Origin of the sequence: Pseudomonas sp. Sample_10, assembly GCF_004321495.1 — a bacterium.
In the GTDB taxonomy this organism is placed as follows: Bacteria; Pseudomonadota; Gammaproteobacteria; order Pseudomonadales; family Pseudomonadaceae; genus Aquipseudomonas.
The window spans coordinates 1-83,947 of the sequence record NZ_RCOE01000216.1; the positions used below are offsets into that span (position 1 = coordinate 1).

Below are 83,947 nucleotides of genomic sequence, written 5' to 3' on the forward strand. Positions count from 1 at the left end.
TTTAGCGAAAAACATCTCGCGAAAGCTTGACCGTGAACAGAGTATCTACAGGTTCTCCCGACATGCTCGACAGCCTGACCCGCGAACAACTTGACCGCCTCCAGCAACTGATGGCCGACCAGCCGTTCGCCGTCCTGACGGGTGCCGGCATCAGCACCCCCTCAGGCATTCCGGACTATCGCGACAACCAGGGTGTGCGGCGTGGCCGCCAGCCGATGATGTATCAGGAGTTTCTCTCCGCCCCCGAGTCCCGTCGGCGCTATTGGGCACGGGCGATGCTCGGCTGGCCGCGGGTGCGTCAGGCGCAGCCGAATGTGGCCCACGAGACACTCGCCCGCTTGCAGAGCACACAGCGGATCAGCGGCTTGATCACGCAGAATGTCGATACCTTGCACGACCAGGCCGGCAGCCACGACGTCATCGAACTGCATGGCAGCCTGCACCGGGTTTTGTGCCTGGACTGTGGAATGCGCAGCGAACGGGATTCGATCCAGAATCTGATGGAAACGCAGAACCCCTACCTGGCGGGCGTGGACGCGGTGCAGGCGCCGGACGGCGATACCCTGCTGGACGCCGCCTTCGAAGCACGCTTTCAGGTGCCGCGTTGCCCCTTTTGCGCAGGCGAACGGATGAAACCGGACGTGGTGTTCTTCGGCGAGAATGTCGCCCAGGGCACGGCAGCCAAGGCCATGGCAGCAGTGGAAAAGGCAGCGGGATTGCTGGTGATCGGCTCGTCGTTGATGGCGTACTCGGCGTTTCGCTTGTGCCGGGCGGTGGCGGATCAAGGCAAGCCGCTGATTGCGATCAACCTGGGCAAGACTCGGGCGGATGACATCCTCGACTTGAAAATAGAAGCTTCATGCGAACAGCTTCTACCCCTTCTGGCCCAACGCCTTTCCCCGAAACACCCCGCCCCTCTGTAGGAGCAAAGCTTGCTCGCGATAGCGCCTGCACATGCGCCTTCGATATCGACCGGGACGACGCTATCGCGAGCAAGCTTTGCTCCTACACATAATCCTGTGCCTTGAGCACATCAAACAACGCCTGCGCCGCCGCCGACAACTCGCCGCCGGGCAACGTCAGCACGCCAAGTGCCCGCTCCACCACCGGATCACGCAAGGTGATGCAACGCGCACCCAGCTCGCGCATCTGCCCTGCACACAACGCCGGCACCGCGCTGACGCCCAAGCCGCTGGCAACCATCCGCCCGACCGTTGCCAGTTGATGGCTCTCAAATTCCACCGGCAGCTTCATGCCCCGCGCCTGCAAGTGTTCTTCAAGCATCACCCGCACAGTCGATGGTCGTTGCAAGGTGATGAACGGTTCCTTGAGCAACGTTTGCCAATCGATTTCGTCCAACTCGACCAACGGTGAATCACGGGGTACCACCGCGACAAAGCGGTCGATGTATAACGGGGTGAATTGCAGCGACGAATTCTGCGGCGGCTCGAACGCGACCCCCAGTTCCACCTGGCGGTCGCGGACCATTTCCAGCACTTGCTCGTTGATCACGTCGTTGACCGTGACGTTGACTTTCGGATAACGGGCGCGGAATGTCTTGAGGATCGGTGGCAACAGATTGCCGGCAAACGACGGCATGGCTGCCAGGGTCACGCGACCGCGCTGAAGGGTGAATCGCTGGCGCAATTCATCTTCGGCATTGTCCCAATCGGCAATCAGGCGGCGTGCCAGCGGCACCAGCGATTCGCCCTCGGCAGTCAGCGCGACATTACGCGTGTTGCGCGTAAACAGGCGGCCACCCAGGCCTTCCTCCAAGGCCTTGATGGTCAGGCTCAGTGCCGACTGCGACAGGTGCAGGCGTTCACAGGCCACGGCGAAACTGAGGCTCTGGGCTACCGCCAGGAAAGCGCGGATCTGCTTGACTGTCATAGGCTGAGTGCTCCAGTGATGAGCGCAAGTGCTTTTGTAGGCGCTTGGCTTGCGCGCGATGGCCTCCTGGAGTTCGCCATCACCGGCAAGCCCTGCGCCTACAGGATTGATTGGTGAGTTTTATCTATCAATCAACCGCAAAAATCAACTTAACAAATGAATACTTCAGCGAGACACTCTTCCCATTCGGCTAGCCAGCCGCCCACAAAGAATAAAAGAGGTGCATATGGCAGGTTTCGACAAGCGTGTGAGTTCCTACGAGGAAGCGTTGGCAGGTCTTGAAGACGGCATGACCGTGATCGCCGGCGGCTTTGGCCTGTGCGGGATCCCTGAAAACCTGATCGCCGAGATCAAGCGCAAGGGCACACGCAACCTCACCGTGGTGTCCAACAATTGCGGCGTCGATGGTTTCGGTCTTGGCGTGCTGTTGACCGACCGCCAGATCAGCAAGGTGGTGGCGTCCTACGTCGGCGAAAACAAGCTGTTCGAAGAACAACTGCTCAAAGGCGAAATCGAAGTCATCCTGACTCCGCAAGGCACCCTCGCCGAGAAAATGCGTGCAGGCGGCGCTGGCATCCCGGCATTCTTCACCGCCACCGGCGTCGGCACCCCGGTCGCCGAAGGCAAGGAAGTGCGCGAATTCCATGGCCGCAAGTACCTGATGGAAGAGTCCATCACCGGTGACTTCGCCATCGTCAAAGGCTGGAAAGCCGACCATTTCGGTAACGTGATCTATCGTCACACCGCCCAGAACTTCAACCCGCTGGCCGCTACCGCCGGCAAGATCACCGTGGTCGAAGTCGAAGAAATAGTCGAACCCGGCGAGCTGGACCCGGCACAGATCCACACCCCTGGCATCTACGTCGACCGGATCATCTGCGGCACGTTCGAGAAGCGCATCGAACAGCGCACCGTGCGTAAGTGATCCCCAGCCCCCGGACCGAATGAAGGAATAACGACAATGGCACTTTCCCGCGAACAAATGGCTCAACGCGTCGCCCGCGAAATGCAGGACGGCTACTACGTCAACCTCGGCATCGGCATTCCGACCCTGGTCGCCAACTACATTCCCGAAGGCATGGAAGTCATGCTGCAGTCGGAAAACGGGCTGCTGGGCATGGGGCCTTTCCCCACTGAAGAAACCATCGATGCCGACATGATCAATGCCGGCAAGCAAACCGTGACCGCGCGTATCGGCGCTTCGATCTTTTCCTCGGCCGAATCGTTCGCGATGATCCGCGGTGGTCATGTCGACCTGACCGTACTCGGCGCCTTCGAAGTAGACGTCGAAGGCAACATTGCCTCGTGGATGATCCCGGGCAAACTGGTCAAGGGCATGGGTGGCGCCATGGACCTGGTGGCTGGCGCAGACAACATCATCGTCATCATGACCCATGCGTCCAAGGACGGTGAGTCCAAGCTGTTGTCCAAATGCAGCCTGCCGCTGACCGGTGCCGGTTGCATCAAGCGCGTGTTGACCGACCTCGCCTATCTGGAAATCGAAAATGGCGCATTTGTCCTCAAGGAACGCGCACCTGGCGTCAGCGTCGAGGAAATCGTCGCCAAAACCGCTGGTAAACTGATCGTCCCGGATCACGTACCGGAAATGCAGTTCGCTGCCCAGTGAGGAATCATTCCATGCAAGAAGTCGTCATTGTTGCCGCCACGCGTACCGCGATCGGCAGTTTCCAGGGTTCGCTGGCCAATGTGTCCGCGGTCGACCTGGGCGCTGCGGTGATCCGTCAGTTGCTGGCACAAACCGGCCTGGACCCTGCGCAAGTCGATGAAGTGATCATGGGCCAGGTATTGACCGCCGGTGCCGGCCAGAACCCTGCGCGCCAAGCCTCGATCAAGGCCGGCCTGCCCTTCGCCGTACCGGCCATGACCCTGAACAAGGTCTGCGGCTCGGGTCTTAAAGCCCTGCACCTGGGCGCCCAGGCGATTCGCTGCGGCGACGCCGACGTGATCATCGCCGGCGGCCAGGAAAACATGAGCCTGGCCAACTACGTAATGCCCGGTGCGCGCACCGGCCTGCGCATGGGTCACGCACAAATCGTCGACACCATGATCAGCGACGGCCTGTGGGATGCGTTCAACGATTACCACATGGGCATCACCGCCGAGAACCTGGTGGAGAAATACGACATCAGCCGCGAGCAGCAGGACGCGTTCGCCGCCGCCTCGCAACAGAAAGCCGTGGCCGCCATCGAAGCCGGGCGCTTCGTCGATGAAATCACGCCGATCCTGATTCCGCAGCGCAAGGGTGATCCACTGTCCTTCGCCACCGACGAGCAGCCACGGGCCGGCACCACCGCCGAATCCCTGGGCAAACTCAAGGCGGCCTTCAAGAAGGACGGTTCGGTAACTGCCGGCAATGCTTCGTCGCTCAACGATGGCGCTGCGGCCGTGATCCTGATGAGCGCGGCCAAAGCCAAGGCATTGGGCCTGCCGGTACTGGCGAAAATCGCTGCTTACGCCAACGCAGGTGTCGACCCGGCGATCATGGGCATCGGCCCGGTGTCGGCCACTCGCCGTTGCCTGGACAAGGCCGGATGGTCCATCGAGCAACTGGACCTGATCGAAGCCAACGAAGCCTTCGCTGCGCAATCGCTGGCCGTGGCCAAGGACCTGGAATGGGACTTGAACAAGGTCAACGTCAACGGCGGCGCCATTGCCCTCGGCCACCCTATCGGTGCCTCGGGTTGCCGGGTGTTGGTGACCCTGTTGCACGAAATGCTCAAGCGTGACGCCAAGAAAGGCCTCGCCACTCTGTGCATCGGTGGTGGTCAGGGCGTGGCCTTGGCGCTCGAGCGAGCTTAAAGCGTTCATCAGACTGCACGGGGACCCACGAAGATCCGTCGCAGCCTGGCAACACACCCGGTGCGATTCACGTCGCACCGGGTTTTTTATCCCGTTTTTTTGCCGATAACCCGTGGACATGTAGACAAAACGCTCTGGCTGGCCTGTGTTTTGTATACAAAAACCAAACATCTATAGAGCAATCCGCCCAGTGCGATGTTACCGTTGCTGTCTCACACAGGTCGGAGATGTGCGCGTGTTGATGCTCAAACTGCTGGTGATCCCTGGTTTCCTGCTGCTGATATCCCTGGCCGGTAAACGCTGGGGGCCAAGCGTGGCGGGTTGGTTGTCCGGGTTGCCGGTGGTGGTTGGGCCGATCCTGTTTTTCCTCGCCCTTGAACAAGGCGAAGCGTTTGCCGCTCAGTCGGCCATGGCAGCCTTGTCGGCCATGTTCGCCATGATCGCCTTTTGCGTGACCTATGCGCAGGTCTGTCAACGGACGGGGTGGCCGCTGGCATTGACGTTTTCATTGATAATGTGGGCGGTGATTGCCGTGGTGCTTTCGCTGATTCCGCCGTCGCTGTTGTTATCAGTGCTCGCCGCCGCGACCGCGCTTTTGGTTGCGCCTTACCTGTTTCCATCGGTGCAGCCGATCCTGACGGGCCCGGCACCGAAGTCCGACAAACTGCTGTTGCGCATGGTTGCCGGTGCCTTGCTCACCTTGGCCGTTACGTGGCTGGCCAGTACGGTCGGTGATCGCTGGAGCGGACTGCTCGCCGTGTTCCCCGTACTCGGCAGTGTCATGGCGGTGTTCTCCCAACAAACCCGCGGCCCGGCATTTACTGCGGTGTTGCTGCAGGCGACGGCCACCGGTATGTATTCGTTTTCGGCGTTTTGCCTGGTCGTGACGCTGACCTTGCCCACCATGGGCCTGATGGGCTTCGTCGTCGGTGTTGCCGTATCGGTGGCCATGCTCGGCGTCACCAGACGCCTGCTGGTCAAAACGCCGCCCAGTGCGACACCGTCAACCCTTTCGAACGATTAGAAGTTCCAGGTACCTGGCCTGCGACCGTCTGTTACCCCGCACTGGAATACCTGGCAACCTCCATGGGATGATCGCCCCCCACCGCGCGACCATCCCTGGAGATTTGCGAATGTCACTGTTGAGTAAAAAAGCCGTTGTCCTGTTGCTGGCAGCAGCTGCCAGCCTGGGGGCTTTGAGTGCGCAGGCTGCCAAGGCACCTGCCAAGGAAGCGGCACAGGTGCAAAAGGTCTCGGTGCTCGGCGGCAAGTTCACGTTCACCTTGCCCAAGGGTTTCGTCGCCAATCCGCTACCGGCCAGCCCTACCGGTGCGAGCGGCACCATGTACGCCAACGAAGCCACCAAGACGGTAGTGATCGCCGCAGAAAACAACCTGCCGGAAGGCGTCAAGGTCAAGGACAACGACGGCGAATTTCTGGATGGCACGGCCGCCGATTTCGACTCGGCACAGCGCAAGGCGTTGCCGGATTACAACAAGCTCAGTGAGAAAAGCCTGACCCTGAAGAGTACCGGCCTGGGCCTTCGTCAGGTCGACAGCACCGCCACCCAGGGCGGCGGCCAAACCCTCAACACCACACTGATGGCTGCATCCGGCGGGCGCATGACCGTAGTTCAGGTCATTTCCCGCCCTGGCGACATGGCCGCCCACGAGACGCTGATCAAGCAGATCGTCAGCGGCAAATAAACCTCAGGGGTTGAGGCGCTGCAACCAGGCGCTCAAATCCGCGATCTCTTCGGCGCTGATGGTGTGACCAACCCCTTGGTAGGCGTGAAACTCCGGTTCGAGTGAAATGCTCTGCAACAAGCTGTTGGCTTCGGTGCCGTCGCTGTAGGGCAGACGCTTGTCGGCCGTGCCATGACCGATGAAAATCGCCAGCGACTGGCGTTTTTCATCCGGTATCAGTTCCGACCGCAACACCGGCAGAATTCGCCCACTCAACGCGGCAATCCCACCCACCGCGTCGGGATGGCGCAGGGCAACCTCATAGGACATGATCGCGCCCTGGCTGAATCCCACCAGGAACACCTTGTCCGGATCTGTTTGATATTTCTTCGTCGCCTGTGCGACGAAATCCAGCAGCAACTGGCCGCTGGACTTCAGATCATCGGTCTCGCCGTTGTAGGCACCTTCGCCTTTCTTGCGAAACCACTGGTAACTGCCTTCCTGCATCACCATCGGCGCCCGCACCGACAGGTAGGTGTATTGCGTAGGCAATTGATCCTTGATGTCGAACAGATCGTGCTCGTTACTGCCGTAACCGTGGAGAAAAATCACCAGCGGTTGATCGCGGGAATCGACGGTGGAGTGTTCCAGGTATTTGAGCGGCAGATCGGTTTGCAACGGGGTTTGAGCGTGGACAGTGGCGGACGCCAGCAGCGTGAGCAGAGCGAGAATCTTCAACATAAGCCTTCCTTCACAGTGCGCAGGATTCGGGGAAGAGCCTAACACTGTGAAGCAGACCGAGGCATCCCGGGTGTGGCTGGCGATGACATTCGCTTTAATCGTTGATCAACTTGCCCGCCCGAATGGCCTCTCGCCCCGCCACCTTCGCCTGCCACGTGCCCGGCTGCGTATAACGTCCACGATCGATCGCAAACAACACGCCGCTGGTACCGGCGCACACCGTTGTGAGTTTGTCGCTCAACGGGTCGACCACTTCAAAAAGCGCATCGCCCTTCTCGACCCACTCCCCGGCTTCGCGCAGGAAACTCACCACGCCGTGGTGCGGTGCGAACAGGTACTGTGTGCCCTCGAACGGCATGCCCTCGCAGCATTCGCTCGGCGCTTGCGGCCATTGTCCCTTGATAAAACCCTGTTCGGCGAGAAAGCCCAGAATCGCTTCACAATTGGCTTGTGCCTGCTCAACCCGGGTGTCGCCCATGCTGCCCAGCTCCAGGGTGGTCGCCAGATTGGCCGGTGGAATCGCCGCCTCGGGGAATGCCCGGGCCAGGCGTAACCACGGCGAAGAACAGGACTCGTCGAACGAACTGCCGCCGGAGTCTTCGCACAGCAACGCCACGCCCGCCTTCAAACGCGCGGCCAGGGATCGCCATTGCGGCCAGTGTTGCGGCAGCGCATACAGATGAATCGCCGCCTCGAAATCGCAGTGCAGATCGAGGGTGATGTCCGCGTCGCAGGCATGGCGCAGCAACAAACGATGCATGGCTTGCAGCTGTGACGCCGGCGCCGGCAAGCCATCGATTACCTGACCCATGGTCTGGCGGATCAGCGTGATGTTCGCTTGGGCATCACTGCCCAGACGGTCGCCGATCAACTGCGCCACGGGGGCACTGAGTTCGACGAAGGAACGGTTGAAATTCTTGCCGCTGCCCAGTTCGAAGCGGCCCATGTGACTGCCTTGCAGGTGCTGGTCGAGACCGATGGGGTTGGCCACCGGCACCAGTTCGATCACGCCTTGCAGTTGCCCCTGGCTTTCAAGATCGGCCAGGCGCTTTTTCAGTTCCCAGGCGGTGCGCATGCCCGGCAATTCGTCTGCGTGCAGGCTGGCCTGGATGTAGACCTTGCGCGTACCCGTGCCATAACGAAACACACTGAGGGTGCGCTCGGTTCCGAGATGGCTCCAGGGCAATGGGTGGTCGATGCGTTGCATGGGAGAACTCCGCTGTCAGAAACAACCAGATCACTGTGGGAGCAAGCCCGCCCCCACAGGTTTCTCGTTTCGATGGAAAGAAAGCATAAAAAAAGTGGCCCGCGCGTCAACGGGGCCACTTTTTTCTACAGCGTATTAATGGCCATAAACGTCAAAATCGAAGTACTTGTCCTGCACTTGCTTGTACTTGCCATTGGCGCGAATTTCAGCGATGGCGGTGTTGAATTTGTCGGCCAGTTCCTTATCACCCTTGCGCACAGCGATACCGGCGCCGCCGCCGAAGTACTTGGCGTCTTCATAGGTCGGGCCTACGAAAGCGAAACCTTTACCGGCGTCGGTCTTCAGGAAACCGTCGTCCAGGTTGACCGAGTCGGCCAGCAGCGCATCAACGCGACCGGAAACCATGTCCAGGTTGGCTTCCTGCTGGGAGCCGTAACGCACCAGTTCAATGCCGGCCGGCACCAGCACTTCGGTGGCGAAGCGGTCGTGGGTACTGGCGCGCAGTACACCAACTTTCTTGCCTTTGAGTTCGGTCAGCGGGTCCTTGATGTCGGTGCCTGCCTTCATCACGAAGCGCGCCGGGGTGTGGTAGTACTTGATGGTGAAATCGACGTTCTTCTTGCGATCGTCAGTGATGGTCATGGACGACAGGATTGCGTCGATTTTCTTGACCTTCAGCGCCGGGATCAGGCCGTCGAACTCTTGCTCGACCCAGGTGCACTTCACTTTCATCTGCTCGCACAGCGCGTCGCCGATGTCCACGTCAAAGCCAGTGAGCTTGCCGTCAGGGGTTTTCATCGAGAATGGCGGGTAACCGGCTTCGATACCGATGCGGATCGGCTTGGCATCTGCAGCCACGGCGGTCAGGGACAACATCGACAGTGCCAGGGCACCGAACATCACTAGCTTCTTCATTTATAACTCCTGTGTGCGGAGGCTTTTATTGGCAGCGTTCGGTCGCAGTTTGTAACTGACAAATACCGAAGTGGCCGGCAGTCTATGGCGGCTTCCGCCACTTCAGTTATTTTGAAGCGACAAATAAATATAGAAAAAGACCGCGCCAGCTTTGCGTTGCAAGCGCTGGCGCGGTTTGCGATCTCCTGGATGGGATCAACACTCGCAACCGACCACATGGTTCACTGGTTGCGACGTCGCAACACTCAACGCAAACCCTTCATCCAGCCATCCGGTCACGCCGCCAATCATCTCCTTGACCGGATAGCCCAGCGCCGCCAGCTTCACTGCTGCCTTGTTCGCGCCGTTGCAGTGCGGGCCTGCGCAATAGACCACGAACAGGCTGGTTTTCGGATAGGCCGCAAGGTACTCGGCGTTGAGGAGTCGCCCCGGAATATTGATCGCCCCAGGCAAGTGGCCCCGTTCGAACGCCAGCGGCCCCCTCACGTCGACCAACACAAAATCCACCTCGCCAGCCGCTTGGCTGCCGTGAACGTCAGAGCAATCGGTTTCAAAGGTCAGGCGGTTACTGAAATGCATGAAGGCAATGGCCGAAGGGGCTGCAGGTATTTCGCGGACCAGGCTGGTCATGGGTTTTGCTCCTGAGTGTCGTGGGGTGTGAGCAGACTTTATCTGCCGGCCCCTTGCGGCTAAAGTGGCGCACAAGACACTCACCGGGAACTTTCCGCCAAATGCAGCCTACCCCTGGATTGGTCGCGATCCTGGCCTACGATGGCCTCTGCACTTTCGAATTCGGTATCGCCGTGGAGATATTCGGCCTCGCGCGCCCGGAATTCGATTTTCCTTGGTACAGCCACCAGATCGCCGCCGTCGATCAAGGCCCCATGCGCGCCATGGGGGGCATACAAGTACTGGCCGATGGCGGCCTGGAACTGCTGGAGCAGGCACGGACCATCATCATTCCGGGCTGGCGTGACCGCAACGCAGCGGTGCCCGATGCACTACTCACCGCGCTGCGCCAGGCCCACGCCCGGGGCGCTCGCTTGCTGTCGATCTGTTCAGGTGTATTCGTACTGGCGGCCACCGGTTTGCTCGACGGCCGCAGCGCTACCACGCACTGGCGCTACACCCGCGAACTGGCGGAACGTTTTCCAAATATCCTGGTGGACCCGGACGTGTTGTACGTCGACTCGGGCCAGTTGATCACCTCTGCCGGCAGCGCGGCCGGCATCGATGCTTGCCTGTATCTGGTGGCGCGGGATTTCGGTACGCAGGTGGCCAACGCGGTGGCCCGACGCTTGGTGATGTCTCCGCAACGCACCGGTGGCCAGGCGCAGTTCATTCCGACACCGGTCAGCCCGACCCCGCGCAGCGATCTTTCCCGCGTCATGCAGTGGGCACGCGAGCGTTTGCATGAACCGCTGGAGGTCCGCGACCTGGCCAGCGAAGCAGCCATGAGTGAACGCACATTCCTGCGGCGCTTCACCGAGGCCAGCGGCCAATCGCCGAAAACCTGGCTGCAACATGAGCGTCTGGGCCGTGCGCGGGAGTTGCTGGAGAGCACCGGCCACAACACCGAGCAGATTGCACTGCGCTGTGGTTATCGTTCGGTGGAAAGCTTTCGGGTGGCGTTTCGCAGCGTGGTCGGGGTGCCACCGTCGGTGTATCGGGAGCGGTTTGGCCGGGAGATCAAAGCCATTTTGTGAGGTGGCCTGCCATTTAGGGGATCTCCAGAGAACAGTTTTTTGTACACCCGAATGGTTCCCGTTGGTTGACAGGCCGCCATCGCTGGCAAGCCAGCTCCCACAGGGGGGCCCGGTGTGATCGAGATTTTCGACCAATGAAGATCCTCTGTAGGAGCAAAGCTTGCTCGCGATGGCGATCTCAAGGACGCCATCGCCGGCAAGCCGTGCTCCTACAGGTGATGGAGTGCAACTGGCAGAGATTGGTCGGCTGTCAGGCCGCCATCGCTGGCAAGCCAGCTCCCTCAGGAGAACACCAACCCAACAGCCCGAAGGCCGCCTCGGTCTACTCGTCCGAACCCTCACCCTCAGGCGTCACCTTGTTCTGGGTCAGATAGCGCTCAAGCGTCTCATTTTGCGGCGGTGCGGAGTTGTCCCCCGCCACCTGCCACATCTTGCGTTCGATCCCCTGTGCCAGCAAATGCCCCACCGCCGCTTCAATCGCCGACAGCACACACAACTGTGCCGGTTCGTTGGTGGTGTAGCCGACCTCGGCCTCGAGCAGTTTCTTGAACTCGATGAACTTGAACACGCCGGCGCTGCGCCCAACGGAGTAGATCGTCTTGCTGGTCATCACATTGGCCAGCACCTGCCCGCTGCGTACGTCCACCGCCCGCAGATTCACCGTGACCTGGTCGACCCGATACTCCCGGGAAATATCGATGCCCAGGTAGCGTGCCCCTTCCCCGCCGCTCTTCACGTTGGTGTCGTAGGCGATGATCCCGCCTTCAAGCATCATGTTCGCCGCTTGCAGCGGTGGCAGTTCAGCCTGGATGTTTACCGGCGTGTTCGGTTTTTTCTGCGATGCGCGGATGATCTTGCGCTCGGTCAACAGGTTCTGCAGCCCTTCTCGTTCCAGCACCACGAACCAGCCGCTGGCCTGCATGGCGTCCATCAACATGCTCGCCGCCCCCTGGGTGACGCTGGTGGAGAACGAGCTGGCCGGGGTCGGTTTGTATTGTCCGGTCTGGTCACGGAAACCATACACAACCGCCATCAACCGGCCTTTGGGTCGCGGCATGTTGATCAAATCGTAATAGGTCGACGCCCGGGGTGTCAGGGTCGGCGTTTCGGTGTCCTGCTCAGCGCCAATCGGCTCGCGCAGGCTGCAGCCTTGAAGTGCTGCCAACAGCATCCCTAGCAAAATCAACTTTTTCATGTCCGTTGCTCCCCGTCAGCCCAAATGCCCGTCAAGGGGCGAGGCCATTAACCTTGATTTCCGACACTTCACCGGTCGCTCGATCCGTTACTTCAATCGTCAGTTGCCCCGAGTCGTCGAGGACGTTGACGATAAAAGCGTCTGTGGACAGGCTCCCCGTATTGCCAGTGGAGATGTTGTCCAGCAATTGCCCCAGCAACCGCGATTGCAACTGGCTGCTGAAGCGTTCCAGGGCCGAGGTGCCGGTCAGGGCAGCGCGGTCCTTCAAGTCAGGGTCGTCATAATCGTTTTGCGCCTGGGCGTTGTTGAGCAGCCAGGTGCCGTTCAGCGGGTTGCCGCCAAACGATGGATTGATCGGTGTGTAGACCAACTCCGTGGCCTGGACCAGACCGCAACTGCCGAGGCCGAGCAAGCACAAGCCACTGCGCTGCAAGAACGTTTTCATTTTCATAGTTCGTCCCTCTCAAGGTCCGTGGTGTCCTGCAACAAGGTTTCCAGCTTGCGCTGGACAATCTGCCCGCGTACCCAGTCGGCGGCGGCATAGGCCTCGTCCTTGAGCTCGACGGTGTTCGGCGGCAGGAAGCGCCGATAAACCAAACGCTGTTGAAATTCCACGGTCACCAGGCTGCCCCAGCGAGCCGAAGGTCGTTCGCGAACCACCAGGTTGAAATCCATCGGGCTGGTGGCGCGCAGGCGTTCACTGAACGAATAGTAAAAGTCGTGGCCGATGTGCGAGATCGTGTCGTCGATGATGAAACCGAGCATTTCGTCCTCTTCGCCAGCCGAGGCGGCAGAGGTGCTCAACACCAGGATCAAGGCCAGGCAGAGTCTGTTCATGGCTGCAACGCCTGTGGTTGTTGCGACTGGCCCTTGGCCGGGCCGGATGTGCCATCGAGGAAGGATTTCTCGGCCACGAATTGCCAGTCCTTGTAACTGGCCATGCCGTTGAAATCCGACCATTGACTGGGAAAGTCCGCCTGTTTGAGCGGTTTGTCCGTGGACGGGCTGCTGATGCCAGTGATGCGTCCGTCGAAACCGCGCATCAGGAACCATTCGCCGCCGCCGATCGGGTCCGGGTACAACTGGCGGATGTGGTGTTTGGCATTGGGGAAACGCTCGTCCTGCAGCAGGTCGGCGAGTTCCTTCGGGTACTGTGCCAGGCCAGGCGAACTGCGGTAATAGCTGCGCAGCGCCTGGGCGTACTGGGTGCCGACCCACAGCAACTGGCGCTCGCGATCACGCCGCGAAGCGGTGGACCACAACTCGCCGGCACTGGCCAGGCCCATGCCCATCACCATGATCAGAAACAGCACCCCCAGGTAGGTGAAACCGTCCTCTGCCGCAGGCTTACCACTCGGAATAAAGGCTGCCATCACGCGCCCTCCCTGTGGCACCACTTTTGATATCGGCAACCCCGCCGGCCACGCCGTCCGGGGGGGCAACCATGACCCAGGCGTCTTTGCGCTCGACAATCGGGTCCATCGGCGAGTTGCGCAGATAACGCTGCTCGACCAGTTGTTCGATGGAATCCGGATAACGCCCGGTGTCGCCGTAGTAGTGATCCAGCGCCTCGCGCATGGCCGACAGGCTCTGGCGCAAAGTGGTCTCTTTCGAGGCCTCCAGGCTGTTGAAATAGCGCGGCAAGGCGATGGTCATCAGCGTCGCGATGATTGCCATGACCACCATCAGTTCCAGTAGGGTAAAGCCCTTTTGCCGGCGCATATGTTCACCACTCCCGGTACGCGATGCCGTTGAGGCCTTTGCCGCGGGCCTTGGAATAGACGTCAAAGACGTCCTGCCCGTCCCGCGGGTTTTCAGCGGTGCTGTCGTAGGAGCGCAAGCCCCAGCCGCCTTCGTCGTCACGCTTGACCGGCGCCAGAGGGTCGTGGGGCACGCGCCGCAGGAAATAGAACTTGGCCCCTTTGGCGCTGCGCACATCCCGCACGCCTTCAACCAGCACTTGCAGGTTCGGCGGGTAGCCGTTGCTGTTCAGCGATTTCTCGATGTAGCCGGCATCGAATGCACGCTTGTAGGCATCGATGGCGTCGCGGATCTGGTACAGGGCGGTACGCAGTTCCTGCTCTTTGCCCCGGCGCACCACGGTCTCGGTCAGCGGTGCGGCCATGCCGGCCAGCAGGCCGATCAGGGACAGCGTCACCACGACTTCGATCAGGGTAAAACCGCGTTGCGAGGCGTTCATGATCAAGGCTTCCCGACGGTAACGGTGGTGGCGATCGGTGCGCTCATGCCTTGGGTGCGAACCTCTTCAACTCCGACCTTCGAACGATCCGGCGCCTGGATGTGCATGCTGGTTTCAGTGCCGGTAGGGAATTCCATGTCCGACGGGCTCTGGTACGGCAGGTTGCGCACGATCCGCGGGGTGATCGACAGCACCAGTTCAGATTTACTGACGTCATCCTTGTTGCTGCCGAACAGCCGGCCCAGGCCAGGAATATCACCCAGGCCCGGGATCTTGTTGCCGGTGCTGCCATGGTCGTTGCGCATCAGGCCGGCAAGGATCTGGGTTTCGCCGTCATGCAGGCGCAGCGTGGTCTGCGCGTTACGGGTATCGACCTGCACCGGAATCGTGCCTTGGCGGGTCGGCTCCAGAGGTGTGGCGTTACTGACTTCCAGGGCGACCTTGATCGCCACTTCGTTGTTCAGGTGCACGGTCGGCTGCACTTCCAGTTTCAAACCGACATCGAGGTAAGTCACGCTTTCGGTGATCACCGGTCCCTGGGTCGACGGCACCGACGTGGCGCTGATGATTGGTACGCGCTGACCAATGTGGATGCGCGCCTGCTCACGGTTACTCACCCGGATGACCGGGCTGGCCAGGGTGTTGATGTCCTTGTCCTGGGCATTGATCTTGGCCTGTGGCGACGGCGAGATCGTGATACGGCTGGAGTTGATGCCCTTGAGTTGATCGAGAATGGTCACCGCCGAGCCATCGCTGTTGACCACGCCGAAGGTGTTCGGCCATTGCAGGCCAAGGTCGAGGATGCGTTGGGTGGCGACTTCCATCACTTCCACTTCCAGCACCACTTCGGGGTTCGACTGATCCTGGGATTGCAGGAGTTTCTCAGCCATGCGAATCGCGTCGCCGCTGTCGCGCATGGTCAGGGTGTTGAGGCGCTCATCGACGAACACGTCGCGGGTCTTGAGCATGGTCTTGATCATGTTCAGCGCGGTGTTGGCATCGATGCTGGTCAGGTAGAAGGTGCGCATCACCAGCTCTTGGTAATCCTTGAGCTTCTGCGGTGAGTCGGGGTAGATCAGCAGGGTGTTTTCGTTCACCACTTTCTGATGCAGCTGGTTCTGTTGCAGCAGCAGTTCCACCGCATCTTCGATACGCACGTCGCGCACGAAAATCGTCGCTTTCATGTCCGGGCGCAGGTCTTTGTCGAAGATGAAATTCAAACCGGCCACCTGGGACAGCACTTCGAAAATGGTCTTCAGGTTGGCGTCGCGAAATTCCAGGGTCACCGGTTTGTCGAGGCGAGTACGCAGTTGCGGATAAGGAATCACGTTGCGGCTCTGCACCAGGCGGATATTGCCTTGCAGCTCCAGCGCGCCTTCATTGTTCGGGTCCAGTTCGAGGATCTGCCGCACCTGGCGCTCGGACCCGTACACGTCGCCCCGGCGCAGGTCGCCGCGGGCCAGTTCGAGCTTTTCATCGAGGCTGCGCATGTGTTCGAGCTGACGCAGGGCGTCCTGGGCGCGACGGTTGTTCGGCTCGATGGTCAACACTCGGCCGTAACCCATGCGTGCCGAAGCGAAATCACGTTGCGTACGGTCCATGTCGGCCTGGGTCAACAACGCGGTGATCGCGCGGGCTCGGGCACTGTTGAGCGCAATGTGCAGTTCGGTGTCGCGAGGGTTTTCGCGCAACCCTTCCTCGATCCGTGCCAGGCCGGCTTCGTACTGCCCCTGTTCGATCAGGTCAGTGGCTTCCTCCTTGGCAACCTGCGCCGAACTGCACGCGGCCAGCCCTGCACAGAGGCAAAGGCTCATCAGCAAACGGGATTTGTTCATTGCGCGCTCCCCACAGACAAAGTCTGGGACAAATGCAGAGGCAAATAGACCAGGCTCAGTTCCAGATCGGAAATCCCCTCGATCTTCCATGTGTCGTCGATCACATCCCCCTTGCGCACGACGTAGATTTTTTCGCCGTTCTGCAAAAACACTTGCAGGTCAGTGCGATCATCCATCCGGCCAATGAACTGGAAAGGCATCGGCGGTGCAGTGGGGGCCTGCACGACCGGAGCAACGGTGACGGGTTTTTCGGTGACACTGGCCAGTGATGGAGCAGCCTTCCAGCTGCGGGCGGCAAACAGGTCGCCGGCCGGGCTCAGGTCCTTGATCGGCGCAGGCGCGGCGGAGGCTTTTGCCGTAGACGACGCCTTGCCTTTGGCAGGTGTGGCAACAGCGGCGACTTCCACGTCACTGTCGTCAGCCTGCTTGAAATACTCGGGCAACCAGGTCAGTGCCGCGGCGACACCGAGAAAGGCCACCCAACCCACCACGCGCTTGTTGTTCATCATGACCTCGACAGGTAAAGGGTCATGCGGATCCGGCCAGTGAGGTCGGTGTCGGCGATCTTCTTGCGCTGGAACTCCACGTCTTCGATGACCACCGCCGGCAACTGCCCCAGCAAGGCGTGCAGGAAGCGCCGCAATTGCGGGTAGCTGCCACGCACCGGCAGCAGAATCTGATAGCGCGCCAGGTGGGTTTTCGGATCGATGCCCAGCGAGTATTCGCCACGGGCCAGGGTGATGCGTTCCACGGTGGCCAACGCGTAGATCTTGTCGATGGCGACGGTAGCCTGCGGCTGGGAGGGCAACTTGCTGCGGAAATCATCGAGCTGACGCTGCGGCACCACCGGCGCGGCCACGCTGCCCTCCTCGACCTTGGCCAGATATTCACTGGCTTCCCGGGTCTGCTGGCTCAGGTGCTGCAGTGACTGCCAGTCCGGCAGCAAACCGGCCAGGCCCCAGGTCAGTGCCACCACCAGCAAGCCAAGTCCCGCCAGGCCCGGCGCGCCCAGGCTTTGCAGGTATTCGTGGACGATCAATCTAGGGATTTGCATCGCCAATCTCCCAGGTAGCCGACAGGTTGAATTGCACCGGGTGCTCCGGCACGTTGGCGACGATTTCGTGGCTGAGCAGCGACACATCGGACAGCTCGTCGCTGGCTTCGAGGCGGCGGTGGAAGTCGAGCATCGCGTCCAGGTCCCGCGCCTCGGCGCTGATCCTGACCTGGCCTTTGCGGGCGTCCGGGGTCAGGGTCAGCAAGGCGATGTTGTCGCGGGGCATCGATTCGAGCGTGGCGAACAGGCGTTCCCATGGGCGGCGCAATTGCTGCGAAACCTTGCGCATCTCGGCCAGGTTTTGCGCCTGTTCGCGGGTTTCGGCCGGGGTCAGGCTGACCTTGCCGCCGGTGTCGCCGGTGAGCACACGTTGTGCGGTTTGCAGATGACCCTGCTGTTGCTCGGCCTCCCCGCTCAGGTGTTGCTGAATCAGTATGCAGCTCAGCGCCAGCACCACGCCCCCGGCCAGCAGGCTCCAGCCCAGAGGGCTCGAACGGCGGCGCGGTTGAAAGTCGAGCATCAGCGGGCGCATGTCAGGCCACCGCCCGGGACATGACGTACAGGCAATCGCGTACGGCAGTCCGGTCCTCTTCAAGGGTGCGCAAGTGCACACCGGGCACGTCAGGATGCGAGTCGATGCGAGCCGGTGCGTGCAGGTAGACGTTCAGTGGCCGTTCGCTGGCGCAGGCCTGCAATTGGCTTTCGCGGCCGATCAGCGCGGTCAGTGCCGCATCGCTGTCGCTGCTGCCCACCGAACGCACCGCCGTCCAGCGACCTTCGCGGGCCAGCAGCATCACGCTGCGCACCGGCTCGGCGACGACGAACAGGAAGTCGCCGGCATCGAAGCTCTTATCGAAGCGGTTGAACGCCGCCATCAGGTATGGCTGTACCGAGCGCAGACGCAGGCCGCGGCCACTGGCCAGCGTCCGCAGGCGCTCCAGCAAGTCTTGTGGCAGCGCGGTTGCGATGCGGTCGTAGCCGGCCGGTTCCGCCGAGAGCACCAGGCTCCAGGGCTGGCTCGGCGCGCCATAGAGGTCTTCGAAACACAGCTGGGCAAATCCGCGCAGCTCATCGGGGCTGCTGATCTGCTCGCTCCAGGGCACCAGGCAAAAACGGCTGAAGTGCCCGGAAACCACCACGGCCAACTCCGCACCGGCACGGGTGTGTTCACCCAGTAGACGGTCGAGGGTTTCCAGGGCCACGGCCCAGGCAAGGAAACCTTCATCGATAAAGCCGACGCTGCCAAGCCACAGGGTTTCATTGCCCCGCCGCTGGCCGAGGCCGACACCACTGGCGCCGAGTACGGCGACATAACGCTCACGAGATAAAAGTGACACGATTGATCTCCTCGAGCGTGGTTCGGCCTTGTTGCACCAGTTCCAGGGCTGACTCGCGCAACAGGCGCAAGCCACGTTTGCAGGCATGCGCCTTGATTTTCGCAATGGGTTGGCGCTCGACGATCATCTGCCGCAGTTCGTCGTCCAGGTGCAGCAGTTCGGCAATTGCACTGCGCCCGCGGTAACCGGTGCCGCGGCAGTGACCGCAACCCTTGCCGTGGACGAACTGGTAGTGAGCGACCTGCTGTGGATCGAGACCCGAGGTCTCCAGCTCTTCTTCGCTCGGCACATACGCGCTGCTGCAACTGGCGCAGACCAGGCGAATCAAGCGCTGGGCCAACACCGCATTGAGGGCACTGACGAGGCTGTAGGGATCGATTTCCATTTGGGTGAAACGACCGATCACGTCGAATACGTTGTTGGCGTGAATGGTGGTGAACACCAGGTGCCCGGTGAGTGCCGATTGCACGGCGATCTGCGCGGTATCCGGGTCGCGGATTTCACCGACCATGATCTTGTCCGGGTCGTGACGCAGGATCGAGCGCAGGCCGCGGGCGAAGGTCAGGCCTTTCTTTTCGTTGACCGGAATTTGCAGCACGCCCGGCAGTTGGTACTCGACCGGGTCTTCGATGGTGATGATCTTGTCCACGCCGTGGTTGATCTCGGTGATCATCGCGTACAGCGTGGTGGTCTTGCCGCTGCCGGTGGGGCCGGTGACCAGCACCATGCCGTAGGGCTCGGCGGCGAGGCGGCGCAGTTGGCGCAGGGTCTCTTCTTCGAAGCCCAGGGCTTGCAGCTGCACGCCGCAGACTTTGTCGGCCAGATCCTGTTTGTCGAGCACCCGCAGCACGGCATCTTCACCGAAAATGCTGGGCATGATCGACACCCGAAAGTCGATCTGCCGGCCACTGATGCCAATCTTGAAGCGACCGTCCTGGGGCACGCGTTTTTCACCGATGTCCAGCTCGGCCATGACCTTGACCCGGGAGATCACCTGTTCGGCAAACTCATTGCCCTGGATTTTGCTGATGTTGTTCAACACGCCGTCGATGCGGTACTTGATCACCAGACCGCTGCCGGTGGTGCCCAGGTGGATATCGCTGGCGTGCATTTTCAGCGCGTCGTACAGGGTCGAGTTGACCAGCTTGACCACCACACTGGAGTCTTCGCTGATGCTGGTCAGGGACAGGCTTTGCAGGTTATCGATTTCGGCGCCGGTGTCGCTCTGGGCGTTGAGCGATTCCACCGCGTGGAAGCTCTCCTCGTGGCGCGCCAGGTAGGCTTTCAGGTCATCGGCATGCACCAGGTACAGAGCCGCGCCATGCAGGCAGTCGTCGATCCAGGCCAGGCGCGCGCTGTCGAACGGGTCGGCGAACACGCCAATGACTGCGTCGTCGTAATGCAGCAGGGTGAATTCGCGCTTGAGGCATTGAGCCAGGGTGACCCGGTCGAACACCGGCTTGGATTGAAACAGGCTGTCGGTGTCGAGCACCGGATAATGCAAGGTGGCGCCGAGGCATTGGATGAAAGGCATCGGGGCCAGTTCGGACAGTTGCCCAAGGGCATCGAGCATGCGTTCGCCGGAAGCGGCAGCCAGAACCCGTGCCTGGGCCAATTGCTCACTGGTAAACCGGGTCGGTACACAGTCCAGCGGCGCAGCATCGACGACAAGTGATAGACGGTCCATGGCTTGCTCTCCAACGCCCGGGGCTTTGAGCCCTGTCGGCGCGGCGAGCATTTTCGGCGGGGGCCGGAACGTCTTGTCGCGCCACTACTCCCCGGTGAGCAATTGTTCGTCGTCTGGCGCTGTGGCGGCCGAGGAACTTCGTCGGCGATCAGCTAGCACCCAACTACCGTCGTACAACTGCAGCGGGAAACTTTCGGTCCTGCTCTGGCGTCGTTCGACGAATCCTTCGGAGCCGCTCGTACCTGCTCTGGGTTCTCGCCCCCTGCCTAGAAGATCCAGCACTGCCCGGGCCAATTCCGCCAACGGAAAGGGTTTGAACAGGATGTGGCTGACTCCCAGTTGCCGGGCCCGTTCGCAAACTTCTGCGGTGGGGTGCCCTGTGATCAGCACAAAATGACACTTCCTGTTATGGCGGACGGCATCGAGCACCTGAAAGCCTTCCATATCGGGCAAGCGGTAATCGAACACCATCACATCGGGTGCAAAATCGTCAGCTTCAGCGATTCCATGTGCACCGTCGTGAGCAATCCGGACGTCCAACGCCTGCGCCTGCAGGTAACCCTGGAGGTTTTCAGCAAGAAGTTGTTCGTCGTCAACAACCAGTACTTTGTTTAACAAGGTGGACTCCTTGAAACCGCAGGTCCGAATACCGAGCCTGATGGAGTGCGCGCCTTGATAGGTCTAACGCACACTTCATGCCAGGCTGAGCGCCGGTAATTTTATGTATTCATGTCCTTGAATTTAAAAGCAATGCCTGTTCGTCCACATACCCCACCCCCCAAAAGCGGGGAAAAGCGAACGCAGGTGCATTGATGCTTTTCCCCACTGTTGGGGAATGCTCAATCGTCGTCAATCCGTTCGATTCGATTGCTGGAACGCAGCTGTGCCAGCACCTGCAGACGAGCCTGAACCTGTTTCTGTCGGGCAAGGTAAGCCCGAACCATGTCAAGTCCTTGCTCTTGTGTGACATCGGCTGCCTCCATTCGGTTCTGTACATAAATCAGATGCCATCCCACCGCCGTTCGCACCGGCTCGCTGACGGCGCCCGGCGCCAGGGCAAACGCTGCCGCGTCGAACTCCGGCAGCATGCGACCGCGTGCAAAGTAGCCCAGATCACCGCCATCGCTGGCCGAAGCGTCTTGCGAACCGGTCCGGGCGACGCTGGCGAAATCTTCACCCTGAGCGACACGCGTACGCATTGCCTCCAAGCGTAGTCTCGCAGATGAAACAGTGGAAGCATCCGCACCCTGAGGCACTTTGATCAGGATATGCCTGGCCTGCACTTGTTCAGGTCGGTTCATTTCGGCGCGATGCTCGGCAAAAAACGCTTGCACCTCCTTCTCGTCCGGTTCGCTGACTTTGGTCAGATCAGCAAACATCTGCTGGGCCGCCAGCTCGCGGCGGGTGTATTCGATGTAGGTCGCCTCATTGAAACCGGCGTCCTCCAGGCGTCGGGCGAACACCTCGGCACCGCCGAAGGCCTGACGCGTCTGGTCGACCTGATGTTGCACCGCGGCGTCGCTGATCACTACGCCGCGCTTGACGGCTTCCTGCCAGAGCAGTTCCTTGTCGATCAAGGCATCCAGGGCGGCCTTGCGCAATTGCTTGTAGGCCTTCGGATTGCGGATGCTGCCCAGCGCACGGCCCTGATCTTCCAGGTATTCGGCGAAATAACGCTCCAGGCGCAACTGGGAAATTTCCTCGCCATTGACCCGTGCCACGGCCGGACCATTGCTGCAAAACGCAGCGGGAACCCATAACGTCAACAGGACCAACAAAGTCTTGAGTTTCATGTTCGGCCTCCGGTCAGGGCATGGCGGCGATGGGTTTGTACGGTGCAACCAGATAAAAGCGCTGGTCGGGCAGATCCACGGTGACGATATGGGCGCCGCTCAGGCCCAGGCGGCGACCCGGTCCAAAGCTGATCAGCGGGGTCAGGCCGGTATCGAAGTCATGCAAGCCTTCCAGGGCGCTGACCAGTTTCTCGCGGCTGGCATCGCGCCCGGCCTGCTTCATGCCTTCGCTGAGCAACAGCATCGAGCTGAAGGCGCCGACCTGCATGACCGCGTGTTCACCACCGAGCTTCTGCCGTTCGCGCAACTGGGTCAGAGCCAAACGGCCGGCAATCGTCCAGTCGCTGGGCACGAATGGATAGGCCAGGAATACCCGCCGGGAAAAACCGCTGGGCACTTGCAACAAGTCACCCGCGACCTGGTTCGACGCGGCGAACAGGTAAGGCACCTGCCCCGCTGTTTGCAGGCGCTCGGCCAGCCGGCTGAAACCGCCGCTGCTGCCCAGGTAAAACACCGAACGTGAGCCCAGGGGCAACTCGTCCTGGGCCGATTCGTAGGGTTGCAGGCGCACTTTCTGCCAGGCGTTGTCTTGCAGGTATTGCGCGAGTTTTTCCGCTGCCAGACGCTGACCGGGTTCGTCCGGATAGGCGATCAGCGTCGGGCCTTGCAGCACCCGCAAACTGGCGGCGGCATAGTTGGCCAGGGCGATCATCTGTTCACGCAGCCCCGGCAGAGGCTCGAAGATTTGCCGGCTGATCTGGGCCGAGCCTTGCAAAGACAGTGGTCCGATCAGCGGCACACCGGCCTGTTCCAGGCGCGGCACCAGCTCACTGTCCAGCGCTGGCACCAGCGGTGCAATCAGCGCGAAGACCTGTTCCTGCTCGATCAATTGGTCCAGCGCCTGCTCGGCACTGGCACGGTCCGGTCCTGGATCGAGAATGGTCAGGCGTAACTGTCGGCCGTGGATCCCGCCGGCTTCGTTGATCCGCGCGACACTGCCGCGCAGCACCGCCGCCACTGTGGCACCCTCCTCGCTCAAGGCTCCGGTGCTGGGCAGCAAGGTGCCAAGATGCAGACTGTCCGGGCTCAGTCCCGGATCACGATCATCGGCCAGGCGCTTGAGGTACGCCGTGAGGTTGCGTTGGTCATTCATCGACAGCACGAACCGCGGCATCGCCGGGTCCAGCCGATTATTGCCCGGGTCTCGCCCTTCCTGGATCGCCCGGGTCAATGTCCCTTCGGTATACGCCGGGTAAGCGCGGCCGTTGACCTGCTGCTGGCCATAAGTACTGGTCAGCCGCGACCAGCTGAGGTCCGGCGGCCGTACTCCGCCTTCAGGTCGCCCCAGTCCATCGCTGCCGTGGCAATTGGCGCACGGCAGGCTGCTGGCCGGCAACAACACGCCGGAAGCGCCGACCCTGGCCATGATCGGCTCACCGCTCGCCGACACACCCTCGCGGTACAAGCGCTTGCCCGCACTTTCACTCGGGGTCAGCGGCAACGCGTGGCCGGCGCAACTGAGGCCACTGAGGATGAACAGGCCGAGGATGAGGGCGTTTTTCATGGCGCAGGCTCAACGGCCAGCCACGGGCATTGTCAGCAACTGCAAACGCTGGGCAATGGCGGCGGCCGGGGCATCAGGACGGATTTTACTCCAGCGTTTGTTGGCCACATCGCCGACGATCAATTGGGTGGAGTGCTGCTCGGGGCTCGGTATGACCTGGCCGATGCGTCCCAGAACGAGGTCCATTTGCGCTTTGTCGCCGGTAAGAAAAAGCCAGTGGGGCCCATCGACGCCCTGCTTCAAGGTGTAAGCCTTGAGTACCGCCGGTGTATCGCGCAGCGGATCACTGGTAAGGGAGATGAAGGTAATGCCGTCCGCCTTGTCGCCCAGCACTTCGCGTACTTCCTTGAGCTTTTGGGTGATCAACGGGCAGGCATCGTTGCAACTGGTGAAAATCACATTGAGCAGCACCACGCGGTTTTGCAGGGCGTCGCTGTAGAACCGCAGTGTGTTGCCGTTCTGGTCCTGCAACGGCGTGTCGGTGAACCAGGTTTTTGCGTCCCTCGTGCCACTCGCCGGCGGCGCCGCGGCTGTCGCGCTTGCCGGTTCCGGTTGCTCATGCCCCTCATGGGAAAACGCCGGGATACTGCTCATGCAAAAGCAGGCGGTCAGGACCATCAAGACGAACGCTCTCATGGCTGGTGCTCCATGGCGATGGCGGTGTGTTTGGCATGGGCATTGCGCTCGCCGCTGAGTTTCTCGACTTCACGGCTCAACACTGCCGGATCGGTAAAGCCGTAATAGCGGGTCCAGTGGCGACTGTTGCCGTCACCCACCAGGATCAACGGCTGGTGATTCTTGAAGTCGCCGCTGAACGAGCCCAGGCCCTTGAGCGTGTCGTTGACTGATTGCGGTGAGCCGGTCAGCCAGCTCCAGCCGGGGCCCTTCTGGAACGTACGGGCGTAGTCGTTCAGGCGTTTGGCATCGTCACGTTGCGGGTCGATGCTGATCGATACCAGTTGCACCTCGGTGCCGACCCGCGCCCCAAGCTGTTTCTGCACCTTGCCCATGATCGAGGACACCACCGGGCAAACTGTGGTGCAGCTGGTGTAGATGAAACTCATGACCACGATCTTGTTGTCGACCAGGTCTTTTTCCAGGCGCACGGTCTTGCCGTTCTGGTCCACCAGCGCCACGTCGGCGAACTTGACCTGGGCGCGTTCCGAGCTGGCGCTTTTGGCCGCCATGTCGTGACCGGCGTGTTCATCGGCCGAGTGCGCCAGGGCCTGACCAATACCGACGGCCATCAGGCAGAGTGTCAGCAATCCATGTTGAGCTAATCGGTTCATGTCGATGTCCTCTCAATGAGCTTCGCCGGGGATCACCCGAACACTGGCAAATGTCTGGTCGCCGAAATTCGCCCCCAGCGACGCTGCACGCACGTGCAGGTACCACGCACCGTTGTGGTCGAGAGTCACCGGGGCTTCATAAACCCCGTTGCCGACATCCAGTGCCGCGACCGTCTCGGGCCGGGACGAAGGCGCCAGGAAATAGCGCACCTGCACGTCCTTTACCCCACTGCGAAGTGCCTTCTGCTTGCCTTCGACGATGCGAAAACGCACAACGTAGGGGCTACCCAGTGCGGCAGTGGTTTTGTCGAGCAGGAACTCCACCTTCGCGGCGCCCATTGATTGAGTGAGCGCCGGGTTGGCCTGCACGACGGTGTTGAAGCAATGGATGATGTTCGGCTGATTGAGCAGGAACGCCACGTCGAAGCGCCCTGCCGCTGGCAACTGGATCCGCGCGCTGTACAGCCCCGGCTCGACCTCGCGCAGGCTGCGGTCAATGACCATCGCCGCCCGCGCCACTTGCCCGCGGTTGGGGTAGCCGGACATCGGTGCGTTCATGCCTTCGGCGTAGAAGTACGTGGTGTTGTCGGTCGGGTTGACCACAAACACCGCGTTGTCGTCCCGCGACACCGCCAGGCTCGCCGCCAGTGGCAGGTCACCGGCCAGCCGTGGCGGCTGCGGTCCGGCTTCGAAACCCTGGGTGATCGGCTTGCGGCCTTCGCCCAGGGAGGCCAGGTTGATCATCGTCACCTTCGGCGAAGCCAGTCCGCGGACATAGGCGTAGGCCTTGGTGAACACCACTTGATAGGGCTCGGCGGATACATCCATTTCATGGATCAGCGCGTCGTTGGCCGCATCGATCACCGAGGCCTGGTTCTCCAGGGTGTTGAGCACGATGCCGAAACGGCCATCCGCGCTGAAACCCATCGGGCCGAGCCCCTGCTTCAGCTTGATCACCCGGCGCACCGACTGGCTGCTGGCATCGACCACGGTCACCGTGCCGTCCTTGCCATCGGCGACATAGGCTGCGCCGGACAGCGGCGAATACACCACCGACAACGGGTGCGAGCCGGTCTTGAGCTGTTTGATGATGCTCAGGCTGGCGATGTCGATAATGCTGACGGTGCCGTCGTCGCGGTTGGTGACGAACGCAAAGCGACTGTCCTTGCTGAAGGCGATTTCATGATGGCCGCCACCGGTGGGCAAATGCTTGAGGGTCTTGAGGCTGCGGGTATCGATCACCGTGACCCCGGATTGCTCCGCATCCTTGGCATTGTTGCCGACCCACAGCAGGCGCTCGTCCGGTTGCAGGGCCACGCGCACCGGGTTGCTGCCGGCCGCGACTGAGTCGACCACTTTGAATCGTTCGCTGTCGATCACTGCGACTTCACTGGCGGCCGGCATCGAGACAAACACCCGCTTGTTGTCCCGGGGGGTGACCCAGTCCATCGGCGGTTGCTTGATATCAATGCGGGCCATGGTACTGGTGATGCCGCCCACCGACACCGACGGATCGACCACCGAAACGCTGGCGTCGCGGTTCATCACCAACAGGAAGTAGCTGTTGAGGTCGAGCAGTGGTCGCGCGCCGATGTTCGACTTGAGGAACACACCGACCCGGGCCTTGCAGCTCTGATCGCGGCCCTGGGCCTTGTCGGCGGCCACGGCTTCCGGGTCCAGCCAGGCACCGGGGGCGACGCCCGAAAGCGGTTGGCCGGAAGCCTTGTCGGTCACGCGAAATTGCACGTCGGCGAACTCACCCTCACGCAATACGCCATCATCGGCCAGCGGCCGTACCTGCAAGGCCACCGAGACGCCGTCTCGCTCAAGCGTCTGGCCGGTCCAGGTATCGGGCAGCGCCACTTCGCTGAGCAGGGTCGGTGGCGTCGTGCGCGATACCCCGAACCAGATCAATGCCCCTGCGACAGCGAGCGCACAACTGGCCAACATGATGGTCCTGCTCATGACAAACTCCCCTTCAGATCCTTGTCTGCCTATCCAGCCTACCTACCCTTGTGGCGAGGGAGCTTGCTCCCGCCGGGCTGCGCAGCGGCCCCAAAACGTTTGCAGTCAATGCAGATTTTGTGAGTGCTTTGCACTCAAGCGGGAGCAAGCTCCCTCGCCACAGGTTGTCATTTCTTGCTCCCTCTCTCGCTCACGGCGCAGGCGCCGGCTCCGGCTCGTTGGTTACCCGCAACAACCCCCACAACCCGGACGTGTTGCCATAGGCACCGTAGTCGCGGAACAGGTAGTCACCCGGTATCGCGTTGACGCCACCGGCACTCGGCAACATGAAGCTGAAGTGAGCAGCCGGCAGCACACTTTCCCGAGCGCCGATGTACATCGACATCGGGTTGTAGCCGAACTTCACCGACCCCACGCCTGGAGTGCCCATTGGATAGCCACCGGTATCGCTCTTCTCCGACAGGAACGGGTTGGTCGACCAGACGTGACCGTCAAGCTGGAACGTCGTGCCGCGACTGCCGCCGGTAGGCATCAGGATGTGCGTACGGAACGGCTGCCCCGGCTTGGCGTACAGCACCGGCGTTTGCGGATCACCGCCCACCAGCGCATTGCTGTACGCCATGTGCGCATTCACCATGTCGCCGTAGCCCGCACCATCGGCATGCCCGAACGGTGCATCCGGGGCCAGGCCGAAGCGGTACCACATCGGTTCGGTCTTGTAGTTGATGGCCATGCTGGAGTTGTCCTGCGGATCGGTCGGTACGCCGAACCCTTCTGCAGCAATCCCCTCCACCGGCCGACCGTTGGCCCAGCGAGTGTTCAAGGCTTTCTGCCAGACCATCGCAAAGTCACGATAGGTGGTTTGCCCTGGCGCAGTAACCGTCGCATTCACTTTGCGCGTGTCGTCAACCCAGGTGGCACCCATCGGCAGGATGCTCATCGCAGCGGCCAAGCCTTTTTGCGACTGCTTGATCACATCCGCCGGGGTGAAATTCAACCCGCCGAACTCCACCGCCGTGGCGTTGATGTTGTCGACATTGCGCCCCAGTTGAGTGATCGGTTTGCCTTCACGCTCCAGGTGCCCGGCGTAGTACTGATAGGTACGGGTCGGGTAGGCACCGCTGCTGCCGACACGCGGCGGCACGGTCTGGGTCGGGTTGGCGCCGACGTTGGTGCCATCGGATTTGGTGATGTCGTACGCCAGCAACTGCGCGTGCAGACCCACGTGGCTCGACGGCCGCATCAGGTTGTTGCTGAAGGTGGTCGAACCGGTGCCGCTGTTGCGATCCCGTTTGACCATACCTTGCATCACGGCGGTCTGGGTCAGGTCCGGCATGACGCTTGGCAGACGGTTTTCCAGGGTGATGTTGATGCAGTCACCGGCCGCTGCGCGCAGCACAAGGGGTTCGACAGGCACACCGGGTTTGAGCTTGCCAGTGGTTGGGTCGAGGTCAGCCTTGCGCACGTAAAGGATCGCGGTCGGGTCATGCAGCGGCCCACTTTGCCCGCCGATGGTGATGGTTTCACCATCTTCGGGGTCGACCACGGTGACTTGAGGAATGCTCACCGGCCGCGAGTTGAACACCAGGGTGCCGCCCGCCGGATTCAACGGCCCGCCGACATGTTGGCCGAGCCCCGCCGGATCACCGATGGTCAAGCCCAACGGATTGGTGAGAATGTCGTTGGCCAGCGCCGCAACCACTTCATAGTTGCGTTGCGGGGTTGGCCGAGTGCCAATGCCATTGGGGTTGGCGCCATAGCGTGGGCAGATGCCCTCGAACGCCACGGTGTTGCGCATGCCGGTCGGTTTCGCATTGTTCGGCAACGGGAACAGATCGCTGCGTTGCGCCGTGTAGTTGCGCATGACACCCCAGATGCCGCTCCAGTAGCCTTCGATCGACGCATCCATCGAGTACAGGTAGTCACCCGTGGTCGCCGCCGAACTGGACAGCATCGATACCGGCGCAATGAAGCCCATTTGCTCGGAGATGCCGATCATCTGCGACGCGCGCCAGCCGGAGTTGGAGCTGGTGCCGAAACCGGAGCCGCTCTGCAACCACTTCACGCCGTGCAGGGTGACGTTGTGCTCCTCTTCGTGACCGCCGGCATGCACCCGCAGCCGCACGTTGTCGCCGGTGTAGGTCCGCAGCATCGGGGTGAACGGATCGCCAGGCTCGGCACCGCCCTTGTTGATGTGCGGCGGGAACAGCGTGGTGCCGCCCGTCGGGCCGGTGGCTGCGGTGATCAGGTTCGGTGCCAGGTTCATCGCCGGGATCGCACGGTCGGTACGGCTTTGCATGGCGTACGCCAGGTCGCCGCCGAGGCCGTCGGCCTGCATGCCGCGCTTGCCGTCCGGGCCGACCTTGTTCGGGTCGTACACCCGCAGGGCCAGCGGTTCGTTGCGGTAATTGACCACGAACATGCCCGGGTCATCCACCGAGATCGCTTGTGGGCATGGCCGGCTCGGGCAGCCAGGCACCATTCCACCCTGCACTTCGATAATGCCGTCCAGCAAGGTGCTGGCGTTGTTACGCACGGGCGGGTTGATCGCATAGCGGAAGCTGTCGGCGGTGGCCGGGAAGCTTTGCGCATCCGGTTTACCGTCCGGCCCGGCGCCCACGTACACACCGGCTTCATAGGCGTGCTGGAAGTCGCTGTACTCGAGGAAGAACTCACGGAAGCTGTCGTTCTTGCCGTCGCCGTCCAGGTCGCCGGTAGAGATTACCGCTTGCCATGATGTCGGCCCGCCGTCCTGCCGCGCACCGCTGTACAACGGCTCGCCGGTTTCGGCATGGAACCAGGTCGAGCCTGCCGGTTCAGCGAGCACGGTGGCGTACAGGCCAATCTGCTGGTGCGTCGATGGGCCGAGGTGGTCGTGGGTGAAGATGGTGCCAAGGCCACGGTCCACGCCCTTGGCGTTGACCACGGGGTCGACAAACCAGCGTTGCATGGCCGTCCGCGCTCCCACCCAGTCGGCCCGGCCGAATTGGCCGAAGAACGGGTGGTTCTTGGCTTTCGGACACGCCGGGGTGCCGTCACGCGGATCGGTGCCTTCGCACTGGTTGAACTCACGGATGGCGAGGATGCGCTCTTGAACGGCGCCGGGGGAAAGTACGCCGTCCTCGTAGTTCCAGCCGTTGGCCGAGCCGTCTGCGGCGGTCAGGTCCCACTTGGGCAAGTGAATGTGCTGGCCGATCACGTCGGTCGGCGTGCGCACTTGATAATCGTCCATCTCGTAGACAGCCGGCACCAGGTTGGTTTGCTGGTACTGCACGCAGTCGAAGGTGTTCATGCGCATCACCAGAGGCTCTGGCGGACGCTGCTTGGTGATCACCGGCCAGGCGTCTTCCCACAGCGCCAGGATGCGCGCTTGCGGGAAGTGATAGCCGACCTTGTTGTACACGGCGTCGAACTGGATGTTCGCCGCTTTGTAGACCCGAGGACGATCGGCAGTAAACGTCGAGGCGCCGATGAAGGACATGCCGTCGAGGCGCTCGCCACTGGCGAACTCACCGGTGCCGGCGCTGCTGGTCAGGCGTTTTTGCCGGTCATCCATGCAGGGTTCGTAGTACGGCGCGCCGGCCACCGGCAAAGCGCCGTTGGTGCGGAAATTACGCGCCACGATCTGGTTGCCCGGCAGCAAGGCGTAGCTTGGGTGGTCTTTTTTCGCATGGAAGGCCATGGCTGCCTGTTCGACTTCCGTGCCCTCTTCTGGCAAGTACAGCGGTTTGGCACGTTTGACTTCCTTGGAGAAATCCAGGGATGTAGTCACGGTCTCAGCCTCGCCGCCAGCGGAAAAACCGTCCAGCGAATGACGTCCCAGGCCACCGTCCCAGCCACCGGACTGATTAGGGTCGAGGTTGGCCCACAAGGCATTGCCCGAAGACTTCAGGCTCTGTGCCGTGGCGGCGTCGAGCATGTCCAGCGGCGGAGTCGGCGGGCGTTGGCCGACCGAGCTTTCCATGCCGCCGATCCAGAACGGATAGCCAGGATTTTTCAGGGTGCCATCAGGGTTGCGGTTGGCTTCGCTGCGATCGACCAGGGCCAGCGAACCGATGGCTTGCGCGCCGTCGCTACCGCCGTGCTCGCCGTCGTCGCCTTCTACTTCATCGTCATCATCGTTGGCGGCCACCAGGGTTTCGCCGATTTTCGGCACAACCGCGACTTTGCCAGGCATCGGCGCCATGGCTTTGCCGGGCAGTGGCACCACGGCCGGGATTGGCGTGCCGGCAACAATTTCACCATCGGGCAAGGCCCGTGCACCTGCCGCAGGTTTGCCGCTGCGCAGGGCGTAGGGTTCGCTGTGGAAACCATCGGCGCCCTGTTGCGACACTTCGAGTTTGGTGCCTTCTTCAAACACATCATGCACACGCCACATGGCCCACATGCCCTGGGCAAAGTGCGGGTAGAAGTGGCAGTGATAAATCGCATCGCCTGCGACCCGGTTACGGTTGCCCGAACCGCCGTTGGCGATCTCATAGGTGTAGCCGGCACCTGGGCCGATGCCCTGGGCATCCACGTAGTCCGAGTTGTCGTCATTGGGGTTGAACAGCCACTGATGCCCGTGCAGGTGGAAAATGTGCTGCTCGTGGCCATTGTGGGTGTTGCGGAATTTGACGAAGTCACCGATGTAGCTGTGGTTGACGTTGGATGGCTCGGACGGGTACAGCGCCATGGTGGCCTTGACCCCGATCTGATCGGCGTTCGGTGTTTGACCGGGGGTGATGCCTTCCAGGCCGGCGTTGGCCGGTACGTCCACCAGCATGGCCACGTCGCCCACGGTGTGGGAACTGAGGAAGAATTCTTCATAGGCACAGGACAGGCAATCATGCATCGGCCCGACACCCAGACGGTTCGCCACGACTTCAGCCCCCATGCCACCGGAACCATAGTTGATCATGAACGAATCGCGGGTCGGCTCCAGCACGTGGGCCATCACCGGGTCGGCCCAGTAAGCGGGAAAGGCCTGGGTCGCGGCGGTTTCATCCTGGAATTGCGAGGCAAAATCGCGGAACGGCTCCAGGCGGTTGGGGATCGCCGGGTTGCGCTTGCCAACGGCTTCCAGCGCATAGGTCGAGGGCGGGAAACTGCCATCGGCGTTGCTGCCCATCACGATCGCGTCGCTCTCGCTGGAAATGATTTCATTACCGTCGACCATATTGATGATCGGTGTGCCGGCCTTGCCTTCACGGATCCATGGCTCGCGCTGCGGGTAGCGCGCCTGGTAGTCGACGATCGGCTGGCCGGTCGGGGTGCGCCCGGTACTGGCCAGGCGCATCTCTTCTTCAGTCACGGTATTGCGATAGGTGCGACCGCCCTTGGGTACCACGACCACTTGACCGAACAGACCATTGGCGACGTTGCCGGCCGCGCCTTCACCACCGAAGGTCGCGCCACGGCTACTGGCCGCGAACACCCCCTCACGCTCGGCGTACAAGGTATAGGAGCGGGTAGCGCCGGGCGCGATCAGGGTGTTGGCGTTGCGCCCGGTGAAAGAGGCGATGTCATCAATGCTGTTGACCGCCTGCATGCCATTGACCTGAAAGCCCACATGGCGGTCGGCGACCTGTTCGTCGACTTTGAATTGATCGGTGTTGCCAGGATTCCCGCTGCCCTCTTCTTCCTCGCCCTCGCCACTTTCGTGAGAACCGGGGTTGGCCTGATAGGCCAGCAGGTTTTGCAGATTGATGGTCAGGCAGTCACCGGCGGCGACCCGCAATACCAGCGGACGCGGGCGTTTGTCAGGCCGCAGTGACACCTTGCCCGGCACCGCCGCGCCGCCCTGGGCCAATGAAACGTCATGGTCATCGACCACATCGCGACGCAGGGCGAACATCATGCCATTGACGTTTTGCGCACCCAGGCGGTTGAACATCAGGGGCTGGTCCAGCGCCACGACGTTGGCCACCAGGTTACGTTCACAGCGCGCAGCCGCTTCGGCAAACTCGATGCCCAGCATCGAAGCGAGCAACAGCAACCAGGGAATTATGTGTGGAACGCGGTAAATGCCGGACATGATCTCGGGCCTCACTGTGGGTGCTCACAGGGAATAGTTCTCGACAAATCCCCTTCAGCAATCTGCATGCCATAAAAAATTCTTTTGTTTTTCAGTCCCTTGCGTTTGTCACTTGATCCAACGGGGGAAATCACCCAGTTATTCCCCACTTTTTCGCCGGGGCCACCATGCCCCAATGTCGGGGAAAACCGTCCCGGGGGTTTCGCTCATAGCGGCGCATCCGCTGCCAGCCCCTGCAAACGCCGGTACTGGCGCAAGACACTGGGCACATAACGTTGGGTTTCGGCGAACGGCGGGATCACCCCGCCACGGCTGAGCACCGCTTGCGGGCCGGCGTTGTAGGCCGCGACGGCAAGGGCGATGTCGTTGTCGAACAGCGTCATCAGGCGTTTGAGATAGCGGGCGCCGCCCTGGATGTTGGCCTTGGGGTCATAGACATCCTTGACCCCCATTTCCCGGGCCGTGTCGGGCATCAACTGCATCAGCCCACCGGCGCCCTTGGGCGATACGGCGCTGGCGTTGTAGCTGGACTCGGTCTGGATCACCGCGTGCAACAGCGCCGCCGGCAGCTGGTTGTCCGTGGCCGCCGCCGCCACCAGTTCGGCATAGGGGCGGGCGGCGATCATTTGCGGTTGCTGATCGAGGCTGACAACGGCCGCCTCGGCTTCACGAATCACCCGTTCATACTGGCGCCCGGGGCGGTGGACGTTGGACAGGACAAAGTTGCCCTTGGCGTCCACGGAGACGAATACATCAGCCTGTACGGTGCCGGTCAGCAGCAACAAACCGAGCATTGCTGTGGTGAGATTCTTCATGGTTCTGTCTCCCCTGCCCGGCCCCGAAAAATGGGGGTAATGCCCCAATGGCCGGACGTTTATCAGCCATACGCAAGCACTGTGCCGAAAGCGCGAGAGGCCGTATTACGGGGGTTGCAGAAGGAAGGCAGACCTCGGGCAGACCTTTGCATGGCAATTGCATAAGCCCATGTTGCGACCCTTCTGCCGACTGTGTGAGGTCATCATGAAACAGTGTTCGCGTGTCTCTGCCCCGCGTGCTCAACGCGGGTTCACATTGCTTGAACTGTTGGTGGTGCTGGTGGTGCTTGGGCTCCTGGCCGGCATCGTCGCGCCGAAGTATTTCGCTCAACTGGGGCGTTCCGAAGTGAAAGTCGCCAAGGCGCAAATAGAAGGCCTGGGCAAAGCCCTTGATCTTTATCGCCTGGAGGTCGGCCACTACCCTTCGACCGAACAGGGCTTGCAGGCACTCGTCAGCGCGCCCAGCGATGAAACCCGCTGGACCGGCCCGTACTTGCAGAAAAAGTTGCCGCAGGACCCTTGGGGCCGTAACTACACCTACCGCTATCCCGGCGAAAATGGCGAGTACGACCTGTTGTCGATGGGCAAGGATGGCCAGCCCGGCGGCGAAGGCGAAAACGCCGAAGTCACCAGTTGGCAATGACGGACATGGCGACCATGCGCTTTCACCTCAAAGCAGTGGGCAAGGCCGGTGTGGTCACGATGACCGTGGAAGCGCCGGGGCACAGCGAAGCGCGACGCATCGCCGAAGACCAGGGCCTGCGGGTGGTCAGCCTGCGCGCCGAGCGCCATTGGCGGGCCTTGCGCCTCAAGCAGCGCGAAACCTTTAACCTGGTGTTGTTCAGCCAGGAACTGACCACGCTGCTCAATGCCGGCCTGCCGCTGATCGACGCGCTGGAAAGCCTGGCGGAAAAAGAGTCCGCGCCACAGGCCCGTAAAACCCTGAGCGAGTTGGTGCGCCTGCTTTACGAAGGCAAATCGTTCTCTCAGGCATTGGGCCAGTTGTCGGCGGTTTTCCCGCCACTGTATGTGGCGCTGGTTCAGTCCAGCGAGAAAACCGGTGCCGTGGGCGAAGCCCTGGGCCGCTATGTCAGTTATCGGCAACGCATGGACGAGGTTCGCCAAAAGATCATCAGTGCGTCGATCTACCCCCTGCTGTTGTTGGTGGTGGGCGGCGGCGTGGTGTTGTTCCTGATGGGTTATGTGGTGCCGCGCTTCAGCCTGGTGTTCGAAGGGCTGGGCTCAAACCTGCCTTGGTTGTCACAGATCCTCATGAGCAGCGGCATGTTCCTGCACGCACATCAGGGCGAATTCTTTGGTACTTTCATGGCCTTCATCGTCGCCCTCGCCCTGCTCCAGCGCCAGCCGTCCTTTCGCCGAGGGCTGGATCGCCTGATCGAAAAGCTCCCGGCGGTACATCAGCGCATCTTCATGTATGAGTTGGCCCGTTTCTACCGCTCGCTGGGCATTCTGCTACAGGGCGGCATTCCCCTCGTCACCGCCATGGGCATGGTCCGCAATCTGCTGACTCCCGCCTCCCGCGTACGCCTGGACCAGGCCTGCGAGCGAGTGCGCGAAGGGCAATCATTGTCGGCGGCGCTGGAACTGAACCACCTGGTAACGCCGGTGTCCCTGCGTTTGCTGCGTGCCGGGGAACAATCCGGCAACCTCGGCCAGATGATGGAGCGCAGTGCCGACTTCTACGACGAAGAAATCAGCCGCTGGATCGAGTGGTTCGTGCGGCTGTTCGAGCCGTTGCTCATGACGTTCATCGGTTTGTTGATCGGGGTGATCGTGATTTTGATGTACATCCCGATTTTCGAGTTGGCCTCGAGCATTCACTGACCCCTCTGGAACGGGCCTGTAGGCCCGTTCCCTGGTTTGTCGACGGAGTGACTGAATAAATCGCCGCACTGGCGTGTTCCCCTTCTGAATATGGCAGCACGTTGCAATGTTCATCCACGCTCCAATCTGAACAAGAAGACGGAGAACGACATGCACATCAACAAGCTTTTACTGGCAGTAGCTATTGGCGCGGTTTTGTCGGCGTCTACCGTACTGATCCCGGACAGCTTTTCCGGGGTATCAAGCGCTCAGGCAAGAGATGGTGGTAGTGGCGGCGGTCACAGCGGCGGCTCAAGCGGCAGTGGTCATGGTGGAGACAGCGCCGGTAGCGGTCACAGCGGTAGCCACGGCTCGGGACACTCCGGCAGCACGGCTTCGAACTCAGGGCGCAGCGGCACCCATTCCGAACCAGGTGACGATCACGGCGTCCATCGTTCGGGCGATGACAATGGCGTTCACCGTTCTGGTGATGACAATGGTGTACACCGCTCAGGTGACGACAACGGCGTGCATCGCTCGGGTGATGACAATGGCGTTCATCGTTCAGGCGAGATCGGCGATGACCGCGGTATTCGTCGGGCCGGGGAAGTGGGCGATGATCGCGGCCTGCATGCGGCCGGTGAGCCCGGAGATGACAAACGCATGAACTGACTTGCACTGAACCTTGTAGGAGCGAAGCTTGCTCGCGATTGCGGTGGTCCACTCAACGGTGATGTTGATTGACACATCGTTATCGCGAGCAAGCTTTGCTCCTACAGGGGATCACGTGAATCTTCAGTATCCAGCCGCTCGCGCAGAAACCCGATCAACGCCTGCACCGGCCGCGACGCCTGGCGATGCTGTGGATACACCGCCGATAGCGTCAGTGGCTGCGGTCGAAACTCATCGAGCACCGGCACCAGCCTGCCATCCTGCAGCGCCGAACCGACGATGAATGCAGGCAAATAGGTAATCCCCATCCCGGCAATCGCCGCGTCCCTGAGCAACTCTCCGTTATTGACCCGCATCCGCCCGGTGACATTGACGGCCAGTGGCCTGCCCTGTCCGTTGAATCGCCATTGCACCTGTCGGCCGTGGCCATAGGGCAGGCAATCATGGTTGAGCAAATCTTCAGGTTTGACCGGTGTGCCGCGCTCGGCCAAATAGGCCGGACTGGCGCAATACACCCGCTCGATCGAAGCGATGCGTCGGGCAATGAGCGTCGAATCTTCCAGCGTACCGATGCGCAATGCCAGGTCGTAGCCTTCACCGAGCAGATCAACCGGCCGGTCGCTTAAATCCATTTCTACGGTAACGTCACGATAGCGCTGCAAAAACTCCGGCAGCAGCCAGCCCAGATGCGCCAAGGCGAACGACAGCGGAGCGCTGACGCGGACAGTGCCGCGCGGCTCGGTGGTTTGCCCGGCAATGCCCTGCTCCACTTGCTCGACTTCGGCGAGCAGGCGAAGGGCAGATTCGTAGTAGCTCTGGCCCAGAGGTGTGACGTCCAGGCGCCGGGTCGAGCGATTGAGCAGACGCACGCCAAGGCGTTCTTCGAGCTGCATCAAACGGCGGCTGACGAATTGCTTGGACAGGCCCAACTGATCGGCCGCCGCGGTGAAACTGCCAGAATCCATGACCTGGCAAAAAATACGCATGTCTTCGAACGGGTTCATTGTCACGCCTTGGTTGACGGTCCGGTACTTTATACCAAGGTCAGTCTGCCAACGGCTTTTCTGTAGGAGCGAGCCTGCTCGCTCCTACAGGGTTTTGCTTACTTGGCGGTAAACGTGGTGTAGCTGTTGATCAGGTTGCGGTAGTTCGGGATGCGTTCGGAAAGCAGGTTGGCCAGGCCTTCCATGTCGTTGCGCCAGTCGCCCTGCAGTTCGCAGGCCACGGAGAACCAGTTCAGCAGCTGTGCACCGGCCGCCGACATGCGCGCCCAGGCGGCTTGTTGCACGGTGGTGTTGAAGGTGCCGGAAGCATCGGTCACCACGAACACGTCAAAGCCTTCGGCCAGTGCGGACAGCGTCGGGAACGCCACGCACACGTCGGTCACCACACCGGCAATGATCAGTTGCTTGCGCCCGGTAGCCTTCACTGCCTTGACGAAGTCTTCGTTGTCCCAGGCGTTGATCTGGCCTGGGCGCGCAATGAACGGCGCGTCAGGGAACTGCGCCTTGAGCTCCGGCACGATCGGGCCGTTCGGGCCGCTGTCGAAACTGGTGGTGAGGATGGTCGGCAAGTTGAAGAATTTGGCGATGTCACCCAGGGCCAGTACGTTGTTCTTGAACTCATTAGGCGAAAAATCCTGCACCAGCGAGATCAGACCTGTCTGGTGATCGACCAACAGCACAACGGCATCGTCTTTATTCAGGCGTTTGTAGGGAACGTTGCTCATGGGTAACTCCTCGGTGGATGAATGTCTTTTGGGTGTTCGTCAGAAAGCAAAACACGAGCAGCCGAAGGCGCCCCAGAAACCGGCAAAGTCGCTGACCGGCGCATTCGACAGGCGCGCCCGTTCATGGCTGTGGGAATGCACCGCACACGGACCGCTGCACTGATGAACCTGCGCTTGCAGGGGTGAGGCCGGCCGCCAATGGCCCGGCACCTTCACCACCGGCGACCAATCCGGCAGCACCGGCACACTGGCCGGGCCAAGTTTTTCGAAGTCGCCGGCGGCGTACACCACTTTGCCGCCGACCACGGTCAGCACCGACTCGATCCATTTGATCGCTTCTTCGTCGACACTGAAAAAGTCCGCGCTCAACGCCGCGATATCGGCCAGCTGTCCGACCTTGATCTGGCCCTTCTTGCCCTGCTCGGACGAGAACCAGGCGCTGCCATGGGTGAACAGTTCCAGCGCAGTCTGGCGCGACAGGCCTTCGGCATGCAGCGCCATACCGCCGACGGTGCGTGCGCTGACCATCCAGTACAACGAGGTCCATGGATTGTAGCTCGACACGCGCGTGGCATCGGTGCCCGCGCCTACCGGCACACCTTCAGCGAGCATGCGTTTGATCGGCGGGGTGGCTTCGGCCGCTTTGGCCCCATAACGCTCGACAAAATACTCACCCTGGAACGCCATGCGATCCTGAATCGCAATGCCGCCGCCCAGCGCCCTCACCCGCTCGATGTTCTGCGGGGTAATGGTTTCGGCGTGATCGAAAAACCAGGGCAGGCCATTGAACGGAATGTCGCGGTTGACCTTCTCGAACACATCGAGCATGCGACTGATGGATTCGTTGTAGGTGGCATGCAGACGGAACGGCCAGCGCTGTTCGACGAGGTGGCGCACCACCGGCTCCAGCTCGTCCTCCATGCTCTGCGGCAGGTCCGGGCGCGGTTCGAGAAAGTCTTCGAAGTCTGCCGCCGAGAACACCAGCATTTCCCCGGCGCCGTTGTGACGCAGGAAGTCATCGCCCTGGTGCAATTTGACGCTACCGGTCCAGTTCTGGAAGTCGGCCAGCTCTTCTTTGGGTTTCTGGGTAAACAGGTTGTAGGCGATGCGCACGGTCAGTTGCTCATCCTTGGCCAACTGTTCGATCACCTGATAATCGTCGGGATAATTCTGGAAACCACCGCCGGCGTCGATGGCACTGGTCAGGCCCAGACGATTGAGTTCGCGCATGAACTGCCGCGTCGAGTTGACCTGATACTCCAGCGGCAACTTCGGCCCCTTGGCCAGGGTCGAGTAGAGAATCATCGCGTTGGGACGTGCCACCAGCATGCCGGTGGGGTTGCCGTTAGCGTCGCGAACGATTTCGCCGCCCGGCGGGTTCGGCGTGTCGCGGGTGTACCCGGCTACCCGCAGCGCGGCCCGGTTGAGCAAGGCCCGATCATACAAATGCAGGACGAACACCGGTGTGTCCGGCGCGGCCTGATTGATTTCATCAAGGGTCGGCATGCGTTTTTCGGCAAACTGAAACTCGTTCCAGCCACCCACCACGCGCACCCACTGCGGTGTTGGTGTGCGATCGGCTTGCTCCTTGAGCATGCGCAAGGCGTCGGCCAGCGAGGGCACACCTTCCCAGCGCAATTCAAGGTTGTAGTTCAGGCCCCCGCGGATCAAGTGCAAGTGCGAGTCATTGAGACCGGGAATCACGCAACGGCCCTTGAGGTCGATCACTTGCGTGACCGGACCGCGTAACGCCATGGCCTGGGCATCGCTGCCGACCGCTACAAAGCGACCGTCACTGATCGCAACCGCACTGGCGTGCGGATTCTCGCGGTCGACCGTATGAAATTGGCCATTGAACAGAATCAGATCGGCGTTCATCGCAGTTCCTTAAGGCAATTTGGCAGGGGACTGGCCGGCTTCCAGCCAGGGCGCAAACAGGCGCGTGGCGAGCGGCATGAAGACGTACACCACTGACAGCACGATGGTCAGGGTGATCAGGAACGTGGCGACCACGTAATTGGAAAGAAAAGCGTTGAGCTGCAGCAACGGCCCCCAAAGCAGCGGTACCAACAGCGTGTGCGGCAGGATCACCAGCAGCGTGACCACCGCCTGCTTCCAGCGCGGTGCAGGCGAGCCGGTTTCAGTCTGCGGGGTAAACCAGAACTCGTTGACCGGGTTGACCTCGGTCTGGTCGCCATCAGCGAGCATCGGCGCAGCTTCGTCGACCAGCGCCTGGCGCTGCGGCGAATCGAGCCAGCGCTGCATCGCCTCAGTGGAGCAAAAGCGCAGCACGCAGGTGTACGTGTCGAGACCCGCGCTTTTGCCACGCACCACATCCACCCCCAGGTGCCCCACGCTTTGCCCGGCAACCTTGACGATGTTGCGCAGCCAGGCTTCATACGGCACTTCGGAACCGGCCTTGATCCGATGCTTGACGATCAACGTGACAACTTCATCGAACCCAGGTGTCTGTGTGCTCCGGGACTGGATTTCAGACATGACGAAGGTCTCCGACGTAACAATGTTGAAAGGACTTCAATGTTGCCGATGACGGGAAGGAAAAAATTGCATGTACGTGCTTTTTTTTAAAACGTGCCGCCCGGACTCAGGGCTTGTGCAACAAATAGGTATCCATGATCCAGCCATTGGCCTGTCGGGCCGCCTTGCGGACCCGCTCAATCTCATCCGCGACGTCCCTGAGCTTGCCGCTGATCAGGATTTCATCGGGTGTCCCCAGGTAGGCCCCCCAATAAATCTGCGTGTCCTGATCCGCTACCTGTTGGTAGGCGTCCTGGGCATCGAGCATCACCACCAGGCTATCGGCGTCGCTCACCTGCCCCGCGGCCAGTCGCCGGCCAGTGGTGATTTCAACCGGACGACCGATCTGATTGAGCGTCACTTTGTGCTGCGCCGCCAGCGCCTGAACGCTGGTGATGCCGGGAATCACCTCGTATTCGAAAGCGCAGGTGCCTGCCGCGAGAATGGCCTGCAGGATTCGCAGGGTGCTGTCGTAAAGTGCCGGGTCACCCCATACCAGGAACCCGCCGCACTGGCCGTCCGTCATTTGCTCATTGATCAGGCGCTCGAAGGTACGCTGCTTGACCAGGTTCAGCTCATTGACGCTGCAAGTGTAGTCAACATCGCCACGCTCGCGTTCCGCAACCGGCGCTTCGACAAAGCGGTAATCGCGATGGCTGATGTAACGCTCACAAATGTCGCGGCGCAGGTCGATCAGTTTGTCTTTGCTCCGGCCCTTGTCCATGAGGAAAAACACATCGACCCGATTCAGCGCCTTGACCGCTTGCACGGTGATGTAATCAGGGTTGCCGGCACCGATGCCGATGACCATTATCTTTTTCATCAAGACACCCCTTCAGGATCAGTGCCCGGCAGCCGCAAGCGCCAGCAACCATTGAACCGCAACTCGATGGACGACAGCGGCTCGACATCGATCAGGTTGTAGGCCGGGCTCTGCAGGACGTGACTCAGCGCGGCACGAATGACAAACGGATGGGTAACGGCGATGAAATGCCCTGGTGTTGCTTGCAGCGTCGTCAGCCACTCAGCGGTGCGCCTACAGACCTGGGCCACCGACTCACCACCATGCGGGGCCGCATGCGGGTCGGCAATCCAGCCCTGCAATAATTCAGGTTCGGATGTTTGCACGTCATTGATGCTTGCACCGCACCAGCGCCCGAAATCGCAATCTCTCAGGGCTGCGACCACCTCCATCGTACTGCCGAACAATTCGGCGGTTTGTCGGGTGCGCAACTCCGGCCCGCATAACAGCTTCGGCGCACCCTTGAATTGAGAACTGCGCGAAGCCCGCGCCGATTGCCAATCCATCTCCAGCGGCTCGTTTGTAGGAAACCGCGCAAGTTTTTGTGCGACAGTTCGTGCATGGCACATCAGGGTCAAACGAGTCGCCTTCACGCGGGGTTTCTCTGTCGGGTGGGAAGGATAAACGGCGTTTAATCGCCAGCCAGAGGCAATTGTGCCGTAAGAGTCGGCATCGGGGTTGTTTCCTTTGACTTGAAATGGGTAATGGCCGGATGCCTTTCATGCTACAGGATCAGCCATCTCTGACTGCTCTTTGGGCGTTTGCCTACAAGCCTGATCGACTTACCTGAAGCCCCGATGCGCATCGATCAAAAATCGTCACTGGACGTTGAAATCCCGCACGAAAATTAACTAGACATGCAGTGCGGCTTAAATAAATACTGCTTTCAACGGATTACCGATAGCCCACATCCAGCAGGAGCCCGGATGCCTTGTTTTGCCAGACCCGAACATCGTTTCCGGTCTGGAACCTGACCCACACGAACGCAAGATCCATTCACCCTGATGAGCCCCATGGCAGGGTCTGGAGCGGGCACGGTGATGCGTGTAGTCATACCCGGTAACGAACAAAAAAGAGCGTCGCCTTACAAGGCTACCGCCGAAAAAATGCGTGGAAAACCGACAGTGATTGTCAGGCTTGGTGCCCCGTCACCCAGCCCTTTGAGACAGGAGTGCATCCATGCTGGTCTTGCGCCCAGTGCAGTTAACCGACCTGCCCCAGTTGCAGCGCCTTGCTCGCGAAAGCCTGGTGGGCGTCACGTCCTTGCCGGACGACAGCGAGCGTTTGCGCGATAAAATCCTCGATTCCTGCACATCTTTCGAGCAAAACGTGCAGAACCCCGGGCCGGAGAATTATTTCTTCGTACTCGAGGACCTGACAAACCGGTCTCTGATCGGATGTTCGGAGATTCTGGCGACTGCCGGGTTCGACGAACCGTTCTACAGCCTGCGCAATCGCCACTTCAATAGTGCCTCGCGGGAGTTGAACATCGAGCACGGCGTGCCGGCGTTGTCGCTGTGCCAGGACCTCAGTGGCCACACATTGCTGCGCGGTTTTCACATCGATGGCGCATGGACAGGAACGGCCGCCTCCGAACTGTTGTCGCGAGCGCGCCTGCTGTTCATTGCCGCCCATGCCCAGCGCTTTTGCGACACAGTGATTACCGAAATCGTCGGTTACAGCAGCGATGAGGGACATTCACCCTTCTGGGATGCCGTGGGCAAACACTTCTTCGACCTGCCCTACGTCGAAGCGGAGCGCTTGTGTGGCCTGGAAAGCCGGGCGTTCCTCGCCGAATTGATGCCGCAATATCCGATCTACGTGCCCATGCTGCCCCAAGCCGCGCAGGACTGCATCGGCCGGATCCACCCCGATGGCCAGGAAGCATTCGATATTCTTCAGCGCGAGGGATTCGAAACCAATCACTACGTCGACCTTTTCGACGGCGGTCCAACCCTGCTGGCCCGCACGGGCAACATACGGTCCATCGCCCAAAGCCAAACCACCCAGGCCAGCCCCGGTGCGTTCATCGACGCTCGAGGGCGTTACCTGGTCAGCAATGATTCGCTGGAGAACTTTCGCGTCATCATTGCAGAACTGGACTACCTGCCCGGAAAACCCGTGACCCTCGATGCCGCGATGTGTGCAGCGTTGAAGGTGACCGAGGGCCGTCAGGTTCGGTTGATTGCCCTGTGAGCATCGTTGTGTGCGGTGCCCGACAACGATCCCCGTACAAACCCGAAGCAGGAGCGGCATCATGATTGTTCGACCGGCCCAGGTGACCGACCTGCCTGCCCTGCTCGCGTTGGTTCGGCTTGCGGGTCGAGGGATGACGACTTTGCCGGCCGACGAAGAACGACTGAACTACCGATTGCGATGGGCAAAAAGAACGTTCGCCGAGCAGGTCGAACGTGCCGATGCGGATTACCTGTTCGTACTCGAAGACGACGATCAGCAAGTGGTGGGCGTGAGTGCCGTGGCGGGAGCCGTTGGCCTGCGCGAACCCTGGTACAACTATCGGGTCGGTCTGACGGTCAGCTCATCCCCGGACCTGGGGATCCAGCGACACATTCCGACCTTGTTCCTGAGCAATGAAATGACCGGGCAATCGGAACTCCGCACGTTGTTCCTGCGCCCCGACCAGCGCCTGGGCAGCCACGGTCGCCTTCTATCCCTGAGTCGCCTGTTGTTTGTCGCGGAGTTCCCGAGCCTGTTTGGCGACAAACTCATCGCCGAGCTGCGCGGCAGTGCCGACGAACAGGGCTGTTCGCCCTTCTGGGACAGCGTGGGCCGCCACTTTTTCCAGATGGATTTCAGCCACGCCGATCACCTGTCCGGGTTGGGCAACAAATCGTTCATCGCCGAACTGATGCCACGCCAACCCATTTATACCTGTCTGCTCACAGAACAGGCTCAAGCCGTGATCGGCAAACCTCACGCCAACAGCGAAGCGGCACTGAAAATCCTCAGCGACGAGGGTTTTGACCACAAAGGTTATATCGACATTTTCGACGCCGGCCCGGTCATCGAAGCCCCGACCTCCGGCATTCGCACCGTGCGCGACAGTCAATTGCTTGATTTGGCCATGGGCGCCCCGGACGAGCAGGCGCCGATGTGGCTGATCCACAACCGCCGACTGGAAAACTGTCGCATCACTGCTGCCCGGGCACGACAATCAGGGCACAGTCTGGTGGTTGATCGTCTCACCGCCAAACGCCTGCAATTGCGACCCGGCGATTCTGTTCGAGCCGTCCCCTTGCTCAAACAACAGCAGCAGGCAGTGGCGGCGTAACACCTCAATTGCCTGGCGTGCCGTTGGTCGCTCAACCCAAGCCGACATCCCCCAGACATACCCGCGTTTACCTTGAAACAGACAATGGCACACACCAAAAGGCAGCAATCACGGCAAATTCGTCATCATTCTCGACTCGCCAGCGTGATAGCCTTTTACAACTTCGGCGTTGACACTTTTGCTCAAGCCCTTCCATTTCCATTGGTGGAACTCATATGTCCAGGCTGTCTCATCAAGATTTGCGCCACAATTTTCGCCAGCTGTTCGCGTCCAAAACCTGCTATCACACCGCATCGGTCTTCGATCCGATGTCGGCGCGCATCGCCGCCGACCTGGGGTTTGAGGTAGGCATCCTGGGAGGTTCGGTTGCATCGTTACAAGTGCTGGGCGCCCCCGACTTTGCCTTGATCACCCTCAGTGAGTTCGCCGAGCAGGCCACCCGTATCGGGCGTGTCGCCCAGTTACCGGTCATCGCCGACGCCGACCATGGCTACGGCAATGCATTGAATGTGATGCGTACCATTGTTGAACTGGAACGTGCCGGCATCGCGGCCCTGACCATCGAAGACACCCTGCTGCCCGCCCAATTCGGCCGCAAATCCACCGACTTGATTACCGTCGCCGAGGGCGTCGGCAAGATCCGCGCGGCACTGGAAGCCCGCTGCGATTCGGAAATGGCAATCATTGCCCGCACCAACGCAGGGATCCTGCCGGTGCAGGAAATCATCAGCCGCACCAAGCAATACCAGCGCGCCGGTGCCGATGGTATTTGCATGGTAGGGGTAAAGGATTTCGATCATCTGGAGCAAATCGCCGAACACCTGAGCGTCCCGTTGATGCTGGTGACCTACGGCAACCCGCTGCTGCGTGACGACAAACGTCTGGCCGAACTTGGCGTGCGCGTGGTAATCGACGGCCACGGCGCCTACTTCGCCGCCATCAAGGCGACCTACGACAGCCTGCGCGAGCAACGCCAGATCTTCACCCAGGCCTCTGACCTGAGCGCTACCGAACTGACTCACACCTACACTCAGCCTGAAGAGTACATCCGCTATGCGGAGGAATTCATGAGCGTCAAGGAGTGATGGGCAGGCGGTAGTCAGGCGGCGACAATGGGATCAGGGGATCAAACCGAGCCGAGCAGCTCATGCCGTGGCCTGTCGTCACGGCAACAGATCACCCGATTACGCCCCGTGCTCTTGGCTTCATACAGCGCCTGATCCGCATCATTGAGCCACAGGGTCGCGTCGGTGTGGCCTGCGTTGAACGCCGCAAGACCAATACTCAGGCTGACCTTCAACGTCGGATTCTGTTCATAACCCAGGGTGGCGAAGCGATCACGCAAGCCCTCCATGACAGCAGCGGCACTGCTCAGGGGCAGGTCCGGCAGGATCACGCAAAATTCATCGCCGCCATAACGCCCGGCGACATCCGTGGCCCGCAGGTTGTGTTTGAGCATCTTGCTCAGTTGCCGCAACACGATGTCTCCGGCGACGTGACCGTAGGTGTCGTTGATGATTTTGAAATGGTCGATGTCGATCAGGGCAATCGCCCCGCCCTGGCGTTGCCGCTGGCAGCGCTGGAATTCCACTTCCAGCTGGTCCTTCCAGGCGCCGTGGTTGAGCAATCCGGTCAGGCTGTCGGTGCGGCTCAGGGCCAGTAACTCGCGCTTTTGCCGCCCGAGGGTATAAGCCTGGCGATAGCAGATCCAGCCCAGCGCCAGCGGATAAAGACACATCAGCGGCAAACTGGCGTAGAGCTGGATCTGGCTGGTTTCGGGAACCACGATGGGGTTGAAAAACAGCCAGCCAACGCCCATCCCGAGTACCTGCGCGGCGGTCCCCGTCAGCAGAAAGCGCAAACCGCCAATGGCGACATTATTCATCGCCATCATCGAAAGGGTGGTGGCGGCAGGCAAAGGATTGAAGTGCATGGCGACAACCCAGAACCCACCCATAAAGGCGTCCACCAACAGGTTACGCTGTTCCGCGTGGTAGGGACGCGCAACCCGACGCGACCAATGGTAGGCCAGGTGCGGCCAGAGCAACCCATTGAACAACATCAGGCCCCATACCCAAGGCGCCGGGTTCAATGGGAACATCGCCACACTCACGCATAACAAACCCAACCCGAGGCCGAGGATGCGCGATGTGTAGAGCCTCCTGGCCAGTGAAAGTCCTTTTCCTCCCATCTTTCCCATTGGGACCTCTGCCGCACGGAACAAAACCTGATTACACCGGTGGTGCAGGTACTGTCGGAGTCTAACAGGGCAACGTCAAATAGCCATCACCGGCTAGCGGCGCATAAACCGAGCGCTGTGTGCGAGTCTGTTCGCGCCCACTTGATGAAGATCACGCGCAATACCGCTTCGTTTGGCTATACATGAAAGAAGCGTTCGCTAAACCACGAGCAAACAGGAGGCCCATGCAGACCTTTCAAGTGCTGATCATCGGCAGCGGCTTTGGTGGTCAGTGCGCCGCCGTCAATTTGCTCAAGGCCGGCATTACCGACTTCCGTGTGCTGGAGCGGCGGGACTTCTTCGGTGGCACCTGGTGCCAGAACACCTACCCCGGCGCCGCCGTCGATGTGCCTTCACCGCTGTATTCACTGTCCTTTGCCCCCTACCGCTGGACGCAGATGTTTGCCGAACAGGCCGAACTTCATCGCTACACCGGTCATGTGATCGAGCACTTTGGCCTGCGCGAACGAGTGGAATTGCAAGCCGATGTCGAGCGTGTCGAATGGGACGATGCTGGCAAACGCTGGGCCGTGCACACTGCCGCCAAAGGCACGTTTCACGCACAATTTCTGATCAACGCCACGGGTCCCTTGAGCCAACCGGTAATTCCGCATTTCGAGGGGGAGGAACGCTTCCAGGGCAAAACCTTTCATACCAACAATTGGGACCATTCCTACGATTACCGGCAAAAACGCGTGGCCATTGTCGGCAGCGGTGCCAGCGCGGCGCAGGTGATTCCGGCGATAGCCCCGGACGTCGGGCACTTGCATGTGTTCCAGCGTACGCCGCATTGGGTGCTGCCTCGGGCTGACCGTACATTCGGGCGTTTCCAGCGTTGGTTGCTCGGCATCAGGCCGGCCTACAAGCTGCTGCGCTGGATGATCTACTGGCAGTTTGAAACCCGGGTGATCGCCTTCAAATACTCGAAACCGGCGTTGCACATGGTCCAGCAAGAGGCCCTGCGCTTTATCAGGCGCCAGGTTCCCGACGGCGAACTTCGGCGAAAACTGACGCCGGACTACACCATCGGCTGCAAACGGGTGATTCTATCGAGCACGCTGTACCCGGCGCTGGCCCGCAGCAACGTAACGCTGCACAGCCGCGAACAGGCCATCGCCGCTATCGACGAAACCGGTATCGTGATGCAGGACGGCCAACACATCGATCTCGATCTGATTATCTGGTCCACCGGTTATGACGCCACCGACGGGGTGATTTCCTACCCGGTCAGCGGCAAGAACGGCACGCAACTGCGAAATGTCTGGCGCGAATTCCCCCGAGCCTACCTCGGCACTGCCCTGCCGGACTTTCCCAACCTGTTTATCGTCACCGGCCCGAACACGGGCATCGGCCACACCTCGGCGCTGTTCATCATCGAATCGCAAATGAACTACATCCTCGACTGCATTCAAACGTTAAAAGCACAAGGTTTGCGCAGCATTGAAGTTCGCCCGGAAGCAGAACGTACCTACACTGAAATGATCCATAGAGAAATGGAGCGCACGGTGTGGAAGTCGGGAGGCTGCCACAGTTGGTATCAAAGCAAGAGCGGTCATGTGATTGCCATGTTTCCGGGGTTCAGTTTCAGCTTCCACCGCTTGACCCGAACCTTGAAACCGGCCGATCACATTTTGTCCTGATTCGTCAGAAGGAAGGCGCCTGATGCTTTTACTGGTTGTCGCAATCGCGGTTTTCGCCGCCTGGAGCTGGTTGAGCTACCCGGCCATCGGCTATTGGATCTATGAATTGAGCACGGCCGCCGAAGCCAAGTTGTACAAGCTGCACAAGATTGTCGTGCCCATCGCCGAAATGACCGTCTCAACCTGGCAAGGTGGCCCCTACGAAGCATCCAGCAATGTGTTGATGCTGCATGGTTTTAGCGCCGATAAAAATATCTGGCTGCGCTTTGCCCGATATTTTGTCGGCAATTATCGGGTCATCATCCCCGACATCGCCGGTCATGGCGAAACCGGCTTCAAGGCCGGCGGCGGCTATGACATCCCGTTGCAGGCCAAGCGCATCATCCAATTGCTGGATGTGTGCGGCGTGGACAAGGTTCATGTGATTGGCAACTCGATGGGCGGGTATCTGGCGGCATGGCTGGCGGCAACGTACCCGGAACGCATCGTTTCGGTCGCCCTGATTGATCCGGCGGGCGTGACCGCGCCCGAACCCAGTGATCTGGAGCGGCATCTTGCCCGGGGCCACAATCCTTTCCTGATCAACTCCCGCGAAGAATTCAAATACCTCTATGCCATGACCATGGCCGATCCACCATGGGTGCCGCGCGTGGTGCTGGATGCCTTTGCCCATCGCTATGAACAGTCGCGGGACGAACTGGAAGAGATTTTTCGCGACTTCCGCGCCAGCCCGCCGATGGAGCCGAAACTCCCTTCGATCAAAGCCCCGGCCCTGCTGCTCTGGGGACGCAAGGACCGTTTGATCGATGTCAGCAGTGTGGCGATCTGGAGCAAAGGCATCGCTGATCTACGGGTAGAAATCTGGGAAGGCGTCGGCCATATGCCAATGGTCGAGGCACCGGCCGGTTCAGCCCACCTGTATCGGGAGTTTTTGGCATCGCTGCGCTCGGAAAGCCCACAGGATCAACGACTGCACTGAAGATGCAGTCCTTTGCAGAATGAAGTTCGTCAGAAACTTCGTTTGTCGGCGACGCCCAAGGCTGCGATCTTTTGATCCATCCTTCTCGTTACCGCGCCAGGAATTCTGTTCATGAACCACCCTAGCTTCGTCAGCCCTGACCTGATCCGCCAACGCTTTTCCAGAGCGATGTCCGACATGTACCGCGAAGAAGTGCCGCTGTACGGCGCGTTGATGGAATTGGTGGAACAGACCAACCGTCACGTGCTCGACAGCGATCCGCAAGTGGCGCAGCAGTTGAACAGCACTGGCGAAATCGAACGCCTGGACCTGGAGCGCCACGGTGCGATCCGGATCGGCACGGCCGCTGAACTGGCCACCCTCGCCCGCCTGTTCGCGGTGATGGGCATGCAACCCGTGGGTTATTACGATTTGACCCCGGCCGGCGTCCCCGTGCACTCCACGGCATTTCGTGCCGTGCATGAAGCAGCGTTGCAGGTCAGCCCGTTCCGTGTTTTCACCTCGCTATTGCGCCTGGAACTGATCGAAGATCTTGAGTTGCGGGCCTTCGCCCAGTCGGTTTTGGATAAACGGTCGATCTTCACCCCGACTGCGCTCACGTTGATCGAGCGCGCCGAGACCCAGGGCGGTCTCACCGAACAAGAGGCGGTAACATTCGTCGAGCAGGCGCTGGAAACCTTCCGCTGGCACCACAGTGCCACTGTGACCGCCGAGCAATATCAGAAGCTCAGCGCCCAGCATCGCCTGATCGCCGATGTCGTGGCTTTCAAGGGGCCGCATATCAATCACCTGACTCCGCGTACCCTGGACATCGACATCGTCCAGGCACAAATGCCTGCCCATGGCATCACCCCCAAAGCGGTAATCGAAGGTCCGCCCCGTCGTCAGTGCCCTATTCTGCTGCGCCAGACCAGTTTCAAGGCACTCGACGAACCGGTCGCGTTCATCGACCAAGCCCAAACACGCGGCAGTCACAGCGCCCGTTTCGGTGAGATCGAACAACGTGGCGCTGCGCTCACGCCCAAAGGCCGGGCGCTGTATGACCGCCTGCTCAATGCGGCGCGGGATGAACTCAAGGATTTCCCCAATGAAGCCAATGCCAAGCGTTACAACACGCTGATGGCGCAACACTTCAGCGAATTTCCCGACACCTACGAAGACATGCGCCGTCAGGAGCTGGCGTACTTTCGCTATTTTGTGACAGAAAAAGGCCTGGCAGCAGCCGAGCTGAAAACCTTGCCTCTGGAAGATCTGGTCAGCAACGGCTATCTGCGAGTTGAACCGTTGGTGTACGAAGATTTCCTGCCGGTCAGCGCGGCGGGGATTTTTCAGTCAAATCTGGGGGACGCGGCGCAGACCCACTATGGCGTGCATTCCAATCAGCAAGCGTTCGAGAGAGCCCTGGGGCGCCCGACCATTGATGAATTGGGGTTGTATGCCGAGACCCAGCGGCGCTCGATCGAGCAGTGTTTTGCCTCGTTCGCACACTGACATTGGACTGACTGCGGGAGCGAGCACGCTCGCTCCCGCAGAGTGGGTTATTTCAGTTTCGCCAATAGCGCTTCAGCCGTTGCCTGTGACGACGCCGGGTTCTGCCCGGTCAGCAACAGACCATCCGTGAGCACATAACTCGCCCAGTCCGGGCCCTTGGAAAAAATCCCGCCTTTGGCCTTGAGCTCGTCTTCGACCAGAAACGGCACGACGTTGGTCAATTGCACGGCGTCCTCCTCACTGTTGGTGAACCCCGTCACCTTCTTGCCTTTGACCAAGGGCTGGCCGTCGGCGCTCTTGGCATGCCGTAAAACACCCGGGGCATGGCAAACGGTCGCGACCGGTTTGCCGGCGTTGTAAAAAGATTCGATCAGGGCAATCGAATGCTTGTCTTCGGCCAGGTCCCAAAGCGGACCATGGCCGCCGGGATAGAAAATCGCATCGTAATCGCTGGCCTTGACCGAGCTGAGCAGCACGGTGGATGCCAAGGCCGACTGCGCAGCCGTGTCCTTGCGAAAACGCTCGGTGGCTTCAGTTTGTGCATCCGGTTCGTCACTTTTCGGGTCCAGCGGTGGTTGCCCGCCTTTGGGTGAAGCCAGGGTCAATTGAGCGCCGGCATCCTTGAAGGCGTAATACGGTGCCGCGAATTCCTCCAGCCAGAATCCGGTTTTCTTGCCGGTGTTACCCAATTGATCGTGGGACGTTAAAACCATCAGGATTTTCATGTCGTCACTCCGTCTCGGGACTGCAATGGTGGCTTATAGCCGTGATGCGCCGAAAACTGCCCGCTTGGCACGCTGCAGGTTCTCGGCGCGAGGTGGATCATTCGGTCTGTCGGGCGATTCGACAAGGTGCGCCACAATTCGACCTGTATTGCGCAGCAACCTGCGCAGATATCGAGGTGTTTTAGCGAAAGAACGTTCCCCTGAATTGACTCGACCTGCGGCCTCAGGGGCTTCGCGGCGTATGGCACGGACCTTGTTAATCGTGAGACCCCCATCAGGCGAACGTGCCTTTCGGGAGCCTCACTTTACTCTAGCAAGGAGAGCATCCATGGCTACACCCGCGTATATGTATGTGAATGGCGTGACACAAGGCTTGATCACTGACGGTGCTTTCACGGCTGACTCCGTTGGCAACATCTTTCAGGAGGGTCGTGAAAATGAGGTCATGGTTCAAGGTTTCAGCCACGAACTGACAATGCCGCGCGATCCGCAATCTGGTCAAACAACAGGCCTACGCATTCACAAACCGGTAATAATCACGAAGGTCTTCGACAAATCTTCGCCCTTACTACTGCAGGCGTTGACGACGGGTGAAGTGATGACATCTGTCCTGATCAAATGGTACCGCATATCGATAAAGGGGACTCAAGAGCACTACTACACCACCGAGCTTGAAGATGCGATCATCGTCCATATCAAAGATTACATGCACAACTGCCAGGATCCGGCGAATTCGCATTTCACGCATTTACAAGACGTGCACTTTACCTATCGAAAAATAACCTGGACCCACGAAGTAAGTGGTACTTCGGGCTCCGATGACTGGCGCTCGCCGGCAGGCTGATGTGCTCGTGCAATAACTATCGAACCGCTTTTTTCCGGTCTAATTTATAGATCGTATTGGAGAAGCCCCATACGCAAAGAAGAGTTCGCCCAGTGCCATGGCCTCGGCATCCCTGCACCGGTAAAGAGCCGAAACACTGGGCGAACGAGACGCATATTAAATCAACTCCTTGAAGTTGTCCGCGAGTATAAATATGAAATTTACAGATACATATTTATCAAATGTCGACTCAAATATAATTTTGATCGCTCATTAAGACTCACCAACTCGTTAAAATCAGTGAATATCCCTGTACAAGTTGTACAAGGACATTCAGCCAATAGAGTAGAGACTCAACTTTTTCGTGTGGTGACCTTCAGTATATCGGTGTAAACCACATTGACCGTCTGGCCTTTCTTCAGATCCTTTAGCTTGGCTTGCATTTCAGGTCTTACGACATCGATCGTCTTAGACTGGCCTTTGGGGTTCTCGAAGGTCACCCGATTGTTCTTCACATCGATGTCGGTGATCTTCAGTTGTACCTGTACCTGACGGTAGGCTTCACCCCCCGGATTGGCGCTGCCGGGCGCGGCGCGGGCTTCACCGGTTCGCTCGATGCTGCCCGGCAAGCCTTTGTCGATATCGGTGTCGAGGTAAGCCGCCACAGCGCGGGTGACCTCAATGTCCACTTGGTCGCCGGCCTTCAGGTTGCCGAGGTTCTTGGCCTTCTCGGTCAATTGCACATGCACCTGATTGCCTTCAGGCCCCTCAAGCACGACTTGATGATTGGCGGCATCGACCGACACGACTTTGGTGGTGATTTGATCTGCTTCCACGACAGCAGACAGCGGGATGTCAGCCGCAATGACACTCAGGCTGGTGGCAGAGAGCAAGGTGGCAAGGGTGATGGCTTTGGTCAGTGCGTGAAGTTTCATAGGCAGAACATTCCCTGTGATCATTGGCGACAAACGGCTTTGAACCCGGGTTAAAAGCCGCGTGCGAATGAGCATAGACGCTGTTGCGCGAGTTCGACGCTAATCTGCATTCTTCGCGGTTTCTTGCGCTGTCGACTCTCCGCTGCGGGTGCCCTTGCCACTTTCCTCGCGCCGCGTCGGATCGGTTGGACGCAGGGCATCGTTGTCGCGTTCTGTTTCCCCCGGTGGACGGGGCTCGTCGGGGTTTTCTGATTCCGGTGTCGGTTTCATGGCGTATTCCTCATGCCTCGGGGTCTTCGACTTCCCGGGCAACGTTGATGGCCGGTGAGTCTTTGTGGGACTGCTCCGCTCTGGCTCGCAAGTCTTGCCACTGTTGAAGGTCAACCGCGCCCTGGCCCAGCAGATCGTCGGCCAGACGCAGCAATTCCATGTAATGCGCGTCCGGGGATTGTTGCCAGTAAGCCTGGTCTTCAAACAGGCGCTGCCATGCGTCAAGGTCGGGTGGGGTGAGGTCTTCGCGCATGACAGTCTCCGGTCTGTGGCCTTCTTGATTTAGGAGGCCCGCGAACATCAGAGAGTTCCGGCTCAATACCCGGTCATTTCCAGATACCCCTGCCCTTTATGGCTGCCGCTCAAGCGCACCGGGCCTTCCCAGTAAGGAATGCGCAAATTCATCCAGGCCCCGGGATTGAGGGCGTTGATGACGATGTCGAGGTGTTTGTCGGGAATCCGGATCGACCAGCGCACCGGCATCTCGTGCCCTGCCACCGAAGCGGTGTCCTGCGGGACGAGGCGGATGTCGCCGGCCCTTAACAGTTGCGTCTGGCCTCGGGCATCGATCCACGTTCCAGTCAAATAGGGCTCACCGTCCTTGTGCCGCATGCGATAGAGCATCACTTGTTCGCCACTCTCCAGGTGCAGGGAAAACCAGTCCCACCCGGTCTGATTGGCCGTCAGCGGCTGGCTGCTCCATTCGCGGTCGAGCCACGCGGGGCCGCTGACTTGATACGGCTTGCCGTCGATCTCAAGCGTGCCGCTGGCCTGGAAAAACGGTTGGCTGTAGTAATACGACGCCTGGCCTTGCTCGGATTTTTGGCTAAACCCCTGGTCACCTTGCAACACCAGCGGTTGGGTCGACGTCAGCCGCAATCGATAACTGAAGGCTTTGTCCCGGGCACTGAGTTGCAGGTCGGTCAATGGGTTTTCAGAAGAGGCCTGGCTGCTGAACACCCAGTCGTCGATCCACGCGCTGAACGGCGTCAGGCTGACGCCCGCCTGACCGACGCCCCCCCGGGCATAACGTTCGGCTGCATGATGTGCCGTCGCCGAGGTCACTGCCGCATGCCCGAGCCAGATCGTCTGATTCTCCCAGCCCTTGACCTCGGGTGTGGCTTTCAAGGCACTGCGAAACAATGTCCACTGCGCGCCGAATTCGTGACCCTGCGGGTCCTTGAGGTTGGCGGTGACGTACCACCACTCGATCCGGAAACCGTCATGAGGGCCGTGATCCGCCGGGAAGCTGAACACTCGACCGGGCACCACCTTGGTGAATGCACTCGCTTGATTGCCCAGCCCCGCAAAGCCTTTTTCCGATGGCGCCGGTTGCTCGCAACCGCTCGACAAGACTGCCAACAGGCACACGACGCACTTAATCCTCATGGGCAAAAGTCCTCAGCAGGTCCGCTGGCTGCGTGCGGTACAACGCGTAAAGCGGCCATGCCGACGCCAGCAACGTTGCCAGCAATGCCAGCCCCATCAACTGCAGCAATTGCAGCGGGAACACCCGCAGTGGCAAGCGCCAGCCGAATGCCTGAACGTTGATCACCGTGTCGAGACACCAGGCCAACGCAACGCCCAACGGCAGTGCCAGCGCCAGGGTCAGCACTGCCAGCAACCAGGTTTGCCCGAGGTTGAGCTGCATCAATTGCTGTCGCGTCACCCCCAGCGCCCATAATGGCGCCAGTTGCCCGAGGCGGTTCTGGCTCTGGGTCAGCAGGCTGATGAACAACGCCACGCCGGCCACGCACAGGGTCAGGCTGTTGAGGGCGGCGGTGGCGGCGAACGTTCGCTCGAATACTTGCGTGGACCATCCCTTGAGCCGCGCCTGGTCGACGATGCGGCTGTCTTCAAGGTCAAAGCGCGCCTGCAAGGCCTGTACGAACGGTGCAATCAACGTCGGCTCGATGCGCAGATTGAAACGGTTCGGCGTCAATTGCGGCCAACCACGCAACAGATGATTGATGTTCACCAGCACGTGGCCCTTGGGATTTCCGTAATCGGCGTAGATCCCGATGATGCGCGGCGACCACGGGCCATTGGGCGTCGCCATCGACAGATGATCGCCCAAGCCGACCTTCAAACGCCGGGCCAGCTGTTCGCTGAGCATCACCGCGTCGTCCGTCGCCAGCTGCTCCCAGGGCTTGTCGCCCAAGGCTTCGAGCAGTGGCCAGTGCTGACGATAGGTCGGGTGATCGATTACCCCGAACACATCCGCCGGCCAACCTTGCAATTGAATCGGCACTTGCCAGTTGGGCAATACCGCCGTGAGTTGCGGCTGCTGCATCAGCCAGCCGTGCAGCTCCCGGGCCTGGGTCGGGTTTTGTGGATTGAGGTAAAGCTCGGCGGTCAGCCGTTGTTCCAGCCAGTCGCTGAACGTCTGGCGAAAACCGGCGGTCATGCTGCCGGCCCCGATGTTCGCCGCCAGCGCCAACAGCAGCGCCATCAGCGCCAGGCTCAGGGCCGGTAACTGCTGGCGGCAATCGGCGAGAAACCACTGGCCGAGCACCGACCGAGCGCGATGCAGCAGCAGATTGAGTAGCGCATCGAGCACCACGGGCAACGCCAGTGCCGCACCGATCAACAGTGTCGCCATCAACAAAAACCCGCTGATCAGACTGTCACCCAACACCAGCGCCAACCCGGCGCTTGCCAGGGCTATCGCCGCCACCCAGCCCTGGCGCCGCAACCAACGCGCATGCGCCTGATGCCACGCCTGCGGATCGGCCAGGGCCAGCAATGGCAAACGCGACGCCCGCCACAGGCTGTTGGTACCGGCGAGCAACGCGCCCAGCAGGCTTAACCCTATGCCGCCGAGCCACCACAGTGGACTGAGGTTCAACTGCCCCGCCACTTCCGCGCCGTACAAGCCGCGCAGGCTGGCGGCGACATCCGGCAGCAACACGCCGGCCAGTAAATAGCCGCTGACCACCCCGGCCAACCCGCCTACCAGGGCCAGCCCACCCAGTTCGACGGCGAGACAGGTGATCAGCATCCGCGCACTGACGCCACAGGCACGCATCGTGCGCAGCAAACCACGGCGCTGTTCCAGGGCGAGGCCGATGGCTGCATGCACGATAAACAGTCCGACCACGAACGACAGAAACCCCAACGCATTGAGATTCAGATGAAAGCTTTCGGTCAGGCGTGCCAGATTGTTTTCTTCAGCGCTGCTTTTGAATTGCAGTTGTCCCTTGAACGCATCGGGAAGTGGCGCAATGAAATCCTTGGGCAGTAACAACCGCGACAGCTGTTCCGGCAAACCGAGAATCTGTTGGGCAAACCCGATGTCCACCAACAACACCCCCGGGGCCATATCGGTTTGCGCATGCAGGGGCGGCAACGGCGTCCCGCTCACGCTCACAGGCCGGTCCCCTTCTTTCAATCCCAATGACTGCAAGGTCGATGGCGCAATCCAGGTACTTCCCGGCGCAGTAAAGAACTCGACCACCTGTTCGATTGCCAACGCCTGGCCCGCCACCGGCGAACCACCCGGCAGTGACACTGGTTCGATGCCCATCAGTTGCAGCCGTTGATCTTCATGGTCCTTGAGCGTCAGCCTTCCCTGCAGTACCGGCGACACCGGCCAACCGGCGCGACGCAGGTCGACAAACCATTGCTGCGGGAACGTCCCGCCAGCGGTTGCACTGAGGCTGGCCTGGGGTTCACCGCCAATCAGCTGGCTGGCGCGGGCGTAGCTTTCTCGCGCCTGGCTGTTCAACGCTTGCACGCCGGTCAGCAGACTGGTGGCCAGCCACAGCCCGGTCAGCACACTGAAAAACTGCACCGGATGCTTCCGCCAGTGACTGAGCAGCGCGCGCAGGGTTTCGCCGAAAATGCGCATCTCAGCGACCGTCCACACCGAGCAGACGACCACCGTGCAGCACCACTTTTTCTGCCAGCTGCGCCGCCACGCCCTGACTGTGAGTGACCATCAACAGCGTCGTGGTGCTGTCGTCGAGCAACGCCAGCAATAACCGCAATACCTCGGCACTGGTGGTTTCATCCAGGCTGCCGGTAGGTTCGTCGGCCAGCAACAGCTTCGGCCGTGAGGCCAAGGCTCGCCCCAGTGCAACACGCTGCTGCTGACCGCCAGACAATTGCTCCGGATAACGTTTGAGCAACTCGCCCAGCCCCAAACGTTGCACCAGATGCGCCTGCCAGCGTGGATCATGACGACCGGCAAGCCGCGCCTGAAAGGCCAGGTTGTCCTCCACCCGCAGGCTGCCGATCAGGTTGAACTGTTGGAACACCAGGCCGATTTCGGTGCGCCGCCACTTCGCCAGTTGCCCTTCGTTCATCTGTTCCAGACGATGCTCACCGCTGCGGATACTGCCGCGGTCGACCTTGTCCAGGCCGGCGATCAGGTGCAGCAAAGTACTCTTTCCGCTGCCCGACTCGCCCATCAACGCCAGACTGCTGCCGGGCTTGAGCGTCAGGTCGACACCTTGCAGCACCGGCAACGGCCCCTGCGGCGTGGCGTAGCTTTTGAAGACACCCTGGACCTCAAGCATGAGAGAACCCGTTCGATTGGCGTGGGCCAAGGATAGCGGGCCTGAATGGTTTTTGTCCGTTGGCGATTGCCATCTGGAACGGGCGCCGCCGTACCCTCGAGGCTGGTCTGACCATAACGATAAGAAACGGAGACGCCATGCCACGTTTTACTTTGAGCCACCGCGGCCTGCTGGCCTGCCTGATCACCGCGTGCCTGACGCAATCGGCGGTGGCCGCCGATGCACCTGTCGCCGCCAGCGCGCAAACCGCCGCCAGCAACAGTGCCGTGTTGCAACAACTGCCCTTTAGCGATCGCACCGATTTCGAGTCGGTGGGCAAGGGCTTGATTGCGCCCTTCAAGGGCCAGGTCAAGGATGCCGCCGGCAAGGTCATCTGGGATGTCCAGGCTTATGACTTCCTGCTCAAGGACCAGGCTCCGGATTCGGTCAACCCGAGTCTTTGGCGTCTGGCTCAACTCAACGCTCATGCCGGGCTGTTCGAAGTCAGCCCGAAGATTTACCAGGTGCGTGGTCTCGACGTGGCCAACATGACCATCATCGAGGGCGATGACGGGTTGATCATCATCGACCCGCTGACCATGGCCGAAACCGCCAAAGCGGCGCTGGCGCTGTACTACCAGAACCGTCCGCAGAAACCGGTGGTGGCGGTGATCTACAGCCACACTCACGTTGACCATTTCGGTGGTGTACGCGGGGTAATCGACGAGGCCGACGTCAAGGCCGGCAAGGTCAAGGTATTCGCCCCCGCCGGGTTCATGGAACACGTGATGAGCGAGAACGTGTTCGCCGGCAATGCCATGAGCCGTCGCGCGCAGTACCAGTTCGGCAGTCTGTTGCCTCGCGGTGAAAAGGGCCAGGTCGATGCAGGTCTGGGCAAAAGCACGCCGAGCGGCGGCACCATCACCCTGATCGCGCCGACCGACCTGATCGACAAGGAACTGCAAACCCGCACTATCGCCGGGTTGGAGGTAGAGTTTCAGCTCACACCGGGTACCGAAGCGCCGGCAGAAATGAACCTCTACCTGCCACAACTGCGCGCCTTGTGCATGGCAGAAAACGCCACGCAAATGATGCACAACATTCTCACCCCACGCGGCGCGCAAGTGCGTGACGCCAAGGCCTGGGCGCAATACCTGGACAACAGCCTGGCGCGCTACGGCGACAAGAGTGACGTGCTGTTTGCCCAGCACAACTGGCCGACCTGGGGCGGCGAGCGCATCCGCACCTTCCTCGCCGACCAGCGCGACATGTACGCCTTCCTCAACGACCGTACCCTGCACTTGCTCAACCAGGGCCTGACCCCGCTGGAAGTCGCCGACGCGATCAAGAAACTGCCGGGCAGCCTCGACCAGAAGTGGTACACCCGCGGTTACTACGGCTCCCTGAGTTTCAACGTGCGGGCGGTGTACCAGCGTTACCTGGGTTTCTACGATGGCAACCCGGCCAACCTCAACCCGTTGCCCCCGGTGGACAGCGCCAAACGCAGCGTCGAGGCCATGGGCGGTGGCGTAGCGGTGTTGGAGAAAATGCGCGCCGCCATGGCCAAGGGCGATTACCGTTGGGCGGCGCAACTGGGCAATCAGTTGCTGTTCAGCGAACCGGATAACGCCGACGCGCGCACGGCCCAGGCCGAGACATTGGAGCAACTCGGTTATCAAAGCGAAAACGCTACCTGGCGCAACATGTACCTGACCGGTGCCATGGAGCTTCGCAACGGCGTACCCACCCATGCGGGCTCGTCGGTATCGGCCGACATGGTGCGGGCGATGAGTCCTGAGATGTTCTTCGATTTCCTGGCCATTCGCCTGGACAGCGACAAAGCCGTTGGCCACGACATGACCCTGAACTGGACGTTCGAAGAGCCGAACAAGGATTTCACCCTGACCCTGCGCAACGGCGTATTGACCCACCGCCCTGGCCTCGACCCGCAGGCCGATGCATCAGTGAGCATGAGCAAGACAACGCTGGAGCAGATCAGCCTCAAGCAAACGGACTTCCCGACAGCGATCCACAAAGGCCTGGTCAAACTGCAAGGCAATGGCAAGAAGCTTGGCGAATTGATGAGCAGCCTGGACACCTTTTCGCCGCAGTTCAATATCGTCACGCCTTGATCGGATGACGCGGGAAAACCGCGTCGCCCCCATCGCGAGCAAGTTCGGTCCCACAGTGGTTCTGCGCCTGGCAGAAAAACCGCGGCCAGCGTCAAACCCTGTAGGAGCACGGCTTGCCCGCGATGACGGCGGCAGATTCAACATCCATGGTGTCAGACATTTCGCCATCGCGAGCAAGCTGTGCTCCCACAGGGGATTTGTGCCGAGCACAACAACCACAGCCAGCCTCAACCCCTGTAGGAGCAAGGCTTGCCCGCGATGACGGCGGCAGATTCAACATCCATGGTGTCAGACATTTCGCCATCGCGAGCAAGCTGTGCTCCCACAGGGGATTTGTGCCGAGCACAACAACTGCGGCCACCTCAGCGCCTGTGCCAACCTGCTGGCGATGGCTTGGCCCTCACTACACAGAAACCGCTTCCACCAACGGCATCCGCCAGCGCTGTTCAATCACCTCCGGCTTGGGTCCGTACAGGCGCAGGATCAACGTAAACGCGCCCTGCGCTGGCGTTGGCAACCAGTTGTTCGACGACTCGGGCGCTGAGGTCTGCATGACCAGTGTCACCCCGCCATCCGCATCCACTTGCAATGCATCGCGACTGCTCAGGCAGTAACGGTCTATGGGATTGGCGACCAATTGTCGGTCCGGCAAGTCGTACAACGTCAGCGACCAGAACTCGCTGGCTGGCGGCAATTGTCCCGGTGCAAACCGCAATCGATAGCGGCGCCCGCCCTGCAACGGTTGTCCCCGACTGTCCAGCCGCGCGCCGGTGTAGAACGCCTCCTCGACACTGTTGCCGTAGATTCCGACATTCGCGGCGACCGCACGATTCAAATAGTTGCCGTGCAGCGCTTGACGATTACCGAACAGGCCCAGTGTGGTGCGCGTTTGACTGACCGCGGTTTGCAGTTGCGCTTGTGCGTCCGCCACCCCGGCCATCAGGGCGTCACGTACGTCCGTAGTCAGGGCTGCCACATCGAATGCCTGACCGGGCACGATGCCGATCCGCGCAAAACGTTCGAGCAACGCTTGTTCTGATGGTGGGGTCGGGCACAGCGTGAGGATCTGATTCAGCGTCGCGATGAACTCCAATCCAAGGCCGGTTTTGGCATCCCAGGGTTGCCAGGCAATTGCCGCAGCCGCAACCGGTGGCGCGCTGCCAGTGTATTCATGCAGCGCACGCAAACGGTATTGCTGCTGCAAGGCGCGCACGGCCGGCAAGTCGTCGGCGTTCTTCAGGCCGGTGCGCCCGAGGATCATCACGATCTCGGTTTCGCTGCGCAGCACAGCCTTGATGCCTTCCGGCGTCGGGCCTTGCCAGTGCGGCCCGACAATCAGGTAATCCCCCGCCTCGCGACCGGTGCTGAGCACGCCGACATAAGCAAAATTGTGGGTGTATTGATCGACCAACTGGTGCACGTAGTAGCGGTCGGCAGCAACCGCCGGCACGCTCAGTACCTGCGGTTCGCTGCGCAGGTCCAGCCAGGCCCAGGAGTACGGTGTGTCGTTGTTCGGCGTAACGATTTCGCGGTTGTTCGGGGTGTACAACGCGCTGTAGTGACGGAAACGATTGAAGCCGCCGACATAGGCCGGCGCACTTGGATCAAGCGCCTGCTTTTCCAGGGTCTGGTAATGCATGAGCATCGGGTAGGCGTAGATCCAGGCCTCCCGGGCAATCGTGCGCAGCTCATCGGAACCGCTGGCCAACAACCAGCGCGGCAACATCAAGCCACCCGCCAACACGCCCATGCCTCCCAGTACACGGCGGCGACTGACGAACATGTTCATGGCTCGACCCTCGCGATAGCAGGCAGCGGGTAGCTGCCGTCCAGCGCCCCGCCCTTCGGCAGATACAGGCGCAACAACAGGTTGAATGGGCCTGCGGGCGTCGGCAGCCAGTTGCTTTGCTGCGCTGGTGCATTGGCTTGCAGGATCAGGGTCAGGCCGCCGTCGGCGTCGTATTGCAAACCCGGACTGCGATCACCCAGCGAGTAACGCTCGATCGGATTGGCCGCAAGCAATTGCGTCTTGCCGTCGTACAGGGTCAACGACCAGAAGGCATTCACCGGCGGCAACTGCCCGGCCGGGAAGTGCAGACGATAGGCATATCGGCCATCCAACAACTGCCCCTGAGCATCGTGCAGCGCCATCGGGTAGACCGCTTCCAGCGGATCGTTGGCGTAGATGTAGCGCCAGGCGACGGCCGCGCGAGTCAGGTCGTCATCGCCGAATTTGCCGACATTGCTCGGCGAGCGAAGCCAGCCTTGCTGCTCCACCGAGATCTGGCTGGACGCGGCGCGCACCTGGTCTCGCCCCGCTTCGGCACCTTGGGCAATGGCTGGGTTGAGGTCTTTTGGCGGGGCGAACGCTACGCCGGGTTTCACCCCGATGGCAGCGAAACGCTTGAGTTTTGCTTGCTCGCTGGCCGTCCATTGATGCAACGGCGCCAGCGCATTGAAGGTGCTGAACAAAGCCTGCGCCGGGCCTTGTTTGGTGTCCTGATAGGTCGGCAGGTGCAGCGGCGCCATCGGCTCAGGCGTTGCACTTGCGATCACTTTGGACAACGGCTGCAAGGCATAGCCCATCAACACTTTTGCGGCCTCCTGCTGATCTGCTTTGCCTTTGACTTCGGTTCGCCCGAGCAAAAACACCAGGCGACTCGGCGAACGAATCACACCGTTGAATCCGCTTGGCAGCTCACCTTTCCAGTCCGGCCCGACGATCAGGTAGCGCCCGGCCTGATCGCCGGTAGCGCGGGTGCCAATGTAGTCGAGGTTATCGGTGCGCATGTCGACCAACTGGAAGCTGTAGTAGCGCCCCTGCACCGCCGGCACTTGCAGCACTTGTGGTTCAGCACGCAAATCGAGCAAGGCCCGGGAATAGAACGTGTCGTTGTTTGGCGACACCACTTTGTTGTCCTGCGGGCCGAGCAATCGCGCTTCGCTGTAGAGGCGGTTGAACGGCAGCTTCGCGGCGATGGCGCTGAGCACCTTGTCGTGCTCGACGGTAGCGTAAGCAAACACATAGGCCTCTTGCGCCAGCGCCCTGGCCTGCGATTGATCGAGGGTTTGCGCGTGAACCGAGCCCAGGCTTGCGCCCAGGGCCAGCGCGGATATCCAGTAGCGCACGGATAGATCTCCTTAAGGGTGATGAATGATCGTTCCCACGCTCTGCGTGGGAATGCCTCTTGTGACGCTCCGCGTCACGCTTTGGGACGCCGAGCGTCCCGGGCTACATTCCCACGCGGAGCGTGGGAACGATCGAACGACGACGCAGAGCGTGGGAACGATCGACAAAAAAGGGTTATTTGGCCCAGCGCCGCAGGTCCGACGGGGTGTAGTCGTCGGTCTTGGCGGCAAAGCCGACACGCATCGGCTCGGTCTCTTCGTTGGCCAGGCCACCGGCGTAATAACGTCCGGAAATCAGGTCATAGGAGGTTTCCAGCACGTTGTAGGTGAAGCCGTGGTCGTATTGCTGAATCGCATGCAGTTCACCGCTGCGCCACAGTTCGCCGCGGCTGTCGTACTGGTCCGATTGGGCGATCTGCCAACTGTCTTCGTCGACATAGAACCGGCGCTTGGCATAGATGTGTCGCGCGTCGGGCTTGAGGGTCGCTTCGACCACCCACACCCGATGCTTTTCGTAACGGGCCAGATCCTGATTGATATGGTTGGGTTGGATCACAGCGTCGTACTTGATGTCGCGGCTGCCGATCTTGTAGCTGTTGTAAGGGATGTACAGCTCTTGCTTGCCCACCAGTTTCCAGTCGAAGCGATCCGGCGCGCCGTTGTAGCCGTCGATGTTGTCGGCGGTGATCAGGCCGTTGCTGTAACGGGCGCTGTTGTCGTAGGCGATCATCGGTGCACGGCGCACCCGGCGCTGGCCCGGCAGGTATTGCCACGCCGAACGCGGCTCGGCGACCTGATCGATCGGCTCATGCACCAGTACCGCTTCTCCGGACAAACGCGCCGGTTCCAATACGCGGCTCTTGAACATGAACAGGATGTTCGAGTTTGCCTCCAGCCCGCCCACCGTGTCGGCGAAGTTGATCAGCGACTGATTACGCACGTAACTGGTGGCGCCGTTTTCACGCACCAATGCCGCACTGCTGATGCGCTCGTAACTGCCACCGCGATAACGGGTCATATGGTTCCACATCACCTCGAGGCCTTCGGTGGGCAGTGGAAACGGAATGCCCCGCGCATAGTCGTGCAAGCCATTGCCACCGTCGGCCATGCTTGTTTTGGCCACATTGTCACGGCTCGCCGCGAGCACGTCCTTGGGCAGGTTGGCGCTGCGGTGGCTCGGGTAGATGTTCATTTTGTAGCTGTCGGGGAAACGCTTGAACAAGGCAATTTGACCCGGGCTGAGAAACTTCTGGTACTGGCTGACGTTCTTTGCCGTGATGGTGAACAACGGTTTCTCGGCGGCATATGGATCGCTGTACCCGCCCTTGCTATCGACGATACCGGCGTTGGCGCCAAGGCCTCCGGTCCAGACCGGAATGCTGCCGTCGGCATTGGCCGCCATCTCCGAACCCATCGGGGTCAGGGTTTTGCCCAGAGCAGCCGAATCGGTGCCTTTGGCCTGAGCCAGGCCTACGGTGCAGGCCAGGGCCAGCACGCACAATTGCATACGCATTATGATTCTCCTTAGAAGTCTGCCTTGAAGCTGACAGAGGCGAAGTCGCGGTCGTCGAGGGTGCTGTAGTCGTTGGAACCGAAGAAGGCGTTGTAGGCCAGTTCCACGCTGTAATCGTTCATGTAGACGCCGGTCAGGCTGACGCCGAGCGCTTGCTGGCCTTCCTGGAACGGCCCTTGCGGATCGTAGGAGTAACCCTCGACGTCATGTCGCCAGTTGACGGCTGGAATCAGGTTGATGCCCGGCAGCACATCGCTGTATTCCAGGCTGGCGCGCAAGCGATAACCCCACGACCAATCGGTGGCGAAACCCTTGTCGGTGCAGTACTGGTTGGTCACGCCCGACGCCGCGGTGTTGCACGGCGTACCGTTGCGCGTGGAGCTGCGGCCGAATGCCGAGTTGCGACCCAGGCGCTCGTCGCCCAGATCATCGATGTGCACCACGCCAGCCTCACCGAACAGGCTCAGGCGTGTGGCACCCAAAATGTTATCGAAGGCCTGGGTCGCCGAGGCGGTCGCCTGCCAGACGCCTTTGCGCTCCCAGCCGTCGTAACGGTCGCCACGATTGATGTTGAACCCTGTCGGCAACTGCACCCAGGAGCTGCCTGCCGCCCCGGTGATCACTGCAACGTTGATGTCCGGCGCGTTGATCGCCAGCGGCATGTTCGGCCGGTAGCTCAGCTCGCCGGCAAGGGAAATTCCGCTGTAGGGCTCGACACCGTTGAGGCTGATGCCGTACAGGCGAATATCTTCCGGAAACGCCGCGGCATAAGTCGGCGGTTGAACGCCGCCAGGGAACGTACCGCGTACGGCGGTGTTCTTCGCATTGAGGGTGAAATACGGCAGGCGTGAGTGGTAGTTGATAAAGTAAATCGCCGCTTCGGCATCGTTGAGCGCCGGGATCATCTGGCGCAAAGCGAAACCGAATTGACCGTTGTCCGACGGCGATTCATTACCCCGCGACGGCGCGTACAAACCGCTGGCCTGCATCTGCTGATCGGTCAACACCTGGCTCAGGTACAACGGCCCGCAACCTTTCTGGATCGCATCGCTGCTGGCGAAAAATGTGCCGCAACCGTCAAGAACGCTGGGGCGCCAGTTGTATTGGTAAAAACCTTCGAGGTTGGTGGTGTCCGACAGGCCAAAGCTGAAAGACACCATCTCCACCGGCAACTGGCCTTCCTTGATCTCGACGCCAGGACGGTTGAACGCCGAAACGTCCAGCGGGTTGATCACGTTGATGCCGTTCTGGATCAGCAGCGACTCGCCCCAGGACAACACCTGATTGCCGACTTTCACGTTCAGCGGATGATCGGCCAACTGGAAGTCTTTCCAGACATAGGCATCGAGCATCTCGAACCCCTTGAACTTCGACAGATCGTCCCAGCCCGAATCGTCGAAATCCTTGAACCGACCGTTGCGGGTTTCGTAGGCGTGGTCGTACCAGTATTTGAAGCGGATGAACGCGCCCTGCCCCTGGCCATCGAGGCTGAAATCGGTAAGGCCCTTGAAGATCTGCGAGATGGGGTCGCCCCGCTCGAAATTCAGCCGGTTGTCGTCGGCGCTCACGCTCGTGCCATTGGCCTGAACGCCTTGGGCCTGCAAGGCGTTGGCGCGGGTCATGAGGCTCTTGTCGGGATTTTGCGTCGACCAGCTACTGCCCAGGCTCAGCGTGGTCTTGGTCGACAGGCTCCAGTCTTCGTTGATATCGAACGTGGTCGCACAGGCGGGTCCCGTCAGTACGGCAATGATCGCCAGCGCAAGGGGTTGCGGGCGGGTGTGGCCAGGCCGGTGCAGTCGTTGGCGGACTGTGGCGGTGGCCGAGCGTTTTTTTATCATTATTAGGCTCCGGTCAGGTTTGCTCAACCTGATCACGGTGCCTGACGCTCATCGATGACACACAAGCGGTGGCCGACAAAAAGTAATCATCGGAGGTGATTTAAGGGCGGTCATGCGACCAGTCAGGCCGCCGCGATTACCCAAGCAACGGATATACAACCACCTTCAAGGCGCGCCGAACCTCTCCAGATACGCCAACAGATCATCAATTTTCTCTTGATCACTGATCCCCCAGAAAATCATCCGCGTCCCCGACACCACAGCCTTCGGATCTTCGATATACGCCGCCAGTTTCTCCCGGGTCCAGACGATTCCAGATGATTTCATGGCCTCGGAGTACTGATAGTCCGTGGTACTCCCGGCAACTCGCCCGATCACATTATTGAGCTGCGGCCCAAAAAACGCTCTCGCGGACTCCCCGACCTGATGGCAGCCACCGCACACTCGCTTGAACAGCTTGCCGCCCGCCTCGGCGTCCCCCGCCGCCTGCGCTTGCATGCTGAGCCATCCGAGGCTCAGGACGAGCGCCAACACCGCCGTTTTGTTCATGTTCACCCCGTTCCACCGTCGCCTGCGATAAAAAATGCTCGCCATTTGAGCATGACCGGGATCGCTGGCATACCTGAGTATGAATCTTTAACACCTAGATGTTCGCCTGCCCAACCTATGCATGAGTGACGTGTTTTTTAAGCCAATTAAGATGGCTTGCTTGAATGTGAACAACCCCGTGACCCACCAGGTGAACATGATGAACACCCCCAAACTCGCGTTAGGCATTGCCCTCTTTTCGGCTCTCGGTTGCATCGCGGCGAACACTCAAGCGGCCGAAGCGGGAGCCACGACAACCGGTGCCGGCACCGCCGCCCACAACGTTGCCGAAGGCGCGCCCGACCGTATCAAGGAAAGACAACTGGCTGAAGGCGGCGCTGATCGCTTGCAGGAACGGCGACTCGCCGAGGGCGGCGCGGATCGTCTGCAAGAACGTCGACTTGCCGAGGGCGGCGCGGATCGCCTGCAAGAACGGCGGCTCGCCGAGGGTGGTGCCGACCGTCTGCAAGAACGGCGGCTCGCCGAAGGTGGCGCGGATCGGCTACAGGAACGTCGACTTGCCGAAGGTGGTGCGGATCGTCTCCGAGAACGGCAACTGGCCTCGGACGGTTCCGATCGACTGAAGCAGAACAACGTCGCGGCGGGCTACAACTCGATGCGCGGCACACGTGTAGCAGAAGGCGGTTCCGACCGATTGCTGCACAACCATTACGCCGATGGCAGCAATGGTTACGATGCCAGCTCCGACGTCATGCCTTACTTCTGCATGGAATGTCGCTGAAATACATAATGTGGGAGCGAGCCTGCTCGCGATGGCGGAGGAACATTCAACATCACTGTTGACTGATCTACCGCTATCGCGAGCAGGCTCGCTCCCACAGGTTATTTGCTTCAAGCGGTTTGTAATTTGGCTTCAATCCTTGAAGTCAGTGGACAGCGCCAGGTCTTTCCACTCGGCCAGTTCCTCGGCGACAAAGCGGTTCTTCGCTTCAATCCTCGCAATGGTGTCGCTGCCCAGCGCCAGACGTTGCGGTGGCTTCGGTGCATTGACCAGGGCGAGCATGGCCTCGGCGAATTTCACCGGATCACCCGGCTGCGCATGGTTGGCCGCCTCGGCATGCTTGCGCATCGCACCGACGGTTGCATCGTAGTCCGGCAGTTCCAGCGCGGTCTTTACCAGCGATTGTTCGTCGAGGAAATCCGTGCGGAAGAAGCCCGGTTCGACCACCGTGGCATGAATGCCCAGCGGCGCCAGTTCCTGATGCAGCGCTTCGGTAATGCCCTCCACCGCAAACTTGGTGGAACCATAGACCCCCCAGCCCATGTAGGCCTGGTAGCCGCCAATCGAAGAGATGTTGATCACATGCCCGGCACGCTGGCGGCGCATGTGCGGCAGTACTGCACGCGTCACGTTGAGCACGCCGAACACGTTGGTGGCGAACAGTCGCTCGGTCTCGCTGGCGCTGGTTTCTTCGACCGCCCCCAACACGCCAAAACCGGCATTGTTGATCAGCACGTCGATGCGGCCAAAACGCTTTATGCCCTCGGCGACTGCCTGATGCGCTTCTTCTTCGCGAGTCACGTCCAGGCGCACAGCCAGCAGGTTTGGATGATCGCCCAGCCGGGCGATGATTTCTTCGGGTTTACGGGCGGTGGCAATCACCGCGTCGCCGGCACGCAGAGCCTGTTCTGCGATGAGGGTACCAAAACCACGGGAAGCTCCAGTAATCAACCAAGTACGCATTTCAACGCCTCCTGACAACGACCCGAGCGTGATTGCCGGGCCTTCTTGATGAGTTGACGCCACTGTAAAACTCGATTACTGATGTGATAATCCCAGCAATTTTGCATGGCTTTGTGAAAGGCACTCACAAATGAAAGTTCCTTCTGCGGCCGACCTTACGACCTTCCTCAGCGTGGCCACTCACCTGAACTTCAGCCGGGCGGCGGTGGAGCTGGGGTTGACGCCTTCCGCGCTGAGCCATTCGGTACGGACCCTGGAAAACCGGCTCGGTGTGCGGTTGTTCAATCGCACCACCCGCAGCGTCGGCCTGACCGAGGCGGGTGAACGTCTGTTCGCGCGATTGAAGCCCGCGTTTCGCGACATCGACGACGCCCTCGAAGACCTCAACAACTTTCGCGACAAACCCTCCGGCAACCTGCGAATCACCGCCGGCCGCCAGGCCGCGGAGTTGGTGCTGCTGCCCCTGGCCGCGAAATTTCTGCAAGCCTATCCGGACGTGAAGCTGGAGATCGTCGCCGATGACGGTCTGGTCGACGTGGTGTCGGAGGGGTTTCACGCCGGGGTGCGGTTCGGTGCGCGTCTTGAAGCTGATATGGTATCGCTGCCCATCGGTGCCTACATGCGTTCGGTGGTGGTGGCCTCGCCCGAATTCTTCAAGCAACATGCCATTCCGCAAAAACCCGAGGACTTGCATGGCCTGCCATGCATCCGCCATCGCTTCCCCAGTGGTTCGCTGTATCGCTGGGAGTTCGAACGGGGCGGCATCGCCCAGGAAATCGAAATCGACGGGCCGCTGACCTTAGGCGACGTCAGCCTGATGGTCGGCCCGGCGCTGCAGGGCGTCGGTTTGGCTTACGTTTTCGAAGAGATGGTCAAGGTGCCTGTCGCCGACGGCCGGCTGATCCAGGTGCTGGGCGATTGGTGCCCCTACTACCCGGGCCTGCACCTGTACTACCCGAGCCGACGGCATGTGCCGGCGACGCTCAAAGCCTTCATCGAATTTGCTCGCGCCGCCCGGGAGCAGCATCCGGGCTGACGCAGCCGACAGAAAAAAATCATTAACCCCGACTGAGAGAAAAACCGATGGTCACCTGCTACCTCAAATATGTGCTGGACCCGTACAAGCTCGAAGCGTTCGAGCACTACGGGAAATTGTGGATACCGCTGGTGGAGAAATTCGGCGGCCAGCATCACGGCTACTTCTTGCCGTCCGAAGGTGCCAACAACATCGCCATGGCTCTGTTCACTTTCCCGAGCCTGGCGGCTTACGAAAGCTATCGGCAACAGTCCATGAGCGATCCGGAGTGCATCGCCGCGTTCAAATACGCCGAAGAGACCCGCTGCATCCTCAGCTATGAGCGCAGCTTCTTGCGCCCGGTGTTCGGCACCCCGGTGTAAATAACCGGCAGACGATTGTCGGCGTCACCGTCCCTTGGAGGGCGTCGACAGCCCCGGGCTCAACCTTGGTGCAGATCGAGGCAGTAGGTGTAGTAACCGCCATCGCGTACATAACCCAAAGACTCATACAAACGCTGGGCGCTGAAGTTATCGGTAGCGGTTTCCAGGGTCATGCCCTTGGCACCGCTCAACCGGGCAAAGTCGCGGGCGGTGTTCATCAGCAGCGTACCGACGCCTTTGCCCCGAGCGTCCTGTGTGGTGAACAGGTCGCCAAGCAACCAGGTGCGGTGCGCGTCGATTGAGGAAAATGTCGGGAACATTTGCACGAAACCCAATGCTGCGCCGTCGCTGTCTACGGCAATGAAGATCACCGATTCGTCCCGGGCAATACGCTCGGCGATGAAGTCACGGGACAGAGGCAGGTTTGTTGGCTGACGGTAAAAAACCCGGTAGGCGTCGAACAATGGGGCAATGATATCGATGTGGGATGCGTCGGCGCGCAGGGCCTGGATAGCCATGAGGATGCTCCATTGCGGTCTCGAGGATTAACAGCCTAGCAGCCCCTGACCACCTGTAGGAGCAAAGCTTGCTCGCGATGACGGCGCCACACTCAGCACAGATGTTGACTGCAAGACTGCTATCGCGAGCAAGCTTTGCTCCTACCGGTTGCGTGACCTGTGGAGGTGAAGTGCGATTCAAGCCATTATGAAGTGATGGGTCATCAAGGAGCCGTTGCCGATGTCGCGTTTTCCCGGTCTGTGGATGCTATGCCTGAGCCTTGCGCTGCCGTGCATGGCTGACGAGTCGAAACCTGAACACATGGTGTATCTGCGCAACGTCGATCCCGGCATTGAGCAGGACATCCGGTATGCCGGCGCCCATAACTTCACCGGTCATGCGCTGGATGGCTATCAGGCAGCCGAGTGCCTGTTGGCGGCGGATGCAGCCAAAGCGCTGTCACGGGTGCAATCGGCGCTCAAGGCCGAGGGCTACGGCCTGAAAGTCTTCGACTGCTACCGCCCCCGTCGTGCAGTGGCCGACATGGGACGTTTCGCCAACGAACCGGGCGACCCGCGCAAGGCTGAATTTTACCCACGGGTAGACAAGCAGGACTTCTGGCGCCTGGGTTACGTGGCGCGAGTCTCCAACCACTCACGGGGCGGCACCGTCGACCTGACCATGACCGGCCCCGGTGCACTGCCCGCAGACAACTGGACACCTGCCGTCACACCGGTCGATTGCACCGCCGACGTTGGCCAGCGCTGGCACGACGGCGCGGTCGACATGGGCACCGGGTTCGATTGTTTTGATGAACGTGCCCATACTGACTCTCCATTGATCAGCGCGGCGGCCAGGGACAATCGCCAGCGACTCAGCCGTGCCATGGAAAAGGAAGGGTTTACCGGCTACGCCAACGAGTGGTGGCACTTCACGTATACCCGGGACCCGTCATTGAAGACTGTCATGGACTTCCCCATTACCCCGCTTGCGCCATGAACAATCTGATCAAGGCCTGGTCGTTTCTGGTGCTGTTGCTGCCCGCTGCAGTCGTGGCCCAGGTACTCGACGACAGCGATCAGCTGATTGTGGTCACCAGCAAAAACTGGGATGCCATCCAGGGCATCGCGCAACGCTATGAACGGCACGGCGACAGCTTTGAAAAATTCGAAGTGGCGTTTCCCGTGGTGCTCGGAAAACACGGCATGGGCTGGGGCAAAGGCATGATTGTCGTGAAGGACCCCTCGGGACCGGTAAAACAGGAAGGCGATGGCAAGGCCCCGGCCGGTGTGTTCAAACTGGGAACCGCGTTCGGCTATGACACCTCTGCCGCCACCCGCCTGCCGTATCTCGCACTGACGCAAACCCTCGAATGCGTGGATGACAGCCAGTCGTCGCGCTACAACCAACTGGTCGACAACGGGACACTCGCCGGGGACTGGACCAGCGCCGAACGCATGCGCCGCAAAGACGATTTGTATCGCCAGGGCATTTTCATCGAACACAACACACCGGCCATCCCCGGCGCAGGCTCGTGCATCTTCCTGCACATCTGGCGCGGCCAGACGACACCGACCCGAGGCTGCACGGCAATGGCCGCGGAAGACATCGCGCGGTTGTTCAACTGGCTCGACCCGCGCCGTTCCCCACTGCTGGTGCAATTGCCGGAGGCACAGTACGAGCAGTGGCGTGAACACTGGAAGCTTCCGCCTCGCTGACCAAAGGACTGCACTTTGCCTGGCGCAGCTTTGCTGCAGTTTCCACGAACGGCATGACGATCAGGCTGTAGAGGGTCAGGTAACGCTCGTCCGCTTCACCGGTGCCAAACCGGATGGATTCGGGTTTTGACTGCGTGACGTAGAGCGTGCCGAACATCCAGTCCCAGAGCGACAAGTTGACCCCGTAGTTTTTGTTGAAGTGTCGAGGCGCATCGCTGTGATGAATCTGGTGTTGCGCCGGGCTGTTCAGCACATGCTCGACTACCGGTCCGAACGAAAGCCAGACATGACTGTGCCGCAGGTTTGCCGCCAGCGCATTGAGGATGAACACCATGTAGGTCACACCAAACAGTGTGTAGCGGCTGATCTCCCCGCCACAGGCATACCAGAAGACGCCGGCGAAGGCGCTGATGAAAACGATGTCAATCAACCGCCCGACTATTATCTCGCTGAAATGCACGCGACTGGCCGTCACCGGAACCAGCACCGACGCCGAATGATGAACCTTGTGAAACGCCCACAGATAACGGGAATGAAAGGCACGATGTACCCAGTAATGAATGCAGTCCTGTAGCAAAAATACGCCCAGCCCGTAGAGCAAGGACAGCGCCAGATGTTCCTCCATCTGCACCCGTGCGCCCCACAGGTGCGTGAAAAAACGGATGTAATCGCCGGAACTCAGAACATACGGATCAACCAGCCCGACCACGGGCACAACCAGCATGACCTTGAGGATCGCCCGCACAAAGTAATAGCGGTAATCGAGCAATGCCGAAGGATGAAAATGCACACGGTTGCCGCCGATGAATTGCCAGAACGTACGCGCATTGGTCAGGCCACGGGGCTTCCTGAAACGGAACAACCCATAGGCAACGACATAGGAGATGAAAAGGAATGCCACACAGAGGCGGCCATTGAGGTCGAACAGACCGAGGAACCGCTCGCTGACAGGTGCGATCACCCAGCGAAACAGGTATTGGTAGAACGGTGCGAGAACATCCATGAACGGCTGCCCCCTTTCGAAGCAAGTACGTTGTTGGCCAGATTGGAAATGGGTGAAACCCTGTGAGTGACAAGTCCATTTCCGACCAACATCCGTTCATCACATCCAGGCGCACGAGCCCGATGACCTGTGCCTTCCCGGTTTGCACCGTACCATCGAGTGCAGACGCTATTGCGGATGTATCTTATTCAGGCTTTTGTGTTTCGGCAACAGGCGTGCCTGCCTGTTTTGCGATAGTCGCGTCTCACAGCAACGCACTGCTCATGGATATCTTCGGTTCGCCCTGAGTTGTGCGACCTGATGCGTCAATCAAGACCGGGGACCTGTAGGAGCGAGCCTGCTCGCGATGAGGGTGGCACATTCACCGTCTGCAGCGACTGACACACCACCATCGCGAGCCTGCTAGCGCCTTCAGGGAGATTCGGTTTTTTCAGAAGTGAATTTCAGCAGCCGGGATCACATCGATCCGCGCTACCGAGCCGGTCAAGTGCGCCAGATCCTTGTTGTGCTCGGCAATGATGTCTTCGGCGGTGAGGTTACCGTTGTCGACGGTGGAGTGTGCATCCGCCGCCAGTACCACGTCGTAACCCAGTTTCAATGCCTGGCGCACGGTGGCGTTGACGCAGTAATCGGTTTGCAGCCCGCAGATGACCAAGCGATCGAAATCCTGCACCGGCAGCAGTTTTTGCAGGTTGGTCTGATAGAACGAATCACCGGTGGTCTTGCGTACGCGCCAATCCGTGGCCGCAGTCGCCAAGCCTTCAGCCAGTTGCCAGCCAGCAGTGTCATGAGCAAAAGGACTGCCCTCTTCTTCTTCGTGCTGGATAATCACCACCGGAGCTCCGGCATTGCGCGCACGCGCAGAAAGCTCGTTGATGGTATCGATGACACGCCCGATCTCGAAGCACTCGTATTCGCCTGAACACAGAGCCTGCTGGACGTCGATGATTAACAATGCGGTGGTCATGATTCCTTCCTTGAACATTCAGAGTGGCAGGGGACGAACATAAGTCCGTCCCCCCTCGAACACAACCCTTAGTAACCCAGCGACAAGCCGGTGTTACGCCGTGGATCGTTGGCCCCGTAGAAACGGTTCTTGCCCACCGGTTTGCCATCCAGTGACGGCGCGCCAACCAGGATCGCCGCCAGGTGGTTGGCATCCTGCGGGCCGGCAAACTTGTGGCCCCAGCTTTCGAGGATCTTCACCGTATCCGGGCTGGTGGTGAACGTTTCCAGGTTGGTTTCCTCCGGAAGCCACTGCTGGTGGAATCGCGGTGCATCGACCGCTTCCTGGATGTTCATGCCGTAGTCGATGACGTTGAGCATGGTCAGCAGAGTGGCCGTGATGATCCGGCTGCCGCCCGGCGTACCCACCACCATCACCACTTTGCCGTCCTTGGTGACGATGGTCGGGCTCATGGACGACAACGGCGCCTTGCCCGGCGCGATGGCATTGGCCTCGCCCTGCACCAGGCCGTACATGTTGGGCACGCCGATCTTCGAGGTGAAGTCGTCCATCTCATCGTTGAGGATGACCCCGGTCTTGCTGGCCATGACCCCGGCACCGAACCAGTCGTTGAGGGTGTAGGTCACCGACACCGCGTTGCCCCATTTGTCGACGATCGAGTAATGGGTGGTGTTGCTGCCTTCGTGGGGCGCTACGCCAGGCTTGAGGTCCTTCGACACCCCGGCCTTCTGCGGGCTGATCGCTTCGCGCAGCTTGGTCGCGTAGTTTTTGTCGAGCAGATGGGCGATCGGGTTTTTTACGAAATCCGGATCCCCCAGGTAGCTGTTGCGGTCGACGTAAGCGTGGCGCATCGCTTCGATCTGGTAGTGCATGCCCTGGGCCGAGTGATAGCCCAGGTCCTTCATCGGATAGCCTTCGAGGATGTTCATGATCTGGCAGATCACTACGCCGCCAGAACTCGGTGGCGGTGCCGACACCACGTGGTAACCGCGGTAGTCGCATTCGATCGGCGCCAGTTCGCGGGTCTTGTATTTGTCGAGGTCAGCCTGGGTGATGATGCCTTTGTTGGCCTGGCTGGACGTGACGATGGCGTCGGCCACCCAGCCTTTGTAGAAGCCGTCGGCGCCCTTCTCGGAAATTTCCCGCAGGGTTTTGCCGAGGTCCTTTTGCACCAGCTTTTGTCCGACCTGCATCGGCTCGCCGTTGCTGAGGAAAATCGCGCCGGAATCCTTGATATCTTTCTTGAACACGTCGGTGGCGTACTCCAGCAACTCGACATCGCCCTGCTCCAGTACAAACCCGTCTTCCGCGAGTTTGATCGCCGGGGCAATGACTTCCTTGCGTGGCTTGGTGCCGTATTTGCTCAAGGCCAGTTCCATGCCGGAAACAGTGCCCGGCACGCCGACAGCCAGGTGACCACGGGTGCTCAGGTCCGGCACGACGTTGCCGTCCTTGTCGAGGTACATGTCGGCAGTGGCAGCCAAGGGGGCTTTTTCGCGGAAGTCGAGGAAGGTCTTGCGCCCGTCGGCCAGTTGAATGGTCATGAAACCACCACCGCCCAGATTACCCGCCGCCGGATACACCACGGCCAGTGCGTAACCCACCGCGACAGCGGCGTCGACCGCGTTGCCGCCATTTTTCAGAACATCAACGCCCACGTGGCTGGCCAGGTGCTGAGCGGTGACCACCATGCCGTTTTCAGCGGCGACCGGGGCCACAGAGGCCGCGTGGGCCGTCAGACAGCTGAGCGCCAATGAGGTCGCTATCAGCGTTTTGGCAAAAGGTTCGTACTTCATGAGTCGGTCTCTTCTTGTTTTAAAGTCGGAAAATTCGTCAAAAGCAGTAGCCAAGTATGGTCGGGATTGCGCATTGCGCCTCCCTTGAGAAGCAGTATCCTTAACGCCTGTTCAACAATCAGACGGGGCTAGCGCCATGACTTTCACCTGCACCACTCTGGCTTCCCCGGTTGGCGAATTGAAGCTGGTGGCGAAAGGTTCGAGACTGGTGGCCATCCTCTGGGAAAACGACAGACCGGGCCGAGTGCGCCTGGGACCGATGAGCGAAGCGCCGGACTCTCCGATCCTGATACGTGCCGCCGCGCAACTGCGCGAGTATTTCGCCGGCACACGCCGAAACTTCGATCTGGAGCTGGATTTTTCCGGAACGGAATTTCAAAAGCAGGTTTGGGCAGCGCTACTGACCATTCCGTTTGGCGAGACTCGCAGCTACAGCCAGATTGCCGAACAGATCGGCAACCCGACCGCGGTAAGGGCGGTTGGAGCGGCGAATGGCAAGAACCCGCTATCGATCATTGCACCGTGCAATCGGGTAATCGGTGCGTCGGGAAAATTGACCGGTTTTGCCGGGGGGCTGGAAGCGAAAGAACTGCTATTGACGCTGGAGGGCGGACATTGGCCCGCCACAGCGCGCCTGCCTGGCTTCTAATCCTGTAGCAGCGAGCCTGCTCGCGATGGTCTTCAACGATAACGCGGGAAATCTGAATCCCCGCGGTGTTTGCGAATCCATCGCGAGCAGGCTCGCTCCTACAGGGGGGAGCAATACCTCAGGAGAGCTGCGCCTGGTATTCCTTCTCGTATTGTCCTGCCAGCGCTTCTTTCTGCTTGTCGTCGAGCAACTTACCAGCCATCTGGAAGAATTTCTGCTCTTCCTCCTTGAGATGGTGATGAACCTTTTCCGACAGCTTCTTGGCGGTCGCGAGCCAGGCCGGGCTGGACATCTCGGTTTCGTCCAGTTCCTCCATCATTTCGTCCATTTCGTGATGTTCGGCAATCGCATGGCGGCTGAGGTCGACGCCGTTATCGAACTCCATCAGCGGGATGTAGAAATGCCGCTCTTCAGCGGTTTCATGGGCCTGGAGTTCAGCCTTGAGCTGTTTGTACGCCTCGACCCGCTCGGGGGTGTCGCCACTGGTCTGGATCAGCGCCTTGGCATAGGTACGCTGGCGTTCATGGCTTTCGCGCAAGGCTTCGAAAATATTCACGGATTGTCCTCATCGGTCGCGTTCGGGAAGACGCGTCTTAATCAGTGACATCCGCGCGCGGGCGACGGTTCCACCCGCGTTGCGCTGATGGAACATTGCCGCCGAGCACGATAGGCTGAGTGTTCACAGCCATAAGGATATAGCCATGACCCTGCGTATCGAACGCAAGACCAACCCCAGCAACGAAGAGCGCGAGGCGATCCTCGTGCCGCTGCGCGCCTACAATGCTTCGAAATCAGCCAGCCCGCCGCCGGAACACATCGCGTTGCTGGTACGCGATGACAACGATCAGATTGTTGGCGGTGTTTACGCCCGGTTGTTTTATCAATGGTTGTTCATCGACCTGCTGGCGGTGCCGGAACAGGCCCGTGGCCAGGGCATGGGCACGAAGCTGATGGAGATGGCCGAAGACCTGGCCCGGGAAAAGGAATGCGTCGGCCTGTGGCTGGAAACCTTTGAATTCCAGGCACCGGAGTTCTACAGGAAATGCGGCTACAGCGAAGTCGGACACATCGCCGACTACCCACCAGGGCACAAGCACTTTTTCTTCCAGAAACGCTTGAGAAACGACCTGTAACCTGTAGGAGCCGGCTTGCTGGCGATGGGGATTTCATAGACGCCATCGCCAGCAAGCCGGCTCCTACCAGGGGTTTGTGTCACGCCATTCGATTAGAGACAAGTGGCCAATGCCGCCAACCGGCGTTTGGCGACGAAGTCATCCTGTTGCGCGTAGTAGCTCAACACAGTGCCCGAGGCATCGGTGGTCACGTCCACAAAAGACTCCGCGGAACGGGTGTAGACCGTAGTGCCGCCCTTCTCGGCCGGTTCCAGGTACGCAGCAGCGTCAACACCGAATACCGTTTCGTCCTGCCACGAAAACTGCACACACTGGGCGACGTCTTTCGCCGGTTTGTCCGAGTTCAGGGTTTTGTACGGGGCTTTGGTACGCGCATCGTTCATTGCCGAGCCCGCGCATCCCGCCAGCAAGGTAGCGGCCAGCGCCACCATCAGAATTCGCATTGCATTCACTCATCAGGAAAAAGCGGACTGTATCACCGTGGCACAGGGTATCGTTCTGCTTTACTGCATTTATAACGCGACACCACGCGACGATTCGCGCACCCTGTCGCGCCATGACGCTGCATCGCACCTTGACTGGAAGCCCAATGATCCCCAACGCCGAGTTTTACAAACCGACCACTGAATACGCTGACAAACTGATCAGCCAGATAGGCCAGACGCCCTCCTGGATCGCCAAGCGGATCGGCGTCACCGACAAGCGGATTCGCTACATCCTCGACGGTGAGAGGACCGTCAAAGGCGAAACCACGCCGATCCAGATGACCTACACCGAGCAGTTTGCCCTCGAATGTCTGGCGGCAGCGGCCAAGGCCAGCAAGAAACAGTCTTCGTAATCCGTTCCCGAGGAGTGACCATGGCGGCATCCGAGCTGCAACATGAACAGGCATTGAACAAGTTTCTCGATGACCACCCCGAACTGCGCATCGAACTGGACAACCTCAACCCGTTGCTGGCCCAGGCCAAAGGCGAGACCCTCGCGCAGTTTCGCGAGGAGCGTTTGCATGAAGCCTTCGAAGCCGAAGCCGAGCGCCTTGGTTTGTTTGCCTGGGAACTGACCCTGCAATTGACCTCTGCCACACCGCAGGAATACGAGGCCCAGCGCCTTGAGGTGCACCGGGAGGTCGCGGAAATGGCCGGCATGGACTGGCTGGAGTATTGCGACTTGTACGGGATAAAATCCTGACCACCGCTCAAGGACGCCATCGCCCATGCTGCCTTCCGCCTCCAGAACTCACGCCAGCCCCGGCCACCTGCACACACAGAAATGGCGCGGGCGCATCGGCCTGAGCCTGGTGGCCATGCTTTCGGTATTGGCCGGCATGACCGACGCTATCGGTTTCATGGCCAGCGGCGATTTTGTTTCGTTCATGAGTGGCAACACCACGCGCATGGCCGTCGCGATCAGCGCCGGTGACCTGGGTTTGACCTTGCGTCTGGTGATCCTCGTCGCCACGTTCATCCTCGGTAACGCGCTGGGGATTATCGTCAGTCGCTGGGGTGGTCGCCGGGCGCTGCCTTTGATGTTGTGCATTGCCGCCCTGCTCTGCGCTGCAGCGGCATGGCCATACGACACGCAAATGCCGGCCTTGCTGGCGGCGATCATCGCGATGGGCATGCTCAACGCCGCGGTGGAACAGGTCAATGGTTTACCGGTCGGCCTGACCTACGTCACCGGTGCCCTGTCGCGTTTCGGGCGTGGATTGGGACGCTGGCTGCTTGGCGAACGACGCGACGGCTGGCGGGTGCAATTGATCCCCTGGACCGGCATGTTTGCCGGCGCAATACTCGGTGCGGTGCTGGAACACCACTTTGGGCTCAAGGCACTGTTTGCCAGTGGTTTGCTGGCGGCGGCGCTGGGGGTGTTGTCGCTGAGGATTCCGCGGCGTTGGCAGTTGGGCTACATGCCACGCTGAATTTTGTATCGCCCGCTCTGGTCTCATCGCTGGCAAGCCAGCTCCCACAGGGATTTGTGAAATGATTGAGATTGTAGTGTCACTACATAACCTGTGGGAGCTGGCTTGCCAGCGATAAGGTCCGCACAGGCGACATCGACTTAGCCCCTGCGCCGATAAAGCTTTATCATGGCCGCAGTTTCGCTGATCGAGTCCGTCATGAAGTTCGCCATCGCCGTGTTTTCCGCCGCCCATGCGCCCTCCTCGCGCCGCGCCTTGCTGTTCGCCCAAGCGGCGCTGGCCGGTGGGCACGAGATTGTCCGGCTGTTTTTCTACCAGGATGGCGTCCACAACGCATCCGGCAGCGTAGTGACGCCGCAGGATGAGCAGGACTTGCCAAAACAATGGCGTGCTTTTGTCAGCGAGCAAAAACTCGATGGCGTGGTGTGCATCGCCGCCGCCCTGCGCCGGGGTGTGTTGAACGAGGAAGAAGCCAAACGCTATCAACGTGAAGCTGTCGCCGTCGGCGCACCGTGGGAATTGTCCGGCCTCGGCCAATTGCATGATGCGGTGCAAGACGCCGACCGCCTGATCTGTTTCGGAGGCGCCTGACATGGCCAAATCCTTGTTGATCATCAGCCGTCAGGCACCGTGGTCCGGCCCCGGTGCCCGGGAAGCGCTGGACATCGTGCTGGCCGGCGGCGCTTTCGATCTGCCGATCGGCTTGCTGTTTCTCGATGACGGCGTGTTCCAGCTCGCGACCAGACAGGATGCCAAGGCTTTGCAACAGAAAGACTTGAGCGCCAACCTGCAGGCCTTGCCGATGTTCGGCGTTGAAGAACTGTTTGTCTGCGCCGACAGCACGGCGCAGCGCGGGCTGGACCCGAGCGCTCTATCGCTGAAAGAAGCCCGGGTGCTGGCTGCCAACGAAATCACCGCCCTTATTGACCGATACGACCAGGTGATCACTCTCTGATGTCGACTTTGCATGTGTTGTCTCATTCCCCTTTCGGCGACGAACGCCTGAACAGTTGCCTGCGGTTGATCGGCAGCAATGACGCACTGCTGCTGTCCGGCGACGCGGCCTATGCCTTGCAACCGGGCACCGCGCCGTTCACCACGCTGCATGCCCGCGGCCTGCAACTGTATGTCCTGGCCGAAGATGCCCAGGCCCGCGCCATCGACGTTCCTGACTGGGCCAATGCCATCGATTACCCGGCCTTCGTCGAACTGTCGCTGCGCCACGACAAGGTCAACAGTTGGCTATGAATGCACTGACGGTCGGCGCACGCGCCATCGAATTGGACAAAGACGGTTTTCTGCTCGAACTGAGCGACTGGTCGGCTGAAGTCGCCTGTGCCCTGGCGGCTGCGGAAGACATCGAGCTGAGCGCCGAACACTGGGAAATCCTCGAACTGCTGCGCAGTTTCTACGCCGAATTCCAGCTGTCGCCCGCCACCCGCCCACTGATCAAATACACCGCATTGAAGCTCGGTCCGGAAAAAGGCAACAGCCTGCACCTGAACCGATTGTTCAAAGGCACCCCCGCCAAACTCGCCGCGAAACTGGCGGGCCTGCCCAAACCGACGAATTGCTTATGACCGACTATCCAGCGCTGACCCTTGAAACACCTGCCGAGCACCCATTCGCCCAGTTCGTGCGGATTCTCGGCAAAGGCAAACGCGGCGCCCGCGACCTGACGCGCTCGGAAGCCCGCGAAGCCATGGGCATGGTGCTTGATGAGAAGGTCGAGGAAACCCAACTCGGCGCGTTCCTGATGCTGTTGCGGCATAAAGAAGAAAGCGCCGAGGAAATGGCCGGGTTCACCGAGGCTTTGCGCGAGCGCCTGCAAGCGCCGGCATTGGCGGTGGATCTGGACTGGCCGACCTACGCCGGCAAAAAGCGCCATTTGCCATGGTATCTGTTGGCCGCCAAATGCCTTTCGCAGAACGGCGTGCGGATTTTCATGCACGGTGGCGGCGCGCACACCGCGGGCCGGCTGTACAGCGAGCAATTGCTGGATGAGCTGCAGATTCCGTTGTGCCGCAACTGGCAGCAGGTCGGCACGGCTCTGGACAACGGTGGCCTGGCGTTCATGCCGCTGGTGGACTGGGCACCGCAACTGCAACGGATGATCGACCTGCGCAACACCCTCGGGCTGCGTTCGCCGATCCATTCGCTGGCGCGGATTCTCAATCCGCTGGGGGCCCGCTGCGGCTTGCAAAGTATCTTCCACCCCGGTTATCAAGCCGTGCATCGTGATGCCAGCGGTCTGCTCGGCGACACCGCCATCGTGGTCAAGGGAGACGGCGGCGAGATCGAGATCAACCCGGACGCCGACAGCCACTTGTACGGCACCACCGGCGGCGCAAGCTGGGATGAGGAATGGCCGCAGCTGTCGAGCCAGCGTCACGTCAAACCTTCCAGTCTCGACCCTGCACACCTCAAGGCCGTATGGCGCGGCGATGTGGTCGACAGCTACCCGCAAATGGCCCTGATCGCGACCATGGCTTTGGCCTTGCGCGGCCTCGGCCAGAGTCGTGAACAAGCATTCGAAACGGCTGAGAAATACTGGAACGCCCGGGATAAATCGATTTAATCGATCATTGACGCCCGAACTTTGCGCTTTTTGTTCGAACTCATCGGCATAGACTCCTCTCCAACGCTTATCGGTTGAGGAGTCCTGGACATGGGTTTGTTAGTTGAAGGTCGCTGGCAAGACAAGTGGTATGAAAGCAGCAAGGACGGCGCGTTCCAACGTGAGCAGGCGCAACGTCGCAACTGGGTGACTGCCGACGGCCAGCCTGGCCCGAGCGGCGTCGGTGGCTTTGCCGCCGAGCCCGGGCGCTATCACCTGTACGTTTCCCTCGCCTGTCCGTGGGCTCATCGCACGTTGATCCTGCGCAAACTCAAAGGCCTCGAAAACCTGATCGATGTGTCGGTGGTCAGTTGGCTGATGCTGGAAAACGGCTGGACGTTCGACAAGGCTCTGGGTTCGACCGGTGACAAGCTCGACGGCCTGACCTTCCTGCACCAGCGCTACACCGCCGATGCCGTCGATTACAGCGGTCGCGTCACCGTGCCGGTGCTCTGGGACAAACAGCGTCAGCACATCGTCAACAATGAATCATCGGAAATCATCCGCATGTTCAATGGCGCCTTCGACGAGTTGACCGGCAATGACCTGGATTTTTACCCGGCACCGTTGCGCAGTGAGATCGACGCACTGAACGAACGGATTTATCCGGCGGTGAACAACGGCGTGTACCGTGCAGGGTTCGCCACTTCTCAGCAGGCCTATGAACAGGCGTTCGACGAGTTGTTTGCCGAACTGGACCGACTGGAACAGTTGCTGGGCGCCAACCGCTATCTGGCCGGTGAGTACCTGACCGAGGCTGATATCCGCCTGTTCACCACGCTGATTCGTTTTGATGCGGTGTATTACGGCCACTTCAAGTGCAACCTGCAGCGCATTGCCGATTATCCGAACCTGTCGAACTGGTTGCGGGAGATTTATCAGTGGCCAGGAATCGCCGAGACGGTGGATTTCACCCACATCAAGAACCACTACTACGGCAGCCACAAGACCATCAACCCGACCGGGATCGTGCCCAAAGGCCCGGCGCAGGATTTCACAGCACCGCATGATCGCGAGCGGTTGAGTGGCAAAGGGGTTTGGCGCAAGGCTTGAGATTCAGATCGTTCCCACGCTCCGCGTGGGAACGCCGCCGGGGACGCTCCGCGTTCCGCTTCTGGAGGTGACGCAGAGCGTCACTGGATGCATTCCCACGCAGAGCGTGGGAACGATCCA

The 83,947-nt window shown here is 60.4% G+C and carries 85 protein-coding genes; 34 read left to right on the forward strand and 51 right to left on the reverse strand.

The window, feature by feature from the left end:
- Positions 1–62: 62 nt before the first annotated feature.
- Positions 63–923: an NAD-dependent protein deacetylase gene (locus tag D8U18_RS20795; RefSeq protein WP_131108324.1), complete on the forward strand. Its 861-nt coding sequence runs from the start codon at positions 63–65 to the stop codon at positions 921–923.
- 82 nt (positions 924–1,005) lie between these two features.
- Here D8U18_RS20795 and D8U18_RS20800 read toward each other — a convergent pair whose 3' ends face one another.
- Positions 1,006–1,890: a LysR family transcriptional regulator gene (locus tag D8U18_RS20800; protein WP_130905120.1), complete on the reverse strand. Its 885-nt coding sequence runs from the start codon at positions 1,888–1,890 to the stop codon at positions 1,006–1,008.
- Between the two features lie 226 nt (positions 1,891–2,116).
- On the opposite strand from D8U18_RS20800, the gene D8U18_RS20805 reads away from it, so the two are divergent.
- From D8U18_RS20805 to D8U18_RS20825, 5 genes are all read left to right on the forward strand, one after another.
- Positions 2,117–2,815, forward strand: coding sequence for a CoA transferase subunit A (locus tag D8U18_RS20805; RefSeq protein WP_056854522.1), 699 nt, complete (start codon positions 2,117–2,119; stop codon positions 2,813–2,815).
- A gap of 36 nt (positions 2,816–2,851) precedes the next feature.
- On the forward strand, positions 2,852–3,517 hold the full coding sequence (locus D8U18_RS20810; protein ID WP_100845790.1) for a CoA transferase subunit B: 666 nt from the start codon (positions 2,852–2,854) through the stop codon (positions 3,515–3,517).
- A gap of 11 nt (positions 3,518–3,528) precedes the next feature.
- Positions 3,529–4,710, forward strand: a complete 1,182-nt coding sequence (locus D8U18_RS20815) for an acetyl-CoA C-acetyltransferase (RefSeq protein ID WP_131108325.1) — start codon at positions 3,529–3,531, stop codon at positions 4,708–4,710.
- Between the two features lie 235 nt (positions 4,711–4,945).
- Positions 4,946–5,734, forward strand: a complete 789-nt coding sequence (locus D8U18_RS20820; protein ID WP_131108326.1) for a hypothetical protein — start codon at positions 4,946–4,948, stop codon at positions 5,732–5,734.
- A gap of 109 nt (positions 5,735–5,843) precedes the next feature.
- Complete coding sequence (locus D8U18_RS20825) at positions 5,844–6,416, forward strand: hypothetical protein (protein WP_131108327.1); 573 nt, start codon at positions 5,844–5,846, stop codon at positions 6,414–6,416.
- 3 nt (positions 6,417–6,419) lie between these two features.
- Here D8U18_RS20825 and D8U18_RS20830 read toward each other — a convergent pair whose 3' ends face one another.
- The 4 genes from D8U18_RS20830 to D8U18_RS20845 form a co-directional block, all read right to left on the reverse strand.
- Complete coding sequence (locus tag D8U18_RS20830; protein WP_131108328.1) at positions 6,420–7,136, reverse strand: dienelactone hydrolase family protein; 717 nt, start codon at positions 7,134–7,136, stop codon at positions 6,420–6,422.
- Between the two features lie 94 nt (positions 7,137–7,230).
- Positions 7,231–8,343: a succinylglutamate desuccinylase/aspartoacylase family protein gene (locus D8U18_RS20835; RefSeq protein ID WP_130905124.1), complete on the reverse strand. Its 1,113-nt coding sequence runs from the start codon at positions 8,341–8,343 to the stop codon at positions 7,231–7,233.
- 135 nt (positions 8,344–8,478) lie between these two features.
- On the reverse strand, positions 8,479–9,258 hold the full coding sequence (locus D8U18_RS20840; RefSeq protein ID WP_056854528.1) for an ABC transporter substrate-binding protein: 780 nt from the start codon (positions 9,256–9,258) through the stop codon (positions 8,479–8,481).
- 195 nt (positions 9,259–9,453) lie between these two features.
- Positions 9,454–9,888: a rhodanese-like domain-containing protein gene (locus tag D8U18_RS20845; RefSeq protein ID WP_131108329.1), complete on the reverse strand. Its 435-nt coding sequence runs from the start codon at positions 9,886–9,888 to the stop codon at positions 9,454–9,456.
- Positions 9,889–9,989: 101 nt separating this feature from the next.
- Between D8U18_RS20845 and ftrA the strand changes: the two genes are divergently transcribed.
- Positions 9,990–10,964, forward strand: coding sequence for a transcriptional regulator FtrA (ftrA, locus tag D8U18_RS20850; RefSeq protein ID WP_131108330.1), 975 nt, complete (start codon positions 9,990–9,992; stop codon positions 10,962–10,964).
- Positions 10,965–11,286: 322 nt separating this feature from the next.
- Here ftrA and D8U18_RS20855 read toward each other — a convergent pair whose 3' ends face one another.
- The 20 genes from D8U18_RS20855 to D8U18_RS20950 form a co-directional block, all read right to left on the reverse strand.
- The gene (locus D8U18_RS20855; RefSeq protein ID WP_056854531.1) at positions 11,287–12,159 is read right to left on the reverse strand and encodes a CsgG/HfaB family protein; all 873 of its coding nucleotides are present in this window, start codon (positions 12,157–12,159) and stop codon (positions 11,287–11,289) included.
- Positions 12,160–12,190: 31 nt separating this feature from the next.
- On the reverse strand, positions 12,191–12,610 hold the full coding sequence (locus tag D8U18_RS20860) for a curli assembly protein CsgF (protein ID WP_130907794.1): 420 nt from the start codon (positions 12,608–12,610) through the stop codon (positions 12,191–12,193).
- Entirely contained in the window at positions 12,607–12,996 is a 390-nt protein-coding gene (gene csgE, locus D8U18_RS20865) for a curli production assembly/transport protein CsgE (RefSeq protein WP_056854533.1), read from the reverse strand. The genes D8U18_RS20860 and csgE overlap by 4 nt, the downstream gene beginning before the upstream one ends.
- On the reverse strand, positions 12,993–13,532 hold the full coding sequence (locus D8U18_RS20870; protein ID WP_056854534.1) for a type II secretion system protein: 540 nt from the start codon (positions 13,530–13,532) through the stop codon (positions 12,993–12,995). Before D8U18_RS20870 ends, csgE begins: the two co-directional genes overlap by 4 nt.
- Positions 13,507–13,881 (reverse strand): type II secretion system protein, encoded by a 375-nt coding sequence (locus D8U18_RS20875; RefSeq protein ID WP_056854535.1) that lies wholly within the window; start codon positions 13,879–13,881, stop codon positions 13,507–13,509. Before D8U18_RS20875 ends, D8U18_RS20870 begins: the two co-directional genes overlap by 26 nt.
- Positions 13,882–13,885: 4 nt before the next feature.
- Positions 13,886–14,359, reverse strand: a complete 474-nt coding sequence (locus tag D8U18_RS20880) for a type II secretion system protein (protein WP_056854536.1) — start codon at positions 14,357–14,359, stop codon at positions 13,886–13,888.
- A 2-nt stretch (positions 14,360–14,361) separates the two neighbouring features.
- Positions 14,362–16,194 (reverse strand): secretin N-terminal domain-containing protein, encoded by a 1,833-nt coding sequence (locus tag D8U18_RS20885; protein WP_056854537.1) that lies wholly within the window; start codon positions 16,192–16,194, stop codon positions 14,362–14,364.
- Positions 16,191–16,700, reverse strand: a complete 510-nt coding sequence (locus D8U18_RS20890; RefSeq protein WP_130906328.1) for a hypothetical protein — start codon at positions 16,698–16,700, stop codon at positions 16,191–16,193. The genes D8U18_RS20885 and D8U18_RS20890 overlap by 4 nt, the downstream gene beginning before the upstream one ends.
- On the reverse strand, positions 16,700–17,248 hold the full coding sequence (locus D8U18_RS20895; protein ID WP_056854539.1) for a GspMb/PilO family protein: 549 nt from the start codon (positions 17,246–17,248) through the stop codon (positions 16,700–16,702). Before D8U18_RS20895 ends, D8U18_RS20890 begins: the two co-directional genes overlap by 1 nt.
- On the reverse strand, positions 17,235–17,780 hold the full coding sequence (locus tag D8U18_RS20900) for a PilN domain-containing protein (protein WP_056854540.1): 546 nt from the start codon (positions 17,778–17,780) through the stop codon (positions 17,235–17,237). The genes D8U18_RS20895 and D8U18_RS20900 overlap by 14 nt, the downstream gene beginning before the upstream one ends.
- A 1-nt stretch (position 17,781) precedes the next feature.
- Positions 17,782–18,585 (reverse strand): hypothetical protein, encoded by an 804-nt coding sequence (locus D8U18_RS20905; RefSeq protein ID WP_056854541.1) that lies wholly within the window; start codon positions 18,583–18,585, stop codon positions 17,782–17,784.
- Positions 18,566–20,272: a GspE/PulE family protein gene (locus tag D8U18_RS20910; protein ID WP_131108331.1), complete on the reverse strand. Its 1,707-nt coding sequence runs from the start codon at positions 20,270–20,272 to the stop codon at positions 18,566–18,568. Before D8U18_RS20910 ends, D8U18_RS20905 begins: the two co-directional genes overlap by 20 nt.
- Before the next feature lie 84 nt (positions 20,273–20,356).
- On the reverse strand, positions 20,357–20,890 hold the full coding sequence (locus D8U18_RS20915) for a response regulator (protein ID WP_131108332.1): 534 nt from the start codon (positions 20,888–20,890) through the stop codon (positions 20,357–20,359).
- A 221-nt stretch (positions 20,891–21,111) separates the two neighbouring features.
- Positions 21,112–22,065 carry a peptidylprolyl isomerase gene (locus tag D8U18_RS20920; RefSeq protein WP_131108333.1) on the reverse strand — a complete coding sequence of 318 codons (954 nt, stop codon included), beginning with the start codon at positions 22,063–22,065 and terminating at the stop codon, positions 21,112–21,114.
- A 13-nt stretch (positions 22,066–22,078) separates the two neighbouring features.
- Positions 22,079–23,629 (reverse strand): ABC transporter substrate-binding protein, encoded by a 1,551-nt coding sequence (locus D8U18_RS20925; RefSeq protein ID WP_131108334.1) that lies wholly within the window; start codon positions 23,627–23,629, stop codon positions 22,079–22,081.
- A gap of 9 nt (positions 23,630–23,638) precedes the next feature.
- Entirely contained in the window at positions 23,639–24,265 is a 627-nt protein-coding gene (locus tag D8U18_RS20930) for an SCO family protein (RefSeq protein WP_056854546.1), read from the reverse strand.
- Positions 24,262–24,918 (reverse strand): SCO family protein, encoded by a 657-nt coding sequence (locus D8U18_RS20935; RefSeq protein ID WP_056854547.1) that lies wholly within the window; start codon positions 24,916–24,918, stop codon positions 24,262–24,264. The genes D8U18_RS20930 and D8U18_RS20935 overlap by 4 nt, the downstream gene beginning before the upstream one ends.
- Positions 24,919–24,930: 12 nt before the next feature.
- A complete protein-coding gene (locus D8U18_RS20940; RefSeq protein ID WP_131108335.1) occupies positions 24,931–26,883 on the reverse strand; it encodes a cytochrome D1 domain-containing protein in 1,953 nt (650 codons plus the stop codon).
- A 190-nt stretch (positions 26,884–27,073) separates the two neighbouring features.
- Positions 27,074–32,899, reverse strand: coding sequence for a manganese-oxidizing multicopper oxidase MnxG (gene mnxG / locus D8U18_RS20945; RefSeq protein WP_131108336.1), 5,826 nt, complete (start codon positions 32,897–32,899; stop codon positions 27,074–27,076).
- 206 nt (positions 32,900–33,105) lie between these two features.
- Complete coding sequence (locus D8U18_RS20950) at positions 33,106–33,714, reverse strand: lytic transglycosylase domain-containing protein (protein ID WP_056854550.1); 609 nt, start codon at positions 33,712–33,714, stop codon at positions 33,106–33,108.
- A gap of 205 nt (positions 33,715–33,919) precedes the next feature.
- Between D8U18_RS20950 and gspG the strand changes: the two genes are divergently transcribed.
- The 3 genes from gspG to D8U18_RS20965 all read left to right on the forward strand — a co-directional run bounded on the left by gspG (position 33,920) and on the right by D8U18_RS20965 (position 36,210).
- Positions 33,920–34,357: a type II secretion system major pseudopilin GspG gene (gene gspG, locus D8U18_RS20955; RefSeq protein ID WP_056854551.1), complete on the forward strand. Its 438-nt coding sequence runs from the start codon at positions 33,920–33,922 to the stop codon at positions 34,355–34,357.
- 14 nt (positions 34,358–34,371) lie between these two features.
- Positions 34,372–35,559 (forward strand): type II secretion system F family protein, encoded by a 1,188-nt coding sequence (locus D8U18_RS20960; RefSeq protein WP_130906320.1) that lies wholly within the window; start codon positions 34,372–34,374, stop codon positions 35,557–35,559.
- Between the two features lie 150 nt (positions 35,560–35,709).
- Positions 35,710–36,210: a hypothetical protein gene (locus tag D8U18_RS20965; RefSeq protein WP_131108337.1), complete on the forward strand. Its 501-nt coding sequence runs from the start codon at positions 35,710–35,712 to the stop codon at positions 36,208–36,210.
- A gap of 101 nt (positions 36,211–36,311) precedes the next feature.
- Here D8U18_RS20965 and D8U18_RS20970 read toward each other — a convergent pair whose 3' ends face one another.
- From D8U18_RS20970 to D8U18_RS20995, 6 genes are all read right to left on the reverse strand, one after another.
- Positions 36,312–37,214: a LysR family transcriptional regulator gene (locus tag D8U18_RS20970; protein ID WP_130906319.1), complete on the reverse strand. Its 903-nt coding sequence runs from the start codon at positions 37,212–37,214 to the stop codon at positions 36,312–36,314.
- Positions 37,215–37,312: 98 nt separating this feature from the next.
- On the reverse strand, positions 37,313–37,939 hold the full coding sequence (gene ycaC, locus D8U18_RS20975; protein ID WP_056854554.1) for an isochorismate family cysteine hydrolase YcaC: 627 nt from the start codon (positions 37,937–37,939) through the stop codon (positions 37,313–37,315).
- Positions 37,940–37,978: 39 nt separating this feature from the next.
- The gene (locus D8U18_RS20980) at positions 37,979–39,817 is read right to left on the reverse strand and encodes an amidohydrolase (RefSeq protein ID WP_131108338.1); all 1,839 of its coding nucleotides are present in this window, start codon (positions 39,815–39,817) and stop codon (positions 37,979–37,981) included.
- Between the two features lie 9 nt (positions 39,818–39,826).
- Positions 39,827–40,438 (reverse strand): antibiotic biosynthesis monooxygenase, encoded by a 612-nt coding sequence (locus D8U18_RS20985; protein ID WP_056854556.1) that lies wholly within the window; start codon positions 40,436–40,438, stop codon positions 39,827–39,829.
- A 106-nt stretch (positions 40,439–40,544) separates the two neighbouring features.
- Positions 40,545–41,300 (reverse strand): precorrin-6A synthase (deacetylating), encoded by a 756-nt coding sequence (cobF, locus tag D8U18_RS20990; RefSeq protein ID WP_130930699.1) that lies wholly within the window; start codon positions 41,298–41,300, stop codon positions 40,545–40,547.
- Positions 41,300–41,872, reverse strand: coding sequence for a histidine phosphatase family protein (locus D8U18_RS20995; RefSeq protein WP_131108339.1), 573 nt, complete (start codon positions 41,870–41,872; stop codon positions 41,300–41,302). Before D8U18_RS20995 ends, cobF begins: the two co-directional genes overlap by 1 nt.
- 586 nt (positions 41,873–42,458) lie before the next feature.
- Here D8U18_RS20995 and D8U18_RS21000 point away from each other — a divergent pair.
- The 3 genes from D8U18_RS21000 to D8U18_RS21015 all read left to right on the forward strand — a co-directional run bounded on the left by D8U18_RS21000 (position 42,459) and on the right by D8U18_RS21015 (position 45,656).
- Entirely contained in the window at positions 42,459–43,475 is a 1,017-nt protein-coding gene (locus D8U18_RS21000) for an arginine N-succinyltransferase (RefSeq protein WP_130907386.1), read from the forward strand.
- Positions 43,476–43,536: 61 nt separating this feature from the next.
- Positions 43,537–44,571, forward strand: a complete 1,035-nt coding sequence (astA, locus tag D8U18_RS21005) for an arginine N-succinyltransferase (protein WP_131108340.1) — start codon at positions 43,537–43,539, stop codon at positions 44,569–44,571.
- A gap of 215 nt (positions 44,572–44,786) precedes the next feature.
- Positions 44,787–45,656, forward strand: coding sequence for an oxaloacetate decarboxylase (locus D8U18_RS21015; RefSeq protein ID WP_056854561.1), 870 nt, complete (start codon positions 44,787–44,789; stop codon positions 45,654–45,656).
- A 41-nt stretch (positions 45,657–45,697) separates the two neighbouring features.
- Here the strand turns inward: D8U18_RS21015 and D8U18_RS21020 are convergent, their stop codons facing one another.
- Entirely contained in the window at positions 45,698–46,771 is a 1,074-nt protein-coding gene (locus D8U18_RS21020) for a diguanylate cyclase (protein WP_131108341.1), read from the reverse strand.
- Positions 46,772–46,995: 224 nt separating this feature from the next.
- On the opposite strand from D8U18_RS21020, the gene D8U18_RS21025 reads away from it, so the two are divergent.
- The 3 genes from D8U18_RS21025 to D8U18_RS21035 all read left to right on the forward strand — a co-directional run bounded on the left by D8U18_RS21025 (position 46,996) and on the right by D8U18_RS21035 (position 50,920).
- Entirely contained in the window at positions 46,996–48,450 is a 1,455-nt protein-coding gene (locus D8U18_RS21025; RefSeq protein WP_131108342.1) for an NAD(P)/FAD-dependent oxidoreductase, read from the forward strand.
- Between the two features lie 22 nt (positions 48,451–48,472).
- Positions 48,473–49,429 (forward strand): alpha/beta fold hydrolase, encoded by a 957-nt coding sequence (locus D8U18_RS21030; protein WP_056854564.1) that lies wholly within the window; start codon positions 48,473–48,475, stop codon positions 49,427–49,429.
- 111 nt (positions 49,430–49,540) lie between these two features.
- A complete protein-coding gene (locus tag D8U18_RS21035) occupies positions 49,541–50,920 on the forward strand; it encodes a VOC family protein (RefSeq protein ID WP_131108343.1) in 1,380 nt (459 codons plus the stop codon).
- Positions 50,921–50,967: 47 nt separating this feature from the next.
- On the opposite strand, the gene D8U18_RS21040 is transcribed toward D8U18_RS21035, so the two are convergent.
- Positions 50,968–51,645, reverse strand: coding sequence for a type 1 glutamine amidotransferase domain-containing protein (locus tag D8U18_RS21040; RefSeq protein WP_056854566.1), 678 nt, complete (start codon positions 51,643–51,645; stop codon positions 50,968–50,970).
- 328 nt (positions 51,646–51,973) lie between these two features.
- Between D8U18_RS21040 and D8U18_RS21045 the strand changes: the two genes are divergently transcribed.
- Complete coding sequence (locus D8U18_RS21045) at positions 51,974–52,489, forward strand: Hcp family type VI secretion system effector (RefSeq protein WP_056854567.1); 516 nt, start codon at positions 51,974–51,976, stop codon at positions 52,487–52,489.
- 332 nt (positions 52,490–52,821) lie between these two features.
- Here D8U18_RS21045 and D8U18_RS21050 read toward each other — a convergent pair whose 3' ends face one another.
- The 6 genes from D8U18_RS21050 to D8U18_RS21070 form a co-directional block, all read right to left on the reverse strand.
- Positions 52,822–53,403, reverse strand: coding sequence for a hypothetical protein (locus tag D8U18_RS21050; protein WP_056854568.1), 582 nt, complete (start codon positions 53,401–53,403; stop codon positions 52,822–52,824).
- A gap of 99 nt (positions 53,404–53,502) precedes the next feature.
- Entirely contained in the window at positions 53,503–53,673 is a 171-nt protein-coding gene (locus D8U18_RS28795; RefSeq protein ID WP_177336583.1) for a hypothetical protein, read from the reverse strand.
- A 10-nt stretch (positions 53,674–53,683) separates the two neighbouring features.
- Complete coding sequence (locus D8U18_RS21055; RefSeq protein WP_130907381.1) at positions 53,684–53,926, reverse strand: hypothetical protein; 243 nt, start codon at positions 53,924–53,926, stop codon at positions 53,684–53,686.
- A 62-nt stretch (positions 53,927–53,988) separates the two neighbouring features.
- Complete coding sequence (locus D8U18_RS21060; RefSeq protein WP_131108344.1) at positions 53,989–55,062, reverse strand: lipocalin-like domain-containing protein; 1,074 nt, start codon at positions 55,060–55,062, stop codon at positions 53,989–53,991.
- Positions 55,052–57,523 carry an FtsX-like permease family protein gene (locus D8U18_RS21065; protein WP_131108345.1) on the reverse strand — a complete coding sequence of 824 codons (2,472 nt, stop codon included), beginning with the start codon at positions 57,521–57,523 and terminating at the stop codon, positions 55,052–55,054. The genes D8U18_RS21060 and D8U18_RS21065 overlap by 11 nt, the downstream gene beginning before the upstream one ends.
- Before the next feature lies 1 nt (position 57,524).
- Positions 57,525–58,193 carry an ABC transporter ATP-binding protein gene (locus tag D8U18_RS21070; protein WP_056854572.1) on the reverse strand — a complete coding sequence of 223 codons (669 nt, stop codon included), beginning with the start codon at positions 58,191–58,193 and terminating at the stop codon, positions 57,525–57,527.
- Positions 58,194–58,330: 137 nt separating this feature from the next.
- Between D8U18_RS21070 and D8U18_RS21075 the strand changes: the two genes are divergently transcribed.
- Positions 58,331–60,304, forward strand: a complete 1,974-nt coding sequence (locus tag D8U18_RS21075) for an alkyl sulfatase dimerization domain-containing protein (protein WP_131108346.1) — start codon at positions 58,331–58,333, stop codon at positions 60,302–60,304.
- Between the two features lie 403 nt (positions 60,305–60,707).
- On the opposite strand, the gene D8U18_RS21080 is transcribed toward D8U18_RS21075, so the two are convergent.
- The 5 genes from D8U18_RS21080 to D8U18_RS21100 all read right to left on the reverse strand — a co-directional run bounded on the left by D8U18_RS21080 (position 60,708) and on the right by D8U18_RS21100 (position 67,333).
- Positions 60,708–62,093 (reverse strand): DUF1254 domain-containing protein, encoded by a 1,386-nt coding sequence (locus tag D8U18_RS21080; protein WP_131108347.1) that lies wholly within the window; start codon positions 62,091–62,093, stop codon positions 60,708–60,710.
- Complete coding sequence (locus D8U18_RS21085) at positions 62,090–63,433, reverse strand: DUF1254 domain-containing protein (RefSeq protein ID WP_131108348.1); 1,344 nt, start codon at positions 63,431–63,433, stop codon at positions 62,090–62,092. The genes D8U18_RS21080 and D8U18_RS21085 overlap by 4 nt, the downstream gene beginning before the upstream one ends.
- A gap of 175 nt (positions 63,434–63,608) precedes the next feature.
- Complete coding sequence (locus tag D8U18_RS21090) at positions 63,609–64,946, reverse strand: DUF1329 domain-containing protein (protein WP_056854576.1); 1,338 nt, start codon at positions 64,944–64,946, stop codon at positions 63,609–63,611.
- 11 nt (positions 64,947–64,957) lie between these two features.
- Positions 64,958–66,784 carry a DUF1302 domain-containing protein gene (locus D8U18_RS21095; RefSeq protein WP_131108349.1) on the reverse strand — a complete coding sequence of 609 codons (1,827 nt, stop codon included), beginning with the start codon at positions 66,782–66,784 and terminating at the stop codon, positions 64,958–64,960.
- Between the two features lie 165 nt (positions 66,785–66,949).
- Complete coding sequence (locus D8U18_RS21100; RefSeq protein ID WP_056854886.1) at positions 66,950–67,333, reverse strand: cytochrome c family protein; 384 nt, start codon at positions 67,331–67,333, stop codon at positions 66,950–66,952.
- A 199-nt stretch (positions 67,334–67,532) separates the two neighbouring features.
- Between D8U18_RS21100 and D8U18_RS29115 the strand changes: the two genes are divergently transcribed.
- Positions 67,533–68,114 carry a phage infection protein gene (locus D8U18_RS29115; RefSeq protein ID WP_241664345.1) on the forward strand — a complete coding sequence of 194 codons (582 nt, stop codon included), beginning with the start codon at positions 67,533–67,535 and terminating at the stop codon, positions 68,112–68,114.
- Between the two features lie 132 nt (positions 68,115–68,246).
- Here the strand turns inward: D8U18_RS29115 and D8U18_RS21110 are convergent, their stop codons facing one another.
- The gene (locus D8U18_RS21110; protein WP_056854578.1) at positions 68,247–69,077 is read right to left on the reverse strand and encodes an oxidoreductase; all 831 of its coding nucleotides are present in this window, start codon (positions 69,075–69,077) and stop codon (positions 68,247–68,249) included.
- Positions 69,078–69,207: 130 nt separating this feature from the next.
- On the opposite strand from D8U18_RS21110, the gene D8U18_RS21115 reads away from it, so the two are divergent.
- Together D8U18_RS21115 and D8U18_RS21120 are read left to right on the forward strand one after the other, a co-directional pair.
- A complete protein-coding gene (locus D8U18_RS21115) occupies positions 69,208–70,113 on the forward strand; it encodes a LysR family transcriptional regulator (protein ID WP_056854579.1) in 906 nt (301 codons plus the stop codon).
- Positions 70,114–70,160: 47 nt separating this feature from the next.
- Positions 70,161–70,475, forward strand: coding sequence for an NIPSNAP family protein (locus D8U18_RS21120; RefSeq protein ID WP_056854580.1), 315 nt, complete (start codon positions 70,161–70,163; stop codon positions 70,473–70,475).
- A gap of 59 nt (positions 70,476–70,534) precedes the next feature.
- Here D8U18_RS21120 and D8U18_RS21125 read toward each other — a convergent pair whose 3' ends face one another.
- Complete coding sequence (locus tag D8U18_RS21125) at positions 70,535–70,993, reverse strand: GNAT family N-acetyltransferase (protein WP_131108350.1); 459 nt, start codon at positions 70,991–70,993, stop codon at positions 70,535–70,537.
- Between the two features lie 220 nt (positions 70,994–71,213).
- Here D8U18_RS21125 and D8U18_RS21130 point away from each other — a divergent pair, with 220 nt between their 5' ends.
- Both D8U18_RS21130 and D8U18_RS21135 read left to right on the forward strand, forming a co-directional pair.
- A complete protein-coding gene (locus tag D8U18_RS21130) occupies positions 71,214–71,972 on the forward strand; it encodes a M15 family metallopeptidase (RefSeq protein WP_131108351.1) in 759 nt (252 codons plus the stop codon).
- On the forward strand, positions 71,969–72,691 hold the full coding sequence (locus tag D8U18_RS21135) for a L,D-transpeptidase family protein (protein ID WP_130906300.1): 723 nt from the start codon (positions 71,969–71,971) through the stop codon (positions 72,689–72,691). The genes D8U18_RS21130 and D8U18_RS21135 overlap by 4 nt, the downstream gene beginning before the upstream one ends.
- Here D8U18_RS21135 and D8U18_RS21140 read toward each other — a convergent pair.
- From D8U18_RS21140 to ggt, 3 genes are all read right to left on the reverse strand, one after another.
- Positions 72,594–73,694: a sterol desaturase family protein gene (locus D8U18_RS21140; RefSeq protein WP_131108352.1), complete on the reverse strand. Its 1,101-nt coding sequence runs from the start codon at positions 73,692–73,694 to the stop codon at positions 72,594–72,596. The two genes, D8U18_RS21135 and D8U18_RS21140, sit on opposite strands and share 98 nt — an antisense overlap.
- 430 nt (positions 73,695–74,124) lie before the next feature.
- The gene (locus tag D8U18_RS21145) at positions 74,125–74,661 is read right to left on the reverse strand and encodes a cysteine hydrolase family protein (protein ID WP_056854585.1); all 537 of its coding nucleotides are present in this window, start codon (positions 74,659–74,661) and stop codon (positions 74,125–74,127) included.
- A 68-nt stretch (positions 74,662–74,729) separates the two neighbouring features.
- Complete coding sequence (ggt, locus tag D8U18_RS21150; RefSeq protein ID WP_131108353.1) at positions 74,730–76,457, reverse strand: gamma-glutamyltransferase; 1,728 nt, start codon at positions 76,455–76,457, stop codon at positions 74,730–74,732.
- A 136-nt stretch (positions 76,458–76,593) separates the two neighbouring features.
- Between ggt and D8U18_RS21155 the strand changes: the two genes are divergently transcribed.
- Positions 76,594–77,106: a methylated-DNA--[protein]-cysteine S-methyltransferase gene (locus D8U18_RS21155; RefSeq protein WP_131108354.1), complete on the forward strand. Its 513-nt coding sequence runs from the start codon at positions 76,594–76,596 to the stop codon at positions 77,104–77,106.
- 118 nt (positions 77,107–77,224) lie between these two features.
- Here D8U18_RS21155 and D8U18_RS21160 read toward each other — a convergent pair whose 3' ends face one another.
- Positions 77,225–77,662 (reverse strand): hemerythrin domain-containing protein, encoded by a 438-nt coding sequence (locus D8U18_RS21160; protein ID WP_056854588.1) that lies wholly within the window; start codon positions 77,660–77,662, stop codon positions 77,225–77,227.
- A gap of 145 nt (positions 77,663–77,807) precedes the next feature.
- On the opposite strand from D8U18_RS21160, the gene D8U18_RS21165 reads away from it, so the two are divergent.
- Positions 77,808–78,239, forward strand: a complete 432-nt coding sequence (locus D8U18_RS21165) for a GNAT family N-acetyltransferase (RefSeq protein ID WP_130906298.1) — start codon at positions 77,808–77,810, stop codon at positions 78,237–78,239.
- Positions 78,240–78,331: 92 nt separating this feature from the next.
- On the opposite strand, the gene D8U18_RS21170 is transcribed toward D8U18_RS21165, so the two are convergent.
- A complete protein-coding gene (locus D8U18_RS21170; RefSeq protein WP_056854590.1) occupies positions 78,332–78,682 on the reverse strand; it encodes a hypothetical protein in 351 nt (116 codons plus the stop codon).
- A 146-nt stretch (positions 78,683–78,828) separates the two neighbouring features.
- Here D8U18_RS21170 and D8U18_RS21180 point away from each other — a divergent pair, with 146 nt between their 5' ends.
- From D8U18_RS21180 to D8U18_RS21220, 9 genes are all read left to right on the forward strand, one after another.
- Positions 78,829–79,077, forward strand: coding sequence for a hypothetical protein (locus D8U18_RS21180; RefSeq protein WP_056854591.1), 249 nt, complete (start codon positions 78,829–78,831; stop codon positions 79,075–79,077).
- A 20-nt stretch (positions 79,078–79,097) separates the two neighbouring features.
- The gene (locus D8U18_RS21185) at positions 79,098–79,427 is read left to right on the forward strand and encodes a DUF6388 family protein (protein WP_131108355.1); all 330 of its coding nucleotides are present in this window, start codon (positions 79,098–79,100) and stop codon (positions 79,425–79,427) included.
- A 25-nt stretch (positions 79,428–79,452) separates the two neighbouring features.
- The gene (locus D8U18_RS21190; RefSeq protein ID WP_056854593.1) at positions 79,453–80,157 is read left to right on the forward strand and encodes a YoaK family protein; all 705 of its coding nucleotides are present in this window, start codon (positions 79,453–79,455) and stop codon (positions 80,155–80,157) included.
- A 198-nt stretch (positions 80,158–80,355) separates the two neighbouring features.
- Positions 80,356–80,748 (forward strand): sulfurtransferase complex subunit TusD, encoded by a 393-nt coding sequence (gene tusD / locus D8U18_RS21195; protein WP_056854888.1) that lies wholly within the window; start codon positions 80,356–80,358, stop codon positions 80,746–80,748.
- Between the two features lies 1 nt (position 80,749).
- Entirely contained in the window at positions 80,750–81,112 is a 363-nt protein-coding gene (tusC, locus tag D8U18_RS21200; RefSeq protein ID WP_130906296.1) for a sulfurtransferase complex subunit TusC, read from the forward strand.
- Positions 81,112–81,405, forward strand: coding sequence for a sulfurtransferase complex subunit TusB (tusB, locus tag D8U18_RS21205; RefSeq protein ID WP_056854595.1), 294 nt, complete (start codon positions 81,112–81,114; stop codon positions 81,403–81,405). The genes tusC and tusB overlap by 1 nt, the downstream gene beginning before the upstream one ends.
- Positions 81,402–81,737 (forward strand): TusE/DsrC/DsvC family sulfur relay protein, encoded by a 336-nt coding sequence (locus D8U18_RS21210; protein ID WP_056854596.1) that lies wholly within the window; start codon positions 81,402–81,404, stop codon positions 81,735–81,737. Before tusB ends, D8U18_RS21210 begins: the two co-directional genes overlap by 4 nt.
- Positions 81,734–82,735 (forward strand): glycosyl transferase family protein, encoded by a 1,002-nt coding sequence (locus D8U18_RS21215; RefSeq protein ID WP_056854597.1) that lies wholly within the window; start codon positions 81,734–81,736, stop codon positions 82,733–82,735. Before D8U18_RS21210 ends, D8U18_RS21215 begins: the two co-directional genes overlap by 4 nt.
- Before the next feature lie 90 nt (positions 82,736–82,825).
- On the forward strand, positions 82,826–83,827 hold the full coding sequence (locus tag D8U18_RS21220; RefSeq protein ID WP_056854598.1) for a glutathione S-transferase family protein: 1,002 nt from the start codon (positions 82,826–82,828) through the stop codon (positions 83,825–83,827).
- The last annotated feature ends 120 nt before the right edge of the window (positions 83,828–83,947 follow it).

What these genes read in the sequence shown, in the direction of transcription:
- D8U18_RS20920 (WP_131108333.1), bottom strand. Translation starts at nt 22,065, where the DNA reads ATGAAACTCAAGACTTTGTTGGTCCTGTTGACGTTATGGGTTCCCGCT.
- D8U18_RS20985 (WP_056854556.1), bottom strand. Translation starts at nt 40,438, where the DNA reads ATGTCTGAAATCCAGTCCCGGAGCACACAGACACCTGGGTTCGATGAA.
- D8U18_RS20795 (WP_131108324.1), top strand. Translation starts at nt 63, where the DNA reads ATGCTCGACAGCCTGACCCGCGAACAACTTGACCGCCTCCAGCAACTG.
- D8U18_RS21070 (WP_056854572.1), bottom strand. Translation starts at nt 58,193, where the DNA reads ATGCTTGAGGTCCAGGGTGTCTTCAAAAGCTACGCCACGCCGCAGGGG.
- ftrA (WP_131108330.1), top strand. Translation starts at nt 9,990, where the DNA reads ATGCAGCCTACCCCTGGATTGGTCGCGATCCTGGCCTACGATGGCCTC.
- D8U18_RS20830 (WP_131108328.1), bottom strand. Translation starts at nt 7,136, where the DNA reads ATGTTGAAGATTCTCGCTCTGCTCACGCTGCTGGCGTCCGCCACTGTC.
- D8U18_RS20960 (WP_130906320.1), top strand. Translation starts at nt 34,372, where the DNA reads ATGCGCTTTCACCTCAAAGCAGTGGGCAAGGCCGGTGTGGTCACGATG.
- D8U18_RS21170 (WP_056854590.1), bottom strand. Translation starts at nt 78,682, where the DNA reads ATGCGAATTCTGATGGTGGCGCTGGCCGCTACCTTGCTGGCGGGATGC.
- D8U18_RS21095 (WP_131108349.1), bottom strand. Translation starts at nt 66,784, where the DNA reads ATGATAAAAAAACGCTCGGCCACCGCCACAGTCCGCCAACGACTGCAC.
- D8U18_RS21045 (WP_056854567.1), top strand. Translation starts at nt 51,974, where the DNA reads ATGGCTACACCCGCGTATATGTATGTGAATGGCGTGACACAAGGCTTG.
- D8U18_RS21075 (WP_131108346.1), top strand. Translation starts at nt 58,331, where the DNA reads ATGCCACGTTTTACTTTGAGCCACCGCGGCCTGCTGGCCTGCCTGATC.
- D8U18_RS21090 (WP_056854576.1), bottom strand. Translation starts at nt 64,946, where the DNA reads ATGCGTATGCAATTGTGCGTGCTGGCCCTGGCCTGCACCGTAGGCCTG.
- D8U18_RS21015 (WP_056854561.1), top strand. Translation starts at nt 44,787, where the DNA reads ATGTCCAGGCTGTCTCATCAAGATTTGCGCCACAATTTTCGCCAGCTG.
- D8U18_RS21025 (WP_131108342.1), top strand. Translation starts at nt 46,996, where the DNA reads ATGCAGACCTTTCAAGTGCTGATCATCGGCAGCGGCTTTGGTGGTCAG.
- D8U18_RS20950 (WP_056854550.1), bottom strand. Translation starts at nt 33,714, where the DNA reads ATGAAGAATCTCACCACAGCAATGCTCGGTTTGTTGCTGCTGACCGGC.
- D8U18_RS20835 (WP_130905124.1), bottom strand. Translation starts at nt 8,343, where the DNA reads ATGCAACGCATCGACCACCCATTGCCCTGGAGCCATCTCGGAACCGAG.
- D8U18_RS21040 (WP_056854566.1), bottom strand. Translation starts at nt 51,645, where the DNA reads ATGAAAATCCTGATGGTTTTAACGTCCCACGATCAATTGGGTAACACC.
- D8U18_RS20895 (WP_056854539.1), bottom strand. Translation starts at nt 17,248, where the DNA reads ATGCAAATCCCTAGATTGATCGTCCACGAATACCTGCAAAGCCTGGGC.
- D8U18_RS20855 (WP_056854531.1), bottom strand. Translation starts at nt 12,159, where the DNA reads ATGAAAAAGTTGATTTTGCTAGGGATGCTGTTGGCAGCACTTCAAGGC.
- D8U18_RS21155 (WP_131108354.1), top strand. Translation starts at nt 76,594, where the DNA reads ATGACTTTCACCTGCACCACTCTGGCTTCCCCGGTTGGCGAATTGAAG.
- D8U18_RS20815 (WP_131108325.1), top strand. Translation starts at nt 3,529, where the DNA reads ATGCAAGAAGTCGTCATTGTTGCCGCCACGCGTACCGCGATCGGCAGT.
- D8U18_RS21100 (WP_056854886.1), bottom strand. Translation starts at nt 67,333, where the DNA reads ATGAACAAAACGGCGGTGTTGGCGCTCGTCCTGAGCCTCGGATGGCTC.
- D8U18_RS21140 (WP_131108352.1), bottom strand. Translation starts at nt 73,694, where the DNA reads ATGGATGTTCTCGCACCGTTCTACCAATACCTGTTTCGCTGGGTGATC.
- D8U18_RS21030 (WP_056854564.1), top strand. Translation starts at nt 48,473, where the DNA reads ATGCTTTTACTGGTTGTCGCAATCGCGGTTTTCGCCGCCTGGAGCTGG.
- D8U18_RS20910 (WP_131108331.1), bottom strand. Translation starts at nt 20,272, where the DNA reads ATGGACCGTCTATCACTTGTCGTCGATGCTGCGCCGCTGGACTGTGTA.
- D8U18_RS21220 (WP_056854598.1), top strand. Translation starts at nt 82,826, where the DNA reads ATGGGTTTGTTAGTTGAAGGTCGCTGGCAAGACAAGTGGTATGAAAGC.
- D8U18_RS21065 (WP_131108345.1), bottom strand. Translation starts at nt 57,523, where the DNA reads ATGCGCATTTTCGGCGAAACCCTGCGCGCGCTGCTCAGTCACTGGCGG.
- D8U18_RS20965 (WP_131108337.1), top strand. Translation starts at nt 35,710, where the DNA reads ATGCACATCAACAAGCTTTTACTGGCAGTAGCTATTGGCGCGGTTTTG.
- D8U18_RS21185 (WP_131108355.1), top strand. Translation starts at nt 79,098, where the DNA reads ATGGCGGCATCCGAGCTGCAACATGAACAGGCATTGAACAAGTTTCTC.
- D8U18_RS21000 (WP_130907386.1), top strand. Translation starts at nt 42,459, where the DNA reads ATGCTGGTCTTGCGCCCAGTGCAGTTAACCGACCTGCCCCAGTTGCAG.
- D8U18_RS20900 (WP_056854540.1), bottom strand. Translation starts at nt 17,780, where the DNA reads ATGCGCCCGCTGATGCTCGACTTTCAACCGCGCCGCCGTTCGAGCCCT.
- D8U18_RS21120 (WP_056854580.1), top strand. Translation starts at nt 70,161, where the DNA reads ATGGTCACCTGCTACCTCAAATATGTGCTGGACCCGTACAAGCTCGAA.
- D8U18_RS20980 (WP_131108338.1), bottom strand. Translation starts at nt 39,817, where the DNA reads ATGAACGCCGATCTGATTCTGTTCAATGGCCAATTTCATACGGTCGAC.
- D8U18_RS21130 (WP_131108351.1), top strand. Translation starts at nt 71,214, where the DNA reads ATGTCGCGTTTTCCCGGTCTGTGGATGCTATGCCTGAGCCTTGCGCTG.
- D8U18_RS20935 (WP_056854547.1), bottom strand. Translation starts at nt 24,918, where the DNA reads ATGAACCGATTAGCTCAACATGGATTGCTGACACTCTGCCTGATGGCC.
- D8U18_RS20840 (WP_056854528.1), bottom strand. Translation starts at nt 9,258, where the DNA reads ATGAAGAAGCTAGTGATGTTCGGTGCCCTGGCACTGTCGATGTTGTCC.
- D8U18_RS20845 (WP_131108329.1), bottom strand. Translation starts at nt 9,888, where the DNA reads ATGACCAGCCTGGTCCGCGAAATACCTGCAGCCCCTTCGGCCATTGCC.
- D8U18_RS20890 (WP_130906328.1), bottom strand. Translation starts at nt 16,700, where the DNA reads ATGAACAACAAGCGCGTGGTGGGTTGGGTGGCCTTTCTCGGTGTCGCC.
- mnxG (WP_131108336.1), bottom strand. Translation starts at nt 32,899, where the DNA reads ATGTCCGGCATTTACCGCGTTCCACACATAATTCCCTGGTTGCTGTTG.
- D8U18_RS21190 (WP_056854593.1), top strand. Translation starts at nt 79,453, where the DNA reads ATGCTGCCTTCCGCCTCCAGAACTCACGCCAGCCCCGGCCACCTGCAC.
- D8U18_RS20805 (WP_056854522.1), top strand. Translation starts at nt 2,117, where the DNA reads ATGGCAGGTTTCGACAAGCGTGTGAGTTCCTACGAGGAAGCGTTGGCA.
- astA (WP_131108340.1), top strand. Translation starts at nt 43,537, where the DNA reads ATGATTGTTCGACCGGCCCAGGTGACCGACCTGCCTGCCCTGCTCGCG.
- tusD (WP_056854888.1), top strand. Translation starts at nt 80,356, where the DNA reads ATGAAGTTCGCCATCGCCGTGTTTTCCGCCGCCCATGCGCCCTCCTCG.
- D8U18_RS21180 (WP_056854591.1), top strand. Translation starts at nt 78,829, where the DNA reads ATGATCCCCAACGCCGAGTTTTACAAACCGACCACTGAATACGCTGAC.
- D8U18_RS21035 (WP_131108343.1), top strand. Translation starts at nt 49,541, where the DNA reads ATGAACCACCCTAGCTTCGTCAGCCCTGACCTGATCCGCCAACGCTTT.
- D8U18_RS21060 (WP_131108344.1), bottom strand. Translation starts at nt 55,062, where the DNA reads ATGAGGATTAAGTGCGTCGTGTGCCTGTTGGCAGTCTTGTCGAGCGGT.
- D8U18_RS21165 (WP_130906298.1), top strand. Translation starts at nt 77,808, where the DNA reads ATGACCCTGCGTATCGAACGCAAGACCAACCCCAGCAACGAAGAGCGC.
- D8U18_RS20860 (WP_130907794.1), bottom strand. Translation starts at nt 12,610, where the DNA reads ATGAAAATGAAAACGTTCTTGCAGCGCAGTGGCTTGTGCTTGCTCGGC.
- D8U18_RS20880 (WP_056854536.1), bottom strand. Translation starts at nt 14,359, where the DNA reads ATGAACGCCTCGCAACGCGGTTTTACCCTGATCGAAGTCGTGGTGACG.
- D8U18_RS21055 (WP_130907381.1), bottom strand. Translation starts at nt 53,926, where the DNA reads ATGCGCGAAGACCTCACCCCACCCGACCTTGACGCATGGCAGCGCCTG.
- csgE (WP_056854533.1), bottom strand. Translation starts at nt 12,996, where the DNA reads ATGAACAGACTCTGCCTGGCCTTGATCCTGGTGTTGAGCACCTCTGCC.
- D8U18_RS20925 (WP_131108334.1), bottom strand. Translation starts at nt 23,629, where the DNA reads ATGAAAAACGCCCTCATCCTCGGCCTGTTCATCCTCAGTGGCCTCAGT.
- gspG (WP_056854551.1), top strand. Translation starts at nt 33,920, where the DNA reads ATGAAACAGTGTTCGCGTGTCTCTGCCCCGCGTGCTCAACGCGGGTTC.
- D8U18_RS21110 (WP_056854578.1), bottom strand. Translation starts at nt 69,077, where the DNA reads ATGCGTACTTGGTTGATTACTGGAGCTTCCCGTGGTTTTGGTACCCTC.
- cobF (WP_130930699.1), bottom strand. Translation starts at nt 41,300, where the DNA reads ATGAAAAAGATAATGGTCATCGGCATCGGTGCCGGCAACCCTGATTAC.
- D8U18_RS20810 (WP_100845790.1), top strand. Translation starts at nt 2,852, where the DNA reads ATGGCACTTTCCCGCGAACAAATGGCTCAACGCGTCGCCCGCGAAATG.
- D8U18_RS21145 (WP_056854585.1), bottom strand. Translation starts at nt 74,661, where the DNA reads ATGACCACCGCATTGTTAATCATCGACGTCCAGCAGGCTCTGTGTTCA.
- D8U18_RS20940 (WP_131108335.1), bottom strand. Translation starts at nt 26,883, where the DNA reads ATGAGCAGGACCATCATGTTGGCCAGTTGTGCGCTCGCTGTCGCAGGG.
- D8U18_RS29115 (WP_241664345.1), top strand. Translation starts at nt 67,533, where the DNA reads ATGAACACCCCCAAACTCGCGTTAGGCATTGCCCTCTTTTCGGCTCTC.
- D8U18_RS20885 (WP_056854537.1), bottom strand. Translation starts at nt 16,194, where the DNA reads ATGAACAAATCCCGTTTGCTGATGAGCCTTTGCCTCTGTGCAGGGCTG.
- tusC (WP_130906296.1), top strand. Translation starts at nt 80,750, where the DNA reads ATGGCCAAATCCTTGTTGATCATCAGCCGTCAGGCACCGTGGTCCGGC.
- ycaC (WP_056854554.1), bottom strand. Translation starts at nt 37,939, where the DNA reads ATGAGCAACGTTCCCTACAAACGCCTGAATAAAGACGATGCCGTTGTG.
- ggt (WP_131108353.1), bottom strand. Translation starts at nt 76,457, where the DNA reads ATGAAGTACGAACCTTTTGCCAAAACGCTGATAGCGACCTCATTGGCG.
- D8U18_RS20825 (WP_131108327.1), top strand. Translation starts at nt 5,844, where the DNA reads ATGTCACTGTTGAGTAAAAAAGCCGTTGTCCTGTTGCTGGCAGCAGCT.
- D8U18_RS21020 (WP_131108341.1), bottom strand. Translation starts at nt 46,771, where the DNA reads ATGGGAAAGATGGGAGGAAAAGGACTTTCACTGGCCAGGAGGCTCTAC.
- D8U18_RS20970 (WP_130906319.1), bottom strand. Translation starts at nt 37,214, where the DNA reads ATGAACCCGTTCGAAGACATGCGTATTTTTTGCCAGGTCATGGATTCT.
- D8U18_RS21050 (WP_056854568.1), bottom strand. Translation starts at nt 53,403, where the DNA reads ATGAAACTTCACGCACTGACCAAAGCCATCACCCTTGCCACCTTGCTC.
- D8U18_RS28795 (WP_177336583.1), bottom strand. Translation starts at nt 53,673, where the DNA reads ATGAAACCGACACCGGAATCAGAAAACCCCGACGAGCCCCGTCCACCG.
- D8U18_RS21135 (WP_130906300.1), top strand. Translation starts at nt 71,969, where the DNA reads ATGAACAATCTGATCAAGGCCTGGTCGTTTCTGGTGCTGTTGCTGCCC.
- D8U18_RS21215 (WP_056854597.1), top strand. Translation starts at nt 81,734, where the DNA reads ATGACCGACTATCCAGCGCTGACCCTTGAAACACCTGCCGAGCACCCA.
- D8U18_RS21210 (WP_056854596.1), top strand. Translation starts at nt 81,402, where the DNA reads ATGAATGCACTGACGGTCGGCGCACGCGCCATCGAATTGGACAAAGAC.
- D8U18_RS20800 (WP_130905120.1), bottom strand. Translation starts at nt 1,890, where the DNA reads ATGACAGTCAAGCAGATCCGCGCTTTCCTGGCGGTAGCCCAGAGCCTC.
- tusB (WP_056854595.1), top strand. Translation starts at nt 81,112, where the DNA reads ATGTCGACTTTGCATGTGTTGTCTCATTCCCCTTTCGGCGACGAACGC.
- D8U18_RS20875 (WP_056854535.1), bottom strand. Translation starts at nt 13,881, where the DNA reads ATGCGCCGGCAAAAGGGCTTTACCCTACTGGAACTGATGGTGGTCATG.
- D8U18_RS21125 (WP_131108350.1), bottom strand. Translation starts at nt 70,993, where the DNA reads ATGGCTATCCAGGCCCTGCGCGCCGACGCATCCCACATCGATATCATT.
- D8U18_RS21080 (WP_131108347.1), bottom strand. Translation starts at nt 62,093, where the DNA reads ATGAACATGTTCGTCAGTCGCCGCCGTGTACTGGGAGGCATGGGCGTG.
- D8U18_RS20870 (WP_056854534.1), bottom strand. Translation starts at nt 13,532, where the DNA reads ATGGCAGCCTTTATTCCGAGTGGTAAGCCTGCGGCAGAGGACGGTTTC.
- D8U18_RS21115 (WP_056854579.1), top strand. Translation starts at nt 69,208, where the DNA reads ATGAAAGTTCCTTCTGCGGCCGACCTTACGACCTTCCTCAGCGTGGCC.
- D8U18_RS20930 (WP_056854546.1), bottom strand. Translation starts at nt 24,265, where the DNA reads ATGAGAGCGTTCGTCTTGATGGTCCTGACCGCCTGCTTTTGCATGAGC.